The sequence below is a fragment of the Staphylococcus sp. GDY8P72P genome, assembly GCF_016890655.1.
GTDB classification, from domain to species: Bacteria; Bacillota; Bacilli; order Staphylococcales; family Staphylococcaceae; genus Staphylococcus; species Staphylococcus arlettae.
Genome location: NZ_JAFEQJ010000006.1, coordinates 1 through 115,343, shown reverse-complemented (window position 1 = coordinate 115,343; position 115,343 = coordinate 1). Strand labels below are relative to the sequence as shown.

Annotated in this window: 122 protein-coding genes, 1 other RNA gene, 1 pseudogene, 1 riboswitch and 1 other annotated feature (1 of these 126 running past the window's edge); of the genes and pseudogenes, 6 read left to right on the top strand and 118 right to left on the bottom strand. The window is 32.7% G+C overall.

Going from position 1 to position 115,343, the window contains the following annotated elements; all coding sequences use genetic code 11:
- The 30 genes from gcvPB to ccpN all read right to left on the bottom strand — a co-directional run.
- A protein-coding gene (gene gcvPB / locus JVU85_RS01760; RefSeq protein ID WP_002509749.1) for an aminomethyl-transferring glycine dehydrogenase subunit GcvPB crosses the window boundary here: on the bottom strand, window positions 1-323 show its start. Its footprint begins 1,153 nt before the window's first position; the window shows 323 of its 1,476 coding nt (coding positions 1-323); the start codon lies at window positions 321-323; the stop codon falls past the left edge of the window.
- On the bottom strand, window positions 310-1,662 hold the full coding sequence (gene gcvPA, locus JVU85_RS01755; protein ID WP_002509750.1) for an aminomethyl-transferring glycine dehydrogenase subunit GcvPA: 1,353 nt from the start codon (window positions 1,660-1,662) through the stop codon (window positions 310-312). Before gcvPA ends, gcvPB begins: the two co-directional genes overlap by 14 nt.
- Before the next feature lie 18 nt (window positions 1,663-1,680).
- Complete coding sequence (gene gcvT, locus JVU85_RS01750) at window positions 1,681-2,772, bottom strand: glycine cleavage system aminomethyltransferase GcvT (protein ID WP_021459931.1); 1,092 nt, start codon at window positions 2,770-2,772, stop codon at window positions 1,681-1,683.
- Window positions 2,773-2,849: 77 nt separating this feature from the next.
- A riboswitch (glycine riboswitch) is annotated at window positions 2,850-2,943 on the bottom strand.
- Window positions 2,940-3,452: a shikimate kinase gene (locus tag JVU85_RS01745; RefSeq protein WP_002509752.1), complete on the bottom strand. Its 513-nt coding sequence runs from the start codon at window positions 3,450-3,452 to the stop codon at window positions 2,940-2,942. Its footprint overlaps the riboswitch before it by 4 nt.
- A 167-nt stretch (window positions 3,453-3,619) precedes the next feature.
- The gene (locus JVU85_RS01740) at window positions 3,620-4,048 is read right to left on the bottom strand and encodes a ComGF family competence protein (protein ID WP_021459930.1); all 429 of its coding nucleotides are present in this window, start codon (window positions 4,046-4,048) and stop codon (window positions 3,620-3,622) included.
- Window positions 4,023-4,322 (bottom strand): hypothetical protein, encoded by a 300-nt coding sequence (locus JVU85_RS01735; RefSeq protein WP_002509755.1) that lies wholly within the window; start codon window positions 4,320-4,322, stop codon window positions 4,023-4,025. The genes JVU85_RS01740 and JVU85_RS01735 overlap by 26 nt, the downstream gene beginning before the upstream one ends.
- The gene (gene comGD, locus JVU85_RS01730; protein ID WP_103387867.1) at window positions 4,303-4,740 is read right to left on the bottom strand and encodes a competence type IV pilus minor pilin ComGD; all 438 of its coding nucleotides are present in this window, start codon (window positions 4,738-4,740) and stop codon (window positions 4,303-4,305) included. Before comGD ends, JVU85_RS01735 begins: the two co-directional genes overlap by 20 nt.
- Entirely contained in the window at window positions 4,730-5,038 is a 309-nt protein-coding gene (comGC, locus tag JVU85_RS01725; protein WP_103387866.1) for a competence type IV pilus major pilin ComGC, read from the bottom strand. Before comGC ends, comGD begins: the two co-directional genes overlap by 11 nt.
- A 31-nt stretch (window positions 5,039-5,069) precedes the next feature.
- Window positions 5,070-6,122 (bottom strand): competence type IV pilus assembly protein ComGB, encoded by a 1,053-nt coding sequence (gene comGB, locus JVU85_RS14030; protein WP_002509758.1) that lies wholly within the window; start codon window positions 6,120-6,122, stop codon window positions 5,070-5,072.
- Complete coding sequence (gene comGA, locus JVU85_RS01715; RefSeq protein ID WP_002509759.1) at window positions 6,094-7,068, bottom strand: competence type IV pilus ATPase ComGA; 975 nt, start codon at window positions 7,066-7,068, stop codon at window positions 6,094-6,096. Before comGA ends, comGB begins: the two co-directional genes overlap by 29 nt.
- Window positions 7,069-7,120: 52 nt before the next feature.
- Window positions 7,121-7,738: an MBL fold metallo-hydrolase gene (locus JVU85_RS01710; RefSeq protein WP_002509760.1), complete on the bottom strand. Its 618-nt coding sequence runs from the start codon at window positions 7,736-7,738 to the stop codon at window positions 7,121-7,123.
- The gene (locus JVU85_RS01705) at window positions 7,725-8,063 is read right to left on the bottom strand and encodes an MTH1187 family thiamine-binding protein (RefSeq protein WP_002509761.1); all 339 of its coding nucleotides are present in this window, start codon (window positions 8,061-8,063) and stop codon (window positions 7,725-7,727) included. Before JVU85_RS01705 ends, JVU85_RS01710 begins: the two co-directional genes overlap by 14 nt.
- Window positions 8,063-9,049, bottom strand: coding sequence for a glucokinase (locus JVU85_RS01700; RefSeq protein ID WP_002509762.1), 987 nt, complete (start codon window positions 9,047-9,049; stop codon window positions 8,063-8,065). The genes JVU85_RS01705 and JVU85_RS01700 overlap by 1 nt, the downstream gene beginning before the upstream one ends.
- 465 nt (window positions 9,050-9,514) lie before the next feature.
- Window positions 9,515-9,709 (bottom strand): YqgQ family protein, encoded by a 195-nt coding sequence (locus JVU85_RS01695; protein ID WP_002509763.1) that lies wholly within the window; start codon window positions 9,707-9,709, stop codon window positions 9,515-9,517.
- A gap of 1 nt (window position 9,710) precedes the next feature.
- Window positions 9,711-11,153, bottom strand: a complete 1,443-nt coding sequence (locus JVU85_RS01690; RefSeq protein WP_204172059.1) for a rhomboid family intramembrane serine protease — start codon at window positions 11,151-11,153, stop codon at window positions 9,711-9,713.
- A gap of 11 nt (window positions 11,154-11,164) precedes the next feature.
- Window positions 11,165-11,704, bottom strand: a complete 540-nt coding sequence (locus tag JVU85_RS01685; RefSeq protein ID WP_021459927.1) for a 5-formyltetrahydrofolate cyclo-ligase — start codon at window positions 11,702-11,704, stop codon at window positions 11,165-11,167.
- A 124-nt stretch (window positions 11,705-11,828) separates the two neighbouring features.
- Window positions 11,829-11,978 carry a 50S ribosomal protein L33 gene (gene rpmG / locus JVU85_RS01680; RefSeq protein ID WP_002509766.1) on the bottom strand — a complete coding sequence of 50 codons (150 nt, stop codon included), beginning with the start codon at window positions 11,976-11,978 and terminating at the stop codon, window positions 11,829-11,831.
- A 141-nt stretch (window positions 11,979-12,119) separates the two neighbouring features.
- On the bottom strand, window positions 12,120-14,165 hold the full coding sequence (locus JVU85_RS01675) for a peptidoglycan D,D-transpeptidase FtsI family protein (protein ID WP_021459926.1): 2,046 nt from the start codon (window positions 14,163-14,165) through the stop codon (window positions 12,120-12,122).
- A 120-nt stretch (window positions 14,166-14,285) separates the two neighbouring features.
- Window positions 14,286-14,885 (bottom strand): superoxide dismutase, encoded by a 600-nt coding sequence (locus tag JVU85_RS01670; protein WP_204172058.1) that lies wholly within the window; start codon window positions 14,883-14,885, stop codon window positions 14,286-14,288.
- Between the two features lie 323 nt (window positions 14,886-15,208).
- Complete coding sequence (locus JVU85_RS01665) at window positions 15,209-15,622, bottom strand: Fur family transcriptional regulator (RefSeq protein WP_021459924.1); 414 nt, start codon at window positions 15,620-15,622, stop codon at window positions 15,209-15,211.
- The gene (locus JVU85_RS01660) at window positions 15,612-16,472 is read right to left on the bottom strand and encodes a metal ABC transporter permease (RefSeq protein ID WP_204172057.1); all 861 of its coding nucleotides are present in this window, start codon (window positions 16,470-16,472) and stop codon (window positions 15,612-15,614) included. Before JVU85_RS01660 ends, JVU85_RS01665 begins: the two co-directional genes overlap by 11 nt.
- Window positions 16,465-17,241 (bottom strand): metal ABC transporter ATP-binding protein, encoded by a 777-nt coding sequence (locus tag JVU85_RS01655; RefSeq protein ID WP_204172056.1) that lies wholly within the window; start codon window positions 17,239-17,241, stop codon window positions 16,465-16,467. Before JVU85_RS01655 ends, JVU85_RS01660 begins: the two co-directional genes overlap by 8 nt.
- A gap of 171 nt (window positions 17,242-17,412) precedes the next feature.
- On the bottom strand, window positions 17,413-18,303 hold the full coding sequence (locus tag JVU85_RS01650) for a deoxyribonuclease IV (protein ID WP_002509773.1): 891 nt from the start codon (window positions 18,301-18,303) through the stop codon (window positions 17,413-17,415).
- Between the two features lie 9 nt (window positions 18,304-18,312).
- Window positions 18,313-19,656: a DEAD/DEAH box helicase gene (locus tag JVU85_RS01645; RefSeq protein ID WP_002509774.1), complete on the bottom strand. Its 1,344-nt coding sequence runs from the start codon at window positions 19,654-19,656 to the stop codon at window positions 18,313-18,315.
- A 76-nt stretch (window positions 19,657-19,732) separates the two neighbouring features.
- Window positions 19,733-20,836, bottom strand: a complete 1,104-nt coding sequence (locus JVU85_RS01640; RefSeq protein WP_002509775.1) for a Nif3-like dinuclear metal center hexameric protein — start codon at window positions 20,834-20,836, stop codon at window positions 19,733-19,735.
- A complete protein-coding gene (locus JVU85_RS01635; RefSeq protein WP_002509776.1) occupies window positions 20,837-21,514 on the bottom strand; it encodes a tRNA (adenine(22)-N(1))-methyltransferase in 678 nt (225 codons plus the stop codon).
- Window positions 21,515-21,579: 65 nt separating this feature from the next.
- The gene (gene rpoD / locus JVU85_RS01630; RefSeq protein ID WP_002509777.1) at window positions 21,580-22,686 is read right to left on the bottom strand and encodes an RNA polymerase sigma factor RpoD; all 1,107 of its coding nucleotides are present in this window, start codon (window positions 22,684-22,686) and stop codon (window positions 21,580-21,582) included.
- A gap of 143 nt (window positions 22,687-22,829) precedes the next feature.
- Window positions 22,830-24,611 (bottom strand): DNA primase, encoded by a 1,782-nt coding sequence (gene dnaG / locus JVU85_RS01625; RefSeq protein WP_204172055.1) that lies wholly within the window; start codon window positions 24,609-24,611, stop codon window positions 22,830-22,832.
- 41 nt (window positions 24,612-24,652) lie between these two features.
- A complete protein-coding gene (locus tag JVU85_RS01620; RefSeq protein ID WP_002509779.1) occupies window positions 24,653-25,480 on the bottom strand; it encodes a pyruvate, water dikinase regulatory protein in 828 nt (275 codons plus the stop codon).
- 12 nt (window positions 25,481-25,492) lie between these two features.
- Window positions 25,493-26,116, bottom strand: coding sequence for a transcriptional regulator CcpN (gene ccpN, locus JVU85_RS01615; RefSeq protein WP_082435647.1), 624 nt, complete (start codon window positions 26,114-26,116; stop codon window positions 25,493-25,495).
- Window positions 26,117-26,463: 347 nt separating this feature from the next.
- Between ccpN and JVU85_RS01610 the strand changes: the two genes are divergently transcribed.
- Entirely contained in the window at window positions 26,464-27,855 is a 1,392-nt protein-coding gene (locus tag JVU85_RS01610; RefSeq protein WP_002509781.1) for a glycine--tRNA ligase, read from the top strand.
- 360 nt (window positions 27,856-28,215) lie between these two features.
- On the opposite strand, the gene recO is transcribed toward JVU85_RS01610, so the two are convergent.
- The 19 genes from recO to lepA form a co-directional block, all read right to left on the bottom strand.
- Entirely contained in the window at window positions 28,216-28,983 is a 768-nt protein-coding gene (gene recO, locus JVU85_RS01605; RefSeq protein ID WP_002510512.1) for a DNA repair protein RecO, read from the bottom strand.
- Between the two features lie 23 nt (window positions 28,984-29,006).
- Window positions 29,007-29,903 carry a GTPase Era gene (gene era / locus JVU85_RS01600; RefSeq protein WP_204172054.1) on the bottom strand — a complete coding sequence of 299 codons (897 nt, stop codon included), beginning with the start codon at window positions 29,901-29,903 and terminating at the stop codon, window positions 29,007-29,009.
- Window positions 29,903-30,310 carry a cytidine deaminase gene (gene cdd / locus JVU85_RS01595; RefSeq protein ID WP_002510510.1) on the bottom strand — a complete coding sequence of 136 codons (408 nt, stop codon included), beginning with the start codon at window positions 30,308-30,310 and terminating at the stop codon, window positions 29,903-29,905. The genes era and cdd overlap by 1 nt, the downstream gene beginning before the upstream one ends.
- A 51-nt stretch (window positions 30,311-30,361) precedes the next feature.
- Entirely contained in the window at window positions 30,362-30,703 is a 342-nt protein-coding gene (locus JVU85_RS01590) for a diacylglycerol kinase family protein (protein WP_002510509.1), read from the bottom strand.
- Between the two features lie 2 nt (window positions 30,704-30,705).
- Window positions 30,706-31,170: an rRNA maturation RNase YbeY gene (ybeY, locus tag JVU85_RS01585; protein WP_002510508.1), complete on the bottom strand. Its 465-nt coding sequence runs from the start codon at window positions 31,168-31,170 to the stop codon at window positions 30,706-30,708.
- A gap of 3 nt (window positions 31,171-31,173) precedes the next feature.
- A complete protein-coding gene (locus tag JVU85_RS01580) occupies window positions 31,174-32,121 on the bottom strand; it encodes a PhoH family protein (protein WP_002510507.1) in 948 nt (315 codons plus the stop codon).
- A gap of 396 nt (window positions 32,122-32,517) precedes the next feature.
- Complete coding sequence (locus JVU85_RS01575; RefSeq protein WP_103387861.1) at window positions 32,518-33,141, bottom strand: hypothetical protein; 624 nt, start codon at window positions 33,139-33,141, stop codon at window positions 32,518-32,520.
- Window positions 33,142-33,155: 14 nt separating this feature from the next.
- Window positions 33,156-34,139 (bottom strand): flotillin-like protein FloA, encoded by a 984-nt coding sequence (gene floA, locus JVU85_RS01570; protein WP_002510505.1) that lies wholly within the window; start codon window positions 34,137-34,139, stop codon window positions 33,156-33,158.
- A 19-nt stretch (window positions 34,140-34,158) separates the two neighbouring features.
- Entirely contained in the window at window positions 34,159-34,839 is a 681-nt protein-coding gene (locus JVU85_RS01565; protein WP_031266853.1) for an NfeD family protein, read from the bottom strand.
- A 250-nt stretch (window positions 34,840-35,089) separates the two neighbouring features.
- Window positions 35,090-35,266 (bottom strand): 30S ribosomal protein S21, encoded by a 177-nt coding sequence (rpsU, locus tag JVU85_RS01560; RefSeq protein ID WP_002510503.1) that lies wholly within the window; start codon window positions 35,264-35,266, stop codon window positions 35,090-35,092.
- A 302-nt stretch (window positions 35,267-35,568) separates the two neighbouring features.
- Window positions 35,569-36,915, bottom strand: coding sequence for a tRNA (N(6)-L-threonylcarbamoyladenosine(37)-C(2))-methylthiotransferase MtaB (gene mtaB, locus JVU85_RS01555; RefSeq protein ID WP_002510502.1), 1,347 nt, complete (start codon window positions 36,913-36,915; stop codon window positions 35,569-35,571).
- Window positions 36,916-36,920: 5 nt separating this feature from the next.
- Entirely contained in the window at window positions 36,921-37,673 is a 753-nt protein-coding gene (locus tag JVU85_RS01550) for a 16S rRNA (uracil(1498)-N(3))-methyltransferase (RefSeq protein ID WP_002510501.1), read from the bottom strand.
- Between the two features lie 2 nt (window positions 37,674-37,675).
- Window positions 37,676-38,614: a 50S ribosomal protein L11 methyltransferase gene (gene prmA, locus JVU85_RS01545; RefSeq protein ID WP_204172053.1), complete on the bottom strand. Its 939-nt coding sequence runs from the start codon at window positions 38,612-38,614 to the stop codon at window positions 37,676-37,678.
- Window positions 38,615-38,617: 3 nt separating this feature from the next.
- On the bottom strand, window positions 38,618-39,751 hold the full coding sequence (gene dnaJ, locus JVU85_RS01540) for a molecular chaperone DnaJ (RefSeq protein ID WP_002510499.1): 1,134 nt from the start codon (window positions 39,749-39,751) through the stop codon (window positions 38,618-38,620).
- Between the two features lie 150 nt (window positions 39,752-39,901).
- On the bottom strand, window positions 39,902-41,734 hold the full coding sequence (gene dnaK / locus JVU85_RS01535; protein ID WP_002510498.1) for a molecular chaperone DnaK: 1,833 nt from the start codon (window positions 41,732-41,734) through the stop codon (window positions 39,902-39,904).
- 56 nt (window positions 41,735-41,790) lie between these two features.
- A complete protein-coding gene (gene grpE, locus JVU85_RS01530) occupies window positions 41,791-42,420 on the bottom strand; it encodes a nucleotide exchange factor GrpE (protein ID WP_021459918.1) in 630 nt (209 codons plus the stop codon).
- Between the two features lie 23 nt (window positions 42,421-42,443).
- Window positions 42,444-43,424, bottom strand: a complete 981-nt coding sequence (gene hrcA / locus JVU85_RS01525; protein ID WP_002510496.1) for a heat-inducible transcriptional repressor HrcA — start codon at window positions 43,422-43,424, stop codon at window positions 42,444-42,446.
- 100 nt (window positions 43,425-43,524) lie between these two features.
- Window positions 43,525-44,649, bottom strand: coding sequence for a radical SAM family heme chaperone HemW (gene hemW, locus JVU85_RS01520; protein ID WP_021459917.1), 1,125 nt, complete (start codon window positions 44,647-44,649; stop codon window positions 43,525-43,527).
- A gap of 81 nt (window positions 44,650-44,730) precedes the next feature.
- On the bottom strand, window positions 44,731-46,554 hold the full coding sequence (gene lepA / locus JVU85_RS01515; protein WP_021459916.1) for a translation elongation factor 4: 1,824 nt from the start codon (window positions 46,552-46,554) through the stop codon (window positions 44,731-44,733).
- 301 nt (window positions 46,555-46,855) lie between these two features.
- Here lepA and rpsT point away from each other — a divergent pair, with 301 nt between their 5' ends.
- Entirely contained in the window at window positions 46,856-47,107 is a 252-nt protein-coding gene (gene rpsT, locus JVU85_RS01510) for a 30S ribosomal protein S20 (RefSeq protein WP_002510493.1), read from the top strand.
- 37 nt (window positions 47,108-47,144) lie between these two features.
- On the opposite strand, the gene holA is transcribed toward rpsT, so the two are convergent.
- The 33 genes from holA to sal form a co-directional block, all read right to left on the bottom strand.
- Window positions 47,145-48,119: a DNA polymerase III subunit delta gene (gene holA / locus JVU85_RS01505; protein ID WP_002510492.1), complete on the bottom strand. Its 975-nt coding sequence runs from the start codon at window positions 48,117-48,119 to the stop codon at window positions 47,145-47,147.
- 70 nt (window positions 48,120-48,189) lie between these two features.
- Window positions 48,190-50,247 carry a DNA internalization-related competence protein ComEC/Rec2 gene (locus tag JVU85_RS01500; RefSeq protein WP_002510491.1) on the bottom strand — a complete coding sequence of 686 codons (2,058 nt, stop codon included), beginning with the start codon at window positions 50,245-50,247 and terminating at the stop codon, window positions 48,190-48,192.
- A 145-nt stretch (window positions 50,248-50,392) separates the two neighbouring features.
- The gene (locus JVU85_RS01495; RefSeq protein ID WP_002510490.1) at window positions 50,393-50,854 is read right to left on the bottom strand and encodes a ComE operon protein 2; all 462 of its coding nucleotides are present in this window, start codon (window positions 50,852-50,854) and stop codon (window positions 50,393-50,395) included.
- Between the two features lie 79 nt (window positions 50,855-50,933).
- Window positions 50,934-51,572, bottom strand: coding sequence for a helix-hairpin-helix domain-containing protein (locus JVU85_RS01490; protein WP_021459915.1), 639 nt, complete (start codon window positions 51,570-51,572; stop codon window positions 50,934-50,936).
- A gap of 48 nt (window positions 51,573-51,620) precedes the next feature.
- Complete coding sequence (locus tag JVU85_RS01485; RefSeq protein ID WP_002510488.1) at window positions 51,621-52,337, bottom strand: class I SAM-dependent DNA methyltransferase; 717 nt, start codon at window positions 52,335-52,337, stop codon at window positions 51,621-51,623.
- A 2-nt stretch (window positions 52,338-52,339) separates the two neighbouring features.
- Window positions 52,340-52,693, bottom strand: a complete 354-nt coding sequence (rsfS, locus tag JVU85_RS01480) for a ribosome silencing factor (RefSeq protein ID WP_204172052.1) — start codon at window positions 52,691-52,693, stop codon at window positions 52,340-52,342.
- The gene (gene yqeK, locus JVU85_RS01475; protein WP_002510486.1) at window positions 52,694-53,278 is read right to left on the bottom strand and encodes a bis(5'-nucleosyl)-tetraphosphatase (symmetrical) YqeK; all 585 of its coding nucleotides are present in this window, start codon (window positions 53,276-53,278) and stop codon (window positions 52,694-52,696) included. It lies immediately after the preceding gene.
- A complete protein-coding gene (gene nadD / locus JVU85_RS01470) occupies window positions 53,268-53,840 on the bottom strand; it encodes a nicotinate (nicotinamide) nucleotide adenylyltransferase (protein WP_002510485.1) in 573 nt (190 codons plus the stop codon). Before nadD ends, yqeK begins: the two co-directional genes overlap by 11 nt.
- Entirely contained in the window at window positions 53,840-54,130 is a 291-nt protein-coding gene (gene yhbY / locus JVU85_RS01465; RefSeq protein ID WP_002510484.1) for a ribosome assembly RNA-binding protein YhbY, read from the bottom strand. The genes nadD and yhbY overlap by 1 nt, the downstream gene beginning before the upstream one ends.
- Window positions 54,131-54,142: 12 nt before the next feature.
- Window positions 54,143-54,940, bottom strand: coding sequence for a shikimate dehydrogenase (gene aroE / locus JVU85_RS01460; protein WP_002510483.1), 798 nt, complete (start codon window positions 54,938-54,940; stop codon window positions 54,143-54,145).
- A 13-nt stretch (window positions 54,941-54,953) separates the two neighbouring features.
- Window positions 54,954-56,060 carry a ribosome biogenesis GTPase YqeH gene (yqeH, locus tag JVU85_RS01455; protein ID WP_204172051.1) on the bottom strand — a complete coding sequence of 369 codons (1,107 nt, stop codon included), beginning with the start codon at window positions 56,058-56,060 and terminating at the stop codon, window positions 54,954-54,956.
- Complete coding sequence (locus JVU85_RS01450; RefSeq protein WP_002510481.1) at window positions 56,061-56,588, bottom strand: YqeG family HAD IIIA-type phosphatase; 528 nt, start codon at window positions 56,586-56,588, stop codon at window positions 56,061-56,063.
- 20 nt (window positions 56,589-56,608) lie between these two features.
- Window positions 56,609-57,295: a 5'-methylthioadenosine/S-adenosylhomocysteine nucleosidase gene (gene mtnN, locus JVU85_RS01445; protein WP_002510480.1), complete on the bottom strand. Its 687-nt coding sequence runs from the start codon at window positions 57,293-57,295 to the stop codon at window positions 56,609-56,611.
- Between the two features lie 568 nt (window positions 57,296-57,863).
- Window positions 57,864-59,096 carry an NRAMP family divalent metal transporter gene (locus JVU85_RS01440; RefSeq protein WP_002510479.1) on the bottom strand — a complete coding sequence of 411 codons (1,233 nt, stop codon included), beginning with the start codon at window positions 59,094-59,096 and terminating at the stop codon, window positions 57,864-57,866.
- A 3-nt stretch (window positions 59,097-59,099) separates the two neighbouring features.
- Window positions 59,100-59,858 (bottom strand): 5-oxoprolinase subunit PxpA, encoded by a 759-nt coding sequence (gene pxpA, locus JVU85_RS01435; RefSeq protein ID WP_107377122.1) that lies wholly within the window; start codon window positions 59,856-59,858, stop codon window positions 59,100-59,102.
- On the bottom strand, window positions 59,855-61,216 hold the full coding sequence (locus JVU85_RS01430) for an acetyl-CoA carboxylase biotin carboxylase subunit (protein ID WP_021459908.1): 1,362 nt from the start codon (window positions 61,214-61,216) through the stop codon (window positions 59,855-59,857). The genes pxpA and JVU85_RS01430 overlap by 4 nt, the downstream gene beginning before the upstream one ends.
- 27 nt (window positions 61,217-61,243) lie before the next feature.
- On the bottom strand, window positions 61,244-61,678 hold the full coding sequence (locus JVU85_RS01425; protein ID WP_021459907.1) for an acetyl-CoA carboxylase biotin carboxyl carrier protein: 435 nt from the start codon (window positions 61,676-61,678) through the stop codon (window positions 61,244-61,246).
- A 2-nt stretch (window positions 61,679-61,680) separates the two neighbouring features.
- Window positions 61,681-62,685, bottom strand: a complete 1,005-nt coding sequence (locus tag JVU85_RS01420; protein ID WP_204172050.1) for a 5-oxoprolinase subunit C family protein — start codon at window positions 62,683-62,685, stop codon at window positions 61,681-61,683.
- Window positions 62,675-63,406 (bottom strand): 5-oxoprolinase subunit PxpB, encoded by a 732-nt coding sequence (pxpB, locus tag JVU85_RS01415; RefSeq protein ID WP_204172049.1) that lies wholly within the window; start codon window positions 63,404-63,406, stop codon window positions 62,675-62,677. The genes JVU85_RS01420 and pxpB overlap by 11 nt, the downstream gene beginning before the upstream one ends.
- A 314-nt stretch (window positions 63,407-63,720) precedes the next feature.
- Window positions 63,721-64,197 carry a transcription elongation factor GreA gene (gene greA, locus JVU85_RS01410; RefSeq protein ID WP_002510473.1) on the bottom strand — a complete coding sequence of 159 codons (477 nt, stop codon included), beginning with the start codon at window positions 64,195-64,197 and terminating at the stop codon, window positions 63,721-63,723.
- A gap of 28 nt (window positions 64,198-64,225) precedes the next feature.
- On the bottom strand, window positions 64,226-64,849 hold the full coding sequence (gene udk, locus JVU85_RS01405) for a uridine kinase (protein ID WP_002510472.1): 624 nt from the start codon (window positions 64,847-64,849) through the stop codon (window positions 64,226-64,228).
- A complete protein-coding gene (locus JVU85_RS01400) occupies window positions 64,849-66,114 on the bottom strand; it encodes a peptidase U32 family protein (RefSeq protein ID WP_002510471.1) in 1,266 nt (421 codons plus the stop codon). Before JVU85_RS01400 ends, udk begins: the two co-directional genes overlap by 1 nt.
- Before the next feature lie 11 nt (window positions 66,115-66,125).
- Window positions 66,126-67,049, bottom strand: a complete 924-nt coding sequence (locus tag JVU85_RS01395; protein WP_204172048.1) for a peptidase U32 family protein — start codon at window positions 67,047-67,049, stop codon at window positions 66,126-66,128.
- Window positions 67,046-67,687: an O-methyltransferase gene (locus tag JVU85_RS01390; protein WP_002510469.1), complete on the bottom strand. Its 642-nt coding sequence runs from the start codon at window positions 67,685-67,687 to the stop codon at window positions 67,046-67,048. The genes JVU85_RS01395 and JVU85_RS01390 overlap by 4 nt, the downstream gene beginning before the upstream one ends.
- A gap of 608 nt (window positions 67,688-68,295) precedes the next feature.
- On the bottom strand, window positions 68,296-68,628 hold the full coding sequence (locus tag JVU85_RS01385; protein ID WP_002510468.1) for a DUF1292 domain-containing protein: 333 nt from the start codon (window positions 68,626-68,628) through the stop codon (window positions 68,296-68,298).
- Between the two features lie 16 nt (window positions 68,629-68,644).
- The gene (ruvX, locus tag JVU85_RS01380) at window positions 68,645-69,073 is read right to left on the bottom strand and encodes a Holliday junction resolvase RuvX (protein ID WP_021459902.1); all 429 of its coding nucleotides are present in this window, start codon (window positions 69,071-69,073) and stop codon (window positions 68,645-68,647) included.
- A gap of 2 nt (window positions 69,074-69,075) precedes the next feature.
- On the bottom strand, window positions 69,076-69,339 hold the full coding sequence (locus JVU85_RS01375) for an IreB family regulatory phosphoprotein (protein ID WP_002510466.1): 264 nt from the start codon (window positions 69,337-69,339) through the stop codon (window positions 69,076-69,078).
- A 64-nt stretch (window positions 69,340-69,403) separates the two neighbouring features.
- A complete protein-coding gene (alaS, locus tag JVU85_RS01370) occupies window positions 69,404-72,034 on the bottom strand; it encodes an alanine--tRNA ligase (RefSeq protein WP_002510465.1) in 2,631 nt (876 codons plus the stop codon).
- Window positions 72,035-72,355: 321 nt separating this feature from the next.
- The gene (recD2, locus tag JVU85_RS01365) at window positions 72,356-74,749 is read right to left on the bottom strand and encodes an SF1B family DNA helicase RecD2 (protein WP_107377661.1); all 2,394 of its coding nucleotides are present in this window, start codon (window positions 74,747-74,749) and stop codon (window positions 72,356-72,358) included.
- A 3-nt stretch (window positions 74,750-74,752) separates the two neighbouring features.
- On the bottom strand, window positions 74,753-75,418 hold the full coding sequence (locus tag JVU85_RS01360; protein WP_021459900.1) for a tetratricopeptide repeat protein: 666 nt from the start codon (window positions 75,416-75,418) through the stop codon (window positions 74,753-74,755).
- 271 nt (window positions 75,419-75,689) lie between these two features.
- Window positions 75,690-76,802 carry a tRNA 2-thiouridine(34) synthase MnmA gene (gene mnmA, locus JVU85_RS01355; protein ID WP_204172047.1) on the bottom strand — a complete coding sequence of 371 codons (1,113 nt, stop codon included), beginning with the start codon at window positions 76,800-76,802 and terminating at the stop codon, window positions 75,690-75,692.
- Window position 76,803: 1 nt separating this feature from the next.
- The gene (locus JVU85_RS01350) at window positions 76,804-77,946 is read right to left on the bottom strand and encodes a cysteine desulfurase family protein (RefSeq protein WP_204172046.1); all 1,143 of its coding nucleotides are present in this window, start codon (window positions 77,944-77,946) and stop codon (window positions 76,804-76,806) included.
- A 61-nt stretch (window positions 77,947-78,007) separates the two neighbouring features.
- Window positions 78,008-79,642, bottom strand: a complete 1,635-nt coding sequence (sal, locus tag JVU85_RS01345) for a Sal family ABC-F type ribosomal protection protein (protein ID WP_204172045.1) — start codon at window positions 79,640-79,642, stop codon at window positions 78,008-78,010.
- 288 nt (window positions 79,643-79,930) lie between these two features.
- On the opposite strand from sal, the gene JVU85_RS01340 reads away from it, so the two are divergent.
- A complete protein-coding gene (locus JVU85_RS01340; protein WP_204172044.1) occupies window positions 79,931-80,941 on the top strand; it encodes an LLM class flavin-dependent oxidoreductase in 1,011 nt (336 codons plus the stop codon).
- A gap of 39 nt (window positions 80,942-80,980) precedes the next feature.
- Here JVU85_RS01340 and JVU85_RS01335 read toward each other — a convergent pair whose 3' ends face one another.
- The 3 genes from JVU85_RS01335 to cymR form a co-directional block, all read right to left on the bottom strand.
- Window positions 80,981-81,142: a hypothetical protein gene (locus JVU85_RS01335; RefSeq protein ID WP_002510458.1), complete on the bottom strand. Its 162-nt coding sequence runs from the start codon at window positions 81,140-81,142 to the stop codon at window positions 80,981-80,983.
- Window positions 81,143-81,173: 31 nt separating this feature from the next.
- On the bottom strand, window positions 81,174-81,356 hold the full coding sequence (locus tag JVU85_RS01330) for a CsbD family protein (protein ID WP_002510457.1): 183 nt from the start codon (window positions 81,354-81,356) through the stop codon (window positions 81,174-81,176).
- 81 nt (window positions 81,357-81,437) lie between these two features.
- Window positions 81,438-81,857 carry a cysteine metabolism transcriptional regulator CymR gene (cymR, locus tag JVU85_RS01325; protein WP_002510456.1) on the bottom strand — a complete coding sequence of 140 codons (420 nt, stop codon included), beginning with the start codon at window positions 81,855-81,857 and terminating at the stop codon, window positions 81,438-81,440.
- Between the two features lie 86 nt (window positions 81,858-81,943).
- Between cymR and JVU85_RS01320 the strand changes: the two genes are divergently transcribed.
- Entirely contained in the window at window positions 81,944-83,218 is a 1,275-nt protein-coding gene (locus tag JVU85_RS01320) for a replication-associated recombination protein A (RefSeq protein ID WP_021459898.1), read from the top strand.
- A gap of 492 nt (window positions 83,219-83,710) precedes the next feature.
- On the opposite strand, the gene JVU85_RS01315 is transcribed toward JVU85_RS01320, so the two are convergent.
- The 24 genes from JVU85_RS01315 to JVU85_RS01200 all read right to left on the bottom strand — a co-directional run bounded on the left by JVU85_RS01315 (window position 83,711) and on the right by JVU85_RS01200 (window position 107,143).
- Window positions 83,711-84,484, bottom strand: coding sequence for a tRNA threonylcarbamoyladenosine dehydratase (locus tag JVU85_RS01315; RefSeq protein WP_002510454.1), 774 nt, complete (start codon window positions 84,482-84,484; stop codon window positions 83,711-83,713).
- 114 nt (window positions 84,485-84,598) lie between these two features.
- Window positions 84,599-84,789, bottom strand: a non-coding RNA gene (ssrS, locus tag JVU85_RS01310) — 6S RNA.
- Between the two features lie 63 nt (window positions 84,790-84,852).
- Window positions 84,853-86,619 carry an aspartate--tRNA ligase gene (aspS, locus tag JVU85_RS01305; RefSeq protein ID WP_002510453.1) on the bottom strand — a complete coding sequence of 589 codons (1,767 nt, stop codon included), beginning with the start codon at window positions 86,617-86,619 and terminating at the stop codon, window positions 84,853-84,855.
- Between the two features lie 6 nt (window positions 86,620-86,625).
- Entirely contained in the window at window positions 86,626-87,894 is a 1,269-nt protein-coding gene (hisS, locus tag JVU85_RS01300) for a histidine--tRNA ligase (RefSeq protein WP_002510452.1), read from the bottom strand.
- Between the two features lie 332 nt (window positions 87,895-88,226).
- Window positions 88,227-89,102, bottom strand: coding sequence for an N-acetylmuramoyl-L-alanine amidase family protein (locus JVU85_RS01295; RefSeq protein ID WP_002510451.1), 876 nt, complete (start codon window positions 89,100-89,102; stop codon window positions 88,227-88,229).
- The gene (gene dtd / locus JVU85_RS01290) at window positions 89,099-89,551 is read right to left on the bottom strand and encodes a D-aminoacyl-tRNA deacylase (protein ID WP_002510450.1); all 453 of its coding nucleotides are present in this window, start codon (window positions 89,549-89,551) and stop codon (window positions 89,099-89,101) included. The genes JVU85_RS01295 and dtd overlap by 4 nt, the downstream gene beginning before the upstream one ends.
- Window positions 89,552-89,564: 13 nt before the next feature.
- Window positions 89,565-91,754 (bottom strand): RelA/SpoT family protein, encoded by a 2,190-nt coding sequence (locus JVU85_RS01285; protein ID WP_021459896.1) that lies wholly within the window; start codon window positions 91,752-91,754, stop codon window positions 89,565-89,567.
- Between the two features lie 340 nt (window positions 91,755-92,094).
- Complete coding sequence (locus tag JVU85_RS01280) at window positions 92,095-92,613, bottom strand: adenine phosphoribosyltransferase (protein ID WP_002510448.1); 519 nt, start codon at window positions 92,611-92,613, stop codon at window positions 92,095-92,097.
- A 16-nt stretch (window positions 92,614-92,629) separates the two neighbouring features.
- A complete protein-coding gene (gene recJ, locus JVU85_RS01275; protein WP_002510447.1) occupies window positions 92,630-94,906 on the bottom strand; it encodes a single-stranded-DNA-specific exonuclease RecJ in 2,277 nt (758 codons plus the stop codon).
- 190 nt (window positions 94,907-95,096) lie between these two features.
- Window positions 95,097-97,373 (bottom strand): protein translocase subunit SecDF, encoded by a 2,277-nt coding sequence (gene secDF / locus JVU85_RS01270; protein WP_002510446.1) that lies wholly within the window; start codon window positions 97,371-97,373, stop codon window positions 95,097-95,099.
- 234 nt (window positions 97,374-97,607) lie between these two features.
- Window positions 97,608-97,868 carry a preprotein translocase subunit YajC gene (gene yajC, locus JVU85_RS01265; protein WP_002510445.1) on the bottom strand — a complete coding sequence of 87 codons (261 nt, stop codon included), beginning with the start codon at window positions 97,866-97,868 and terminating at the stop codon, window positions 97,608-97,610.
- A 16-nt stretch (window positions 97,869-97,884) separates the two neighbouring features.
- Entirely contained in the window at window positions 97,885-99,024 is a 1,140-nt protein-coding gene (gene tgt, locus JVU85_RS01260; protein ID WP_002510444.1) for a tRNA guanosine(34) transglycosylase Tgt, read from the bottom strand.
- 19 nt (window positions 99,025-99,043) lie between these two features.
- Window positions 99,044-100,069, bottom strand: a complete 1,026-nt coding sequence (gene queA, locus JVU85_RS01255) for a tRNA preQ1(34) S-adenosylmethionine ribosyltransferase-isomerase QueA (protein WP_002510443.1) — start codon at window positions 100,067-100,069, stop codon at window positions 99,044-99,046.
- Window positions 100,070-100,071: 2 nt separating this feature from the next.
- A complete protein-coding gene (gene ruvB / locus JVU85_RS01250) occupies window positions 100,072-101,073 on the bottom strand; it encodes a Holliday junction branch migration DNA helicase RuvB (RefSeq protein WP_002510442.1) in 1,002 nt (333 codons plus the stop codon).
- Between the two features lie 31 nt (window positions 101,074-101,104).
- Window positions 101,105-101,707 (bottom strand): Holliday junction branch migration protein RuvA, encoded by a 603-nt coding sequence (gene ruvA / locus JVU85_RS01245; protein ID WP_002510441.1) that lies wholly within the window; start codon window positions 101,705-101,707, stop codon window positions 101,105-101,107.
- Window positions 101,708-101,719: 12 nt separating this feature from the next.
- Window positions 101,720-102,175 carry an ACT domain-containing protein gene (locus tag JVU85_RS01240; protein WP_002510440.1) on the bottom strand — a complete coding sequence of 152 codons (456 nt, stop codon included), beginning with the start codon at window positions 102,173-102,175 and terminating at the stop codon, window positions 101,720-101,722.
- A gap of 11 nt (window positions 102,176-102,186) precedes the next feature.
- Window positions 102,187-103,476 carry a GTPase ObgE gene (gene obgE, locus JVU85_RS01235; protein WP_002510439.1) on the bottom strand — a complete coding sequence of 430 codons (1,290 nt, stop codon included), beginning with the start codon at window positions 103,474-103,476 and terminating at the stop codon, window positions 102,187-102,189.
- Window positions 103,477-103,603: 127 nt separating this feature from the next.
- Window positions 103,604-103,888, bottom strand: coding sequence for a 50S ribosomal protein L27 (gene rpmA / locus JVU85_RS01230; RefSeq protein ID WP_002510438.1), 285 nt, complete (start codon window positions 103,886-103,888; stop codon window positions 103,604-103,606).
- Window positions 103,889-103,899: 11 nt separating this feature from the next.
- Window positions 103,900-104,220 (bottom strand): ribosomal-processing cysteine protease Prp, encoded by a 321-nt coding sequence (locus JVU85_RS01225; RefSeq protein ID WP_002510437.1) that lies wholly within the window; start codon window positions 104,218-104,220, stop codon window positions 103,900-103,902.
- Window positions 104,221-104,222: 2 nt separating this feature from the next.
- A complete protein-coding gene (gene rplU / locus JVU85_RS01220) occupies window positions 104,223-104,531 on the bottom strand; it encodes a 50S ribosomal protein L21 (protein WP_002510436.1) in 309 nt (102 codons plus the stop codon).
- A gap of 12 nt (window positions 104,532-104,543) precedes the next feature.
- Window positions 104,544-104,617: a sequence feature (ribosomal protein L21 leader region), on the bottom strand.
- A gap of 29 nt (window positions 104,618-104,646) precedes the next feature.
- A complete protein-coding gene (gene mreD, locus JVU85_RS01215; protein ID WP_002510435.1) occupies window positions 104,647-105,171 on the bottom strand; it encodes a rod shape-determining protein MreD in 525 nt (174 codons plus the stop codon).
- A complete protein-coding gene (mreC, locus tag JVU85_RS01210) occupies window positions 105,171-106,034 on the bottom strand; it encodes a rod shape-determining protein MreC (RefSeq protein WP_002510434.1) in 864 nt (287 codons plus the stop codon). The genes mreD and mreC overlap by 1 nt, the downstream gene beginning before the upstream one ends.
- A 428-nt stretch (window positions 106,035-106,462) precedes the next feature.
- Window positions 106,463-106,615: a hypothetical protein gene (locus JVU85_RS01205; protein ID WP_002510433.1), complete on the bottom strand. Its 153-nt coding sequence runs from the start codon at window positions 106,613-106,615 to the stop codon at window positions 106,463-106,465.
- A 69-nt stretch (window positions 106,616-106,684) separates the two neighbouring features.
- The gene (locus JVU85_RS01200) at window positions 106,685-107,143 is read right to left on the bottom strand and encodes a DUF4930 family protein (protein ID WP_002510432.1); all 459 of its coding nucleotides are present in this window, start codon (window positions 107,141-107,143) and stop codon (window positions 106,685-106,687) included.
- 144 nt (window positions 107,144-107,287) lie between these two features.
- Between JVU85_RS01200 and JVU85_RS01195 the strand changes: the two genes are divergently transcribed.
- Complete coding sequence (locus JVU85_RS01195) at window positions 107,288-107,467, top strand: hypothetical protein (RefSeq protein ID WP_082435629.1); 180 nt, start codon at window positions 107,288-107,290, stop codon at window positions 107,465-107,467.
- A gap of 33 nt (window positions 107,468-107,500) precedes the next feature.
- On the opposite strand, the gene JVU85_RS01190 is transcribed toward JVU85_RS01195, so the two are convergent.
- From JVU85_RS01190 to JVU85_RS01155, 8 genes are all read right to left on the bottom strand, one after another.
- Window positions 107,501-107,779 carry a hypothetical protein gene (locus JVU85_RS01190; RefSeq protein ID WP_002510431.1) on the bottom strand — a complete coding sequence of 93 codons (279 nt, stop codon included), beginning with the start codon at window positions 107,777-107,779 and terminating at the stop codon, window positions 107,501-107,503.
- Between the two features lie 266 nt (window positions 107,780-108,045).
- Window positions 108,046-109,026 carry a ketoacyl-ACP synthase III gene (locus JVU85_RS01185; RefSeq protein WP_204172043.1) on the bottom strand — a complete coding sequence of 327 codons (981 nt, stop codon included), beginning with the start codon at window positions 109,024-109,026 and terminating at the stop codon, window positions 108,046-108,048.
- 158 nt (window positions 109,027-109,184) lie between these two features.
- The gene (locus JVU85_RS01180; RefSeq protein WP_002510429.1) at window positions 109,185-109,748 is read right to left on the bottom strand and encodes a hypothetical protein; all 564 of its coding nucleotides are present in this window, start codon (window positions 109,746-109,748) and stop codon (window positions 109,185-109,187) included.
- A gap of 169 nt (window positions 109,749-109,917) precedes the next feature.
- Window positions 109,918-110,076, bottom strand: a complete 159-nt coding sequence (locus JVU85_RS01175; protein ID WP_021459221.1) for a hypothetical protein — start codon at window positions 110,074-110,076, stop codon at window positions 109,918-109,920.
- A 752-nt stretch (window positions 110,077-110,828) separates the two neighbouring features.
- Complete coding sequence (locus tag JVU85_RS01170; protein WP_204172042.1) at window positions 110,829-111,677, bottom strand: aldo/keto reductase; 849 nt, start codon at window positions 111,675-111,677, stop codon at window positions 110,829-110,831.
- Between the two features lie 156 nt (window positions 111,678-111,833).
- Window positions 111,834-112,652, bottom strand: a complete 819-nt coding sequence (locus tag JVU85_RS01165) for a squalene/phytoene synthase family protein (RefSeq protein WP_204172041.1) — start codon at window positions 112,650-112,652, stop codon at window positions 111,834-111,836.
- Between the two features lie 444 nt (window positions 112,653-113,096).
- Complete coding sequence (locus JVU85_RS01160) at window positions 113,097-113,597, bottom strand: MepB family protein (RefSeq protein WP_112369619.1); 501 nt, start codon at window positions 113,595-113,597, stop codon at window positions 113,097-113,099.
- Window positions 113,598-113,739: 142 nt separating this feature from the next.
- The gene (locus JVU85_RS01155; protein WP_002510180.1) at window positions 113,740-114,213 is read right to left on the bottom strand and encodes a GNAT family N-acetyltransferase; all 474 of its coding nucleotides are present in this window, start codon (window positions 114,211-114,213) and stop codon (window positions 113,740-113,742) included.
- Window positions 114,214-114,540: 327 nt separating this feature from the next.
- On the opposite strand from JVU85_RS01155, the gene JVU85_RS01150 reads away from it, so the two are divergent.
- Entirely contained in the window at window positions 114,541-115,023 is a 483-nt protein-coding gene (locus tag JVU85_RS01150) for a hypothetical protein (RefSeq protein WP_204172040.1), read from the top strand.
- A gap of 158 nt (window positions 115,024-115,181) precedes the next feature.
- Here JVU85_RS01150 and JVU85_RS01145 read toward each other — a convergent pair.
- Window positions 115,182-115,322: pseudogene (locus JVU85_RS01145) on the bottom strand (JAB domain-containing protein); the annotation flags it as partial.
- Between the last annotated feature and the right edge of the window lie 21 nt (window positions 115,323-115,343).

The following is a 115,343-nucleotide window of genomic DNA, read 5'->3' as shown; positions in this document are numbered from 1 at the left end:
TCTTCTTGTAATGGATGTGATTCCGCAAATCCAGGTATTCGTGCCACTTTTTCATTGATTTTTGGATTATATTTCATCGTACAAGAACCAAGTGGATAAAAACCTGAATCGACACCAAAGTTTTTATTAGATAATTCAGTATAATGACGCACTAAATCTAATTCAGCTACTTCAGGGAATTCTGCTTTGTTTTTTCTAATGAACTTATCATCTAAAAGACGATTAACTGCATCATTATCAATTTCTTTTTGCGGCAAGGAATAAGCATATCTATCCTTTTTAGAACGTTCGAATATTAATGGTGTTGATTTACTTACTACCATTGAGTTCACCTGCTTTCTCAACAAATGTATCTATTTCATCTTTTGTTCTTAACTCAGTTACTGCAATTAACATATTTTGTGCTAAGTTTGAATCTACTTGGCCTAAATCGAAACCACCAATGAAGCCTTCTTCAGCTAATAATTGGTTAATTTCTGCGATTGGTTTATCAAATGTTACAACAAATTCGTTAAATGATGTACCTTCTGCAACTTTAAAACCTTGTGCTTTAAATTGTTCTTTTGCATAGTTAGCATTTTCAAAGTTTTGAACTGCGATATCATATATGCCTTGTTTACCAAGTGCTGACATACATATTGATGAAGCCAGTGCATTTAATGCTTGGTTTGAACAAATGTTTGAGGTTGCTTTGTCACGACGAATATGTTGTTCACGTGCTTGTAATGTTAATACAAAGCCACGGTTACCATCATCATCTTCTGTTTGACCAACTAAGCGACCAGGTATTTTACGCATTAATTTTTTAGTTGTTGCGAAAAAGCCACAGTGTGGTCCACCAAATTGTGCTGGAATACCGAACGGTTGCGTATCACCAACAACAATATCAGCTCCAAAAGTACCAGGTGGAGTTAATAAGCCAAGTGCAAGTGGATTCGCATAGACAATAAACAATGCTTTTTTAGATTCGATAAAGGATTGAATTTTTTCCAAATCTTCAATAGAACCATAGAAGTTAGGATATTGTACTGCAACTGCAGCAGTATCATCATCTATTGCTTTTTCTAATTTATCTAAATCTGTAATAGTACCATCTAAATCAACTTCTACAATTTCAAACTCTTCACGTGTTTTTACATATGTTTTCAACACTTGTAATGCTTGGTAATGCATGCCTTTAGAAACGACAATTTTATTTTTTCTAGTTTGGTTGAAGGCTAAAATACATGCCTCTGCAAAACTTGTCATTCCATCATACATAGAAGAATTGGCAATATCCATATCTGTTAATTCACAAATTAACGTTTGGAATTCAAAAATAGCTTGTAATTCCCCTTGTGATATTTCAGGTTGGTATGGCGTATATGCAGTGTAAAATTCTGATCTAGAAATCATAGCATCAACTACAGATGGCGCATAATGATCATATACACCGGCACCTAAAAATGATGTATGTGTTTCTTTAGTGACGTTTTTACTTGCGATTTGACTTAACTTTCTAAATAATGTTGTTTCCGGAACAGCATTAGCAATTTGTAATTCGTCGTTTAATAAAATATCTTTAGGTACATCTCCAAATAATTCATCAATGGACTTCGCACCTATAACATCTAACATTTCTTGTTTATCTTGTTCAGTTAATGGAATATAACGATGACTCACTTTGTACACCCCTCAATACTATTTTGAAATTTGATTTTTTTTAACGATTTTAGCTTTAACTTGTCTCTTTCTAACCTGAACCAATACTTCTTTATCTAATTCAAATTCGCTTCTCTCAATTAATGCTAAAGCGATTGATTTACCAGAAAATGGAGATTGCGTACCCGAAGTTACTTCACCAATTTCATTATTATCCAGGTCATATACTTTATAACCAGTTCTTGGAATGCCTTTATCTATCATTTCTAATCCAACAGCTCTGCGTTTAGATCCATTTTCTTTTTGATCTTTTAATACAGATTTCCCTATAAAATCAGCCTCTATTAATGGCTTAGCCGCAAAAGCAATTCCAGCTTCATATGGTGTGATTGATTCAGTTAAATCTTGACCATGTAAAGGTAAACCAGCTTCCAATCTTAAGGTATCTCTAGCACCTAATCCACAAGGTACTACATTGTTATCAATAAGGTTATCCCATATTTCTACAGTATCTTGTGCTTCACAATAAATTTCAAAACCATCTTCACCGGTATAACCTGATTGTGAAAGAATTACATTTTTACCAAAACAAGATACGTTTGTTTTGAATTCAAATGGTTTCATTTCGGATACGTCAATATCTACATGCTCCTGTATAAGTCCACGTGCCTCAGGACCTTGAACTGCCAATTGACCATATTGGTTTGATACATTCGTTACTTGAGCATCAAAATCTTGTGCATGTTGTTGCATCCATTCAAAATCTTTATCTGTATTACCTGCATTGACAACAAGTAAATAAGATTGGTCAGCTAATTTGTATGTTATTAAATCATCAATAATGCCACCATCCTCATTACATAAAGCAGTATATTGTGCTTTTTCTGTAGTAAGCTGATCGGTATCATTTGAAAGTAGGTATTGAACCAATTGGTCAGCTTCTGGACCTTCTATTAGTACTTCTCCCATATGACTAACATCAAATAATCCTACCGCAGTTCGAACAGCATTATGTTCTTCTTTAATACTAGAAAACTGGACAGGCATTGCCCAACCACCAAATTCTACAATTTTAGCTCCACTGTCCACAAATGTTTGGTACAATGGCGTTTGTTTAAGATTACTAGACATCAAGATACCCCCAATTAAATATTTATTAAAAAAACAGGATAGCTAAATAAGCTACCCTGTCACATTATTCAGGAACGCGTCACAGTGTTATCCTTTTGCCTGAGAGTTTCGTTAAACTTGCACCTTCGGCGATGACGTTTATACATTGTCATTCTCTCCAACACTGATCAATCGCTAATCAAACTTTGTATAATTTCACTCTGTAAATCACAAAGTTTTTGATTACTATTAACTTTTTTGAATGCGATTTCATTATATCTTGAAACCCTAGATAAATACAACCATTTTAATTCAGGAAATGTTTTGTTATTCGCGTTCGGTCGATTTTCGTCGGATTTCACACGTTCATATAAAACCTCTAATTCACAATCTAACCAATAAACATATTTTACTTGTTTCAACAATTGGAGCGATTGTTCACCTTCAATAATACCTCCACCAGTAGCAATAATATCGTACTGTTCGAGACATTGTTGTAAATAAAATGCTTCTAATTGTCTAAAAACAGATTCACCATCTGACTCGAAAATTTCTGGGATGGTTCTTTGTTCTTGTTCTACAATATAATGATCTAAATCAATATATGTGTAATTATTAGCTTTTGCCATGTACTGACCTAATGTTGTTTTGCCAGTACCCATAAATCCTATTAATACTATTGGCGTTAAAGCACTATTCATGAATGAAATCTTCCTTTTATATGTGTTTTTCAATTTGGGAATCATAATATTTTTCTATATTATTTAAAGTTTTAAGTTTTAAACTATGATGAATTAAATAGAAAGATATTAAAGATAAATATAGCATAAAAAACCCGGCAACAAAAGAGGATAAAAACCCTTTCATACTATAAATAGATTGTTTTTTCAAAATATTCCCCCTTTTCTACTAATTTTAAATGTATTGCTAAATGATGGGTTGCTATTGTTGCTACACGAAAAGATAATACATTATTCAATAAAATAATATATCCGTTATCATTTACTTGTTTAATAACTTTTCCATTTTTATAACTATAAGAATATGTTTGATTTTTCGAGGTTGCTATTGAAAATTTCTGGGGATGAATAATTGTTAATTTATGTTGTGAAGTAACGATAGATTGAGTGATATCACGTGCAAATAATTCTAGTTCTATATATTGTGTGGAGGTGTAATGTGAATTAAATAGTACTGCTTGTTTGATAAGTAATGGGAGTAAATGAGCAGCAATTGTTAAAATCAACATCGTAAATAGCATTTCGATAAAACTAAAGCTTTTTATTCTTATATTCATAGCAAAGATCTTCTTTCAAACTGTGATTCTTAATACACACGTTTTTTAAATGATAGGTAATTTTATATTGAGCAATTGTTTTAGACTTTTTATCAATAGTCTTGGATAAAGTTAAATCATAAAGTAAAATTCTTTTAGCCTCTAGTTTGTTCAATTGATTTTGAAGTGTAGTTTCTAATTGATAAGTTAATGGAATAATTTCGAGGCAAAGCGTCATGATTAGTGAAAATGTTAATAAACTATCCAGCAATATATTACTCTTTAACTTTTTCATATCTAATAGTCCCTTTTTCAATATTAAATATTATTCGGAAAAGTTGCTGCTGTAATTTAATATATAATGAACCAAATTGATGTGTATTACCATGTTTATCAAATGTCAGGTGTTTTAAATTAGTTTTAGGATGGATGAAACCATTAGTAATTAGTATGGGTTGATATGATGTATTTTGCATATCCATCATAGATATTTCTTGATTATATGGTTTGAAAAACATTGTTATAGATTGGTTTTCTTTAATTGCTTTAGATTTAAAATAGTAAAATTTTAGAATCAACTGCTGAATTTGATTGTCACGTGTATAAACGCTGTGTGTGTCATGTAGAAATTTCATTTGCATATACAATATAATCGCAATAATTGATAAAACAAATAACATTTCAATATAAGTAAATGCGTGCCTAGCTAGCAACAGCTTCACCATTAGTAATTGTAATATTTGCACCGGATTTACATTGTTTTTGATTCTCTTTAATATACCCCTCTCGAACAAGGTCATCTATTGTTGCTGGTGCTTGATTATTTTTTAATGTGTATGCTTCTATTTGGCTATCGACCATTTTTAATTGTGCTTTACAACCTGTATTTTGTATATGCTTTGATTGTTTTGCAATATTAGGGATTATTAGTATGAGTAATAAACTAATGATTAATAGTACGAGTAACATTTCTATTAATGTAAAAGCTTTTGTAACAGTTCTTTTATACATTTTTTTCATATTTACTCCTTTTAATAAGTTATTATTTTAAAGTTTGCATTAAATCAAACATCGGTAGCATAATTACTGCGTAAAGTGCGACAATTAATATCGCTAGTATTAGAAAGATTGTGGGTTGTATAAAACGAATTTGCTGTTGAAATCTATTTTGAATTTTATCAATAATGATTGTGCTATAAAGTTGTAGCTCAATACCTAATTTACCACTGCGTTCACCTTGTTGTATAAATGTAATTAATTCTGTTTCAATACAAGGTACACGTGATAATATTTGGTCTAATGTATCTCCTTTAGTGGTATGAATTGCAATTACAGAAGCTAAATAATTGAGGTATAAATCTTCCTGTTGCTGATATAAGTTTACGATGTGATGCAAGGTAACACCGTGTTTGTAAAATAACGCGAATTCAGAAGCAAATTGATATGTTTTATATAAACGGTAATAATGGTGGAAAATTGGAAGCTTAGAAAGTAATCTAATTTGTTTATTAATGGGTAAACGTTGAATAATTTTACGCATAATAATTAAAATGAGGAATATACTAATAAAAAATATACTAATAAATTTCGGTAAGACCATAATCGAGTATGTCAATAAGTGTTGAAATGGAGAACGAGTCACATCCATTGTTGCAAATAACGTTTCAAACTCTGGAATAACTGTATGATTTAAAATGGTGAGCATCAAGAAGAATATACTACATAAAATAACGGGGTATTGTAAAGCTTTTAACAAGTATAGCTTTACTTCATAGTTTCTTTTTAAATAGTCTTGAATATGTGGTAAACATTCGTTTAAATCGCTAAATTTTTCAGCAAATAATACTAACATTATCGTGGGTTTTGGATACTTTAGCTGTGATAACAGTTGATTACACGTTGCACCTTCAGCTATATATGCCAGTAACTCAGCTTTATACTGTTCTGGAATGTTGTATTGTTTTATTATAAAGTGAAATGCCTCAGAAATTGTAAAACCATGTGTAAGTAAATCATGTAAACGACCAATAAGACTAATTTTATCCTTATCACTGAGCTTTTTTTGGTTAAATGTATTTTTGTACCACTTTTTCACAAATAACCCCCTTTTGCGATAATCGTTGTAATATATTCGGCAAAGTTTGGAAATCTTCTGGTAGTCTATAATTATTGTTAAAGAAGTAATGTATATCTTCATGTGATAAGCTTTCTGCTACTAAATATCGATGCTTGTCATTAGAAGTAATGAGTCGTTGGTTAGTAATATTAATAATAGTTTGTACTAATTCCTGATTTGTGAGCCCCATTTCTAATAAACGAAGTAATGCCCCTTCACAACTATTGGCATGTAATGTTGTCAAAACAAGATGTCCACTTAAACTCGCGTGTATGACTTGTTTAGCTATTTCAGCATTTCTTATTTCACCAATTAAGATTACGTCTGGATCGCATCTTAAAATAGCTTTAAAAGAATTGTGATAGTCAATGCCAGCTTTAGTGTTTACCGAAATTTGCGTAATACCATCTATAATTCTTTCAACTGGGTCTTCAATAGTAATCACATTTAAATTTAATTGTTCTTTTGCATACAAACTCATTTGATACATTGATGTACTTTTCCCCGAGCCTGTTGGACCTGTGAATAACACCAAGCCTTGTTTTTTCGTCATTAAATGATATAAATAATCCAATTGCATTTCTTCAGTTGATTGGTAGAAGTATTGTGGAATTATTCTAATAACACAGCTTTCAATTCCTAATGATAACGGCAACGTGGAAATACGTAAGTAATATAACTGCTTATAGTTATAAATATAACGGCCACTTTGTGCAATGTGGTGTGTAGAAACATCTAGGCATGCTTGATATTTCATATAAGTTAAAAGTTTAGCATAGGTATGCTTAGTCATTTTTTGAAAATCTATTAAACTTTCATTCACCCGCAATTTAATAACTACTTCATTTTCGACTGGTATAAAATGAATATCAGACGTTTTCTGTTTTATGGCCTTGGTCATAATATCTTCAAATAACAATTTCAAAAAATCACCTCCTACATATATACACGTAGAAGGTGATAATTTTACTTGCTATTTATAAATATGGATTTAATTGTTCATCATCAACTGTAGTATGTGGTCCATGTCCAGGGAATAATGGTAAATCACCATCTAATTCAAATAATTTATCTTTGATTGAGTCCACTAAAGTCTCATAATCACCTTGGTATAAGTCTGTTCTACCAATACCTTGTTTAAATAAAGTGTCACCAACTACAGCAAAGTCAGGAAAAACAAAAGTTAAACTGCCCGGTGAATGTCCTGGTGTATGCAATACATCGAAAGTGAAATCTGCAATTTGTGCTTTTCCTTCACTTAATGGTTCAGGCTTTACATCACTTGTAATGGCAGGTAAACCAAATTGTTTGAATTTTTCAGAGCCATTTTTTTGAGTGTTCGTAAGAAAATCAAATTCTTTAGAATGCATATAAACAGGTACATTATACTTTGTAACAATATCATTCAAAGCACCTATATGATCAAAATGAGCATGTGTTAACACCACTGCTTTTACTGTTTTATTAATTTGATTAACTTTTTGAATAATTTGACCACTTTCAGCTGCAGGATCTACAATAATTATGTTTTTATCATTTTCGATAAAATAAGTATTGGTATCTACAGGACCTAAAGTTAAATTAGATATTCTCATTTGGGTCACCACTTTTATCTAAATGTTGTTGCACTGAATCTAATTTTTCATCCATTTTTCTAGATTTATCACGGCGATCATCAATACGTATATTCGTACAGACTCTATCTAATCCTTTATTAAAAGGTAATTCATGGATTACTTGTACAACTTCCAATAAATCTTTTAAATCTCCTTCGATTAAAGTATTCATAGGTGTTAATTGATAGTCTATTTTACCAGCTTTTTTGTATTCTTTTAATTTGGTTTGAATTTCTGCAATATATTTACTGACACTTGGACCTTCAGTTCCAACAGGAATTACTACTACATCCACAATTGCCATTATTTGACACCGTCCTTTTCAAGTACATACGTATAAATTAAACCAGCAGCGCCAGTAATTCCTGCATCATTTCCAAGTTGCGCTTGAACGATTTCAGTATTGTGCTGAGCTGGTGTAAATGTTAAGTTATGATATTCTGTTTTAATATTTTCAATTAATATTAAACCTGCCGTAGACATACCGCCACCTAAAACAATATACTTCGGATTACTTGTCACACTAATTATGCTACATAAATAAGCGATGTAATTAGCTACACGTTCCGTTATAAATATGCAAAATTGGTCTCCAGCTTTCGCAGCATCAAATACAGCTTTTGCAGTTACTTTATTATTTTTAATTAATTCTAGTATAGATGATTTAAATGTTAATTTTGGATAATAAAAATTAACTAAATTAACTACGCCCGTCGCTGATGCAACTGTTTCTATACATCCAGATTTACCACAGTTACAATTGAAACGTTGATCATGGTCTACTCTAAAGTGTCCAATTTCTGCACCAGATCCATTGTGACCATGTACAATTTCACCGTTTGAAATAATGCCACCACCAAGACCAGTACCAAGTGTAATTGCTACAACATCTTCAGCACCTTCGCCTGCGCCTTTATGTTTTTCACCTAAAGCAGCTACATTCGCATCATTATCAACATAAACTGGGCAGTCCACAAACTGTTGGAAGATGTCTCTCACGTTGACATTACCTTGCCAATACAGATTGACAGCCCCATTAACTGTTCCCGTTTCAAATTCTACAGGTCCTGGCACCCCAATACCAACACCTAAAACATCATCAAAGTTATAATTTAAATTAGCTACTTGAGCTACAAAAGAATCGTAAATATTTTTCAATAGGTTATATCCACTTGAATCTGATGTATCTGTATCTATAGACCATTTAGTTATTCTTTCTAATTGTTCATCAAATATTCCAAGTTTGCATGTTGTGCCACCGACATCGGCTGCTAAAATAATTTTACTCATTTACCTACTCATCCTTTTCTAGTTTGTTTGATGGCGTGTTATAAACAATGTGTTTAAGAATTATGTTGAAATCCTAATTTACTCACTATCAGCTGTAAGCAAACGTTAAAACAAGAAAAGCTGTCGTTAAACAAAATGTTCACCATGAATATATACACGCGAATTCATTTATTCAGTTACTTAAATTATATCATAATACATAGCAAGTGCTCATCTGTTATATAGCTTGCATTAATTATCAAATTTATAGTTAACTTTGTCAATTTGTTTACTCTTATTATGGTTTTCTTTTGCAACAAATATTAAAAAATACAATTTTTATTTTTTGAACTAACTTCTTCAATGCACAAAGAAGTAAATATAACTATTTCTTACCTCTCAACTTTATTTTACTGATTCATATAATACAAAATAAAACCTAGAATAGTCATGACTATTCTAGGTTTATATAGACAATTTCGTTTATTATTCCCTGCGTTGACTAATTATCATTTTACATTTTAGATAATTATGTTTTGATAATAAATTATAATGATATAAAGAATTAATTTCTTGCTCAATCATTTCTAGCGTATCATTGTTATCTTTAAAATAAACAATGAAACCATATTTTTTTAATAACTGTAAGACATCATAAAAGTCGTTAATTTGTTCTTGCATATTAGTCTTCCAATTCTTTTTTTAAATTTTGATAATTTTCATTACCAGGATTTAATTTTAATGCTGCATTGATATATTTCAATGCTTCATCTTTATCGTCTAATGCACGGTTAGCGACAGCTAACTCGTAGTTTAACAATCCAGAATCAGGAAATGTTTTCAGTCCACGTTCCCAATCGGAAATAGCTTCAGCTCTAGAATCAACAGTAGTCGTAATCAATCCCTTTAAATAGTATGTTTCATCATCGGCATAATTTTTGTCGATTGTTTCAGCAACCATTTGCTTAGCCTCTTTATATTTATCTTCCTTCATCTGTTTAGCAATAATAGTGTTATAAATATTATCTTCTTTAATTGTATAGATTCTTATTTGTGATACGATAAATAATATTAAAATTAGCACCAGTAAAATCCAAAAAACATTACGATTTGCGGTAAAATAATATGCTAAAAGTGTAATGAACAAACCACCAATAAAACCACCGATATGAGCCCAAACATTGATGTTATCCATAAATAACGAAATACCAATCAAGATTACTAATGCGATAAGCAATTGACCGACTAATTTGCGTTCAAAAATCTTACTTATATACATAAATCCAAATAATGAACCGATAAGACCGAAAATTGCACCACTTGCTCCTACTGAAATAGTATCAATATTAAATGATAATGAAGCAAAATTCGCAAATAACCCTGAGAATAAGAATATTACTAACATTCTCCAATGACCGACGATAGATTCCACTATTTTGCCAAAAATAAAGAGACTTAGCATATTCATTAAGATATGTTCAAAATTATAATGTAAAAATATGGAAGAAATTAATCGATACCATTCTCCATGTACTACATTAAAGTGTACTAATCCACCTACATCTAATAGTTTTAATTCTGAAAAACGATTGAAAAATAAAATCATTAATAGCCATATAATGACGTTAATACCTATCAATGTATAAGTGACTGGTGAAAATTTTATCATGTGTTTTTCAATAGGACTTTGATTTAATGATTTTTGTTTGTATGTAGTAGTTGTGTGTTTCGCATTATTGTTTTGATACAATCGTTTCATAATGTAATTAGGCATAGTGCGTTCAATACTTACATCATTATGTAATACTTTAATTGTTAGTTTTATAGGTTGATGTTCATTTAAATGTTCTTCAACAAATTGGTTATTTGTAAAACAGTAAATGTCTATGTTTTGAGGTTCAAAATCAACAAAGTTTGCGATATCTTCTCTGTGTTCTTGAATTCTCTCTTTTGTTAATCGAATTTCTTGTGCTGATTGCACGTCGTTTCTAAATATTTTTATTGTTTGTCGTTGTTTATGCGCTAACCAAACTTCTTCTGTATCTTGGTTATAGTGTTTAAGTTGATAATTATAATATCTAATCCATAAATAAACACATTTCCAAAAATGCTTTTTTGTAATCATTTTTGCCTCCGTCATTTAGTTGTTGCTACAATATATGTTTCTACTGGTTGATCATGAGACTCTGGTTCGAAATCGTTTAATTGGAAATCATAAATTAAACTCAGTGTTTGTTGTTCGTGTTGGCTTAAAAATTTATCAAAATAGCCTCCACCATAGCCTATACGGTATCCTTGGTCATTAAAAACTACTCCAGGTACAATAACTAAGTCTAGCTCATTTGTTATCGTTGTGTCTGCAGTAATATAGTTAATCCCCTTGTCATCCTTACCAATTTGAGATAAATCGTTAATTTCTTTAAATGTCATAACACGATTCTCATAATCAGTATGAGGTACAAATACCTCTTTGCCGTCATTAAGCATATGTTTAATAATTTGATATGTATCTACTTCGTGACTCATTGCTAAAACAATCCCAATACGTTGTGCAGATTGATATGTTATTGATTGATATAATTGAGTAGCAAGATGTAAATCAGCTGTGCGTTTAGCTTCACCAACAAATGATTTCATTTGTTTAATCATATTTGTGCGCAATGTTTTTTTATCCACATGTTCACCTTCATTTTTATTTATACTGTCCTTATTATAACGTTATTCCATTATCATGTCATTAATCACTCACTGACATAAAAATAACCAGGTTCATCAAGAACCTGGTTATCTTCAGACATTATTATTTTGTTTCACGGTGCAATGTATGTTTATTGTCTCTAGCACAGTGTTTTTTCATTTCTATACGTTCAGGATTAGTACGTTTATTTTTTGTTGAAATGTAGTTTCTTTCACCACATTCTGTGCAAGCTAAAGTTACGTTTACGCGCATGCTAATTCCTCCTTACCTTTTCAAAATTCGACTAATTAATCATACCACTTTGCATGAAAATTGAAAAGTATTATTTTATACCAAATGCCATACATCAACGTTTTGTAATTAAATTATGTTACTTTTAATAGCTAAATGCCATTATTTTTTATTTTTAAAATAATAATCTATAACATCTCTACCAACATCTCCACCATTTAACCATGGTTCAGGAACAGGTTGATTCGTATAAACTATTGAAAATGCTAATTGTGGATCTTTTATTGGTGCATAACCAATATAAGTTGAGTTAACTTTAGGTTTACCATCTTGGAATACTTCGGCAGTACCAGTTTTACCAGCACTTGGAACGGTAGTATCATTAAAGCTTTCATAACCAGTTCCTTCTTCTTCGTTAAACGCCATATCAAAACCTTCTTGAACTTGGTCAATTTGATCTTGCGTGTTGTTTACTCTATTTAACACGTTGCCTTTAACTTTGTGTTTGACAGGACCTAATGAATCTTTATTAGTTGCATCATGAATTTGAAGACCGATATGTGGTTGAATACGATAACCATTATTAGCAATCGTTGAAACATATTGAGACAACTGTAAAGGAGTATAAGTATCATATTGACCAATAGCTAAATCAAGGTAGTTACCAGGATTATTATTTAATGGCTCAATTTGACCACTTGTTTCATTTGGTAAATCTATACCTGTCTTCACACCGAGACCAACTTGATTAAGACCTTTACGTAGTTTTTGACCAGCAATGGAAATATCTGAAGGTAAGTTCATATTTGGTGTATATGGTGACCCAGCAATTTTTAAAGCAGTTTTAAACATGTAAACGTTGGAAGAATGCATTAATGCTTCTTTATCATCAATTCTTACTTTTCCATCTTGGTTAAAGTAAGAATGTTTTTTCAATCCACCTGAAAATTCGAGCGGTTCATCAATCATTTCTTCTCCAACATTAATAGCATCGTTTTGATAACCAGCTAAGAGTGTACCACCTTTAACTGACGAACCTACAGTATATTGTGCTGTAAATGTTCCGATATCAAAATCAGTGAGACTACCATCTTTATCAATTTGTTTACCTACCATTGCTAAGACGTCTCCATTATTAGGATTTTGAACAACCATCAAAGCATTGTCCATATCCTTAGCACCTTCACTACGCAATTTTTTAATTTGCTCTTCTAGATATTCTTCAGTTTTCTTTTGCAAGTCTACATCAATAGAAAGTACTAAGTCATCTCCACGTGAACCAGGGTTGACTACTTTAGAATCAATTATCTCTCCTGATTTATCCGTAGTATATTTCATTTCTTTCTTTTTACCACGTAATACATCTTCATATTGATATTCTAAGTAAGATTTGCCGACACGATCATTTCGTGAATAACCTTTAGATAAGTATTTATCTGTTAATTCTTTAGGTATACCTTCTTTAGATGTCGATACGTCACCTAAAATACCACGCAATGTATCGCCATAAGGATATTTTCGATCCCAGTCCATTGCAGTATTTACACCAGGTAAATCTGAAAGTTTTTGTGATACGGCTGCGTACTCTTCCTCACTGACATCTTCATTTTTAATAGTTTGTGGATCTAGAGTTGAGCCAGCCATCATTTCTCTATAAATTGCTAACACTTGTAAATCATCATCACTAAGAGAATCCAATTGTTTTTTAGTGATTTTGTTACGTAATGTTTCGTCATATTGTTCTTGCGTAATGCTACCGTCATTTAATAAACTTTCTTCATGTTGCATCATGTCTTTAGATTTTTGTGGATGCTTTTGCACCCAAAAATCTTGTTTATCTCTATCAGTAATACTATCCGTATCCATTTTAATGAGTTTTGAAAGTTTTGTTGCTGTGTCTAATATTTCAGACTGTGACGTTTTTTTACCACGTGTGTATGTAATAGACATTTTTGATGCATTATCTACAATTACTTTTCCATTTCGATCTAGTATTCTGCCTCTAGGTACAGATTCATTTACAGTAATATTTTCACTATTTTTTATCAACTGTTTATAATGAGAACCTTGGGCAATTTGTAGATAACCGAGGCGCAATACTATAATTGCAAAAATGAACACAATAATGCCAAAAATAAAACTAATTCTCTTGTTCATTGTAGCTCTTGTTTTTTCAATATTTGACTTTTCTTTTAATCTTTTTAACAAATCAACCTACCTCTATTCAAAAGTTCTCACTATAAATGATATATGAAATGTTGAATTTTTTCTATTATTTTAGTCAAAAAAATGACGACCTCATTTAAAGGTCGTCATAAAATGAGCTTTTTATTTAGCTGCATTATATAGTTCGTCAACTTTTTCCCAGTTAACAACATTCCAGAAAGCACTGATGTAATCTGGACGTTTATTTTGATATTTTAAGTAGTATGCATGTTCCCAAACATCTAAACCTAAAATAGGTGTTTTACCTTCAGTTAATGGGTTGTCTTGGTTAGGTGTAGTAACGATTTCTAAGTTACCGTTATTTACTACTAACCATGCCCAACCTGAACCAAAACGTGCTGCAGCTTTATTTGCAAATTCTTCTTTAAATGCATCTAAAGAACCCCATTGTTCTTTAATTTTATCAACTACAGTACCTTTTTCTTCAGAGTTAGGAGTTAATAATTCCCAGAACAATGAATGGTTGATATGTCCTCCACCATTGTTACGCACAGCTGTTTGAATATCTTCAGGTACGCTATCTAAGTTAGCGACGATTTCTTCAACTGATTTAGATTCTAAATCAGTACCTTCTACTGCTGCATTTAATTTTGTAACATATGTGTTGTGGTGCTTGTCATGATGAATTTCCATTGTTTCTTTATCGATGTGTGGTTCTAATGCATCGAACTCGTAAGGTAAATTTGGTAATTCAAAAGCCATAAATAATCATCCTCCTAATTAATCATATATAAAGCATAACAATTAAACTTACTTACAACAATCAAAATGCTTAGCGCATAACTGTTTTGAAAGATTAGTTGTCATCTTTGCTACTTTATTAGTATATCTCAAATTCGCAATATTTAAACATATAAATGTTAGAAATTATAAAATAAAAAGTAATTCGTACTATTGACCTATGTTTTACGTTTACATTTTTAATAAAAAGACACTTTTGGTAATGTTTTGCACACGTGGTAACAAAATAATAAGGCTAATTCAAAATTTGAATTAGCCTTATTATCAATCATATTTTTAAATTATTATGCTAATTGACATTGTTCACAAATGCCGTAAACTTCCAATTTATGTTGTTTAATCTCGACGCCTGGTAATTTCGATTTAATCTCTTCCATTGGACAAAACTCTATGACCTTTGTGTCACCACATTGTTCACATATAAAATGATGATGATGGTGTTCAGCACATGCAATTCTAAATTTCATTTCACCATCTAATTCAGTGCTTTCAATAATATTAAGTTCCTTAAATAAATGTAAGTTTCTATAAATAGTATCGAAAGAAATACCTGGATAGTGTTGATCCATGCCTCGTTGTATATGTTTTGCATTAATATATTTATCTTCATCGACAAAGATATTTAACATATCTCGACGTTTATCGGTATATTTATGACCATGTTGTTTAATAATCTTAATCGCTTCTTCAGTTTTCATCCGTATCAGCTCCTTTGTGCTTATATGTACTTAATTTTTGATATAACATAGTAAGCATTAATAATAAAACTAATAAAACAACGATGACGCCTCCAGGTGATATATTGATGTAAAATGCTAATATCAATCCGCCTATAACTGAAATTTCACCAATAATAATACTCCAAATAATAAGTTGCTTAAACCCTTTCGTTAAGCGCATAGTAATTGCAACGGGTAATGTAATTAATGCACTGACTAAGAGTATTCCTACCACACGCATAGATGCAGAAATAACCATAGCGACGATGACAATAAAAACAAATTGAATCCATTTTGGTATTCCGATTACTTTATTATATTCTTCATCAAATGATAAGACAAAAAGTTCCTTGTAAAAGGTTAAAATGAAAAACAATACAATTACAACAACAATTAATATTGTAATTAAATCACTGATTGTCACGGCACTAATTGAACCAAAAAGTAAGCCTACTATTTCTTGATTAAAGCCTTCTGCGAGTGATATGAAAATAGCACTTAACGCAATCCCTGTACTCATAATGATGGGAATTGCAATTTCTTGATAATTACTATATGACGTTCGTAATTTCTCAATTAACAAAGCACCGATAACAGCAAATAATATACCAAACCACATCGGATTAATAAAAGTCAAGGCAGGTAATAAAGTAATAACATACATGCCAAAAGAAATTCCGCCAAGTGTAACATGGCTTAGTGCATCAGCAATAAGTGATAAGCGTCTAACAACGATAAAAGCACCTATTAATGGTGCGATAAAACCTATTAAAATACCGCTTAAAAGTGAATAACGCATAAAATCAAAATTCAATAGTGCATCAATCATTTGTACAGCACTCCCTATTATGTTGATGATCGACAAATTGAATTGGATGTCCGTAAATTTTAGAAATTTGAACTTCATCTAGTGATTTAAAATCTTCAGTAGTGCCGTGAAAATGGATGTGCTTATTTAAACAAGCAACTTCTGTTGCAGTATCTGCTACTACTCCAATATCATGTGTCACCAAAATAATAGTAACACCTTCAGCTTTCAATTTATCTAATGTGTCGTAAAATTCGTTAACGTGTTTTGCATCAATTCCATTAGTAGGCTCATCTAGAATTAACACACTTGGGTTGCTAATTAATGCACGCGCAATTAAAATCCGTTGTTGTTGTCCACCAGACAATTCGGCGATATTTTTATCAATTAAATGACTAATATTTAGTCGTGTTAACACAGCTCTAACTTTTTCGTCATCACGTTTATTAAACCATTGACCTAGCCTTTTACGTTTAGTTAAGCCACTAAGAACAACCTCTTTGACGCTTGCTGGAAATCCTGCTTTAAATGATAGTGCTTTTTGAGAGACGTAACTAATTTTTAACAGCGATTGTTTACCTTTATAATCTTTGCCATCAACAAAGATTTTTCCTTTTTGTATTGGTAATAACCCCAAAATAACTTTTAATAATGTTGATTTCCCTGCGCCATTTGGACCAACAATGGCCAAAAACTCACCCGGATTGATTTTAATATTAATGTTATCCAATACTTTTTTATTATCAAAATAATAATCTAAATTTTTTAATTCAAAAACTGGTGTAGCCATTTTTTCACCTCGAGTAATACTATACAGCTTACTTGTATATATGTAAATAGTAATGTTTACGACTTAAAGATAAAAAGATTAAGTTAAGTACGATATAGGAGTTACTATTGGCTGTTTTAATAATCACAGTCAATTAACAATATATATCGTCTCAACTTAATCTATAGATAATTACTGATTTAAAATTTGTTCTTTTAAATCTGCTTCAAAACGTTGGTTTTTCAACATTTCAATTTCAAATTTATATGGTGGTTTTTTGTTCTTTTTATCTTCACCCACATAAGGTGTTTCTAAAATTTTCGGTATATCTTTGAAAGTATCATGATGTACAATATAATTTAAAGCCTCAAATCCAATATGACCAAATCCAATATTCTCGTGGCGGTCTTTATGGGCGCCAATAGGATTTTTACTATCATTTACGTGCACTACTTTAATTCGATCAACGCCTACGATTTTATCAAATTCGTTTAATACGCCATCGAAATCTTCTTTTACATTGTACCCTGCATCATGTGTGTGGCATGTATCAAAACATACAGATAAGCGTTCATTATGCTCTACACCGTTAATAATTTCAGCGATTTGTTCAAATGATCTACCTATTTCTGAACCTTTCCCAGCCATTGTTTCTAAAGCGATACGTACATTATTATCGTTTGTTAGTACTTCATTTAAACCTTCGATAATCTTTTTAGTACCTTTTTCTTCACCTGCACCGACATGTGAACCCGGATGTAGAACTATGTCACGTGCTCCAATTGCTTGAGTACGTTCTATTTCACTTTGTAAAAATTCAACGCCAAGATTAAAGACGTGAGGTTTTTCGGTATTAGCAATATTAATTATATAAGGTGCATGTACTACAATATTCGATAAACCGTGTTCAGCCATAAACGCTTGGCCACGTTCAATATTTAAATCTTCAATAGCTTTACGACGAGTATTTTGAGGTGCACCAGTATAAATCATAAAAGTTGATTCTCCGAATTTATATGCTTCTTCGGCAGATCCTTCAAGCATTTTTTTACCACTCATTGATACATGAGATCCTAATAACATAAAACTCACCTATCCTTTTTTATTTTTTCTAGCTTGTCTATTTTGTCGTTTACTGTATTGTTTACGTTCTTTACGCTTTAATTCTTCTAATTCACGTTTGAATTTTTTCTTATATCCTGGCTTAACTGTTTTTTTGTTGTTACGTTTAACTTTATTTTTAATTTGATTAGTTAAATGGTCATCTTTATTTTTACGAGATTGTCGTTTGTTATGTGCTTTTATAGCTTGTAGCTCACCATTTTTAATATCAACATCTTTAAAGACGTAACCCCGTTCTTCTATTAACCCAATATTTGCTTCTTCATCGGGACTATAAAGCGTTATAGCTATACCATGGTATTGTCCACGGCCAGTTCGTCCTACACGATGTGTAAAGAAATCAATATCATTAGGCACATCAAAATTAATAACATGACTAACACCGTCGATATCAATGCCACGCGAAGCTAAATCACTTGCAATAACATATTGGAACTCTAAGTTTCTAATGCGTTTCATTTGTTGTTTACGCTCTCTAGGTGTAAGTCCACCATGGATCATGCCAAGTTTGATACCTGCTTCATTTAATTGTTGCCCTAATTCGTTAGCACTATCTCTACTATTACAAAAGATAATACATAAATAAGGATTAATAACATCCATCAATTTCAGAGTTTTATCAATTTTTGCGTCACCCTTAGTCGGTATTAAGTAAAAATCGATATTCTTTTTGTTTTGAGTAGTGTGTTCAATTTCAATAAACTCTGGTTGCTCTAAATATTTATTTAAGAATGGATGTAAAGATTTAGGAATAGTTGCACTAAATACAGCGATATTTGCAGACTCATCTAAACGAGTAGCAATTAAATCGACATCTTCAATTAAGCCTAAATCTATCATTAAATCCGCTTCATCAATAACGAGATATGATGCTAAATGTACATGTAAATCACCATGTTTAGCTAAATCATTTACACGTGTAGGTGTGCCAATGATCAATTGTGGTTGATTTTTGGCACGTTGTCTGTCTTTCTCGAAATCAGTACCACCAATAAATAGTTTGACTGAAACATCTGTTTTGAATTGTGTTAAGTGTTGTGCTGCGTCAAATAGTTGTTGTGCTAATTCACGCGTAGGCGCTACTACAACAGCCTGTGGTTCGTGAATTGAAATATCAATATTTTGAATTAATGGAAGTAAAAAAGCATGTGATTTACCTGTTCCTGTTTGTGACTGACCTATGATATTAGCTTGTTTTAATATTTTAGGAATTACTCTACTTTGTATTTCTGTTGGTTTATCAAATTTTAAATCTTTTACCGCCTCAATTAATTCGGCATCCAATTTAAAATTCTCAAATGGGTGATTAGCCATATTTTGGCCTCCTTAAATTTCATCTTACTTATTATAAAGGAAGAACACATGAATTTGAATATATTTATGCGTATTTTTATAAATAGTTATATGGATCAGTATTTAGTTCTGATGCCACCATTGTAAAATCGATGTTTTCAACGGGTAACCAGTTATTCAGTAAGTTGATAAGTCCTTCTTTCATCACATACTCGCTATAATGATTAATATCTAATAAATTCATCTGATTTATTTTCGCATCTAATGCTTCGTGATGTTTAATATCGCCAGTTATAAAAATATCCGCACCCAATGCTTGTGCTTGATATTCATAACCAATCCCTGCACCACCAATGATAGCTACTTTTTTAATATGTGCATTTAAATCACCAATATAACGTACACTTGGCATATTTAAATTTTCTTTAATTGATGCAGTAAAAGCTGAGACATTTTGTGTTGCTGGTAACTCACCGATAACCCCTAAGCCATAGTTAGCAACTTTAGTCATTTCAACAAAGTCGTACACAGGTGTTTCGTATGGATGATATTGTTCAATTAATTGTTGTGCCAATACCTTTTGAGAACTATTTATCATAAATTCCAGCTTAACTTCTGCAACTTGCTCAATTGAATGTAATTTACCTTGATGAGGATTAGCACCATCAACTGGTTTAAAATTACCAGTACCAGCTGATTCAAAAAAGCAATATTCATAATTACCCTCTTCAGCTAGGCCGTGCTCACTAAGATTTTGTTTTAACGATTCAACATTATTTTGAGGTACATATACTTGAACTTTGTAATAATAGTGGTCTGCTGAATTTAAAGGTTTTAGATTGGTTAAATTCATTTTATCGGCAAGCATTTTATTCACGCCATCTGAGTAGACGTCTAGATTTGTATGTAATGCTATTAGGTTGATATCATGTTTAATTATTTTTCTAATAATCGCACCATATCCATCTTGTTCTACTACTGATTTTATACCTTTAAATATTAATGGGTGATGACAAATAATTGTGTTGAGACCTTTAGAAATAGCCTCATCTACAACTTCAATCGTACAATCAAGCGCAGTTAAAACACCTGATATTTTAGCTTGTTTATCGCCTATTAATAGACCTACATTATCCCATGACTCAGCAGTTGTAAATGGAACATGTTGTTCGATTGTGTGTAGTAGTGTTTTAATATTCATTTAAAGCACCTCTTTAATCATTTGAATTTCATTTTCGATTTCCGTAATTCGTTCTCTGTGAGTAGTTTGATTCAGTTGTGTTAATATATGCTCTAATGCTGTTAACTCACGTTCCCATTTTTGATAAAACAGTTCTGATTTTTGTGACAGTAAGATAGGGCCAAATTTCAATTCTAACAGTGATAAATTTTTAATTTCTGGTGAATAATCGGCCACAATTATTTCATACGTATGGCCTTTTTCTGTCATTAACACTTCATCTACAATTGTATAATTTAGTTGTTGTAATAAAACGCGTATAGGCTGTGATTGTATATTGCTTTGTAAAATTAGACGGGGTCTGTTAGTTAATTTTTCTTGACCTGCTCTTAATATTTTAGTGATAAGTGGTCCGCCCATGCCACATATAGTAATAGATGTTATAGCATTATCCGTTTTTAGTACTGTTAAACCATCACCTAGTTCAACAGAAATTACTGATTCTAAACCATGTGCGCGCACATTTTTTACTGATGCATCAAAGGGTCCACGAATTACTTCACCAGCTATAGCTCGTGCAGTTAAATTATTTTCAATTGCATAAATAGGTAAATAAGCGTGATCCGAACCAATATCAGCCAGATAATCACCTTTTATATATTCACTAACTTTTTTTAAGCGTTGATTAATTTGAATCATGAGTTAACTCCCTTGTATTAAATAAAAAGCTCTTTTGCACATAGAAAGTACAAAAGAGCCATAAATTAGTCCATAAAATCTTTAAGACGTTTACTTCTGCTTGGATGTCTTAATTTTCTTAATGCTTTTGCTTCAATTTGACGAATTCTTTCTCTTGTAACGCCAAACACTTTACCAACTTCTTCTAATGTACGTGTTCTACCATCATCTAAACCAAATCTTAAACGTAAAACATTTTCTTCACGGTCTGTTAATGTATCTAACACATCTTCTAATTGTTCTTTTAAAAGTTCGTAAGCAGCGTGATCTGAAGGGCTTTGCGCCTCTTGATCTTCGATGAAATCACCTAAATGGCTGTCATCTTCTTCACCAATTGGGGTTTCTAATGATACAGGTTCTTGAGCAATTTTTAAAATTTCTCGTACCTTTTCTGGTGGTAGATCCATTTCTTCACCAATTTCTTCAGGTGCTGGATCTCTTCCCAAATCTTGTAATAATTGACGTTGAACACGAATTAATTTATTAATTGTTTCTACCATATGCACTGGAATACGAATTGTACGTGCTTGGTCGGCTATAGCACGAGTTATTGCCTGTCTAATCCACCAAGTCGCATAAGTTGAAAATTTAAACCCTTTATTAAAGTCGAATTTTTCAACTGCTTTAATCAGTCCCATATTTCCTTCTTGAATTAAATCTAAGAATAACATTCCACGACCGACATAACGTTTAGCGATGCTGACTACTAGACGTAAGTTTGCCTCAGCCAATCTAGATTTAGCAACTTCGTCACCATCTTCGATACGTTTTGCCAGTTCAATTTCTTCTTGTGCACTTAATAAATTAACACGTCCTATTTCTTTTAAATACATACGGACAGGATCATTTATTTTGACACCTGGAGGCGCACTTAGGTCGTTAGGATTAATTTTATCATCTGTATCATTACTATCTTTTTCATTTACTAAACTAATATCATTGTCATTTAGCTGATCGAAAAAATCATCCATATGATCTGGATCCATTTCGAAGTTTTGCAGTTTTTCTGCAATTTCTTCGTGGCTTAAATGCCCTTCTTTTTTACCTTTTTCGATTAATTGTTTTTTAACATCTTCTAAAGTTAGAGATGGGTCAATTGTTTGTTTCTTTACTTTAACTTTATCTACAGACATGAAAAGGCCTCCCGAATATAATATCAACGAATACATTTTGTTTAATTGTGAGAGTTTATTAGTACTCATTGCCATTTATGACGTTACTTAAACATTGTTAACCTCATAATTATACAATTGTAAGTTGAGTTGTACCGTAACTGTTAATTCATTCTATTTTTATTGTAGTCTACAATCTTTGCTAAGTAATATTTTTGTAATTCCGTATCACCAAGACGTAATGCATCATTTAATTTTTGATTTAAAGATACTGCAGTTTCTTCTGTTCTATTAGCAGTAATAGTGTTGATATAGTCATCGATTTCATGTTCAAACGGTTCTTCATTTATCTTATAATTATCTAAAGATATAAATGCTTCTTTTATCTCTGAAATGTCGATATATTGCAACACATCACTAATGTCGAACGTACCATTATCGGCATAAAACTCACGTAAAACATTAAATATACGCTTAAAATACTCATTTGTAAAGTCTTCAGGCGCAATTAATTGGTGGTAATTTAAAAATGTATCTTTATCATTCATGAAATGTCTTAACAAGTTTCGTTCTGCTTTTTCTTGTTTAGTTAAATTAGTGAACTGTGGTATGTTGGGCACACTTGGAATTTGAGGTTCATAGTACGATTGTACGGCTCCTACTTCATTACTTAGACTTTCCTGACTAACTTTAAACAATTCCGCTACTTCTTGCAATACCTTTTTCTTTAAAATTGGCGATTGCATAAATCCAATTTCATTCGTAATCTCTTTAAGATATTTTTCATAAGCTAAATCATTATTATTAATTTCATCTTGATGCAATAATACTTTATAAATTAAATACGCTTTTTTTTCATGATTTACAAAGTGATTAAATGCATCCGCACCATATTTACCAATATATTCATCAGGATCCATATTTTTAGGTAATTGTACTACAAACACATTAAAGCCTTGTTTTAGTAAAACATCTCCTGTTTTTAATGTAGCTTCACTTCCTGCAAAGTCTCCATCAAACATTAAAGTAATATTGGAAGTTAATTTTTTAAGGAATGTTATATGTTCTTGCGATAGCTGTGTCCCCATACTTGCAACTACTTGCTTTAATCCTGCTTGATCCGCTTTGATAACATCCATAAAACCTTCAAGTAATATTGCTTCATCTACTTTTCTAATCGTTTTGCGGGCGCGATCTACATTATATAGTAATTTCCTTTTATGAAATATTGGTGTTTCTGGTGAATTTAAATATTTTGGTTCTTGATTCGTATAAGTACGTCCTGAATATCCTACAATACGTGATTGAGCATTCATTAATGGGAACATAATTCGATCTCGAAATCTATCGAAATAACTAAAGTTTTCTTCGTTACGTGATAATAAACCAGCTTCAAATGCAAGTTGAATATCATAGCCTTTTTTCTGTAAAAAATCATGACAAAAATGCGTATTATTAGGTGCATAACCTATTTGACGCGCATCTATTAATTCATCTGTAAAACCACGTTCTTTTAAATAATTTAACGCTGCTTCACCTTCTACAGTTTTTTTTAGAGCATAATGATAATATTCTTGCATTAATTCATGCATTTCAATCATCTTCAAATCATCTGATGCAATTTGATGACCATCATTTGATGGTGTTTCAGATGGTAAATCCACAGTAATATTAACACGCTCACCTAGTTCTTTTACTGCTTCAACAAAGGAAATATCCTTAATTTCTTGAGTGAATTGAAAGACGTTACCACCTTTTTTACAACCGAAACAATGACAAATTTGTTTATCTTCTGAAACGGTGAACGATGGTGTTTTTTCATCGTGGAAAGGGCATAAACCAATATAGTTTCGCCCTCTTTTTTCTAATTTTACGTATTCACTTACTAAATCAAGGATATCTGTTTTATCTTTTATATCATTTATTACTGCTTGTTCAATTCGCAAATTTTATCACCTATTACACATTAGTTATACAATTATAACTGTTAAATACCTTTTTTGAAATTATTATGCTCAATAATACTAATAATATCATTGGCTGTTTCTTCAATAGCTTTATCAGAGACATCAATAACAGGACAACGGATTTTCTCAACTAAATTATGGAAGTAATCAAGCTCTTCTTTTATACGTTGTTCTGTAGCATATCTTGCACTTTCACCTAAACCAAGTTGACGTAACCGTTCTTTTCTAATTCTATTAAGTTTTTCCTCACTAATTTTTAAAGCGATACATTTTGATGGATCAACATTAAATAAGTTTTCAGGCGGAACCACCTCTGGCACAATAGGAATGTTCATTACTTTATAACTTTTATGTGCTAAATATTGTGATAATGGCGTTTTAGAAGTTCTAGATATGCCTAATAATACTATATCCGCTTTTTCTAATCCTTTTGGATCTTTACCATCATCATATTTAACCGCAAATTCGATAGCATCTATTTTTTTAAAATAAGCCTCATCAAGTCTGTGTACTAATCCTGGTTCATAATACGGTTGTTCATCTATGCGTTCTAATAAGATGTTCATTAACGGTCCCATAATGTCAACACTTTTAATATTAAGTTCTCTTACTTTAGCTTCCATATATTTACGTATTTCTGGTTTCACTAACGTGTACACTATAATGGCGTCCGTTTCACGAGCTACTTGTACGACCTCATCAACATTTTCTAATGCTTCTATATAAGGATATCTCAATATTTCATGTTCACACTGATTGGGATTAAACTGAGATATACATGCTCTTGCTACTAATTCTGCTGTTTCGCCAATAGAATCTGATGCAACTATTAAATTTATCTTTTCCATTTCATTAACCACCTATTCATTAAATAATGATACAAAAATATTAGTTATTGTAGTTTTAGAGATTCTACCTTTAACTTCAAATTTACCATTATCTTTTTTATTTACTATGGGTAACGAATCTATTTCTTTTTCAATCATTAAATTCGCTGCATAAACTACGCGTTCATTTTCTAATATGTAATTCAAATTAGGCATTCTTGTCATGACGATATTTACAGGCATTGAATGAATATCGTCACCAATCATAGAAGCTCTTAGCAAATCTTTGCGTGAACAAACTCCTATAAAATCACCATCTTCGTTAATCACAAATAATGTACTTACATCTTCTAAAAAAATAGTACATATCGCATCATAAACTGACATTTCATTTTTAACGACAACAGGCTGAGATAAATAATCTTTGACTACATATTTTTTTAATTGATCTGAAATTAATTTGTTTTTAGGCTTTCCTGCATAATAGTAACCTACTCGTGGTCGTGCTTCTAAAATACCTGACATTGTTAAAATAGCTAAATCAGGTCTTAAAGTAGCTCTAGTAAGGTCTAATCGCTCTGCTATATGCTCACCGGTAATCGGTCCATTATTCTTTACAATATCGACAATTTGTTGTTGCCTTTTACTAAGTTCTATAGCCTTTCACCCCTTTACTCATACATCATAATTATACATTGAATTGCTTCCTGCTACAAATACATATAATTACTTGCTAATAGTTAAACTATAGATTAGAATAAACAGTGAAGCGAGCTAAGGGCGGTGAGAGCTTAGCAAGTAATAATGGCGTAATCAATTAAAAATAAATTTAAAAGTGAGTGGCTACACTAATTTGGGTGGAACCGCGGGTTAACTAAAAATTAGAAATAACACACAACATTTGTGGTATTATTATTAACTCGTCCCAAGGCAATGTTTAAATTACTATGTGTAATTTTCTTTGTCTTGGGGCGTTTTTATGTAAAAAAGGAGTGCATTTTGATATGACGAAAGATATGGAAACAGTAGTACAATTAGCAAAACATAGAGGTTTTGTATTCCCTGGTAGTGACATTTATGGTGGTTTATCTAACACTTGGGACTATGGTCCACTAGGTGTTGAACTAAAAAACAACGTTAAAAAAGCATGGTGGCAAAAATTCATTACTCAATCACCATATAACGTTGGTATTGATGCAGCCATTTTAATGAATCCTAAAACTTGGGAAGCCTCTGGTCATTTAGGTAACTTTAACGATCCAATGATTGATAATAAAGATAGTAAAATTAGATATCGTGCAGATAAAATCATTGAAGATTATATGTTAAATGAAAAAGGTGACGAAAACTTTGTCGCTGATGGCTTAAGTTTCGATGAAATGAAACGTATTATTGAAGATGAAGGTATCGTATGTCCTGTAAGTGGTACTGCAAACTGGACTGATATTCGTCAGTTTAACCTTATGTTTAAAACATTCCAAGGTGTAACTGAAGATTCTACAAATGAACTATTCTTACGTCCTGAAACTGCGCAAGGTATTTTTGTTAACTATAAAAATGTTCAACGTACAATGCGTAAAAAATTACCTTTTGGTATAGGTCAAATTGGTAAATCTTTCCGTAACGAAATTACACCAGGTAACTTTATTTTCCGTACGCGTGAATTTGAACAAATGGAACTTGAATTCTTCTGTAAGCCAGGAGAAGAAATTGAGTGGCAATCATATTGGAAAACATTTGCAAGCCAATGGTTGAAAGACTTAGGTTTAAGTGAAAGCAATACACGTTTACGTGATCACGATGAAGATGAATTATCTCATTATTCAAATGCAACGACAGATATTGAATATCGTTTCCCATTTGGTTGGGGTGAATTATGGGGCATCGCAAGCCGAACAGATTATGACTTAAGAAAACATAGCGAACATTCAGGTGAAGATTTTACTTACCATGACCAAGAAACAAATGATAAGTATATTCCTTATTGTATCGAACCTTCATTAGGTGCTGATCGTGTAACATTAGCTTTCTTATGTGATGCATATGCAGAAGAAGGTGTTGAAGGTAGTAAAGATGCACGTACAGTATTACACTTCCACCCTGCTTTAGCACCTTATAAAGCAGCAGTGTTACCATTAAGCAAAAAATTATCAGGCGAAGCCATTAAAATTTTCGAAGAGTTAAGTGCTAACTTCTCAATTGATTTTGATGAATCTCAATCAATTGGTAAACGTTACCGTCGTCAAGATGAAATTGGTACACCTTATTGTATTACATTTGACTTCGATTCATTAGAAGATCAACAAGTTACAGTACGTGACCGTGATTCAATGGAACAAGTTCGTATGCCAATTGCTGAGTTAGAAGCATTCTTAACTGATAAAGTTAAATTTTAATTAAATTATAAGAGGTTGGGATATAAATCCCCATTCTCAAATAAGAGGACTAATCCTTAATATGGATGGGTCCTCTTTATTTATATTTAAAAATATTCGATTTTGACTGTGAATGCTTTCCTGGGGTATGGTTCGAGCCTGTAGTCTCTCACACATACTATTCCCCGGACGTCAACACGTTACTAAATTAGTACAATTTATATTTTGTTATTAAAAAATTAATGACAATTATAACAAAATGTTAAAGTACTATAATAATTGAGAAAATTTCATAATACTAAAGAAAATGCCAACTTCTATATCTACTCAATAGAAGTTGGCGTTTATTTTTTAGTCAAAGATACTTTTGTCTCGTACTTTTTAATTATCTTCAATGTTATTGTCTAATCTATGCAACTGATTTATTAACTTTTGACTTTTGAAATACATACCTGCATATTCCTTATACAATAAAATCACTAATTCAGACATTTCATCTACTATGTCAGAATGTATATTCAAATTATTCATTTTTGATACTGGCAATTGTTGTAAGATTGATAATAAATACAGCGCTCTATTAGAAAGCTTAAAGGCATGCGGATCTTGATCAATAACCGATTCGGCAATTGCACCATCATATTTAAAACTATATGCAGCAAGGGTTGATTGGTCTGTATTTTTAGTAAGAACACAATGATCAAAAATGGCTGAAAACCCAAATTTCGCCATATTCTTTAGCAAGACAATAACAGACATTAATTGTGCTGATACACCATTTGAAATCTTTTGCAAGACAAATGATAATAATTGATAATTAAATTGCGATACTTCATCATTCTCTATAGCACGATCAATGACTTCAGTACATAAACTAGCAAAACTACTTTCATAGATGTCTAATCTTAAATTGTAATTTTGATTGATGACGTCTATGGAACTTAATGTTCCCATACCTTTCCACTTAGAATAAATAAACAACCCATACACGAATAACTGTGTATGAGCTTGTAATCCTGTTTTATTCTTTTTGGCCCTTCTTGCCATAAGTGGTACTTTCGCCCCATGCTCATTTAATATCGTTATTATTTTATCTGACTCACCGTAGTCAACACTTTTAATAACAATACCTTTTTGCTTGATTAACATTTACATTTCACCTCAAGCTAAAATTAATCTTGATCTTCTACATATCCCATTTGACGAATGAAATTAACTTTATTACGCCAATCTCGTTGTACTTTAACCCAAAGTTCTAAATAAACTTTGGAACCTAACAACATTTCAATGTCTTTTCTAGCTCGTTTGCCAACTTCTTTTAACTTTTTGCCACCTTTACCAATGACGATTCCTTTTTGTGAATCTCTTTCAACAAAGATAGTTGCTTCAATGCGTACTCTATCTTCATCTTCTTTAACCATACGATCCACATTAACGCCTATTGCATGTGGAATTTCTTCGCTTGTTAAGTGTAATATCTTTTCACGAATTAATTCCCCAACGACAAATTGTTCTGGATGGTCAGAAATTTGGTCATCTGGATAATATTTAGGTCCTTCTGGTAAATAAGACTTAAGTACAGATAGGAAATGGTCAACATTGTGACCTTCAAGTGCAGAAATTGGAACGATTTCCGTGAAATCCATATATTTTTGATATTGCTCTATTCTAGGCATTAGTTCATCTGGATGTACTAAATCTATCTTATTTAATACTAAAAACACTGGTGTTTTAATTGTTTTTAACATTTCCATGATAAACTCATCACCACGACCAATATCTTCGTTAATGTTGACCATAAACATAATCGCATCGATCTCTGAAAGTGTGTTTTTTGCTACACGCATCATATAATCGCCTAATTTATGTTTGGGTTTATGAATACCAGGTGTATCTAAAAAGATAATTTGTGAATCATCTTCAGTCATAACACCTTGTATTTTATTTCTAGTTGTTTGTGCTTTATCAGACATAATTGCTATTTTATGTCCGATAACTCTATTCACAAAAGTAGATTTACCGACATTCGGTCTACCAATAATTGATACAAATCCTGATTTATGTTCCATTAATTATTTAAATCCTTTCCGGAGAATCCAAGTGGCAACAATTCGCCTACTGTAGATTCTATCATTTCGCCTGTTTGATTTGTCATATATACAGGCATATCATCATCGCACAATTCTTTCATTACTTGTCTGCATGCTCCACACGGAGATGATGGTTGATCAGCATCTACAGTAATAGTAATGGCTGCAAAATCTCCAGCTTGATAGCCTTGGCCAATAGCGGCTACTAAGCTAGAACGTTCTGCACAAATAGTCATTGGGTATGCAGCATTTTCAACATTTGCCCCATAAAAAGATTGTCCATCTTTGGTAACTAAATAAGCACCTACTTTAAAGTTACTATAAGGTGCATGTGCTCGTTTTTGTGCTTCTCGTACTTCGTTAAAATAATGTTTTTGAAATGTCATTATGTTCCCCTCCCATTAATGAAGCGTATATAAAAATAAACTTATTCTATATTACAGCGCCAACAAATATGGTATAAAAATAATCAACCCTATAATAAGCGACATCACTGATACAATTAATACACTAAAGGCAGCAATATCTTTCGCATATTTGGCTAGTATATTATACTCCTTTGTACATAAATCAACAACATATTCAACAGCAGTATTAATTGCTTCAAACGCGAGCACTAGGCTAATCGCTATTATTAAAAATAACCATTCGACTTTGTTTATACCGACAAATATGCCTAGCAAAATAGCCATTGCCGCACAGCATAAATGTATAGTGAATTTCCAATCTTTTTTAACTATCGTATTAAGTCCTTGCAAAGCATATTTAAATCGTTTCATAACTACTTGTCTCTCGTCAGTCCATATGCGTCTAATATGGCATCTTGTCTGCCAAACATTTGTTTCTCTTCTTCTTCAGTCATATGGTCATAACCTAACAAGTGCAAAAAGCCATGTAATGCAAGAAAACCTAATTCACGTTCAAAAGTATGGTTATATGCATCTGCTTGTTCTTTGGCGACGTCTGTACATATAATAATATCCCCTAACACTCTTGGCATATCGATACCGACAATTTCCGGTTCTTCTTCTTCCAAAGCAAATGATATGACATCAGTCACTTTATCTTTATCACGATACATATGATTAATACTTTGTATTTCTGTTTTATCAACAAACGTTACTGAAAGTTCAGCTTCACCTTCAATATTTTCTTGCTCTTTTGCAAATGTGAGTAACTTGTCTATCTGATTATACCAAGTAGTATCAACTTCCTCTGTATGGTCACTAAAGTCTATGGTAAACAACGATTACTCAACTCCTTCGTATTTGTCTATAATTTTACTAACTAACGGATGTCTCACAACATCACTTTGATCAAGTTTTAAAATACTTATACCTTTAACGTCACTTAATTTTTTCGTGGCTTCTTTCAATCCGCTTTTTATTCCTTTAGGTAAATCCACTTGGGTTGGATCACCAGTAACTACCATTTTTGAGCCAAAACCTAAACGTGTTAAAAACATTTTCATCTGTGCGTGTGTAGTGTTTTGTGCTTCATCTAGAATAACAAAGGCATCATCTAGTGTACGTCCTCTCATATATGCAAGCGGTGCGATTTCAATAATACCTCTTTCGATAAATCTTGCAGATTGTTCTCTTCCTAAAACAGTGTTTAATCCATCATATAAAGGTCTTAAATAAGGATCTACTTTTTCTTTTAGGTCACCCGGTAAAAATCCTAGTGATTCTCCAGCTTCAACTGCTGGTCTCGTAAGGACAATACGTTTCACATTCCCTTTACGTAATTGTTTGGCAGCATATACAACAGCTAAAAATGTTTTTCCTGTACCGGCAGGCCCTATTCCAAAAACTAAATCATTTCGATTCATAGCATTGATATACAAACGTTGACCCATTGTTTTTGCACGAATTACTTTACCGAAAGCATCTTTAGTAATCTCATCTTCGTATAAATCTAATAATTGTTTTATTGTACCGTTCTGAGCCATTTTTATAGCTGACTCAACATCTTTCAGCGAAATATTAATGCCTTGTTGAATCACTTTCAATAAATTTATTAATACCGATTCTGCTTTTTCAACATGCTCCACAATATTTCCTTTTACTGCGATTTCTTGGCCGCGAGCATGTACGACGACATCAAATCCTTCTTCGATAGCTTTAATATGTTCATCATTATTTCCAATGAGAGCTTGAGCTTCATTGATATCGTCTATTTGAATTATACCAGGCATATAGGCGCTCCTTTACAATAAAGATTTCTAATTAATAGTAATTAATCTTATCTGATTTTAGAATACAATTAATTGTTTGTATAGTGGTAAAAAGCAATTGTATTCTCAAGTCCAAATAAGATTAAGCTAACAACTTTTTACATTTATATTATACCACGTTAAGCAACAATAATATTTTAAAGTGCATTTAAAAAAGCGTAATTTAGCTATAATTTAACAACATATTTACATTAAAATATCATTTGACTTAATATTACACAATTTGTGCATTGCGTAAACAACCAAAGCGTAAATACTAATTATAATTTTATCCTTTAAAAAGCCTAGAACAAACGATAAAGTGTGAACAAAAGTATAAAATTAAAAAGCCTAGAACAAAATGTTCCAGGCTTTTACTTACAATCGTTTAGGTTGATTTAATATTTCAGACCAAACAATACCATTAACAACTTCATCTTCATCAAACCGTAAATCATTTTGACTACTCGTTGAGCCACTTTGATAATTTTGCATTAGTTGTTTCAGACGAAAACGTTTAGTTCTCGCTGATAAATATTGATCATTGATAATGGCACGTGCTTTCTTGTCCATCCGTTGTAACTGTTTCTCTTGCTCTCTATCCATCTCTGAGCGAACATCTTTTAAATCGTTTAATAATGAGTCTTCGAGTTCTTTTTTCAGATTTTCCTCGCTTTTATTCTTACTAGGTGTCGATTCTGGTTGTTGTTTTGACTCAGTATGTCTGTCCACTTCCTCTTGTGCGGTAGTTTCTGTAGGTTGTGGTGTAGGTGGTTCAGGGTTAGATGATTTTCGATCAGATTGGCGACTTGGATCAAATTCTTCTTCAAGCTCATTGAATTTTCTCTCAAGTTCTTCGAAAAATCCTCTTTTCGGCTGTGATTCTTGCTGTGGATTTTTTTTAGGTTGCTGTTGTTGTCTTTGCTTGTGACTATTATCTCGAATCGCGCCAATGATTGTAACTACTACAGATATTACAAAGATTATAATACCTAAATTCATTTAAGCACCCCTAATTATTTTTCCGGTGATTCATCTTCATCTTTTTTAGTTCTCTTATTAATGGCATTACGCATGCCTGTATCAGCTTCTACATTTTTTAAGTTATAGTAATCACCAACGCCAATATTTCCTGAACGTAATGCTTCAGCCATAGCTAATGGTACTTCTGCTTCTGCTTCAACAACTTTAGAACGCATTTCTTGTACTTTGGCTTTCATTTCTTGCTCTTGGGCAACAGCCATAGCTCTACGTTCTTCAGCTTTTGCTTGCGCAATATTTTTATCAGCAAGTGCTTGTTCAGTTTGTAGATCTGCACCAATATTCTTGCTAATATCTACATCAGCAATATCAATCGATAAAATTTCAAATGCAGTACCAGAATCTAAACCTTTACTTAATACAGTTTTGGAAATGTTATCTGGATTTTCTAATACTTCTGTATGGTGTTCACTAGAACCAATTGTCGAAACAATACCCTCACCGACACGAGCGATGATTGTTTCTTCACCAGCACCACCAACTAAACGCGCGATATTGGCACGAACTGTAATTCTAGCTTTCGCTTTAACTTCGATACCATTCATAGCAACACCTGCAATAAATGGTGTTTCAATAACTTTTGGATTTACAGACATTTGTACTGCTTCAAGTACATCACGTCCTGCTAAATCAATAGCAGCGCCACGTTCAAATGGTAAATTAATATCTGCTCTTTGCGCAGCAATATTAGCATCTACAACTCGATCTACATTACCACCTGCTAAATAGTGTGACTCTAGTTGATTCGTCGTAAGATTTAAACCTGCTTTATGTGCTTTAATTAATGGAGCGATAACCTTACGTGGTGATACTCTTCTCAATCTCATTCCTACAAGTGTACCTATACCGACTTTTACGCCTGCTGCGATAGCAGAAATCCATAGGCCTACAGGAACGAAAGAAAATAATAATAGTAAGGCAATAACAACTATAACGACTATAATTAATAAACCTATCATATTGAATCTCCTTTTTATTTTAAATTTCTCTTACGACAACTCTTGTACCTTCTACTTCCAAGATTGTGACTTCTTTATTTCGTAAAATAAACGAGCCATCTGAGACAGCGTCGATACGTTCAGTGCCATAAGAAATAATACCAGCTGGTCTTAGGTCCGTTAAAGTAGTGGCCGTTTTACCAACTAAATGAGAGCGATCATCATGGGAAGTATAACCTGATTCAGTATTTGTTGAATCTTTTAATACGACTTTATCTAAAAATGGAATATTGCGTTTGAATATTTTCACTAATATCACCCACTCAATAATTGATAAAATTAGTGCAATAACTACATTACCAATCATAAAAATTAAATTATCACCTAATGTGATAATGCTGAATATAATTAACCCCATTCCAATCAAGCCAATTACTGCTCCGACGACAAATAATTCAATAATGACAAAAATAACGCCAATGCCGAATAAAATAATCGACACAACATTAACGTCGCCTTTCACTAAAAAGCCTAAAAAGAATATAAGTAATGCTAAAGTTGAAATAATACCGATGATATTAATTTTTTTAGAGTATAATTGATACAAGAAACCTAAAAAGATAATACTCGTCAATATTAGCGTAATTATTGGATTTACAATAAAATCCGCTAAATTCATCAACCAACTTTCACCTTGAATCATATTTAGCACATTTTGCATATGTATATTTGATAATAACTCCACGATTCCACCTCACTCTCACCTCTAATTATACAATAAACAGATAGCTATTAATATAGTTTAACTAATATCGATGTTAAAATTACAAAATCGATTTAAATATTAAATTTATAATGTAGCTTCCTTGATACGTAGCTTATTTTTTCAAGAACAAAAAAACCTTAGCTGTTAGTTCAGCTAAGGTTTTATATATAATTAATATTGTTGAGGGAGTCAACGAAATTATTAATTATTTGAATTTACGTTTACGTGCAGCTTCTGATTTCTTTTTACGTTTAACGCTTGGTTTTTCGTAAAATTCACGTTTACGTACTTCTTGAATTGTACCGCTTTTAGAAACCGTACGTTTGAATCGACGTAACGCATCTTCAAGTGATTCGTTTTTACGGACTACTGTTTTAGACATGTGTATTTCCCTCCCTCCAAATATCAACGAAACTTTATTATCATATACACAGTAAATTACTATGTATAAATTAGTATAATATATCTGAGTTCTTTGGTCAATCAGTAAAATTTCAATTTAAAGATTCATATTACACACCGCTTAAGATCCTATTCACTATCGTATTTAGCTAGCCTTAAACGCAGTAATATACAAATTTGATGTCCGATTTTCGAGTTGGTTATTTTAAAAGTAAATAATTCCAACTAACTAAAAAGTGTATAAATATCCAGATTTCACGCTGTAATTTAAGCAGACATAATTTAAGTTACTATTGTATGTTCAGTTTGATTAGAAGCATGAGAAATCACACGTAACACTTGTCCTTCATTAATAGGATAATCAGCTTTAGTGATTTTAACTTTAACTAATTGACCTATTAAATCTTCATCTGCACTAAATTGAACTTTCATATAGTTATCTGCATATCCTACTAGTGTGCCAGGTTGATCACCTTGCTCTTCAGGGATGACTTCTAGAACGTCTTGATCAAATTGTGAAGCGTATGCTTTGGCAAGTTGATCACTCAAACTAATCAAACGATGCACACGCTCATTTTTAACTTGCTCATCAATTTGGTCGTCCATTCTAGCTGCAGGTGTTCCTATTCTTGATGAATATGGAAAGACGTGTAATTCTGAAAAATGATGGTCTACTATAAAGTCGTACGTTTCTTGAAACTCTTCTTCAGTTTCACCAGGGAAGCCAACTATAACATCACTTGTAACAGCTAAACCTGGTAACGCTTCATGCAAACGAGTTAAGCGTTCTGAAAAATGTGCCATTGTATACTTACGACGCATACGTTTTAAGACACTATCTGACCCAGATTGCAATGGAATATGTAGATGTCTAACTACTTTAGTTGATGCAGCTATTACTTGAATCACTTCATCTGTTAATTGGCTGGCTTCAATTGATGAAATTCTAATACGTTCTAAATTATCAATTTCTTCTAAATCACGTAATAATTGAGCTAAATTATAATTTTTTAAATCTTGTCCATAACCACCTGTATGAATACCTGTTAACACAATTTCTTTATAACCTGATTCTACTAATTGTGTAGCTTGTTCGATAACTTTCTCTGGGTCTCTAGAACGCATTAATCCTCTAGCCCAAGGGATAATACAAAATGTACAGAAATTATTACAGCCTTCTTGGATTTTTAAAGATGCACGTGTTCGATCGGTAAAGTACGGTACTTCTAACTCTTCGTACGTGCGATTTTTCATAATATTGCCGACACCATTAATGGGTTGACGTTCTTTTTTATAATCTTCAATATAGCCAATTAATTTAGTTCTATCTTGAGTGCCTACAACAACGTCAACACCTGGGATATCCATGATTTCAGCCGGTGATGTTTGAGCATAACAACCCGTAACGCAAACAACTGCGTCTGGATTTTGTCTAATAGCTCTACGGATAACTTGTCGACTTTTTTTATCACCTGTGTTTGTCACAGTACATGTATTAATCACGAATACATCAGCATTCGTTTCAAAATCAACTCTTTCATATTCTGCCTCTTTAAATAATTGCCAAATTGCTTCAGTCTCATAATGGTTTACTTTACAACCTAAAGTATGAAAAGCAACTGTAGACATAAATATCACCCCAATAATTCATTTTGATAACTAACTGCACTTAACACATAAAGTGGTGCTGTTTCTGCCCGTAAAATACGAGGTCCTAGCCCAATTTGCTTCCCCACTGAAGCAAATAGAGTTACCTCATCTGCCGATAATCCACCTTCAGGTCCAAATATCACAAGTATATTTTCGCCTTGTGTTAGTTGTTGCAACACTGATTTGAATTGACTAATTTCACCATCTTTTGCTGCATCTTCATATGCAATTAATATATAATCGTATCCATCTATGTTATCATATAATGTTTTTAAATTCGAAATATAATCAATACTAGGGATAGTTAGTCGATAACTTTGTTCTGCAGCTTCTTTTATAATCTTTTGCCAACGCTCTATTTTTTTAGTTATTTTGCTTTGATTCAGTTTGACAATTGAACGATCCATTTCGGCCGCAATAAATTTACTTGCACCTAATTCTGTTGCTTTTTGCAACATCCATTCGTACTTGTCTGCTTTAATTAAACCACTACATATCGTAATATTTTGTGGCAATTCTGTAGAAATTTCTAATTCTTGTATCGGTTCAACCTCTATGGCATCTTGTGAAATTGCCGTTATTTTACATTTGAATACTCGTTGATCTAAGAAATTTAAAATTAATTCATTATCGACATGATTACGCATTACATTTTTAATATGATGAATATCTTCGTTATTTGTAATAAAAAAACGCTGATCTGAATCAGCGTTTTGGTTAATAAAGTACCTTTGCATATTTAATCGCTCACTTTCTGCCCCACGATACAAACCCAGCTGTTATCATGGTTTACTGAAATGATTTTAAAACCAACGCGTTTCATATGTTCTATTATAGCTTCATATTTTTCTTCTATTATACCAGAAGTTATAAAATAACCCTGATTATTTAACGTATTATAAGCATCTTCAATCATTTCATCAATTATGTGCGCTAATATATTGGCAATAACTATATCAAATTTTTCAGTTTCTTCAGTTAGCAAATTACCTGGTATTGCTTCTATCGCATGCGCACAATTATTTTTTTCGAAATTATCTACGGCTACCCGTACTGCCATTTCATCTAAATCGATAGCTTTAATGCGCTGCACTCCTAGCAAATGACTCGCAATACTTAATATACCTGAACCTGTACCAACATCAATTACAGAATCCGTTGGCTTTACATATGTTTCAATTGCTTTTAAGCACATGTTTGTAGTGGGATGATCCCCAGTTCCAAATGCCATACCAGGATCTAATTCAATGCATAGCTCTGAATCGTCTTCTTGGTTATATTCTTCCCAACTTGGCACAATAGTGAAGCGTTTAGAAGCACGAAAAGGATGAAAATAATTTTTCCACTCATTTTCCCAATCTTGTTCTTGAATACTTTGTTCTTCATATTTGAAAACTTGGCTATCCAATCCTTGTAACAGTTGGATATCATTCGCTATATTGTCTTTTAACGTAGGAGAATATTTCAGGTCATTAAAATACGCTTTTATTCTGACGCCCTGTTCAGGATATGCTTCAGCTTTTAAATCATATATTTCTCCATATTTATCTTCGAAATCATGATTTAAATCGTGAGAATCTTCCAGTACAACCCCATTGGAACCGTAATTTTCTAGTATATCACTCACCAACGCTGTGACATCATGATTAACTGTAATTGAAACTTCTGTCCAGTTCATTATTTATTCTCCTTTGAAGAAACGTTTAGCTTTATCTTTAAAGTTTGATGGTTGTTCAGATAATTCTTCTCCGTTTAACTCAGCAAATTCACGTAAAATTTCTTTTTGACGTTCGTTAATTTTAGTTGGTGTAACGACGTTAACATTAACAAATAAATCGCCGTAGCCATAACCGTGTACATTCTTAATACCTTTATCTTTTAAGCGGAATTGTTTACCAGTTTGTGTTCCTGCAGGGACTGTTAACATTACACTACTATTAAGCGTTGGAATTTTAATTTCGTCACCTAAAGCTGCTTGTGAAAATGAAATGTCTAAGTTATAAGCTACGTCGTCACCCATACGTTCAAATGTATTTGATGGTTTCACTCTAAATACAACGTATAGATCACCATGTGGGCCACCGTTTTCGCCAGGTGCACCTTCACCAGCTAAACGAATTTGTTGTTCATTGTCTACACCTTCTGGTACAGTAACTTTAATTTTAACTGTTTTATTTTCAGTTCCTTTACCATGACATGTTTCACAAGGTTCTTCAAATTCTTGACCAGAACCATTACATGAAGGACAAGCTTTTTCAGTTCTTACTCTACCTAAAATTGTGTTTTGTTCTACTGAAACATGGCCAGCACCATTACAGTAATGACAAGTTTTTTTAGATGTGCCAGGTTTAGCACCTTCACCATCACAAGTATGACAAGTAACATCTTTTCTGATAGAGATTTCTTTTTCAGTACCAAAAACTGCTTCATCAAATGTGACAGTCATAGTGTATTGTAAATCGTCACCTTTGCGTGGTGCATTTGGATCACGTTGGCGTCCTCCTCCGAAGAAAGAACTGAATATGTCTTCGAATCCGCCACCACCGAATCCACTGAAGTCTTGGCCGCCAAATCCTTGACCACCGAAACCACCTTGTGGACCGTTATGACCGAATTGATCGTAATTAGCACGTTTATTTTCATCACTTAACACTTCATAAGCTTCAGAGATTTCTTTGAATTTTTCATCTGAACCTTCTTCCTGGTTAATATCTGGATGATACTTTTTTGAAAGTTTACGGTAAGCCTTTTTAATTTCATCTTTTGATGCACTTTTACTTACACCTAAGACTTCATAATAATCTCTTTTGGCCACTGTGAATCTCTCCTTCTATATTAATTTCATAATTATAGTACTTGAAAAAAAGAAAAGTCAAAGCCAATGTGCAATTGACTTTGACTTACTTTGGCTAAGCAATTGTGTCTTATATTAATTTAACAATGTTGCTAGTTAGAAGTAAAGTGATTATTTTTGTTTATCGTCGTCATTAACTTCTGTAAAATCAGCATCTTCTACATTGTCATCTTGCGCTTGACCTTGCTCACCTTGAGCTTGTTGCGCTTGTTCTTGTGCTTGTTGATATACTTTTGCTGATAAATCTTGAACTACTTTTTCTAGCTCTTCTTTTTTCGCTTTAATATCATCTAAATCTGAACCTTCAAGTGCTGATTTTAATGCTTCTTTTTTCTCTTCAGCATTTGATTTATCTTCTTCGCTCACATTTTCGCCTAAATCAGTGATTGTTTTTTCAACTTGGAAAACTAAGCTGTCAGCTTCGTTACGTAAATCACTTTCTTCACGACGTTTTTCGTCTGCTTCAGCATTTTCTTCAGCATCTTTAACCATGCGATCGATTTCGTCATCAGATAAAGTGTTGCTTGATTGAATAGTAATGTTTTGCTCTTTATTAGTACCTAAATCTTTTGCAGTTACATTAACGATACCATTTTTATCGATATCAAATGTTACTTCGATTTGAGGTACTCCACGAGGAGCTGGTGGAATATCTGTTAATTGGAATCTGCCAAGTGTTTTGTTATCAGATGCCATTGGACGTTCACCTTGTAATACATGAATATCTACTGCTGGTTGGTTATCAGCTGCTGTAGAATAAACTTGTGATTTAGATGTTGGAATTGTAGTATTACGTTCAATTAACGTATTCATACGTCCACCCATAATTTCGATACCTAATGATAATGGTGTAACATCAAGTAATACTACGTCTTTAACATCACCAGTGATAACGCCACCTTGAATTGAAGCACCCATAGCTACAACTTCATCAGGGTTAACACCTTTATGAGGGTCTTTGCTAATTTCTTTTTTAATAGCTTCTTGAACAGCTGGGATTCTAGTACTACCACCAACTAAAATAACTTCATCAATATCTGAGCTAGATAAACCAGCATCTTTCATAGCTTGACGAGTTGGTACCATTGTACGTTTAATTAAGTCATCAGCTAGTTCTTCAAATTTTGAACGTGATAGGCTGATTTCTAAGTGTAAAGGACCGCTTTCTCCTGCAGAGATAAATGGTAATGAAATTTGAGTTTGAGATACACCAGATAAATCTTTTTTCGCTTTTTCAGCTGCATCTTTTAGACGTTGTAACGCCATTTTATCTTGGCTTAAGTCAACACCATTTTCTTTTTTGAATTCACTAACTAAATAATCAATGATAACTTGGTCAAAGTCATCGCCACCAAGTTTATTATCACCAGATGTTGATAGTACTTCAAATACGCCGTCACCTAATTCAAGAATTGACACGTCGAAAGTACCGCCACCTAAGTCAAAGACTAATACTTTTTGGTCTTCTTCAGTTTTATCTAAACCGTAAGCTAGAGCTGCTGCAGTTGGTTCGTTAATAATACGTTCAACTTCTAAGCCAGCAATTTTACCAGCATCTTTTGTAGCTTGACGTTCAGCATCATTGAAATATGCTGGAACAGTTACAACTGCTTTATCTACTGATTCACCTAAATAGTCTTCAGCTGTTTTTTTAAGGTTTTGTAGTACCATAGCTGAAATTTCTTGTGGAGTATAATTTTTACCTTCTATATCCACTTTATAATCTGTACCCATATGACGTTTGATTGATTGAATAGTGTTAGGGTTAGTGATTGCTTGACGTTTAGCAACTTCACCTACTTGAGTTTCACCATTTTTAAATGCAACAACTGATGGTGTTGTTCTAGCACCTTCTGGGTTTTGAATTACTTTAGGCTCATCACCTTCTAAAATAGCAACACATGAATTTGTTGTACCTAAGTCAATACCAATTACTTTACTCATATCAAAATTCCTCCTGTTTGTTAATTAAAATTGGGTATTTTCATCAAAAAATAAATTTATTGATTTACTTTAACCATTGAAGGTCTCAAAACACGATCCTTCAATTTGTATCCTGCCTGTAGTTCTTGGGTGATTTGGCCAGATTCAAACTCACTATTTTCATCTTGCATTACTGCTTGATGGAAATTTGGATCAAATTGTTGGCCTTCTGTTTCAATTCTTTCTAAACCATTATCATTAAGTGCTTTCAACAAGCTATCATAAACCATTTGTACACCCTTTTTAAGTGAAACAAATTGCTCGTCTTCTCCTTCGATTTGTAAAGCACGCTCAATATTATCAATGGTTGGTAGAATATCATTTAATACTCCTTGAGCTTGATATTCTTTCATTGTTTGATTTTCTTTTTGTATACGACGTTTGTAATTTTCGAACTCTGCATACAAACGTAGATACTTATCTTCGTTTTCTTTTACATCTTTTTTTAAGTTTTCAATTTCAACATCTTTAGGATCAACTTCTTCACTTACGTCCTCTTCTGTTGCAACATCTTCTTGAGATGTTGTGTTTGTTTCGTTGTTTACTTCTTCAGCAGAATCAACAGATGTTTGTGTTGTGTCAGTAGTTTCTGACGAAATGTCTTGTGCATCTGTTTCTTTGCTTACTGATTCATTTTGTTCTGTCATTTCCTGCCCTCCAATACTTTAAATTACCAAATACGATTTAGTAATTGTATCACATTTTGATAATTCATCGCAGTAGGTCCAATTACTGCTATTCGACCTTTCAACCTATCATCTATATGGTATTCACTAGATACGATAGATATATCACTTAAACTTGTATCAATTTCATGCCCAATCATTACATTTATAGATGAATTAGACATGTCATCGAGCAATTCAGTGATTTTATTTGATTCAATATATTGTAATATTGGTTGAATTGATGAGACATTTGATTCATTCAATGCATCAATCAGTTTAACCTTTCCACCCATAAAAATGCCATTACTTTGATTATCGAAATGTAATTGTAGCGTCTCAAACATCGTTTTAATAAAGTCTTGCTCACTGACAGACTGTGTAAACGAATTAAGTTCTTGCTCAAATTGTAAAGATGACCACGCATTATATTTGTCAGTAACAAAATTAGAAATTTTGTTTAATTCATCATTACTAATACGTTTAGCTGATGTTAAATGCAAATGTTCAACATGACCTGACGCAAACACTACAACCATTATAATTAAATAATCATTTGCTTGAATAAGGTGAATATTACTAATAATATCTTGCTTATGATTTGGACGCATTACCAACGTTGTATATTGAGAAGCCATCGACAGTTCATTAGCAAAAGCATGTAAAGCTGACGAAATATCATATTGATGGTCAATAAGTAGTCCTCTCAACCGTTGGACTTTTTTGTGTTGTTGATGAGATGTTTGTTCTAATAATTGATTCACATAATATCTAAACCCTAATTCTGACGGTGATCTACCTGATGATGTATGAGTCTTCTCTATTAGGTTTAGAGATTCTAATTGTTTCATCTCATTTCTAATAGTAGCTGGGCTTACATTCAAATTATGTCGCTCTATTAAAGCTTTAGAGCCAATAGGTTGATCTAAATCGACATAATCTTCAACAATGGCATTTAATATGCTCAATTGTCTATGAGTTATCATGTTTTCACCTCATTAGCACTCATTTGTTTCAAGTGCTAATTATAATTTATCAAATTGGTCAAAGTAAGTCAATGTTAAAGCCTTGAAAATTTTTATAATTTTACACGTTCAATAAAAAGGCTTCAAAAACCTCATTGCCAATCACTTTGCCCCGCTCTGTCAGTGCATAGTTACCGTCATAATATGATAAAAGTTGTTGGTCAACCAATGAAGTTAACGTTTGACCAAAAATTTCATCTATTTCAACGTCAAATTTATGTTTAAAATGAAATTTATTAACGCCTTTGTTCATCCTTAAACCAAGAAACATTTCTTCTTCCATTTGTTCTGTTTTAGTTGGCCACGAAGAATGTAATAAAGGGCGTTCATTATTTTCTATTTTTTTAATATAGTGATTAACTGGATTCACATTAGTATAACGTTCTCCATCTACGTACCCACTGGCACCTGCACCGAATCCATAATAGCCTTCATTTTTCCAATATACTTTATTATGTTCAGATTCATGTCCTTGTTTTCCGAAATTAGAAAGTTCATACTGCTGTAAATCAGAATGTTTCATGCGTTGAATTAAGTGCGTATACATTTCTTCACCTATATCTTCATTCGGTAACTTTAGTTTGCCTTTACGATACATGTTATAAAACTGTGTTTTGGGTTCTAATATTAGTCCATAACTTGAGATATGATCTATATCCAAATTAAGTGCTAAATCTAAACTTTCTTGGAAGTCAGCCAATGTTTGTTGAGGTAAATGATACATTAAATCCAAGCTTATAGATTCAATACCAATTTCTCGTGCATTACGTACTGCTTGATATATGTCTTCTGTACCATGTGTTCGTCCTAATATTGCTAATAAATCAGGGTTGAAAGTTTGTACACCCATCGACAGTCGGTTCACACCATATTTTTTTAATAACTGCAGTTTTTCCATTGTCAATTCATCTGGATTTGCTTCGAAACTATATTCTGTTTCAATATCAAATGTTTCGTTGATAGCAATTAGTAATCTCTCTAATTGTTTTACATTTAATGCTGTTGGTGTACCGCCACCTACAAACATCGTTTTCAATTGTCGTTGTTTGCTCGTAGACATCTCTTTAATTAAGCAATCCAAATACTGGTCCACTGGTTGGTTTTGTATAAAGTATTTATTAAAGTCACAATAAGTACAAATCTTTACACAAAAAGGTATATGGATATATGCACTCTTTACTTCCATATTTATTACCTCACTTTCTCTTTCAAGGCACAATAAAATTTGGGGCATAAATCAATTGATTTAAACCCCAAATAATTATTGTTAATCTTCATCCATTTTCAACACTGCTAAGAACGCGTCTTGAGGTATTTCAACATTACCAACAGCTTTCATTTTAGCTTTACCGGCTTTTTGTTTTTCTAACAATTTACGTTTACGACTGATATCTCCACCGTAACATTTAGATAAAACATTTTTACCCATAGATTTAATATTAGTTCTGGCAACAATTTTTTGACCTATTGCAGCTTGTACTGGAACTTCGAATTGTTGACGTGGGATTAAAGTTTTTAGTTTTTCAACTAATGCCTTACCACGTTCATAGGCGAAATCTTTATGCACAATAAAGCTTAAAGCATCAACTTTTTCTCCATTAAGCAAGATATCCATTTTCACTAGGTCACTCTCTTTATTGTCTATAAACTCATAGTCAAAAGAAGCATAACCTTTTGTATTTGATTTAAGTTGATCAAAGAAATCAAACACTACTTCTGCTAATGGAATTTCGTATACTATATTCACACGAATATCATCTAAATAATCCATATTAACGAATTGGCCACGTTTACGTTGACATAATTCCATTACTGAACCTACATAGTCATTCGGCACCATCATTGTCGCTTTAACAAAAGGTTCATAGACTGTATCAATTTGATCTCTTTCAGGCATTTGCGCTGGATTATCTACTGTCACTTCTTCTCCGTTTTTCAAAATACATTGATATATAACAGAAGGTGCAGTAGCAATTAATTCAATACCGAATTCACGTTCAATTCGTTCTTGAATAATTTCCATATGTAACATCCCTAAAAATCCTGTACGATAGCCAAAGCCTAATGCTTGTGATGATTCCGGCTCAAATTCAAGTGATGCATCATTCAGTTGTAGTTTTTCTAATGCTTCTCTTAAATCATTGTAGTTTTTATTATCAATCGGGAATAAACCACAATAGACCATCGGGTTCATCTTTTTATAACCTTGTAAAGGATTATCGGCTGGACGTTCTGCATGCGTTATCGTATCACCTACACGAGAATCGTCGACATTTTTAATACTCGCAATAATATAACCAACATCACCTACTGTTAACTCGTCTATAGGTAGTTGTTTAGGAGTATTGATACCTACTTCAGACACTTCAAATGTTTTTCCTGTAGCCATCATTTTAATACGGTCACCAGGCTTAACTACGCCTTCTACTATACGTATAGAAGAAACAACACCTCTATAAGGATCGTATTCAGAATCAAATATCAAAGCCTTCAACGGTGCTTCTGGATCACCTTCTGGCGGCGGCACTGTTTCGACAATTTGTTCCAAAATTTCTTCGATACCAATATTTGATTTGGCACTTGCTAAGACTACATCTGATTGATCTATACCAATAACGTCTTCTAATTCTTGTTTTACACGTTCTGGTTCAGCTGCAGGTAAATCAATTTTATTAACTACAGGTAATAATTCCAAATCATTATCGAGTGCTAAGTAAACATTAGCTAATGTTTGTGCTTCGATACCTTGTGCTGAATCTACGACAAGAATAGCACCTTCACATGCCGCTAGAGATCTAGACACTTCATAAGTAAAGTCGACATGCCCCGGTGTATCTATTAAATGAAATGTATATACTTCACCGTCTTTAGCCTCATATTTTAGGCGTACAGCATTTAATTTAATTGTTATTCCACGTTCTCGTTCTAAATCCATAGAATCTAATAACTGATGTTGCATATCACGTGTTTCCACGGATTTAGTGTTTTCAAGTATTCTGTCAGCTAATGTAGATTTCCCATGGTCTATATGTGCAATAATTGAAAAGTTTCGTATATATTGTCGTCTATTCAATCGTTCTTGTTTATCCATGTTTTATCAGTCTCACTTTCATAATTCTAGCCCGTAAATATGTAACATATCTTTGATATAATAACGTTTTTAATCTATTATTGCAAACTTATCAAAAGCTATATACTTTTTTCGACTTTATCTGTAACATATTCATTATAAAGATATTCGGACAACATGCCAAATATTATTTTCAAATTAAGTAATCATGCAATCTAGCTTAAATAAATGATTGCAGAAAGCGCATTGATTTGATAAAATATCTTTTGTTGTAATCAAAATTAATTTTGATAGCGAAGATCACTTTTAGGAGGTGACACACATGGCAAACATCAAATCTGCAATCAAACGTGTTAATACTACACAAGTTGCTGAAGATCGTAATAATTCACAAAAAACTGAAATGCGTTCAGCTGTAAAAAAAGCTAAATCAGCAATCAACAATAATGCTGATAACAAAGCTGAATTAGTAAGTTTAGCTGTAAAAAAAGTAGATAAAGCTGCACAACGCAACTTAATCCACTCAAACAAAGCTGACCGTATTAAATCATCATTAATGACAGCTGCTAAATAATAAAAAAGTTCAAGCCTTTGCTTGAACTTTTTTTTATTTATAATGACAAAATAAACAATTCTAGAATTAACTGCTTATCCATATATGATGATTTCAATTTATAATCTGTTTCTGCACAACTATCTACAATATTTAATAATTGATCGATACTGTACTGACGCGCATGATTCAATGCCAGTTTTACTCGGTATGGATGTACATTTATTGTTTTAGCAATTTGTTGTCCACTATAACCTTTTTGACTTAATATTTTACTTTGATAATATAAGCGATAATTACTTGTAATTAAGGCTAATAGTTTAATAGGTTCTTCTTTCATTACAATTAGATCTTTTACTAACTGAACAGCTTTAGTCTTCTTGTTTTGTTGGATATATTCTGTTAACAAAAACACATTTTGTTCTAAGCTTCTATTTACAATTTGTAATACATCCTGTTTATTAATTGTAGGCCTATCTCCTAAAAACAATTCTAATTTACCTAATTCTTGTTTTACTATATTAAAATTCACACCAGTAAGCTCAATAAATAAGTTTAATGCATCTTGTTTAATATCTTTGTAATTTTGATTAAGCGTTTGTTTAATCCATTGTTTTATTTCTTCTTCAGACATTTGTTCTATTTTTTTCAATTGAGTCTGCTCTTTTAATTTTTTCACTAATTTTTTTCGCTCATCCAATTTCGAATGATAAACCTCAAAAATAATAAGCGTCTCACCGTCATATTTTTCAATAAATTCAAGTAGTTGTGTTGTATTATGATTAACATCTTTAGGTGCTTTTTCTCCAGTAAAAACATACGCGTTTTGTACTAACACTACCTTTTTATCCGAAAGAAACGGTAAAGTTAATGATTCCTCAATTATTGTCGACAAATCCGTTTCATATAAATTAAATTTCACGAAATTGAATTCATCTTTCGGCATTTCTAAATAATCAGCTACAATTTCATTCGTTTTTTTCTCTATCAATTCAGGTACTTCGCCATAAATTGTAATAATATTTTCGCTCATTCTTAGCATCCTTTCAAAACGACAAACAATATTTATTATAGCATTTGTATATCCGACTCTCTATATATCACTATGATTTTTCCACAGAAGTTTTCATTTGTGCGTCAAACACAATAGTAATTGCACCGTGTTGCGCGGTATTATAAATCTTGTCAGATGACTTGGCAAGCCTTGATACTACTTGTGATGCTGGAAATTGGTATCTATTATTCTTACTTGCCGATATAACGCTAATTTTAGGTTTTATGGACGCTATAAATTCACCACTACTACTAGTTATACTACCATGGTGACCAACTTTTAATACATCGATATTTTTTAAGTTATAACGTTGTAATAATAATTGTTCATTGCGAATTGTAGCATCTGCCATTAAGAGCAATTGATACTGTTTATAGTTTATCAACGTAATAATAGAATGTTCATTTTTATCATCCGAAGTTATAATAGCTGCATCTAATAATTGTATGCTACATTCATCCAAATCTATATGTGTAATTGTCGTGCTATCTATAATTGAAATATTATGAAGTTTAGCGATTGTAAATATATTGCTATATTGTACTGACTGATATGAAGAAGGATTGATAATAAGTGATTTTATTTTTACCATAGAGGCTAAATATTTAAATTCACCCATATGATCTAAATGAGGATGCGTAATAATTAAATAGTCTAACTGATGAATATTTCTTTGTTTTAAAGCCGGTAATATTTTATATTTAGTTATACTGCCACGATAATCTTTATTTGATGGCATCAACTTTCCACCGGTATCAATCATTACAGTACGATGCTGTGGTGTTTCAAAAAGCATGGCATCTCCATTACCAACATCAAATAATGTAAACCTAGCTAGATGGTCAAATGGGAGTAGCGCTATAATTAATGTCAAACTCAAACAGACAATAGCACATTTGAGATACCATTTCATTACATAAAACATAAAAATTGTTAAGACACTAATAAACACAAATACTAATTCAATATGAGTTAATTTCGGAATATACCATTGCCAATGACTTAATGGCAACAATAAATTTACTAGTAAATCATGTAACCAAAAGAACAATTGCATAATATGTTTAATTAAATATAATGCATGCGTAATATGACTTAATAAAAAACATACTATTGCTAATGGAAATAATAGAAATGTATAAAATGGAATAAAAAATAAGTTGGCAATTAACCCCACCCATTGAATTTCATTAAAATGCACAGCACTAATGATAAAAGCTCCTAAAAACGTAATAATATTAAGATGCCAAAATGTACGTAATGGATAATCTTTAGCTATTAGTGGCTTACCAAGTAATATAAATAATGTAATTAAAAATGAGAATTGAAATCCTATATCGTAAATATATGCGGGAAATAATAATAAAACAATTAAAAAGGTAGTTGCTAAAATATCAATAGGATGTTGTAGTATTTTTCGAGGCAGCAGTATAATTAATAAAGCTGATATAATTGCACGTAATGCGCTTGGTACGAAATCAACATAAAAGGCATAGCACGGTAATGCAATACATAATAAACACTTTATAACAGGTATAGGTATGCGCAACGCTGTACATGTCATTTGAATGATAATTATAATGCTAACAATATGAGAACCACTGACTGCTAGCAAATGGTAAATTCCTATTCTTTTAACATCTTCAAGTTGGTCTACTGATAATAAATGTACATCTCCAAAAAGTAGTGCTAAAACACGACCATACTCTTTTCCACCATACTTTTCCATTTGATTATAAATAAAGTTTTTATGCGTGTTAAAAATGTTAGGCAGTTTGGTAGTATCTTTATGGCATGATTTAACGTCAATTTGTTTGACTATAACAACTACATCGTTAGCTTTGCTAGTATGAAAATATCCTTTAATATGGCAGTTGAAGTGCGTTAAATCTATTTTCTGCTGCTTTTGTTGACCGTAATTGTAATGATGAAATGAAAAATGTTGATTATTAAGTTGTATTGTTCCAACTACTTTATGATTATGATGTGATTTAAAGGAAATGAAAGTTCCATGTTGTTTGATTTCTGGGTGTGCTAAAAGTGTTTGTGTTTCGAGGTTATTATTATGGAGATAAGAAGTATAATAAGTTGCACTAATAATGGGCATTATTAGTACAACAATATATACAAAAAGATGTTGCTTTTTTCGATAGAGTATAAATAGAGACAATAGAAAAAGAAATATCGCTAAGCTTTTAATATGTAGCCACATTATACCTATTAAAAAACTAACGGCAACATAAAGCATAAAATTAGTTATTCAATAAGTATTGAGCCACATGTTGTTGATTAAATGGTATTTTTTTATACTCAATACCCTCTTGTTCAAGAAGTTGTATAGCGTAATGATGATTATGATAATCTTCAGCATAATAAATTGTTGTGATGCCAGCTTGAATAATTGATTTTGTACAATTGAGACAAGGAAAATGTGTGACATAAATAGTTGCTCCTGCTGACGACACACCTTGTTTGGCACATTGCAACAAAGCATTCATTTCAGCATGAATTGTTCTAATACAATGACCATCTTCTATTAAGCATCCTTCATCAATGCAATGTACTTCCCCTGCCACAGAACCATTATAGCCACCTGCAATAATTCTATTATCTTTAACAATTGTTGCACCTACCGATAATCTTTCGCACGTAGAACGTAATGCTAATAATTGACTTTGTGCCATGAAATACTCTTCCCATTTGATTCGTTCCATTATTTGAGCGCCTCCAATTTATATGTATAATTTATCATTAATTATAGATTAATTTGTATACCTTAATTATGCAACATTATTAAACGGTAAATTCGCTTTGTAATCTTTCGAATGTTTTGTCACCAATGCCTCTGATTTCTTTTAATTGTTCAACACTCTCAAAAGGACCATTATTAGTTCGATATTCAATAATAGCTTGTGCTTTAGCCGGTCCAATACCATTGACATTTTTCAATTCTTCTTCGGTTGCAGTATTGAGATTTACTTGTTGTTGATTGCTTTTATCTGTCTTAAACTGTGTAGCTATATTTGTTGTTATTTCCCCTTTTCGAGGAATAATGATTAATTTTTGATCTATTAATTTTTCGGCAAGGTTAATTTGATTCAAATCAGCATCCGTTGTCGGCACTGCTTTTTCTAATAACTGCTTTACTCTATCAGAAGATCTCATTTTATAGACATTAGGCTTTTCAACGGATCCTTTTATATCAACATAAATAAACTCATTTCCTTTTGAATTAGAGACAGCAGAATTTGACTTAACTTCTTTAGCCTTATCATTAATATGCGAAGGATGAACAACTTCTTTTGATTGCGATGGTGTGGAATATACTTTAACTAACAACACACCAATAAAAAAACATAATAAAAATGCACCTACGACATAAATTATTCTATCGATAATCCACAACTTCAGTTGTTCAAATCGTTTTAACATATAAAATCACTCCTTTATACAATACACGTACAAAGGAGTGATTTTACTTTATTTACGAACAATGAAAAATAGTCTGTAGCCTTCTTCACTGTGATTCGTTGTATCAAAATCTACGAATGTCGATATATTTGTGAAGCCTGCAGCTTGTAATAAATGTCGATATTCAGCTTCTTCAAAAGAACGTTGATAATGTGATTCATCAAACCTCTTATAAACGCCATTTGCTTGGCTCACAAAAAACGTCATATCATGCCATACACTGTAAGGTTCTTCTCCTACTACTGCGTCCCATCCTAAAAACACATCTGCTGTTTCATTAATATAACTTTGGTTATTGAAAAGCGTTTGCATTTTATAAATGGTATGAACGTCAAACATAAACACACCATCAGGTGATAAATGTTGATAAACGTGTTCAAAAGTAGATTGGACTTCTGCCTTACTAGTTAAATAATTTAATGAGTCACAAAATATTGAAATGACGCTGAATGACTGATTTAAATTAAAATCGGTCATATCACCTTCTATCCAATTTACACTTTGTGATTTTGATGAGGCTAAACTTAACATATCGATACTCAAATCCATACCAGTGACTTGATCAAATTCAGTTAATAAGCTTGTTAAACTACCCGTTCCACAACCAATATCTAGAATTGATTGCTTATCATTAGAAAATTGATTGACTATTGCTAGCCAAGACTCATAGGGTTGATCAAATGTTAATTGATCATAAAATAAACTCAATTCCTCGTATTGGACCATAATTAATAAACAGCCTGTCTGTACGTTTCGATAGGAGCATCTCGATACAATTTCTCAACATTATAATAATCACGCTCATCTTTATGGAAAATATGAACAACAACATCTGCTAAATCGATAAGGACCCATCTTACTTCGTTATAGCCCTCCATGCGTTTCACTTCAATTTCAGCTTCTTGTGCGCTATCTTTAACGGCTTTAGCTATTGATTGCACTTGTCTTTCATTATTTCCGTGGCAGACTACGAAATAATCAGTCATATCACTAATTTCTTTCATGTTAATTGAAATAATATCTTCTGCTTTTTTGTTTTCTGTTGCTTCGACAGCAATGTTTAATAATTGATCTGAATTCATTTAATCATCCTTTACTCTTTCGTCACTATAATTGTAATAATTCAAGCATGCAATGGTAGCGTCATAAACATTAATATCTTTACTGATTAAATATAACACTGTACGCTTAGAAATTTCATAAATGGTTTTATCTAAGCTACCTTGATTGTATGCTAATTCTCTAATTTCTTCAACGCCTGGGGTCTGTCTACCTGGTTCGATATAATCAGCAATAAATACTAATTTTTCTGTTTTAGTCATCTGAGCTCTGCCAGTTGTGTGATTTTTAATAGCTAGTAGCACTTCTTCGTCGTCTATACCAAATGTTTCTTGCATGATTAAAGCTGCTACAGGGCCATGTAAAATTTCAACACCATAGCTTAATAAATTACTATCTAAACCACGTGATGTGACAATTTGATACATTGTACCTAAATCATCATACTTACAATAATCATGTAATACTCCGGCAAGCTCAGCTTTTTGGGCATCGCCATCATAAATTTCAGCTAATTTTACAGCTGTCTCAGCAACATTGAGTGAATGAGTCACTCGTTTTTCTGGTAATTTGTCTTTAATTAATGCAACTGCTTGTTCAATTTTCATATAATCCTTCCCCTCTGATAAAACGCTCAACACTATTAGATACTAGCATTTTAATTGACTGGTTATCTTTGACGCGGTTTCTAATCATGGTTGAACTAATATCTACACGTGGGATATTTAGTGCAACCATGTCAGACGCGACTTCTTGTGTTGATGTATCTCTATTTACAATAATAAAGGTTATATATAATTTTAATTCATCTATTTTATACCATTTATTTAGTTGTTCGTATTGATCTGTGCCAATTACTACATAAAGTTTACTTAACGGATGGTTCTTTTTAATTTCCATAATAGTATCGTAAGTATAACTTTGACCTTGACGTTCTATTTCATCATAACAAATTTCACCAAAACCTAAGTCTTCGATGGCAAGTTTAATCATTTTTGTTCGCAATGATGCATCTAAATAGTCATTATGGCTTTTTAATGGAGACATAAAACTAGGAATAAAATAAAATTTAGCAGGTTTAATATGTGCATACACTTCGCTAGCAACTATCATATGACCAAGATGAATTGGGTTAAATTGTCCACCATAAATCACAATTGATTGTGTCATTATGGTAGATTGATTTGCTTGTTTTCTTCAGATTCTTTATAAAGAACAATCATAGACCCAATGACTTGGACAATTTGGCTACCTGTAGCATCACTAAGCTCTTGTGCTAAATCATTTTTATCTTCAAAGTTATTTTGTAAAATATGAACTTTTATTAATTCACGTTTTTCTAACAGTTCAGCAATTTGTGCGACCATATTGTCGTTAACACCTGCTTTACCAATTTGAAACGTTGGATCAATATTATGTGCTTTACTTCTTAAAAATCTTTTTTGTTTTCCAGTTAGCATAGATATGCTCCTTTATAAATAATTTAGTACTGTACTTCTCATAACATCATAATTTGGTTGTTGTTGTGTCCATATTTTGTAGCTTTCTGCTCCTTGATACACAAACATATCTAAACCATTATGAATTGGGTTTCCTTTTTGTTCGGCAGCAGCTAGAATAGGCGTTTTAAACGGCACATAAACAATATCACTCACAAGTGTTTGTGGTGATAAATAATCTAAATGAATAGGTAATTCTAAATTATCATCCATACCTGCAGGTGTTGTATTGATAATTATATCAAACTCTGACAACACTGGTTCAACATCTACTAATGAGGCAGTATTGACATCTAAATTCCAATGATCAAAGCGGGATAATGTTCTATTAGCAACTGTAATTTTAGGATTGACGTATTTTATTAATTCATTTGTAATGCCTTTACTTGCGCCACCTGCCCCTAAAATTAAAATATATGCATTTTCTAAATCGGGATAAACCTCTTTTAAAGATTTTACATAACCGATACCATCTGTATTATAGCCAATCCATTTATCGTCTTGGATTAACACGGTATTAACTGCACCCACCGTTTCGGCTTGTTCATCAATTTCATCTAAATAAGGAAGAATACTTTCTTTATGCGGAATTGTAACATTAAAGCCATCTAAACCCTGTTCCTTAATTATTTCTTTGATTGAATGAAAGTGCTGAGGATCAATGCGTAATGCATCGTAAGTGTGTTGATCACCAACCGCCTTAAAATTGGCATTATGCATTACAGGTGATAATGAGTGTTCGATAGGACTTCCAATTACTGCAAACTTCAATGTTAATCACACCTTACATTATTGAATTTCTTAATATCACATCTACATTTTTAGGTACTCTCACAATAACTTTAGCACCAGCATCTATAGTAATAAAACCTAGACCAGCAATCATTACATCACGTTTTTCTTTACCAGTTTCTAATCTAACGGCTTTAACATTATCCAAATCAAATTGTGTCGGATCACTTGGTGGTGTTAGTACTGAACCTAGTTGATTTCTCCATAAGTCGTTCGCCTTTTCTGTTTTAGTTCTATGGATTTTTAAATTATTGGAAAAATAACAAATTAATGGTCGTTTACCACCAACAACATAGTCAATACGTGCCAACCCACCAAAAAATAGTGTTTGTCCTTCATTTAATTGATAAACACGTTGTTTTACTTCATTTTTAGGCATTATTGTTTTTAATTCTTTATCACTAACAAAATGTGTCATTTGATGTTCTTGTATAATACCTGGCGTATCAAACATAAATGAAGTTTCATCCAGTGGTATATCAATCATATCAAGCGTTGTACCTGGGAAACGAGATGTTGTTACTGTATCCTTTTCACCGACACTTTGTTCAATTAATTTATTTATCAATGTAGATTTACCTACATTTGTAGTGCCCACGATATAAACATCTTGTTGATTACGATGTGACTCAATAGCCTGCATTAAATCGTCAATACCCCAGCCTTTCTCAGCCGATATTAGAACAACTTTTTCCGCTTCAAGTCCATATTTTCGTGCTGTTTTCTTTAACCATTCTGTCACTCGACGCTTATTAATTTGTTTAGGTAATAAATCTAATTTGTTTGCTACTAGTATAACTTTTTTATTACCAACAATGCGTTTTAGCGCATTGATAAATGAACCTTCAAAATCAAAAACATCGACAACATTAACAATAATGCCTTTTTTATCTGCTAAGCCATTTAATAAGTTTAGGAAATCATCACTATTCATACCGACATCTTGCACTTCGTTATAATTTTTCAATCGGAAACAACGTTTACAAATAACATCTTCTCGAAATAAATTATGTTCTGGGACATAGCCTGCCGCTTCTGGATTGTCAGATTGCAATGGTGCGCCACAACCTATACATTTAAGTTCGTCTAATTCACTCAATCAATTTTCCTCCCATGTAATGTATCCTTTTTTTCTGAAATGTTGTAATAATCTACGTTCAATAATGCGGTTAAATTTAGTTACAAATCCATCTGTTTGTTTAACAGGTACTACCATTATTGTAAATAAGCCACGTCGTTTGCCTCCGAATACATCAGTCAACATTTGATCACCAATCACTACAACTTCATCTGGTTGTAATGCCATTTGTTTAGTAGCACGATTAAATGCTTTACCTCTTGGTTTACGAGCTTTAAAAATACAGTCTACTTCTAATGGTTTGGCAAATTCAGCTACACGACGTTCATTATTGTTAGATACGATTGTTACCGTGATACCATGCTTTTTTGCTTTTTGAAACCATGCCTTTACCTCTTCAGTTGGTTCTTCAACATCCCAACCTACTAGTGTATTATCTAAGTCAGTTATAATACCTTTTACGCCACTTTCAGCTAATTTTGCAATATCAATTTGAAAAATTGATTTTACATATTCGTTTGGCATAAAATACTTTTTAAATATCCCCATAATTAAATTCACCTTTATTATTAAATTGATTTAATCAAACATTCTACCATATTACTTGACGATACAGCAGCAGTTTTTAAAAATTCATCAAATGAAATACCTGCATCACCATTTGCTAAATCTGATATAGCACGTGTAATAATGAAAGGTACGTTAAATTGATAACAAGTTTGAGCAATTGCTGTGGCTTCCATTTCTACAGCCAACGCTTCTGGAAATTGTTGTTTTATTTTTTGTTTTTGTGTAGTAGAACCAATAAAACTATCACCACTAACTATTAATCCGGTCTTAGCAGTATGTTGAATAGCGTTAATAGCATTCTCTGCAAGTGTCAACAGCCTGTCATCAGCAGTAAACGTTAATGGCATTTGTGGAATTTGTCCAAACTCGTAACCAAAAGCAGTTGCATCTGCATCATGATATGCAACATCACTACTAACTACAACATCACCTACTGATAAATGTTCATCTAATGCTCCAGCTGAACCAGTATTGATAATCATGTCCGGATGAAACTTTTCAATCAATAAAGTAGTAGAAATTGCAACGTTCACTTTACCTATACCACTTTGAGACAAAACTACTTCCTTATTGTTTAATAAACCTTTATAAAATTTCACGTGACCTACAGTTATCTCACTTAAGTTCACTAAGTTATTTTTTAATATCGCAACTTCTTCTTCCATTGCGCCAATTATACCTATCATTATAAGTCACCTCATTGTAAATTCATAGCCTTTGCTATTTTATCACATTTCATTTGAATGCTCGATACAAAGATTTGAAATACATAATCTCCAAGTAATACACTGCAAATATATACGTATATCCTAATATTTTATTGCAATTTAATAATAGCAAATAAAAACGCCATTCTGTATTTTGAATGACGTTCGCACAAAATGAAAGTATAAAATTATTGTCTACTAGTTAATACCCATCAACTAATAAGCTAAACATCTTTTATTTTGTCAGTTGATTTATTTAATATGATAAACACCGCCTTTGTTTAATTTATATATTATAATTTTTCAGTTTAACATTAGCAGTGAATTGAAGCGACTCCTACGGGAAGACCACTAGCAAAAACTACAGGCTAAGTCAGTGGCTGCGGAAAGTGTACACAAAAAACTGCCAACAAGTTATTTTCATTTAATCGGCTATAGATAATATTTATGTACTATTATCATTTTAGTAATGGTGTAAATAAGAAAAGCGTAAATTCAACAAATAGTCGGTGTTGAATTTACGCTTATACATATATTGATCCTAACTTTACATTTCAAACAGCGTGCTTAAACTTTGTAATGAGTAAATACCTGTTACCACCGTTACAATAACTGCGATAATACCGAAAACAAGCATCCACGTAGGGTGTTTATAATCACCAACAATTGATTTACGCTTACTCGCAATTAAAATTGTACCGAGTGTAATTGGTAAAATTAAACCATTTAACGCGCCTGCAACAATTAATAATGTTACTGGCTTACCTAAGAATAGGAAAATAATAGTTGATACAACAATAAATAGAATAACCATTAAATTACTCTTTGTATATAATGATTTGTGTAAAGTTTTTAAAAATGTTGAACTCGTATACGCTGAACCAATAACTGATGACATGGCTGCAGCAAACAATACTACACCAAAAATATTTTTCCCTATTGGCCCTAGCACGTGTTCAAAAACTGAAGCGGGCGGATTTTCTGAACTAAGCGTTACACCAGTAACAACCACACCTAATACACCTAAAAATAGAAGTGTTCTTAGTACTCCAGTAGTTAAGATACCGGCCACTGCAGCTTTGTTCACAAACGGTAAAAAGGCTTTTCCTTTAATACCAGAATCTAATATTCTATGTGCTCCAGCGAAAGTAATGTAACCACCTACAGTACCTCCTACCAGTGTAATAATCGGTAACACTAATGCCATTGGATTTTCAGGTACAACCATATGCGTTAATGCATCTCCATAAGGTGGATTGGCTTTAACCATTACGATTGCCACTACAATTATCATAAGCACACCTAAAAACATCGTGACTACATCCATAATTTTTTGGCCACTACGACTTAGGAAAATAGTAATAGATAATATTGCAGTAATTGCAGCTCCAACCTTAACATCTAAGCCAAAAATGGCGTTTAGTCCTAAACCAGCACCAGCAATATTACCTATATTAAATGCTAACCCACCTATGGCAATTAAAATGGATATAAATGTGCCTAGTCCACTGAATATATCATTAGCTACCTCTTGACCCCTTTTTCCAGTTACTATAAGTACTCGCCAAATGTTAATTTGTGCTCCGATATCAATTAATATCGACAATAAAATGGCAAAAGCAAAACTAGCAGCAAATTGTGCAGTAAATACTGCAGTTTGTGTTAGAAAGGCTGGTCCAATAGCTGATGTCGCCATTAAAAAGACTGAACCTAATAACAGTCTTTTATGATTTTTTGTAAATTGACCATCAGTTTCACCATTTTTTAATTTTTCTCCCATAAATTATCCCCCTAATTTAGTTATCAAAATACCTTCATTTGATAACTTTTCTCGGATTTGCGTAACAAAATCTAAAGCATTCTGACCATCACCATGTACACAAATGGTATCTGCTTGGATATCTATTTCCTTACCAGTTTTAGCAATTACCTTTTGATTTTTCACCATATTTAATACTTGTTCAATTGCTTCATTTGTATCTGTTATGAGTGCATCACTTTCTTTTCGACTTACAAGTTGACCACTTTCCTCATAACGGCGATCAGCAAAGACTTCAGAAGCAGTTTGTAAACCAATTTTTTGAGCTTCTGAAATTAATAATGTATTTGATAACCCAACAAAGATTAACGTATTATCTACATCATATACAGCTTGTGCAATGGCTTGCGCAATTTCACTATCTCTTGCCCCCATTTGGTACAACGCACCATGAGGTTTAACATGGTTCAATTTAACATTCTGCGTTTGGCAAAATGCAGATAAAGCACCTAATTGATAAACTACTAAATTATAGATTTCTGAAGGTGATAAATCCATATTACGTCTACCAAATCCTTGTAAATCTGGTAAACCCGGATGCGCTCCTATACCTATATTATTTTCTTTTGCTAGTTTAATCGTTTGATACATAACATTTTCATCACCTGCATGAAAACCACAAGCAATATTAGCTGAAGTAATAACTGGTATAATATTATTGTCATTACCTATTGTATAATTACCAAATGATTCCCCTAAATCACAATTTAAATCTACTTTCATGAATTTCTACCTCCTATAATTTGGTGTCTATCTAAAAACTTAATATCAACGTCTTCAGCATTTCCATTCGCATATGTAGGATAAGATAAAACTGCATATAAAAAATCTGCTGTTGTAGTAAAACCATCTATTACCATTTCATCTAATGTAACTTTAAGTTTAGATATCGCCAATGATCTGTTATCGGCTTTTATAATAACTTTGGCTACTAAAGAATCATAATGCGGTGATACAGTATAACCTTGATAAAGTAAAGAATCTACACGCACATTAAAGCCTTGAGGTAAATGTAATGCTTGTACTGTCCCTGGTGAAGGTTGAAATCCTTGTTCAGGATTTTCGGCATTAATACGTGCCTCTATTACATGACCACTAAATCGAATATCTTCTTGAGTGAACGGCAATTTATTATATTGCATTAAATATAGTTGTGTTTGTAACAAATCAGTGTCGGTACGCATTTCAGTAACTGTATGTTCAACCTGAATTCTGGCATTCATTTCAATGAAATAATAATCATCTGCTGTTACCAAGAATTCTATTGTACCAGCACTTCGATAATTAGCTGCTCGCGCCACAGCTACTGCATCATTACATATTTGTTGGCGTCGTTTATCACTTAATGCTGCACATGGTGATTCTTCAATTAATTTTTGATTTTTTCTTTGTACAGAACAATCACGTTCGCCTAAATGTACATAATTTTGCTCCCCATCTCCCACAATTTGTACTTCTACATGCTTTGCAACAGGAATAAATGCTTCTACATAAATACGATCGTCATCAAAATACTTTTTACCTTCACTTTTAGCTTCTTTAAAAGACTTTTCTAACATATCTCTAGATTTAACAATCCTAATCCCTTTACCGCCACCACCACTTGCGGCTTTTAACACGAGTGGGTAACCAATATCTGAGGCAATCGTTTCAACTTCTGAAAGTGATTCTACAGCGCCTTTAGATCCTGGTATAATTGGGACTTTAGCTGCGTCAACAGTTTGTCTTGCTGTAATTTTATCCCCCATCAACTCCATTGTTTCTTTAGTTGGTCCTATAAAATATAAGCCATTTTGTTCTACTTTATCCGCAAATGAAGGACTTTCAGATAAGAAACCATAGCCTGGATGAATTGCAGTCGACTCAGTAATTTGTGCTGCACTAATAATTCTATCTTGATTCAAATAACTATCTAAAGCGTTTGCTTCTCCAATACATACTGCTTGATCAGCGAGACTAACATGTAAACTTTGCTCATCTCCTACAGCATAAACTGCCACTGTTTCTATACCTAATTCTCGACATGCACGAATAATGCGTACTGCAATTTCGCCTCTATTTGCGACTAAACATCGATGCATCACAAATGCCCCTTTTCTAGAAGTTAATTAATCCACTTTGATAATAACTTGATTGTATTCTACATTATCACCATGTTCGACAGTGATTTCTGAAATTTTACCTTCTACCTCACTTGTTACTTCATTCAAAACTTTCATAGCTTCTATATAACCTACGACATCACCTTTTTTAACTTCGTCACCAACTTGTATTAAAGGATTAGTAAGTTCTTTTTCATCTTGTAAGAAAAATGTTCCAACCATAGGTGCTGTAATTGTTTGACTTGCAGTTGAATTATTTTGAGTAGCTGCTTGAGTGTTGTCATTCGCCTCATTAGCAATCGTTGCATACTGCGTCCCTGTTGTTTGTTGTGGTGACGTAAAGTCGATTTCCACTTCACTGGAATGGTCTTTATATTTGAAGTTCTTAACGTCATTTTCTTTTACAAGTTTAATTAATTGTTCTATTTGATCTAATTTCATTATTATTCCCCTTTTAATAATGTATTGATTTTAGTAGCAGTTTTGCGCATTTGAGTTAAATCAAATTGTGGTTGCTCATCAATAGATGTTAGTATTTCTGCAAATTTTTGTTTTTGTTCAATCAATTTGTCAGTAGCCTCTTTAATAGAAATCCATTGAAAATTTAATTTATCACCAGGTTTTTTGTGCGCTAATATTGATAAATCACTTTGACACACATTAGCTATTTTGGTATAACCGCCTACAGTTTGTTTATCATTTAATAAAATAATTGGATTACCATCATTTGGAACTTGAATACTACCCAAGGCTACTGGTTCAGAAATAATGTCCGCTGATTGTTGCGGTTGAATGGTTGTACCATTTAAACGATAACCCATACGATCTGCATTTTCAGAAATAGTAAATTCAGTACTTACTAAATCTGTAATCGCAGTTGATGAAAATGCTTCGAATTGTGGTCCTTCTACAATATGTATTGTCGTCGCATCATAATTTACGATTTCATCCGCATAGCAGTAACCTATACGTTCTTGATAGCGGTTACATTGTTTTGTGTTAATGACATCATTATTTTTCAATTTACGCCCTTTATAACCACCAATATTACTTCTAGTATGCGTTGAATAGCTTCCAGCTATTTGTGATATTGCTAAAGGTCGACCGAATAGAATATACCCTCTAGCACCTCGTAATACTTGATTGCAAGAAAGCACGTCACCTTTTTTTACTGCAACAACAGTCTGATGTGCAATTTTCACATCATTTAATTTAGCATCAAAACAACCCCCTGTTATTACAATAGTATTATCACTCATAAATTCGATCGTTGGTCCAATTAATGTACATTCAATAGCAGGTCCTTCATTTCCAATTAACTTTTGACCTAAAGTGAACGCATATTCATCCATTGCACCAGCTATAGAAAATCCTTGATCCTGAAATCCAAACCTACCTAAATCTTGTATCGTTGAAAAGAGTCCAGACTTTAATATTTTAATACTCATCAGTTATTGTCACCAACCCTTCGTAGTTATAATTACCTGCGCTTTGTTGTTCGACAATGTGCTGAAACTCTTCAGTAGTTATACTATAAAAATGAATATAATTACCTGGCTGATACAAGCACATGGGTTGTCGTTCGATATTAAAAACTTCAATTGGTGTTTGTCCTATGATTTGCCATCCTCCGGGTGAAGATTTAGGATACAACCCTGTTTGATTATTAGCTATCCCTACAGAACCTGCTGGAATTTGTGTACGCGGTTCTGATCTTCTTGGTGTATGCAATTGAGAACTTAAACCACCTAAAAATGGAAAGCCTGGCATAAAGCCAAGTAAGTATATCAAATAGTCTTCTTTAGTATGTAAATCAATCACTTGTGTTGTAGATAGGTTATGTACGGCAGCCACTTCTTCCAAATCAGGACCATAATCCCCTCCATAACACACTGGAATATTAATAATTCTTTTTGGCTGATTAACTTCAGTATTATTTAGATTTAACGTATCGAGTTGCAACTGATTGATAATGTTTTGTGGTTTATCCTTCGTTATATCAATTGTAAGCATGATAGCACGATATGAAGGAATAACTTCTAAAATTGCTGGAATATCTTGTTGCTTAATATACTCTGTCGCTACTTGTACATGTTGAAAAATTTCTGGATTTATTTCATTTTGAAAATAATAAATAATAGTTTGTTCATTTAGAATTTTCGTTTCCAATAATAAACCCTCCCCTTGAGTTATTATAATTATCAGATAATTACAGTCATACCTTTGTATTATATCATTTACTTTCTATTTTGTTTACTATTTAATTGATATATCAATTAAAAAGCAAAAACCATTTAATAGTTTAATATTCTTAGGTTTAATAATTACAGTGTCGCACAATAATCTAATTCTTTTTAAATTATTATCTAAACCAATTTAACAAATCACAACAATTCCGTACATATATAATTTTACATTTTTTGCACAAAAATACCCTAAAAACAGTGAAGTTTTCAGGGTATTATTATAATTTTACATTATTTTTACTTAATATTTACAATTTTAACATTAATTTCGCCACCATTAGGTAATGCCACACGAACTTCATCATCTAATTTTTTACCAATTAAACTTTTAGCCATTGGTGATTCATTAGAGATTTTACCGTTAAATGCATCTGCTTCTGCTGAACCTACAATTTGGTAACTTTCTTCTTCATCACCAGGTAATTCTACAAATGTAACTGTTTTACCAATTTGAACTTGATTGTTATCACCTGTATCTTCAATGATCAAAGCATTACGTAACATATTTTCAATACGTAAAATATCTTGTTCAATGAAACCTTGTTCATCTTTAGCTGCATCGTACTCTGAGTTCTCAGATAAGTCCCCAAAAGAACGTGCAACTTTAATTTTTTCTACTACTTCTGGTCTTTTAACTGTCTTTAATGTTTCTAATTCATTTTCTAATTTGTCATAACCTTCTTGGGTCATTGGATATTGCTTTTGATTTTCCATAATGTCATCTTCCTTTACCTTTATAATACTATTGTTTACTAACTAAAGTCTGGATTTTTGTAGTCATAATGTCGATTGCAACTTTATTACTTCCACCTTCGGGAATAATTATATCTGCGTACTTTTTAGTAGGTTCAATAAATTGATTATGCATTGGTCGTACAACATTCAAATATTGGTTAACAACAGATTCCATTGTACGTCCTCTTTCTTCTGTATCACGCAATAACCGTCTTAATATACGCAAGTCTGCATCTGTATCAACATAAATTTTAACATCCATTAAATCTCTTAATGTTTTATTTTCCAGCGCAAATATACCTTCTACGATAATAACATCTTTTGGTGCAAATGCAATTGTTTCGCTACTTCTCGTATGATTTTTATAATCATATGTAGGCACTTCTACAGTTTTACCATTTCTCAAGTCAATTAAATTCTCGATTAGCAAATCATTGTCAAACGCAAAAGGATGATCATAATTTGTTTCTAATCTTTCTTCAAATGATAAATGGGATTGATCCTTATAATAATAGTCTTGAGCTAAAAGTGCAACACTATGACCTTCTAAATTTTTCATAATTTCATTTGTAACTGTGGTTTTGCCAGAACCTGAGCCACCGGCAATACCTATTATGGTCGTACTTGTCATCAGCGAATTTCCTTTCTCATCATGTTGTGCGTATAAATAGGACGATCTACTTTTATTTGAATAATTTGCAATGGGTGTCTTGCTGCATCTAATTCATTACCTTCTTCATCGTAAATGTGTGTCACTACTTGTTTGAAGGTTTCAATTTCAGGGCCGAAAAATTCTATTTCTTGACCAGGTTTAAAATAATTGCGTTGTTGAATAGTTGCAATCTGACTATTAACATCATAATCAAGTACCAAACCACAAAAGTCATATGTTGTTTTCTTACGGTCTTGATCACCAAACATCTGCTCTTCATATCCAGGAGTGCCTTCAAAAAATGCTGGTGCAGTGTCTCTATTAGCACATTTATCTAATTCGATTAACCATTCGGGCTGGATTTTAAAATTGTCTGGATCTGCAGCATAAGCATCTATAACTTTACGATATACTGAAACCACAGTTGCTATGTAATGCATTGATTTCATACGGCCTTCTATTTTTAATGAATCTACGCCGATATTCATCATGTTGGGTATTGATTCTATCAATTTTAAATCTTTGGGACTCATAGCAAATGGTGTAACCTGTTCATTATCATACAACAAATCAAGTTCTCCAGATGTATCAACCTCTAATAAATCATAATCCCAACGACAACTTTGACAACACCCTCCACGATTTGAATCTCTAGCTGTCATATGGTTACTTAACGTACAACGACCGGAATATGCAATACACATCGCACCATGAATAAAAGCTTCTATTTCAATATCAACCTTATCTTTCATTTCTTGCATCTCCATGGCACCTGTTTCCCTAGCTAGCACCACTCTATCTAAACCTTCATTTTTCCAAAACTCTACTGCTTTATAATTGGATAATGATTGTTGAGTAGATAAATGTATTTCTAATTTTGGTGCTACTCGTTTACAAGTTTCAATAATTAACGGATCTGCTACAATTATGCCAGTAGCACCTGTAGCCTCTAAATCGATTAAATATTGGTCTAAACCTTCCATGTTCTCATCATGTGCAATGATATTAGTTGTAATGTAAATTTTAGCTCCATATTTGTGGGCGAATTCTACACCTTCTTTGATTTCTGCCATTGTAAAATTATCAGCATTTGATCGCAAACCATATTCTTGGCCACCTAAAAACACTGCATCAGCACCATAATGTACCGCAATTTTCAACTTTTCTAAATTACCAGCTGGTGCAAGTAATTCGGGTTTTTTAATTGTTGTTTGCTGTAATGCTATTTCAGCTGTTGTTTTCATGTTTAAGCCTCCTAATATACCGTTTGTTTATATAAGAAGCCTTCATCAAATGGGCGATGTTCAGGTTGTATTGCTTCTATATGATCAACAAGCATGAATTTTTCATCTTCATACATTTCTGGATCTTCATTATACAAATCAATAGCTTCTCTATATTGGGCTGTGCATATATTGATATATTCTTCTGATTGTAACACACCATCAATTTTCAAGGCATCAATACCATGTTCTAACAACGCATCTAACTCTTCTATTAAGCAGATATCATTAGGTGACATAATATGAGTACCATTGTAATCTTCATAAACAGGATATTTATTATCACGTTCATCATCATATAATAGCAATGTATTATTAGTGTTATTGCGCTCAATTTTCATTTGACGTTCTTGGAAAGTGTAATAATTACCTAATAACATACGTTTTGATTGAAACATACACGTCATACCATGAACTTGTACTTCTATTTCTACTTCACTATGTTGTTTGATGTTTATAATTTCTTCTAAGCTTAATTCACGTGCTAAAACTGCACGCGATGCGCCTTTATTTCCCCAATAGTTGCATTGGAAATAATTAGTAACAAGAGCTTCAGCATCCCAATGTAAAGTAATTGGATTATTTTGTTGCTTCACATACATAATTACTGCTGGATCGCCGAAGATAATACGGTCGACATTTATGTCGTGTAAAAAATTGATGTAGTCTTCTAAGGCATTTAAATGATAATTATGAAAAATACCATTTACGGCTGCATAGGCTTTTTTCCCATGGTCATGTATTAATGATACAGCCTCTCTCATCGCATCTATATTAAATTCTCCAGCTAACCTTAAGCCAAACTTCTGTTCACCGATAACGAATGCATCAGCGCCTTTTGCTATCAAAGTTGTTATATGATTTATCGATTTTGGAGTAACTAACAGTTCTGTCATTTTGATTCTCCTTTAATTGAGATTGCTAAGCCATCATCTATATTGAGAAAATTAGTAACAAAATCAGGATGATTCATTAACCACTCATTATATTGCTGAACTTTTTTTACCATTTGTTTAACATTACGTGACCTTACAACATCAATATCAGCAACAAAACCATGGTATAAAACATTGTCTGTAATAACCATTCCTTGTTCGTTTAACAATGGGCTATAGAGTTCAAAAAACTTTTTAGATTGTGCTTTAGCAGCATCAATAAATATCATATCATAACTATGTGTACTAACATTTTCAAATTGCTCTAGCGCATCACCTTGAACAAGTGTTATTTGATCATCATAACCAAACTGAGTCACATGTTGTTTAGACAGTCGTTGCATTTTCTCATCGCGTTCAATTGTAGTAACATGTATTTGTTCATTTACCGAAGCAAATTGCATAGCACTGTAGCCGATTGCGGTACCAATTTCTAAGATATGTTTAGGGCAATGGACACGTATCAGCTGCTTAATCATATCTAATGATAATTTGTCGACAATTGGGACTTGATTTTCTTCTGCGAAAGGTCTTAATTTTTCTATCTCATTATCTGTTTGTTTGTGTAAATTTAATAAATATGTTTGGTTTTTATCCACATCAATAACTTCCTTTTTTAAATACATAGCATAGCTCATAAAAATAAATCAGTCTTTCTTTGAGACTGATTAGTATGTAATATCTTTTGATGATAATCATATTGTTGATCATCAATATGTGTCTATAAATTTAACTTTATATATTTTACCATAATTAAAAATGAATTTTAAGTATATTCCCAACGAAACGCTAATTAATGTTAACTTTCTTTAAATTAAAGAGACTGAGATAACATTGATTCGTCCAAACCTTTTTATATTTAAAATTTTACAATTTTGACCGTGCATGCTTGGGTTATAGCTCGAGCCTGAAGTCTCTCACTCATACTATTTCTCCGGGCGTCAGCATGTTACAAAATCAGTACATAATCTATATTTGTTTCTATTGCTTTAATTGTTTGTCTCATTGATTTGATAACAAGTAATCTTTGTATAATACTGGCAGTAATTTATGCCGATTCCTGTGAGAATTGCGCTAACCAAAGATTACAGGAATCGGCAGTGCCCACGGAAAGCGTGTATTAAAAAACTGCCAACAAAGTCGGGACTTTGTCGACAGTCTGAAACTACTTTCTCCTTTTAGAGAAAGTAGTTTTTAGATGCATCAATTAATGTTCGTGATCGTGATCATGATCATCGTCCATTTCAGTATTTACAATTTCTTCAATCATGCTCCATTCTTCATCTGTTTCAACCGGCAAGAATTTACCACCTTCACCATTTTCATCTGGTTCATTAATCATTGGAACTAATTCAATTAAATCATCGTCGTCTGACTCTGCACCTTCTTCTGCTAAGATTACGTATTCTTTTTTAAATTCTGGATGATAAAATTCTAAAACTTTACGATAAAGTACTTCGTTACCTTCTTCATCATATAGCGTTAGCATCTCTTCTTCATTATTGATTTGTAATTCTGCATCTTGGTTATGTTCAGTCATCTTAAATTTCTCCTTTTTATTGAATTGAATCCAAATAACCTTGCAAGATAAACACTGCGGCCATTTTATCAATTACTTTTTTTCTTTTCTGTCTAGAAACATCGGCTTCAAGTAATGACCGCTCTGCAGCCATAGTACTTAATCTTTCATCCCACATAATAAGTTCTACAGTTGGAAGAGCTTCTTGAAGCTGTTCCTTGTATTGTAACGAAGCTTCGCCTCGAAATCCAATAGAATTATTCATATTTTTTGGTAAGCCTATAACGATCGTTCCAACGTTCTCTTTTTTTACTATTTGTACAAGCTGATCAATGCCTAATTGATTTTCGCTTTCATTAATTTGGAGTGTATCTAAACCTTGGGCTGTCCATCCCATTAAATCGCTTATCGCAATTCCTACTGTTTTACTGCCTACATCAAGGCCTAATATTTTCTTTTTCAACATAATTATTTATCTGTTTTTTCTTCTAAATAATTTGAGACAAGTTCTTCCATAATATCGTCACGATCAATGTGTCTGATTTGGTTTCTTGCTTCATTATGTCTCGGTATATAAGCAGGGTCACCTGATAATAAGTAACCAACGATTTGATTTACAGGATTATAACCGCGCTCTTCTAATGTATCATAAACATTTTTTAAAACCGTTTTAACATCTTTTTTTGGAACTTCATTGTAATTAAACTTCATAGTTTTATCTAAGTTTTCCATAATCAACACTCCTTAAATAATAGTAAAAATTCTTACCTTTATCTTAACTTACAATACACAAGACTTACAGTGATTTAATATAATCTTTAATAGAACGTAATGATTCTGTTATGTTTTCAGGTTGTGTACCGCCACCTTGAGCCATATCAGGGCGACCGCCACCTTTACCTCCGACGATTGGTGCCATTTCTTTAATAATATCACCAGCTTTAATAGTTTCCGTTAAAGCTTTAGGCACAGTGGCAATTAATGATACTTTTCCACCGACATCGCTTGCTAAAATAATGATTGTATCTTGTAATTTAGATTTAAAATCATCCATTGCTTCACGTATTGCTTTTGCATTATCTACTTCGATTTGAATTGCTAAAACTGGGAGGCCATTTAAATCTTCAACTTGATTGCTTATATCTCCCATTTTTAATGAATTAATTTCTTTATTACGTTGCTCTAATTGTTTGTTCAATGCTTTTTCTTCTTGTTGCATATGCTCTACTTTTTCAAGTACTTGTTCATCTGATTTAACTTTAACAGCTTGTTTAATGTCATTAAAGTGTTGCTGGATTGTTTCTAAGTGTAAGAACGCTGCTTGACCTGTTAATGCTTCAATACGGCGTATACCAGCACCTGTACCAGATTCACTAATTATTTTGAACAAACCAATTTCAGATGTGTTTTGAACATGAATACCACCACATAATTCAATAGAAAATGGTGACATATCAACAACTCTTACCACATCTCCATATTTTTCACCGAATAGAGCCATCGCCCCTTTTTGCTTAGCTTCTTCAATTGGCATCTCGCTAATATTTACAGTGAGGTGATTCCAAATTTCTTCATTTACACGACGTTCAACTTGTGCAATTTCATTATCTGTCATTGCACCAAAATGAGAAAAGTCAAAACGTAAACGTTCTGGTGCAACAAGTGACCCTGCTTGGTTGACATGATCTCCTAGCACTTCTTTCAATGCAGCATGTAGTAAATGCGTTGCACTATGATTTTTCTTAATAGCTAAACGTTCTTGCTGGTTGACAGTAGCTTGTACCGTTGCAGCTTCTTTAACTTGACCAAAACGTACTGTACCATGATGTAAATTTTGACCATTTGGTGCTTTAGTGACTTCTGTTACATCAATTTCAAAGTCTTCACTACTGATAAGACCTTTATCTGCTACTTGCCCACCACTAACAGCATAAAATGGAGTAGCTGCAAGAATGAAGTAAATCTCCTCACCTGCTTCAGCAGAAGTTACGCGTTCACCATTATGGATAATATCCGTAATCTTACTCTCTTGAGTAGTAGTATCATAGCCAACAAACTGGCTATCTGTAGTGATATCTTTCAAGACTTCACTTTGCACTTGCATTGATTGAGAATCCTGTCTAGCTTGTCGCGCACGATCACGTTGCTTTTGCATTTCCACTTCAAACGTGTCCATGTCTACAGTTAAGTTTTCTTGCAAAGCAATTTCTTCAGTCAATTCTACAGGGAAGCCATACGTATCATAAAGTTTAAATGCATCTTCTCCTGCAATTGTATGGTTGCTCTCTTTCGCTTTAGCTACTAAAGTATTTAAAATATTCAAGCCTTCTTCTAATGTTTCGTGGAAACGTTCTTCTTCTGATTTTATTACACGTTTGATAAAATCTGACTTTTCTTTCACATTAGGGTAATAAGGTTCCATAATTTCAGCAACAATATCAACTAATTTATACATAAATGGTTCATTAATAGCTAACGTTTGGCTAAATCGTACAGCACGACGTAACAAACGTCTTAGGACATAACCACGTCCTTCATTAGCAGGCAATGCACCGTCAGCAATGGCAAAAGAAATCGTTCTAATATGATCGGCAATTACTTTAAAAGCAACATCATCTTGGTCATTAACTAAATATTTTTTACCAGAAACTTTTTCAACTTCTTCTATGATTGGAATAAATAAATCCGTTTCATAATTAGTACGAACATTTTGAGATACTGAAGCCATACGCTCTAAGCCCATTCCTGTATCAATGTTTTTATTAGGTAATGGTGTATAAGTATGATCTTTATTATGGTTAAATTCACTAAATACTAAGTTCCATACTTCTAAAAAGCGTTCATTTTCGCCACCAGGATACATTTCTTCTGCCGGATCATCTGCACCAAATGCATCACCACGGTCATAAAATATTTCTGTATTAGGACCAGATGGGCCTTCGCCAATATCCCAAAAATTACCTTCTATACGAATGATTCTACTTTCATCTAGTCCAACAACGTCATGCCATAAATTGTAGGCTTCCACATCTTCTGGATGAATTGTGACATAAAGTTTATCCGCTTCCATGCCCATCCATTTATCACTTGTTAAAAATTCCCAAGCATATTCAATGGCTTCTTTTTTAAAATAATCACCGATAGAAAAATTCCCCAACATTTCAAAAAATGTGTGGTGTCGAGCCGTAAAGCCTACATTTTCAATATCATTCGTTCTAATAGCTTTTTGTGAATTAACAATTCTTGGCTTTTTAGGAATTTCTCTTCCATCAAAATATTTTTTCAATGTTGCCACACCTGAGTTAATCCATAAAAGTGAATCATCATCTATAGGTACTAACGGTGCCGATGGTTCAACCATGTGTCCTTTCTCTACAAAGAAGTCAATAAAACTTTGTCTTATTTCACTCGCTTTTAATTGTTTCATTACTTTTCCTCCATTACAATATATAACTCATTGTATAAATTTTTAAATTTATAAAAAAGCATAAAAAAAGTCCATCCTCAAAAGGGACGAACAAATCGCGGTACCACCCTAGTTATATTCATTAATAACGATGATGCATGAATAAATGCAACTCATCACTTATTGAGAATATCACTCGTTTTAATATTTATTACTGACACAAAGTAGCATTCTATAATCCAAGCTGTACTTTTCACCACACAGTACATCTCTGTTTGTCTTAGATTATATACTCGTCTCTATGCAAACTTAACTTTATTTTATTTTCTTTTGTTGTCAATGTCAATCATTTACGAAGTCATATGGTGATAATTGCCCCATATTAATCATTGGGTCAATTTGATATATGGTACTCTCAGTCAAAGTAACTGTACTATTAAGTTGCTGGTTAATATCTTCTTGGTCATCATCTTTACCTGAGTCACTATCAAAGTAAGCTTGCAGTAAGTCACATAATTGAGTCATTCTTACTTGACCATTTGTCTTTAAACCAATTGTAAATGCATTGGGATCACCTAAAAAGACCAATGATTGTTTTGCACGTGTCAGACCTGTATACAAAATAGGCTTTTGTAACATTCTGAAATACTGTTTTACCATAGGCATAATGACAATTGGAAATTCAGAACCTTGTGATTTATGGATAGATGTACAATAAGCATGTGTTAATTCCATTAAATCTTGTCGTGTAAATGTTATCTCATTACCTTCAAAATCAACCACTAATACATCTTTATCTAAGGCATTTTCTTTAGCCCAAAAAATACCTACAATTACTCCGATATCTCCATTAAAAATATTATCATTTGGTCTATTAACCAATTGCAATACTTTATCGCCTTTTCTAAATAAAACTTCACCAAATGCAATTTCACGCGTATCTTTTATTTTTGGATTTAATATATCTTGTAATACTTGATTTAATCGCTTAATGCCTGCAGAACCTTTGTACATAGGTGCTAATACTTGAATATCACTCATATCATACCCTTTGTTAACAGCACTAGCTACAACTTTTTCAACAACTTGTGGTATTTGTTCTGTTTGACAGTTGATAAAATTACGGTCATGAAAACGCTCGGTAATATCTATTGGTAACCCCAATTTAATTTTATGCGCTAACTCTATAATACTAGATCCATCTTGCTGTCTATATACTTCAGTTAAATTAACTCTAGGAATAACTCCAGAGTCAATTAAATCTTTAAAGACTTGTCCGGGACCAACTGACGGTAATTGATCCTCATCACCAACTAAAATGACTTGTGCATCTAACGGTACTGCACTCATAAATTGATGAAATAACCAAGTATCTACCATCGACATCTCATCTATAATAATCAATTTAGCATTAATTTCATTATCTAAAATATCTTCAGGTTGTGTTTCTTGATTCCAACCAATAAGTCGGTGAATGGTCATAGCTTCTAATCCTGTAGCTTCAGCTAATCGTTTAGACGCTCGCCCTGTCGGAGCACCTAACACAATAGGATAATCATCTTCTTTATAATCGTCATAATCTAAAGAAAGGCCATGTATTTCAGCATACAATTCTACGATGCCTTTAATTACAGTTGTTTTCCCTGTACCAGGTCCTCCTGTTAATAACATCACTTTTGAATTAATAGCGGTTTGTAGTGCTTCTTTTTGTGATTCAGCATAACTGACTGTATTTTGGTCCTCTATATTACCAATTTCTAATAATAAGTCGGACATTTCAATATCTTTCAATTTTTTAGTGTACGTGAAATTGCGATATAAATTTTGGACACTCTTTATTTCTGAATAATACAAACTTGGAATAGCTAATTCAGCTTCTTGCTGTACTAATTTATCTTCATTGACTAGCTGTTCAACTTGATTAGCTAATATCGATTGATCTATGACTTCAGATGGAGGATTAGATAAAATATCCTGTACCAATTCTAAAACAAATTGCGTAGGTAAATAGGTATGTCCTTGTTTAATACACTCTTCTTCTAGTATATAGAGTATTCCTGCTTTTAAACGTTCTGGATCGTTATATTGAATACCGATATTTTTGGCTAACATATCAGCTTTATTAAAACCAATACCCTTGACATCATATACTAATTGGTAAGGTGTCTTTTCTACTACATTGAGTGTTTCACCTAAATAAGCTTGGTATATATTCATTGCTAACTTCGGCCCAAAGCCTAAGTCATGTAATCTAATTATTATTTGTTCTGTTTCTTGGTTGCTAGCAATTTGTTCTGCAATTTGTTTTTGTTTGCTTGCAGATAAACTCGGCACCTTACTTAAAACTTGTGAATCGTTTAATATATCAGCAATGGCATTTTCACCGAGTGTATTAACAATATTTTGAGCCGTCTTTTTACCAATACCTTTGAATAAGTCACTAGACAAATAACTGATAATTGCTTCCTTCGTTTGTGGTAATTCCTTTTCAAAAATATCTGCTTTTAATTGTTTACCATATTTAGGATGCGTAGCTATTTGCCCTTTAAATGTATAGACATCACCTTCCACAATTTCAGGAAAGAACCCTACAACTGTAGGCATACTATCTAATGATTCATTGGTTTCAATTGTATCAACTTTTAATACAGTATAAAAATTATCTTTGTTTTGAAACAAAATAGCATCTACTGTACCTTTAATCATTGAATAGTTAAACAGTGTAGGATCTGCCATGATTTACTCCTCCTCTTTTATTGCTTCGAATGTCTGGATTGCATGTTGACTCATATGGTGTTCAGGGTTAATTGCAACTGCTTGCTTAAAATAACGTAATGCTACATCTATATCTTCAGTATCCATATATGTTGCTAACCCTAAATTATATAATGCATCTACATGCTTATTGTCTAAACTCAATACGCGATTTAATTGTGTAATTGCTTGCTTAAACATTTCTAAATGACATAACACCAAGCCATATTGAAATTGAACTTCTACATCTCTACGATCGTCTTTTTCTGCAGCAGTCATTAAAAAAGGCATAGCCTCTTTAAACGCTTCTAATTGGTTAAATGACATACCAATCATATAATTCGTATCAACCACGTCTACATCATATTTTAACGCAGTTTGATATAGTCGAATTGCTTCATTAAAACGACCTTCATTATAATATACATTAGCTAAATTATAATATACTGGACCATTTTCTGAATCAATTGTTAGTGCTTTTTGAAAAAAAGTTTCAGCATGTTCAACTTCTCCTGCTTCAGCAATTAAAATACCTGCATTAATATAATTTTCAATTTCTTCAGGCTGTGCTTCTATATTATCAAAAAGTGCTTGTAATGCTTTTTCAGTTTCACCATTTTTTATGAATTCATATATGTGTTCTTGTTCCATTGTTAGTCCTCTTTTCTTATCTTGTTATTTATAGCATACAAAAGCTTAAAACATTGGACAATGTGAAATATAAGTGGCTAACTAGTTCTAACTTTAGTTATAAAGTTTTTGTCTAATACCGTAAAGTTACTTAACTTAGGTCTATAAGTATATGTATAAAAAGCAAACAATCTACGCTTTAAGTGTAAATTGAATGCTTATTAAATATCAATTTAAAGTAAGTTAACTCTAACTTAAACTTACTATTGTTATGTCTATAAACTGCATTAATTTATATGACGTAACTTAATTGTCCAGAATTTTTGAAAACATCATCAATTGTAGCCCCGCCTAAACATACATCACCGTCATAAAACACAACTGCTTGCCCAGGAGTAATCGCTCTTACTGGTTGATCAAACGTAACACGAATTGAATTGTCATCTTCTTGTTGTACAAAAACTTGAGTATCTCGTTGTCTATATCTAAATTTCGCTGTACATGAAAAACCTTGTGCTAAATCCACTGGGTTAATAAATGAAAAGTCTGAAGCAATTAAATAATCACTGTACAATGCATTATGATCAAAACCTTGTTCGACATATAATACATTTTCATCAAGATTTTTACCTACTACAAACCAAGGATCACCGTCGCCACCAATACCTAAGCCATGACGTTGACCAATGGTATAATACATCAATCCTGCATGTGTTCCTTTGTTTTCACCATTTAACGTACGCATTTCACCCGATTGTGCAGGCAAATATTGTGATAAAAATGATTTGAAATTGCGTTCACCAATGAAACATATACCTGTGGAATCTTTTTTCTTAGCTGTTGCAAGATCTTGTTCTTCTGCAATGCGACGCACTTCTTTTTTATCAATGCCACCAAGTGGGAACATAACATGTTGTAATTGATCTTGTGATAGTTGATTTAAGAAATAAGTTTGATCCTTATTATTATCAACACCACGTAACATTTCAACATGACCATCATCGAATCGTTGAACACGTGCATAATGACCTGTTGCTACATAATCTGCACCTAGTTTTAAGGCATGTTCTAAAAAGGCTTTGAATTTTATTTCTTTGTTACACATTACATCAGGATTAGGCGTTCTTCCTTTTTTATATTCATCTAAGAAGTAAGTAAATACTTTATCCCAGTATTCTTGTTCAAAATTCACTGCATAGTAAGGAATTCCTATTTGATTACAAACAGCGATAACGTCATTGTAATCCTCTGTTGCTGTACAAACACCATTTTCATCAGTATCATCCCAATTTTTCATAAAAATACCGATTACATCATACCCTTGTTCTTTTAACAAATGTGCTGTTACAGAACTATCAACACCGCCTGACATACCTACTACTACTCGTACGCCTTCATTATTCAATTTATACTTCCTCCTTAAATTTATGATAGATTTTGTGAATTTCCATCGTTATATATTTGATTTCTTGTTCAGTCGATAACTCATTAAAACTAAATCGTACTGAGTGTTTTGCTCTGTCATCATTCTCATACATCGCTGCCAACACATGAGATGGTGTTGTTGAACCGGCTGTACATGCTGAGCCAGATGATACATAAATACCCGATAGGTCAAGTAACGTTAACATAGTTTCAACATCTATAAATGGAAAATATAAGTTCACAATATGACCAGTAGAATCTGTCATAGAACCATTTATTTCGAATGGGACCGATCTTTCTTGTAAAGTTACAATAAACAAATTTTTCAAATTCATTAAGTGTACATTATTGTCATCTAAATTTGCATTAGCTAGCGTCAATGCCTCTGTTAAGCCAACAATTTGTGGTACATTTTCAGTGCCTGCACGACGTTTTGTTTCCTGTTCGCCACCTAATTGCCAATATGTTACCGGCGTATCTGCTTTTACATAAAGGACACCTACACCTTTTGGTCCTCCAAATTTATGCGCTGTTATGCTTAATGCTGCGATATTAAAGTCTTGAATGTCAATTGGTAAATGTCCTACCGCTTGAACTGCATCTACATGAAGCAATGCGTTTGATTCAGCTACAATAGCATCAATATCATACATTGGTTGAACAGTACCAATTTCATTATTTACAAACATAATTGATACAAGCACTGTGTCCTCTCTCAGAGCTTCACGCAATTGTTGTAAATTAACTATGCCTTCAGTATCTACATCAAGATATGTTACTTCAAATCCTTCACGTTCTAACTGTTCAAACACATGGAGTACAGAATGATGTTCAATTTTTGAGGTAATAAGGTGTTTACCTTTATGTGCTTGCTGATAAGCGATGCCTTTGATTGCTGTATTATTTGATTCAGTTGCACCACTAGTAAAAATAATTTCGCTAGGTTTAACACCAAAAAACTTAGCTACTGTTCTACGCGATTCATCTAAATACTTTCTTGCGTCTCTTCCAATACTATGAATAGAAGAAGGGTTACCATAATGCGTCTCATAAATATCCATCATTTTAGTTATAATTTCTGGTTTAACTGGGGTAGTTGCAGCTGAGTCTGCATATACTTCCATGTTTTGACACTCCTCACAATTTTATCAATGTTCCCATGATAGCACCATATGATTAAATTTTCTAGTTGTCTGTTTGAAAGTTACCAAATGCATCAATATCTTTATAATCTTCTAATAAATTTTTGGTAGCTTCAATATTAAAATCTTCTTTTACTTCTAAATCTTTGTTCACTATTGTTTTATTTTCAATATGCCAATGCGTCGCTTGAAACTCGGAGATGATCGCAGCATCATGACTGACAATAAACACTTGTCCATTAAAGCTTTCAATCATTGACATTATTAATTTTTGTGTACGTATATCAAAATAATTTGTCGGTTCATCTAAGATTAATAGATGTGGGCTAGCAAAATAAAGTAATACAAATTGTAAACGGCTTTTTTCACCCATCGATAAATGTTTGATTGGCTGTAGTATCTGATCAGTAGTAAATTGGAATGCGCTTAATATTGTTTGTGCATGACTATTCGTCATACCTTCCAACTTCATAACCAAGTCTTTAGGTGATAAATTATCTGTTAAATTATCATGCTTTTGATCAAAACAAGCGATTTTCAATGAAGGTGAATGTTTTACAGTACCTGTTGTTGGTGCTCTCTTCCCAGTAATAATATCTACAAGTACTGATTTACCACTACCATTGTTACCTGTAACCAAGATATTTTCACCTTTCCTTATATTCAAATTAACTTGGTGGTACAGGCTAGTATTGTTAATGTCGTAACCCATTTGATTAAATTGTAGTAAATACTTATTTTGAAATGTATCGGTTTCTTGAAACTGATACTGTGTTACATCATGTTGATTAGGATTAACAATGTCTTGTTCATTTATTTTGTGTGTTAGTTGTGTTTCTTTTGCCTTGGCACGCTTCATCAATTTACTCAATTTCTTTTGTTCGTATGGATTACGAACACTTGCTTTGGCTTTTGCACTCGCATGCCAACGTTGTACTTGATCCATAGATGAATTTAAATCATTGATTTCTTTTTGCGCCTTCTCAAATGCTTTAACTTGTGATTGTTGTTCTATTGATTTAATTTGTTCATAGTTTTCATAATTACCTTCATACATTGTAGTTTTCTGTGAGGTAATTTCTATAATTTGACTTGCTACTATATTAATAAATGACCTCAAATGTGATACTAATAAAATAGTTTGTTTAGATTCATTGATCATATTGGCTAATAAAGTAACCATATGGCTATCGAGATGATTCGTTGGTTCATCTAATAACAGACACGGCTTATTGGACATCAATGCACGAATAATAGCTATTTTTGTTTGCTGTCCCCCACTTAATTCTTTCACTTTTTTATCTAAATCAGAAGCTGACAATTGAAAAAGCTTAGCTTTAGTTAAAATGTCTTGCTCAAATTCATAACCTGATAAATCAATGAATTCACCAAGTGCATCTAAATCTTGAGTCATTTTTCGTTTTAAAGTTAACAGTGTTGCATCCACGCTCATGATATAATCTAGTGCATGCTCTTCACCATACATTGCTAAATTTTGGTGCATCAAATATGTGTCATCTGGATATTTATTGTGTATTGCAGTTAACAGTGTTGTTTTGCCAACACCATTGTCACCTATTAGTGCTACATGATTTCCTTGTTGTATTTGTATATCTACCGTTTCGATTAATGTTTTCCCGTATAGTTCAAATGGTTTTTGAGCATAATAAAAAGACATTACACTTCTCCTCTTTTAACGCAAAGCTGTAATGTCTCTATTCATTTGATAACGATATTTATTTAGTATTGCTACATACTTAAAAAGACAGAGACATCCCAACTAGCGCGATTTTTGTTTAGATTTGTTGTAGTTTAAATTGCTTATGAGATTTATCCATTGTCTTAATAAGGCCACCTAACGTTTTAAATTTACTACATTATAGCAGTGAGCATAATTTTACGCAAGCAGAAGTTGGACTGATATACTGAGCAATACGAACATAATTAAAGGAGGAGACAACGAGCAATGCCTAATATAAAACTTTCAGCATTAAACTTGGTTCCTATAAGAGAAGGCCAAACAGATAAAGATGCTATCAGTGACATGGTATCACTAGCACAAAATTTAGAAGACTTAGGTTATGAACGCTATTGGATTGCAGAACATCATAATGCACCTAATTTAGTTAGTTCAGCAACAGCGTTACTAATACAACACACATTAGAACATACCAAACGTATCCGTGTAGGTTCTGGTGGTATTATGTTACCTAACCATGCACCACTAGTTGTCGCAGAACAATTTGGTACGATGGAAACTGTTTTCCCCGATCGTGTAGATTTAGGTTTAGGACGTGCACCTGGCACGGATATGATGACTGCAAGCGCATTAAGAAGAGACCAACATAATGGTGTTTATGAATTTCCAGAAGAAGTAGAACTGCTAGCTACTTATTTTGGACCAGGAAATAAACAAAGCTACGTTCGTGCTTACCCAGCTGTCGATAAAAATGTGCCACTATATATTCTAGGGTCATCAACAGATTCTGCACATCTAGCAGCGCGTAAAGGGTTACCTTATGTATTTGCCGGTCATTTTGCGCCTCAACAAATGCATGAAGCAATACAAATCTACAAAGAATTATTTGAACCATCAGAGTATTTAGCTGAACCTTATATGATTGTTTGCTTAAATGCAATTGTCGCAGAAACTGATGAACAAGCAGAATTTTTAGCTACTACACAAGCACAAGTCATGGTTAGTGTAACACGTGGAAGAATGCAACCGGTTCAACCTCCTACTGATGACTTACAAGGTATTTTAACACCTCGTGAATTTGAATTAGCTAAACAGCGTATGGAGCAATCTTTAGTTGGGTCTGAAGCAACTGTGCAAGCTAAATTAGAATCATTTATGCAAGAGCATGGTGACATTGATGAATTAATGGCTATAAGTTATGTTTACGACCAACAAGAACAACTAGCTTCCTTTAAACGCTTAAATAATGTAATTTCTAAAGTAAACAACAGCAATTAAAATAACAAAAAAGCAATACCACGTAGGTATTGCTTTTTATTATTTCTCATCTTTATTATCGTTGTTATCTTCTTTATTGCCGCCAGTGAATTTATCGATTTGTTCACTCGCTTGTTGTGCTTTTTCGTTATCAACATTTTTTAGTTTATCAGATACGCTTTTAGCAGCATCTTTTGCTTTATTTAAGAAATTTTCAGCCATTTTTAATAGCCCCTTTCAATTTAATATAAGTTTATTTTTTTAATTTATCAATTGCTTCATTTGCTTTATTTTTAGCATTTTCCACTACTTCTTTTGCCTTGCCAGAAGTTTTATCTTCTTTTCCTTCATTTTCAAGGTCTTTATTATCTGTCACATTACCGACTGTTTCTTTGATGTTACCTTTGGCTTGTTCTACCTTGCTTTCATCAGCCATGTAATTACCTCCTTCATCGATACATGTTACAGTTATACCACTACATAGTATTATTAAACATAAAAATAATAATTTATTTGATTAGATATAAAACATGTAGCCATCTAAATTATTTGTTTCTTTATAATCTGCTAAATATTGCAACGTCGTATTATCTAAAACTTCTCTCACAGCATCTCTCATACGTATCCATAATTGCTTTTGGGCAGGTGGTTCAGATTCAATACTTTCTACAAATGTTATAGGACCTTCTAACAACCTTATAATATCACCAGCACTGATTTCTTCAGCAGGCACTCTTAGTTGGTAGCCACCTTTAGCACCACGTACACTTCTAATAAGGCCAGCATTTCTTAACGGGCCAACAAGTTGTTCTAAATATAAGTCACTTAAGTTATTTTCTTCAGCGATTGATTTTAAGGATACACATCCTTGTCCTTGCTTTTTAGCTAAAGATATCATTAATGTTAATCCATATCTTCCTTTTGTTGATATTTTCATTGTATAACCTCACTTAATTCGTCTACTTATTTATTCCCATTTTATCATTTTTTACGTTAATATAATATTAGAAAGGTGTGAATGATGTGACAAATGAACCATTAGCGGCTAGAATGCGTCCCAATAATATAGATGAAATCATCTCACAACAACATTTAGTAGGTTCTAGAGGGATAATTAGAAGAATGGTTGATACTAAACGTTTATCTTCCATGATTTTCTATGGCCCTCCAGGCATTGGTAAAACTAGTATAGCTAAAGCAATTGCTGGAAGTACACAGTATAAGTTCAGGCAATTAAATGCAGTTTCCAATTCTAAAAAAGATATGCAAATGGTAGTTGAAGAAGCGAAAATGTCTGGTCAAGTCATTTTACTGTTGGATGAAATTCATAGATTAGATAAAACAAAGCAAGATTTTCTATTACCACATTTAGAAAATGGCAAAATAGTATTAATTGGTGCAACTACATCAAATCCATATCATGCGATTAATCCTGCTATTAGATCAAGAGCTCAAATTTTTGAACTTTATCCTTTAAACGAAGATGATATTCGTTTAGCATTAGAACGTGCACTAGATGATGAAACAAATGGGTTAAAATCTTATGCGCCCACTATAGATGAAGATGCTTTGATATATTTTTCAACCCAGAGTCAAGGTGATGTAAGAAGCGCTTTAAACGCTTTAGAATTAGCAGTTTTAAGTTCAGAAACATCAGAACATGGACGACATATTACGTTACAAGATGCAAAAGATTGTCTTCAAAGAGGGGCATTTTTAAGTGATAAAGATGGTGATATGCACTACGATGTAATGAGTGCTTTCCAGAAATCTATTAGAGGTAGTGACGTTAATGCAGCTTTGCATTATCTCGCGCGACTTATCGAAGCTGGAGACTTACCAACAATAGCTAGACGTTTACTAGTTATTAGTTATGAAGATGTAGGCTTAGCGTCACCTAATGCAGGTCAACGTACATTAGCAGCAATTGAAGCAGCTGAAAGACTAGGATTCCCTGAAGCACGAATTCCATTAAGCCAAGCAGTCATTGAATTATGCTTATCTCCAAAATCAAACTCAGGTATTACAGCAATTGACCATGCCCTTTCAGATATACGTAAAGGCTATGCAGGACAAGTTCCTAATCATTTAAAAGATGGTCATTATAGTGGAGCTAAAGAACTCGGACGTGCAATTGGTTATAAATATCCACACAATTATGATAACGGATTTGTTGCACAACAGTACTTGCCGGATAAACTAAAAAATAAAATATATTATGAACCCAAAACTACTTCCAAAAGTGAACAACAATTCAAACAAATCTTCGACAATATAACACAAAACCAACAAAAATAAACCTTCACTATACTGTGAAGGTTTATTTCTATTTATATTATTTTTCAAGTCCTATTAACAGCGACTTGTGCGACTCCTGCGGGAATAGCACTCGCCGAAGACTACAAGCTAAGACAGTGCCTACGTAAAGCGTACATAAAAACTGCCAACAAAGTCGAAAACTTTGTCGTTAAACTTTTGTCATATTAAGGCTTTTGTATAGTATTGGCAGTGACTTATGCCGACTCGCACTTGCCGAAGACTACAGGCTGAGGCAGTGCCCGCGGAAAGCGTGCATAAAAACTGCCAACAAAGTCGGAAATGATGACTAGCATTGAAAAAATCTTGATTTGAAGCACAGTTTCAATACAGTCAGCTACTACCAATATGAAATGAAGGTGGAACAAATCAATGTTATTCCACCTTCATATTTTTTAGCATTACAATAACAAAATCAACAGCAAAAAATTTGTAAGTGTATGTTTTGTACACTAAATAGCACCGAACCTGCTACTATTGTCCTTTATCTTTAATACGTGTCACAGGGATATCACTTAAAATATCATTAATGACATAACTTGCACAAATTAGGCCAACAACACTTGGTACAAATGCATTCGAAGACGGTGGCATTTGTCCTTTTCTAGTCGGTGCATTAGCATCACCAACAGTTTCTTTTACGTCTTCTCTAATAACCAGTGGACTTTCATCTGAAAATACTACTGGTACACCTTTTGTAATACCTAATTTTTTTAATTTTCTTCTAATGATTTTAGCGATAGGATCTGTATGTGTTTTAGAAATATCTTCAATTACAAAACGTGTAGGGTCAATTTTGTTAGCTGCACCCATGCTAGAAATCACTTTGATATTACGCTCTAAACATTCTTTCATCAAATGGACTTTATACATAATTGTGTCACTTGCATCAATAAAATAATCGATATCGTAATTTTCAAAAAGATCCTCATAAGTATCTTCTGTATAAAACATATGCAATGCTGTCACTTTACAATCAGGATTAATTAATTTAATGCGTTCTTCCATTAAGGAAACTTTACTTTGACCAATCGTTGTTGTTAAGGCATGTATTTGACGATTAACATTAGTAATATCGACATCATCTTTATCAATTAAAATGATATGTCCAATATTAGTACGAGCTAATGCTTCTGCTGCAAAAGTACCAACACCGCCGACCCCCAACACAACTACTGTTTGTTCTTTTAATAAATCTAAACCTTCTTGACCATATGCCAATTCATTTCTCGAAAATTGGTGCTTCATAATCAAACTCCTTATAAATTTAACTTTCTATCAAATATAATTATACATGAATTTTACATAGATTTTAATTTTTTATTCACAAAAAAATACGCAAGACCGAAGTCTTGCGTACCGATAGAGTCCGTTTATGTCGTAGTTATAATAGCTTGATCATTCGGCCTGCTAAATACAGGTGGGTGCCCTGTTTCTCATTTTGCAAGTCCTCCTAATTGAGGCGTGTGCGCTATGAGAAAACCTATTGGGCTCCCTGATCAAAGAGTGTTAGGCCCAAATTAAAAAGCAACTTACGAACACTACAGATGACTACCTTATAAGATAATAATAACACATAATTATATATTAGCAAGAATTAAAACTTATATAATTTATTAATGTCTAATTCTTAAAGATAATTCTTCTAATTGATTATCTGAAACTTCACTTGGTGCATCCGTTAATAAACATGTAGCTGAAGCTGTTTTAGGGAATGCAATTGTATCTCTAAGATTAGTTCTATTCGTTAATAACATAACTAAACGATCAAGTCCTAATGCGATACCGCCATGAGGTGGTGCACCGTATTTAAATGCGTCTAATAAGAAGCCAAACTGTTCTCTAGCTTGTTCTTCAGTAAATCCTAACACTTCAAACATTTTTGCTTGTAACTCACCATCATGAATTCTGATTGAGCCACCACCTAATTCATATCCATTAAGTACAATATCATATGCATTAGCTTGTACTTGTTCTGGAGAGTCAGATAATTTAGCAATATCTTCTTGTTTTGGTGATGTAAATGGATGATGTGCTGCAACATAACGTTTTGCATCTTCATCATATTCCAATAGTGGCCAATCAGTTACCCATAAGAAGTTTAATTTTGATTCGTCAATAAGTGATAATTCTTTCGCCAATTTCAAGCGTAAAGCACCTAAACTTTGAGCAACTACATTTGGTTTATCAGCTACGAAAAGTACTAAGTCACCTGCTTTTGCTCCAGTTAATGATTGTAAAGTAGCAATATGGCTATCTTCAAAGAAACGACCAATTGGACCGTTAACACCATCTTCTACAACTTTAACCCAAGCTAAACCTTTAGCACCGTAGATATTTACAAATTCTGTTAAACCATCAATATCTTTTCTTGTATATTGATCTGCCGCACCTTCTGCCACTATAGCTTTTACTTGTCCATTGTTATTTACAGCGTCTTTAAACACTTTAAAGTCCATATCATGTCCAAGTTGTGACACATCAATTAATTCCATACCAAAACGAGTGTCTGGTTTATCTGAACCAAAACGTGTCATCGCTTCATTATATGTCATACGTGGAAATTGTTCTGTTAATTCAATATCTTTAACATCTTTTACAACTTTTTTCAGCATATCTTCGCCCATTGCCATTACATCTTCTTGGTCTACAAAACTCATTTCAATATCGACCTGTGTAAATTCAGGCTGTCTGTCAGCACGTAAATCTTCATCACGGAAACATTTAACGATTTGATAATATTTGTCGAAGCCACTAATCATCAATAATTGTTTAAAAATTTGTGGTGATTGTGGTAAAGCATAAAATTCTCCTTCATGTACACGTGAAGGTACTAAGTAGTCACGTGCTCCTTCTGGTGTAGACTTTGTTAATACAGGTGTTTCTATATCATAAAAGCCGTCTTGATCTAAATACTGACGAATTGAACGTGTTGTTTGATGACGCATTTTAAATGTTTGCGCAAGTTCTTGTCGGCGTAAATCTAAATATCTATATTTCAAACGAATATTTTCATCAACATTTTGATTTTCTTCATTAATTGAAAATGGTGGTGTTTCAGCTTTATTAATAATGTTAATTTCTGAAACTTGTACTTCTACTTGTCCTGTTGCTATTTTAGGATTTACTGTATCAGGATCACGTTTTGTGACTACACCTGTTACTTCTACAACATATTCTGATCTAACGGATTCAGCTGTTTCTAAAGCTTCTTCTGAAAATGACGGGTTAAAGACGATTTGTACATAACCTTCTCTATCTCTTAAATCAATAAATATTAAACCACCTAAGTCTCTACGGTTATGAACCCATCCTTTTAATGTTACTTCTTGGTCTAATAAATTTTCTGTTACTAATCCACAATATGTTGTTCTCTTACTCACTTTCATCTACTCCTTCTTTTTAAAATATGCGACAACTTCATCTAAATTAATTTTTTCTGTATTTCCTGTAGCCATATCTTTAATGTCAATTTCATTATTTTCTAATTCTTGATCACCGATGACAATTGTATAATTTGCCTGTAGTCTATCCGCTTGTTTCATTTGGCCTTTCACTTTTCTGCTCAAATAATCTTTGTCAGCTTTCACACCATTATGCCGAAGTTCATTTAACAATTTAACGGCATAGTTATCAGCTTCGTGACCCATCGTAACAATGAATAAATCAAAATCATCTTCGACATCCAACTCAATACCTTCATCTTCTAATGCTAATAATAAGCGTTCAATACTTAATGCAAAACCAATACCAGTATTATTTGGACCGCCTAATAATTCAAGTAAACCATTGTAACGTCCACCACCACAAAGTGTCGTTATTGCACCATCGTAATTCGGGTTATCAATCATTAATTCAAATGCAGTATGAGTGTAATAATCTAAACCTCTTACTAAGTTAGGATCTTCTTCATAACGAATATTTAAATTGTCTAAATGTTGTTTAACTTCATCATAATATTTAGTTGATTCAGCATTTAAAAATTCGGTAATACGGGGTGCAGTTTTTACCGCCTCTTTATCTTTATCGACTTTACAATCAAGAATACGCATTGGGTTAGTGTGTAAACGTGATTGACAATCTGAACAAAAGTCACCGATTACTGGTTCAAAATGTTTTACTAATGCTTCATTGTATTCTTTGCGTGAATCTGCATCACCGATACTATTAATAACTAATTTTAAATGTTTTAATCCAAATGATTGATATATATGCATAACCATAGCTAAAACTTCAGCGTCAATACTAGGATTTTCGGCACCAATTGCCTCAACGCCAAATTGTGTAAATTGGCGGTAACGTCCTTTTTGTTTGCGTTCATATCTGAACATAGGACCGTTATAATACAATTTTACAGGTTGGTTAGGATCACCTTGCATTTTATGTTCGATATAAGATCTTACCACCGCAGCGGTACCTTCAGGTCGTAAAGTAATACTGCGATCGCCTTTATCTAAAAAAGTATACATTTCTTTTTGTACAACATCAGTTGAATCGCCAACACCACGAGCAAATAATTCAGTACTTTCAAAAATAGGTGTACGAATTTCTTGATAATTATATAAAGTCATTAATTCATCTAATTTATTTTCAATATATCGCCATTGTTTAGTGTCTTCAGGAAGTATGTCCTGTGTACCTCTTGGAATATTTATCATATTATCTCTCCTTTTAACAATAAAAAAGCCCCTTGCATGATGAATTATCATACAAGGGACGATTGTGCCGTGTTGCCACCCTAATTGACTATAAAATATAAGTTATAGTCCACTTTAGACGAGTAACGTTCGTCAAACGGCTTTATTTTGTATAAAGCACCTGTTCTTGTGTTCATATAGCTTAAACGACTCAGTATAAATTTTCAGCCAAGATTTATATCTCTACACACATTTACGTGTTACCTTTTTGTTTAAGTATTTCAAGAATCATAACGGTTTATTTATCTAATTCATAATAATGATAACTACTTTACATTATTTTTGCAACCTTTTTATTCAGCGAAATATGAACGTAACCCGTCAATCACTGCTTGTTCAACTATTTTTCGATGTAATTCATCACGAATCATATTTTCGTCAGTAGGATTACTTATATAGCCTAATTCTAACAATACAGCTGGTACGTTTGTTTGTCTCAATACTTGATAGTTTTGTTGTCTTGCTCCCCGATCAGATAATAATGCCTTTTTTTGAATACTTGCATTTAAAGTTTCTGCTAATGCTTTTTGATTTTTCTTAAACCAGTAAACGGTACTACCGTTTGCTTTTTGTGATTTCAATGAATCATTATGTATACTTATAAAAGCATCACCTTTTAAATTTCGCTCATCTAACGTAACGTATTCATCAGTTTCACGTGTCATTTTGACATGGGCACCTTCTTTTTCCAATAACGTTTTCAATTCTTGAGCTGTTTTTAAAGTGTATACTTTTTCCAAGCTTTTTTTCTGTGTATTACTTGAAGCTCCCTGGTCACTTCCACCGTGACCAGGGTCAAGTACTATTGTTTTATTTTTTAGTGGTTTTGCACTTGCTGTCTTATCAGGGGCAATATTTAAATTCGTATGCCAACCAGCAATCCAACCTTTTTCTTTACCGTTATTGGATTCTATTTCAATCCATTTACCGGATTCACCTATTTTATGGAAGTTTTGTCCTTTAGATACAGATTTAATTTTGGGATACGTTGCATTAGGTCCAGTAAGCATATCTGCATCTTCGGTAATATAAATAGTACTACTATCTTCGTCATTGTGATTTAAAAAGGCAATTAACATAATGACAAATACAATAAAAATTACCAGGACAATTAGAGTGGGGATATTTTTCATTTTATGATTGCTTAACCAAGTATTGAGCCGTTTCATATAATTTTGCCATCCTGACTTTCGTAAATAATAGTAACAGGTCCATCATTTGTTATGCCAACTTGCATATCAGTGCCAAATTCACCTGTTAATACATTTAAATCATATACTCGTAAGGCATCATTAAATAGTTCGAAAAGTTCATTCGCCTTATCAGGACTCATAGATTTTGTAAATCCTGGACGGTTGCCTTTTTTGACATCTGCATACAATGTAAATTGTGAAATTGACAAAATTTCACCTGCAATGTCTTTAATACTTAAATTCATTTTCCCATTGTCATCTTCAAACAAACGTGCATTAGCAATTTTTTTTGCTAATATCTCAATATCGTCTGACGTTGATTGTTGACCAACACCTACTAATAAACAATATCCTTGTTGAATCTGATTATTTATTGAATCATTCGTAACTGCTGCATTTTTTACTCTCTGCAAAACGATTTTCATATATGTGGCACCTCTAATTCCAAACTCTAGTTACAGTATAGACATCGCCTAGTTGTTTTATTTTATCAACTACGCGATAAACTTCATTTACATTCTTTACCATGACACTTAGATTAATGACTGCATTTTTATCAATATCTGAACGGCCAGATACTTTCACTAAATTACTATTAGTTGAATTTACTGCTTGTAATACTTCGTTTAATAAACCATTACGGTCATATGCAGTAACTTCTAAATCGACTTGGTACCGTTGTGTTGAATCTTTTGATTTTACCCATTCTACATCTATCAATCTATCTTTTTCATCTTTGATGTTTGGACAATCTGTTCTGTGAACTTTGATTCCGTGCCCTTTAGTAATATATCCTACAATATCATCACCTGGGATTGGATTACAACATTTCGATAGTTTAATTAATACGTTTTCAATTCCTTCAACATAAACACCACTATCTGTCGTAATGTCCTCTTTGATAGGTACGGATTTAGTAATTTCTTGTGCTTGATTTAGAGCTTTTTGTTTATCTTGAATACGCTGTTTTTCAGTTAACTTGTTTACAATTTGTAATGCTGTAACACCACCAAAACCAACTGCAGCATATAAATCTTCTTCATTCGCAAAGTTATATTTATTATTGACTACGTCTATGTTTTCATCGATAAGCACGTCATCAACTCTAAAGCCTTGATCTCTAATCTCCGCTTCTATCATAAATTTACCTTTTTCTATGTTAGATGATCGGTCTTGTTTCTTGAAGAAACTTCTGATTTTACTTTTCGCACTAGAAGATTTTACAATTTTCAACCAATCTCTACTTGGTCCGTAGGAATGTTTACTTGTTCGTATTTCAACAATGTCTCCTGTTTGCAATACATAATCAATTGGTTCAATTTTCCCATTAACTTTTGCACCTATCATCTTATTACCAACTTCACTATGAATAGTGTAAGCAAAATCAATTGGTACCGCGCCATATGGTAATTCTATAACATCACTTTCTGGCGTGAATGCATAAACTTTATCACTTTGTAAATCAAATTTTAAAGATTCCATAAATTCTTCAGCATCTGTAGTTGTGTTATCAGTTTCTGCTAGTTCTTTTAACCAATTTAATTTATTATGAAAATCTTCTGTCTTTTCAGTGACCTGCTTTCCTTCTTTATATGCCCAGTGTGCAGCTACACCATGCTCAGCAATCTCATGCATTTCGAACGTTCTAATTTGTATTTCCAATGGGTCTCCATTCGGCCCAACAACAGTCGTATGTAATGACTGATACATATTTTGCTTAGGCATGGCAATGTAATCTTTAAAACGTCCTGGCATTGGTTTCCATAAGGTATGAACTAAACCTAAAATAGCATAACAATCATTGATGGAATTAACGATTACTCTAATCGCTAATAAATCAAAAATTTGGTCAAATTGTTTCTTCTGTTTGACCATTTTTCTATATATACTATAAATATGTTTAGGTCTGCCATTAATATCACCAACAATCGACATAGCACTCATTTCAGATTGAATCTGGTCAATGGCATTTTGAATATACGCTTCACGTTCACTGCGTTTCTTTTTCATAAGATTAACTATTCTGAAGTATTGAACACTGTCAATATAACGTAATGCAGTATCTTCTAACTCCCACTTAATTGTATTAATCCCTAAACGATGTGCAAGTGGTGCATATATCTCTAATGTTTCTTTCGAAATTCGAATTTGTTTATCTCTTGGCATTGGCTTAATAGTACGCATATTATGCAAGCGGTCGGCAAGCTTCACTAAAATTACACGTACATCTTTGGCAATGGCAATAAACAACTTTCTATGATTTTCAGCCTGTTGTTCTTCTTTAGATCGATATTTAACTTTTTTAAGTTTTGTTACACCCTCAACTATCATCGCCACTTCTTCATTGAACATAGCTTTTACGTCATCAAATGTATAGGGCGTATCTTCTATCACATCATGTAGAAAACCAGCAACAATTGTAGGTCCATCTAGATGCATTTCAGTTAAAATGCCAGCCACTTGTATTGGATGCATAATGTAAGGCAAGCCATTTTTACGGAATTGACCCTCATGTGCCTCATAAGCAATATGATAGCTTTTTAACACATATTCGTACTCATCTTTTGATAAATACGATTTCGCTTTATAAAGTACTTCGTCAGCACTGTATGGATATTCGTTATTCACTTAAGACACCCCACACTTAAAAATTAATCATTTAAAATGTTCATACGGTAAAGTTACCTATGTTGACTAATAACTTTATACATTAGTCTATTATACGCACAATTTTATAAATAATAGTTATATGATACTACATGTTGTAAAATAAATAAACGAGTTATGTAAGAGTTAAGCTATTAAATTGTACTATTTTTAATTTAACAACCTCAGCAATTATAATTTAACACATTGTATCCATATGTATTAATTAAAATAATGTGAATACACAGAATTTTAATTTAAAAAGAAATAATAACATCACCATTTACAGCAACACTATTATTTCTTCATTAAAAATATTTAATTATTCATCGTACGAAATTAAACTCATTACATCGTAATCTTGTATTTTTTCAATACCATTTAAGTACTTCAACTCAATAATGAATGCAATACCTACAACAATACCACCAAGCTCTTCCACTAATTTGATAGCTGCTTCAATCGTACCACCAGTAGCCAACAAGTCATCTGTGATAAGAACACGTTGCCCTGGTTTAATAGCATCTTTATGCATCGTTAATACATTAGTACCATATTCTAAAGAATATTCATAACGAATAACTTCTCTTGGCAATTTTCCTTCTTTACGTACCGGTGCAAAGCCAATACCCATTGAATAAGCCACAGGACATCCAATAATAAAGCCTCTTGCTTCTGGTCCTACAACTAAATCAACATTTCTATTTTTGGCATAATCTACAATTTGATCTGTAGCATAGCCATATGCTTCACCATTATCCATTATAGTTGTAATATCTTTAAAATTCACACCCGGTGTAGGCCAATCTTGTACTTCCGATACATATTGTTTTAAATCCATTCAAACTTCCTCCTATTTAACTCACTAATTCTGCTTTAATCCATTGTTTAAGCTGATTTATATCTTGATAAAGTAAAATCTTTTCAACTTCCATGCGTTCAAGTCGCGCTTGATAATACTTACTAGATTCAATCGTTTTTTTATCTGTATCATTGTTTACAGTTATTATACCATTTTCATCTTTTATAAAGTTCAAATCTAAAAAAACTTTCAAAATAAATTTAAGTGAATTAGGTTTAATACTTAAAAAATCACACAATTGTATACCATCTTGCGCTAAATTAGTTTCACCTTTTGACATTAATGCTTTATAACATTGCTTAAATTGATCCATTTTAGGAACACCTTCAAAATATACAGAATGTTGATGATTCAACATTAAATATATTTGAGATACTTTAACATGCTTTAAGGTATGTTTAATTTCTGCTACGGTCGAAGGCAAATCTCTGAAAACATATTTCTCATAGTTTTGCGTGATGGCTTCTCCATAGTAATAATAATTTTCTCCTAATTTATCTTGTTGTGGATGAATCAAATATGCTACATCCGTATCAGCTGAATTCAAATCAGTAATTTTACTTTTGCTTCTATAATCTAAAATTTGTAAATTGGTACTCGATAAATCTTGAAGCATGAATTGTGGTGATTGATGTCCATTCCATTCATTTATTTGTAAAGTACCTATAATATTAATCGGTTGTTCTGTATTCAACTGACTCGTTAAATGACCATTTTGCCAAAAAATGGCTTGTAATTGGCCCTCACCGAGTGACAATTTTAGATGCTTTTTATCTTGCCCGATACCTTTAGCTTGATGGACCATAATATCTTCTAGTGCAAAGCACGGTAATGCAAAATCTGTGCCAAAAGGTCGTAAACGCTGTATGTCATGAATATTTTGCAAAGTAATGTCTGCTTCGGTGATCTTTACGTCCACTTTTTTTCGAGGTTCTAATGATGTTGTAGTTGCTAATTCTTCCATCCATAATTTTAAACCATCTGCTAATGCAGTTACATTATCTATTGGCAAAGTAACTCCAGCTGCCATGTGATGTCCACCAAATTTCGAAATCAAATCCGAGTGTGCAGTTAAAATTTCGAACATCGAAACTTGATCTATACTTCTGGCAGAACCTTTAGCATGATTTTGTACTGTATCAATGTTTAAAATCAACGTTGGCAAACTATATGTCTCTACTATTTTTGATGCGACAATACCTAAAACACCCTCGTGCCAATCTTCTTGTGCTAACAATAAAAATTTAGCGCCTTGTTGTACTTGTTGCTCAGCCATAACTAATGCTTCTTCTGTTATTTTAGCAACAATATCTTTACGTTCTTGATTAAAAAATTCAACTTGTTCAGCTAAATATTGTGCTTCTTCAAATTCGTTAGTCATTAATAGCTCGGCTGCAAGTGCTGCATCTTCTAATCTACCAACTGCATTTAAGCGTGGCCCAATGATAAAACCTATTGTCTCTTCGGTAATCTCATCTTTATAACCTGCTTGTTCTAACAATGCTTGAATCGCTACTGGACAATGGCTATTCAAAATTTCTAATCCTCGTTGAACTAATGAACGATTTTCATCTGTAAGTGATACTAAATCAGCGATAGTACCAATGGCTACTAAAGCCTGAAAATACTCTGGAGGGTTATCTAATAATGCTTGCGCTACTTTATACGCTACTCCAGCTCCACATAAATATTCGAAAGGATAATCGTATTCTGGATGCATTGGATGAACTATAGCATAAGCATCAGGCATGGTACGCCCTATTTCATGATGATCCGTGACAATTACATCGACACCTAAACTTTGAATCATCTCTATTTCAGAGTGTCCTTGAATACCATTATCAACCGTAATGATTAAATTTATACCTTCTTCATATGCATGTTTGAAAGCTGCTTCATTAGGACCATATCCTTCTGAAAAACGATTAGGTATATACCAACCAACATGTGCACCTAACTCTCTTAATGTGTTAACTAAGATGGTTGTTGAGGTTACTCCATCAGCATCATAGTCCCCATATACTAATATTTTTTCATTTTGATCAATTGCTAGGTTAATGCGATCTATGGCTTTTTGCATATCACTCAAACGCCAAGAGTCATGATTAATATAAGATGTATTGATTAACATCTCTATTTGTTCACGTGTTGTTATATGTTTACTCTCTAAAATTTTAGTAATTATAGGAGTTAATTTATAATCAGTAATAATATCATCTGAAATGGCTTGTTCAGATGTTTGGATATCCCAATTAAATTTTGATTTAATCATTTAACTCTCCCTCATTTCCAACAGTCATTATACAAAATATTAGTATAAATAAAAAGTAGTTTCCTTTATACAGTATATTTATCATTATAGCAGTATCAAAATAAAACAACGGAAGTGGTGAACAATCAAAAACTTTTGATTTCATTCAACCACTCCCGTTGTAACGTATATAGTGTTATCTCATTTTATTTTATACTAAAATCTTTTCATCGTTTGATTTTTTCTCTTTGTAAACGACTAACTTGCCATCGTCAGATTTGCGTAATTGACGTTTTTTCATGATACCCCATAAAGGAACTGCAATAAAGATAGATGAGAAGACGCCACAGATTAAACCGATTAACAACGCTAATGAGAAATTAAAGATACTAGAAGCACCGAAAATTAATAGCGCTACTACTACTATAACTACTGTTAACACAGTATTAATGGAACGCGTCATCGTTTGTTTGATTGAACGATTGACAATATCATCTATTTGCTGAGGTTCGGTAATAACCTTAACCTTATGCAAGTTTTCACGTACTCTATCAAATGTTACGATTGTATCATTTATCGAGTAACCAATGATTGTAAGGACTGCTGCAATAAAGGTAATATCTACCTCGATTCTAAACAAGCTAAATACTGCTACAATCATAAATGCATCATGTAAGAGCGCTAAAATAGAGGACAGACCCATGCGCCATTCAAAACGTAAAGAAATATAAATGATAATGCCAATAGCAGCATATATCAATGCCATCATGGCATTTTTAGCCAATTCTTGACCAATCACAGGAGACACAGTGTTTACTGTAGGATCATGTCCAAATGTCTTATCAACTGTGTTTTTAATTTTAGCAACTTGATCTTTGTTAAGATCATTTTTGAATTGCACACTGATATTTTTACCATTTTCACCTATAGATACTTGATCGGGTTTAAAGTTATCTTTTTCTAATGTCTGGGTCACTTTATCTTGTGACACTTTGTTATCTGCTTCAAAATCGACACGAGTACCACTTGTAAAGTCGATTCCCAAGTTCAATCTAAAGACAAATAGTATTATCGCTCCGATAATAATAATTATGACACTTAAAGATAATAAAGGTTTTGCTAATTTCACAAAATTCCATTTTTCATAAGGTGTTTTTAAATCGTGTACATCTTTACCGTCATTAATATCAAATCGTTCTGATTTTTTAACTCCAAACCAACTTAGTTTGTTTTTGAAATAGTTGGATGAAACTAGTAATGATAGTAATCCACGGGATAAAAATACCGCCGTTACAAATATCATTAATATACCTAGTAATAACATTGTCGCGAAACCTTTAACAGAACTTTCACCAAAGAAGAATAATACTGCTGCTGCGATAACTGTTGTTAAGTTTGCATCGACAATCGTTAAGAACGAGCTCTTATTCGCTTTTTTATATGCTTGTTTTAAAGTACGGCCAACTTTGAGCTCATCTTTTATTCGTTCATACATTATAATATTAGCGTCGACTGCCATACCTACACCGAGCACTAATGCTGCCAGGCCTGGTAAAGTTAAGACACCTGAAATGAAGTTGAATGCAACCATAACTAGATATATATAAGTAGTTAACGCAATAATCGCTACTAAACCAGGTAATCTATAAAATCCTAGCATAAATAAGTAAATAATCGCTACACCGATTATAGACGCTAAAATTGTTTTATCTAATGCATCTTGTCCAAATTGTGCACCAACAGAGTTTGAATAAATTTCATTTAAATCAACTGGTAATGATCCGGCATTTAACAAGTCTGCAATTTGTTTTGCTTCTTGAACACCTTTCTCACCATTAAATCCACCTGAAATTTCTACGCTGTCTGAATTAATTGGCTTATCAACAGATGCTGCTGAAACATATTTTGGATCTTTTTTAGATTTTTCTTTTTGATATGAGTCGCCCTTTTCATAATCTAACCATACGACCATAACATTTTCTTTTTTCTTAGAGATTTCTTCTGTTACTTTTTTAAATTTGTCACTATCTTTTAATTTAAAAGTAACAGCAGGTTGGTTCGTATTTTGTTTAAATTCTTGTTTAGCAGAACCTTGTTGAATATCTTTTCCTGTTAACTTAATGTTATCATCAGCATCACGTATCGTTAAATTGGCTTGTGATGATAAGATTTCACGGGCTTGTGATTGATTTTCAACTCCCGCTAACTGCACTCGTATCCGATTTTGATCTTCTACTTGGATTTTTGGTTCAGATACACCAAGCACATTCACACGATTCTCCAAGGTTTTAGCAGTAGCTTGAACTGCATCGTTATCGATTTTATCTCCTTCTTGTAAAGGATCTACTTGATAAAGGACTTCAAAGCCACCTTGTAAATCTAAACCTAAGTTAACATCCTTTACTACGTTTTTATAAGTCAGTCCCATTCCTGCAAATAGAATGACGACGAGTAATAAAAACGCGACTATTTTACTACTTTTTTTCACGTCAACACCTCATTGTATACTTATACTTAAAGAATACTTTATAAAATTATATTTGTCCAAGTCATAATAGGTTTACACATACTTTGTTAAGCGACCTATATATCTTAACATATCACAATATCAACAAAAACCCACATTACTTATGTAACTAAAACGTCATATAGCGCAAAATTATTGTAAAATAAAAAAATTGATAGGAAATCATTATTCCTACCAATTTCAGTATTATTAAAATTAAGATGGATCAACCTGTTTAATAGCAGGTTTTTCTAAAGTAAGTTCAGTACCGTTTCCATTTAATGTTAACACTACTGTTGTTTCATCAACACTGCGAACTGTACCTTTAATACCACCGATTGTAGTAACACGTTGTCCTGAGCGGATTTGTGAAACCATTTCACGATGCTCTTTTGCTTTTTTCTGTTGTGGTCTAATTAAGAAGAACCACATTAATGCTAATAATAAAATTGGTAAAATTAATGAAGTAAATTCCATTATCTATTTCTCCTCTTTAAAAGTTTTTAGGGTTATCTACATTTAGTCCATATTGTTCAAAGAATTCTTCTTTAAAATCAAGAAGCCGATCTTCACGAATCGCTTGTCGGACATTTTCCATTAATTTAAGTAGGAAATGTAAATTATGATATGTAGTAAGACGTATTCCAAACGTTTCCTCTGCCTTAATTAAATGTCTCAAATATGCACGACTATAATTTTTACATGTGTAACAATCACAATCAGGATCCAAAGGTCCAAAATCTTCAGCATATTTTGCATTTTTAATGACCACACGTCCTTCAGATGTCATACATGTACCGTTTCTGGCAATACGTGTAGGTAACACACAATCAAACATATCCATACCACGAATACTACATTCTATCAATGCATCTGGTGAGCCTACGCCCATCAAATACCTTGGTTTATCCTTTGGCATAAATTGCTCCGTGTGTTCTACCATGTCATACATTACTGGTTTTGGTTCGCCAACAGATAAACCACCAATAGCATAGCCAGGAAAATCTAGCGCTACAAGTTCTTCAGCACTTTGTTGCCTTAAATCTTTATACTCACCGCCTTGGATAATTCCAAACAGTGCTTGATCTTCAGGTCGACTATGTGCTTGCAAACATCTTTCAGCCCATCTCGTTGTACGTTCAATTGAATCTTTAACATATTTATATTCTGCCGGCATTGGTGGACATTCATCAAATGCCATCATAATATCTGATCCAAGATCATTTTGAATTTGCATAGCTTTTTCAGGGCTTAAAAATAATTTCGAACCATTTGTGTGATGTCTAAATTCGACACCTTCCTCAGAAATATTTCTCAAATTACTTAAACTAAATACCTGAAAACCACCTGAATCAGTAAGTATAGGACCATTCCAATTCATGAACTGATGTAATCCCCCACTCTTACGAATGATATCATTTCCTGGTTGTAACCACAAATGATACGTATTTCCAAGTATGATTTTTGCTTCCATATTGTGTAATTCTTCGGGGCTCATTGTTTTTACTGTCGCTTTTGTTCCAACAGGCATAAACATTGGTGTTTCAAATGAACCGTGGGGTGTATGAACAATACCCAAGCGTGCACCTGATTGCTTACAAGTTTTTATATGTTCGTATGTAACTGCAGGCATAGTTATCTCCTTCCATTCCCTAAATAATTAACATTGCATCTCCAAAACTAAAAAATCTATATCGTTCATCTACTGCTGTGCGATAAGCATTTAAAATATTTTCTCGTGTACTAAATGCGGATACTAACATCACTAACGTTGATTTTGGTAAATGGAAATTAGTAATCAACCCATCTACACCTTTAAATTCAAATCCTGGGTAAATAAATATATCAGTCCAGCCACTTGCCGCTAAAAATTGATCATTTGTTTGACGTATTGTTTCTAATGTTCTTGTTGAAGTTGTACCAACTGAAATGATACGTCCACCTTGTGACTGCGTTGCATTTAATAAATCCGCAGTATCTTGAGTCATTTGATAGTATTCGCTGTGCATTTCGTGATCATTAATATCTTCAACACTGACTGGTCTAAAAGTACCTAAACCGACATGTAAAGTAATAAAGGCAATGTTGATACCTTTTGCTTTAATATCAGCTAATAACGTATCTGTAAAATGTAAACCGGCTGTTGGTGCAGCTGCAGAGCCTGCTTCTTTGGCATAAACTGTTTGATATCTATCAGGATCGTCTAAGCGCTCTTTAATATATGGTGGTAGCGGCATTTCACCTAATTCATCTAATCGTTCTTGTAATATCCCATCAAAATGTAGACGCATGATACGTCCACCTTGATTTAAGGTTTCTATACATTCAGCAATAATTTTACCTTCACCAAAGTTTAGCTTATCACCAACTTTAATACGCTTTGCAGGTTTTAAAAGTACTTCCCAATCATTACCTTCTATTTGAGTTAACATTAGCATTTCAACTTTAGCACCTGTTTGTTCTTTAATTCCAAATAAGCGCGCTGGCATAACCCTTGTATCATTTAAAACTAATGTATCGCCTGGGTTCAGGTAATCAATGATATCCTTAAAATGATGGTGTTCAATATCACCATTGTTTTTGCCTAACACCAATAATCTACTTTGGTCTCTATTAAGTAATGGCGTTTGAGCGATTAAGTCCTCAGGTAAATAGTAGTCAAATTGTTCAATATCCAATACTAGTCCTTCTTTCCATTATTACTAAAATGTTCATGTGCATAAGCAGTTGCTTTACGCCCTCTTGGTGTTCGCTCTATAAACCCTTTCTGTATAAGAAAAGGTTCGTAGACATCTTCTATAGTGATCCGTTCCTCACCAATTGATACAGCAATTGTATCCAGTCCTACCGGTCCACCATTATATTGTTGAATAATACAATTCATCATTTTATGATCGATATAATCCAAACCTTCATCATCAACTTGTAACAACTGTAATGCTCTTTTTGTTGTTTCGATATAGATTTGATCATCATCATTAACTTGTTGAAAATCACGGACACGTTTGAGTAATCTATTGGCAACTCGTGGTGTACCTCGACTCCGCTTTGCTAATTCTTCTGCACTTTCTTCATCAATTGTGGTACCAAGTACTTCAGCAGTTCGGATAATAATTTCTTTCAATTCATGATTTTGATAATATTCTAATCTAAGATGTACTCCAAATCTATCTCTTAGTGGTGCAGTTAAACTACCTGCTCTTGTAGTAGCACCCACTAAAGTAAATGGTGGTAAATCAATGCGAATACTTCGTGCTTCTTCACCTTTTCCAATTATAATATCAAGGAAAAAGTCTTCCATAGCTGGGTATAACACTTCTTCCACTACACTACTCAAACGGTGTATCTCATCAATAAACAAGACATCGCCAGGTTGAAGACCTGATAATATTGCCGCTAAATCTCCAGGACGTTCCAATGAGGGTCCAGACACAGTGCGAATATTAACGTCCATTTCAGTAGCAATAATATTAGATAATGTTGTTTTTCCTAATCCTGGGGGACCAAAAAGTAATACATGATCTAATGGTTCTTCTCTCAGCTTTGCTGCTTTAATAAAGACTTCTAAATTAGACTTAATTGAAGATTGGCCAATATACTGACGCAATCTTGTAGGTCGCAATGATAACTCAAAGGAAGATTCATCTTCATGCATTGACTGATCAACCATTCTATCGTCCATTTCATTCACCCCATACTTCATTAATTCAATCTTATGATACTAAAATTTGTAATCCACGTTTTACTGCATCATCTACAGTTGGATTAGACTCTTTTGCCAAGACTTTCTCTACTTTTGAAATTTCACGTTTGGAATAACCTAATGCTTCAAGTGCCATTAATGCTTCTTTGATTATAGCTGATTGACCATCTGTCGAAGCATCTACAGTTAATAACGTATCGCTATTTTCTTCAGTAATTTGAACCTTGCCTTTCAAATCTAAGACAATTTGACGTGCTGTTTTCTTACCAATCCCTGGGAACTTAGTTAAATACGAATCATTTTCATTTTCAATAGCTTGTTTCACTTCGCTTGGTGAACTACTCGCCAAAATAGCTAAAGCAGATTTAGGTCCAATACCCGTAACTTTTATTAAACTTAAGAACATGTCTTTTTCTTCTTCATTAATAAAGCCATATAATAATTGTGCATCTTCACGTACAATAAACGATGTGTATACTTTCACTTCTTGATTCAATTGCTGTTGAAAGCGATATGAATTTGGAGTTTGTATTTCATAACCAATACCACTTGTTTCTATTACTAGATGCGTAGGAAACAACTGGGTTAACTTTCCTATAATATATGCGTACACTTCAACACTTCCTTATATTGTCATACTTATTAATTCAACTTTTGATACATAATCTATTGTTTGTAGCGACGCTATAACATCATCAATTTCTAAATTAGTTCCTTTAGCATCTAATGATACCGTTATTGTCGCCCTATTATCCATAGGTATACTTTGATGAATTGTTAATACGGATAAATTTAATGCTGACAATTTATTTAGCACTTCTGCCAACATACCAATAATATCATTGACATATAAGATTAATGTAAATTCCTTTGTATTTTCCATCTTTTCGTCGACGGGAAAGATTGTATCCCGATACTTATAAAAAGCACTTCGTGATAAATCAAACTGTTTAACTGCTTCGAAAATGGACAGTGTGGGATCGTTTTTCAAAGCATCTTTAATCATTAATGTTTTTACAACTGACTCTGGTAATACATCTTCACGAATTAAATAAAACTTTTTATAATCTTTGCTGTCCATCCTAAGCACCTCTATTCAATAAATTCAAACTCGCCGCCTAAAATTCTAACTATATCACCATTTTCACAACCACGTGCTCTAAGTGCATCATCGATACCCATAGAACGCATTTGTCTAGCAAATCGTCTAACTGCAGGGTCGCTGTTAAAGTCAGTCATTTTGAACATACGTTCAATTGCTTTACCTTTAACAACATAAGCACCATCATCATCACGTGTAATCGTAAACGTATCTTGATTTGGTGTATGTTTATAAAGCACTCTGTTGACTCCAAGTTCTTCTTTTTCACTATAATCGACATCTTTTACTGTATTTAGTGTATCAGCGATGGTGTACAACAACTTATCTAAGTTTTCACGTGTAAATGTCGATAGCGGAATAATACTAACATTATCATCATTCAATTGTTCTTTAAATAAAGTTAAGTTATCTTCCGAATCTGGCATATCCATCTTATTAGCCACAATTATTTGTGGCCTTTCTTCTAAACGGCTTGCATATGCTCTTAATTCTTTATTAATAATTTGATAATCTTCGTAAGGATCTCGTCCTTCAGAACCGCTCATATCAATCATATGTACGATAACTTTAGTACGTTCTACATGACGTAAAAATTGATGTCCTAAGCCGACACCATCTGCCGCACCTTCGATTAGACCTGGTAAATCAGCCATAACAAAACTTCTATTATCCGGTGTTGATACTACACCCAAATTGGGTTTAATTGTTGTGAAATGGTATGCTCCAATTTTAGGTTTAGCTTTAGAAACAATTGATAACAATGTTGATTTACCTACACTAGGAAAGCCAACTAAACCTACATCTGCCATTAATTTCAGTTCTAAAGTAACTTCTATTTCTTCACCTGGTTCACCATTTTCACTAAAATCTGGTGCCGGATTTCTTGGTGATGCAAAGCGAGAATTCCCGCGTCCACCACGTCCACCTTTAGCTATACTAGCTCGTTGACCATGTTCAACCAAATCAGCAAGGATTTCTTCTGTTTCAACACTTTTTATAATCGTACCTGGTGGAACTTTAAGTACTAAATCTTCTGCATTTTTACCATGCATATTACTACTTTGACCTGCTTCACCTGTTTTGGCTTTAAAATGACTTTGGTATCTAAAATCCAATAACGTTCTTAGTCCTTCGTCCACTTCAAATACAACAGATGCGCCATTACCACCATCACCGCCAGCGGGGCCACCAAATGGTACATATTTTTCTCTTCTATATGCGGTAATACCATTACCACCATCACCAGCTTTAAGTGATATTTTCACTTGATCGACAAACATCTTCTCACCTCTTTTTTCTCGGTTTTATTTCAATATCCTTTATATTATATCATTAAGTTGTTCTATAGAAAATAAAGACAAAAAATAAACACCAGAAGTTAAGACTTCTGGTGTTAACAAAGACAAATTACTCAGCAGCTGAATATACAGATACTTGTTTTTTGTCGCGACCTTTACGTTCGAATTTTACAACGCCGTCGATTTTAGCGAATAATGTATCGTCACCACCGCGACCTACATTTTCACCAGGATAAATTTTTGTACCACGTTGACGGAATAAAATTGAACCGCCTGTAACATATTGTCCATCTGCGCGTTTAGCACCTAAACGTTTTGATTCAGAGTCACGTCCGTTTTTTGTAGAACTTACCCCTTTTTTAGATGCGAAGAACTGTAAGTTTAATTTTAGCATTGAGTTGCACCTCACTTATAATTTAGTCTAATATTTTCGTTGTACTCTTCTTCTATGGTTTGTAGTGACACAAGCATAGCTTGAAGAATTAATTGTGCTTGTTCATTATTGGTATCGACACTTCTTATATGAAAATGTCCTCCATCGTCATTATAGTCTATATCTGGCTTTTCGCTTGTAAGTCCCATAATCGCATTTACGCTACCGAACAATACTGCTGAAGCACCGGCACAAACTATATCATGTCCATAATCACCATAATCAGCGTGACCGTCCATTATAACGTCGGTCACTCGACCGTCGTCATTTAATGTAACATCGACTGTAATCATAATTATGCGTTGATTTTGTCGATAGTTAATTTAGTGTAAGGTTGACGATGTCCTTTTTTACGTTTAGAGTCTTTACGACGTTTGTAAGTAAAGACAGTGATTTTCTTGCCACGTCCTTGTTTTTGAACTGTAGCTGAAACTGTAGCACCTTCTACTGTTGGAGCACCAACTTTAACTGCGTCTCCACCTACGAATAATACTTTGTCAAAAGTGAATGCGTCACCTTCATTTACGTCTAATTTTTCAACGAAGATTTCTTGGCCTTCTTCAACTTTGATTTGTTTTCCACCTGTTTCAATAATAGCAAACATACTTTGCACCTCCTATAATTTAAGTCACGCCAACTACAGGTGACATAATGTACTTATAACCTGTAATCGAGCGGTTGTATGTAGCTTGAAACTACTCAACTACTGCATTTTAGCATTACCGTTTCTTGCTGTCAATCTTCAATTGTAGTTTTTCAAAAAATTTGGTAGTAATCGGAAAGAGTATAATGAGCAATACAATATTTAATATTAATGTAGGAACAAGTCTGAACGCTAAGAAGTCGATTAAATCAAACTGAATGAGGCCAATTGCTCCATACATAATAGCTGCATATATTTCGATTGCTATAGTGTTGACTATAATAATTATAAAAAGCATTTCTTTGTCTCGGTAAAACACCTTGAAAAAAAAGTCCATTACAACTACTAACAAAATATAGCCAAACAAGTATAAGCCATAAAATGCCCCGAAATATAAATCCGAAACCAAACCAAAGACAATCGCTAACACTAAAGCAACTCCAAAACTACGATAGATACAAACGATTAGTATATACATTAATGTTAAATGTGGGACAAAAATAATCGCCTTACTACCAATCTGCATCGGTATTAATAAACCAACAATTGTATCTATGTAAAATAAAACTACACCGATTAAAAAGTAGTATAAGGCTCTCATTATTCTACACCACTTTCATTTTCAGACGTTGCTGCACTTTCATCAGGTATTGTTTGTGGATCTCGTTTTGCAACATATACATGATTTAAATCGGCTAGTGAAGCTGCAGGTTTAACCCTAATCTCTTTAGACAAACCATATTGATCATTTTCTACTTTTGTTACTTCACCTATGTAAAGACTACTTGGCAACTGATCTGCCAAACCACTCGTTACTACTTTGTCACCCTTTTCAACTTTATCTTTGTTATTGATATCAGTAATAACAAGCTCTTCTTTCTTAGCGTCATATTGATCAATTAATCCAAACACATTTTTATCATCATGTTGAATGTTAACTGATAAACGATTAGAACGGGTATTAGTCGAAATCAAATCCACCTGAGATGAAAATTGATTTACTTTGGAAATTCGGCCAACTAAACCTTCAGAAGTCATAACAGCCATATTACTTTCCACGCCATTCTTTGATCCTTTATCTATGACAAATGTATTCATCCATTGATCAGGATTTCTTGACAATACTGTGCTAGAAATAGGGTCATACTTAGAAATATCTTCTATATCTAATTCTTTTTTATATTTCTTATTGTCAGCTTTCAGGCGTTGATTTTCCGCTTCTAACTGTTTTTCCTTATTTGAAGGTTTGTCATTATTCGATGTAGAAAATAAATCTCCAATGAAACCAGAAACAAATTGTACAGGATAACTCACAGCACGTTGTCCAAAAGCTACAGTATCTCCTACATACTGTTCAGCATGTGATTGAGATTGCGACCTTAAAGAAATTCCTATCAAAGATATAAAAACTATAATGGCACACAAAATAACAATGAGTTTGTTATTTCTAAAAAACTTTGACAAACTAAACACCTCTATTAGCACACTTTAAATTTTCAATTCTCTTATCATTTTATAGCACAAACGTATTGAAATAAAGCCATAACCCTAGCAATTTCACTACGAAATTTACTTTCCCTAAAACTTTATATTTCAATCTTGATTTACTACTTCATAATAAATTTTCTACTTTAACTTTATATAAATTTATATATCTTATTATACCAAGAAAAGTGATAAAGATACTAAAATAACTTATACATTTTCACCATTTTCTATTGATGCTACTGTTATTTACTTAAAATCGTAGGAAAACTCTATCTATCCCTATATTGATAACTTACTATGTTATTTGGACAGCTGATACATTTTTGCATCCAGTTTTATTAAATTGAAGCCACAATAAAGTGAAAGACCAGAACATAATTATGCTCCAGCCTTTCAATCAAACGCTATGCGTCTTTATCAGTATTTGATTCTGATTTAGATTCATCAGAATCTTTCTGATCTTCTTTATATAAGGTTTCATCCTTACGCCAGCGAGCAAATAAATTTTGCGCCTTAGATTGCTCGTCTGCTTTCTTATCTTTAGATTGTTCACTCATTTTTAGACACCAACCTTTAAATTCATTCTCAAGATTAAAGTAACTTATTTAATCACAGAATTCAAACTATTAGTCGTATGCTTCCCGTGGTTTTAATTCTATATCTTGACTTAACCGTTGTAAATCTTGGTGCATTTCTATTTCTGTAGAGTACACCCTAATTGAATCTTCACCAAATTTATAGATAATAAATTTATCTCTTCTTTGACCAGCAAGGTACTCATCATTATAACCCATTCGTCCTAAACCAGAAACAGACATAAATTCTTTTTTATTTAACCAGTCAAATACTTGTTTAGTTTGTCCTAAAGGTACGTTATTTAATAAATCATTATCTTCAACAGAATAACGTTGTCCCCTAGTTAGTTGAGGATCTGTAGTATTACTTTGATATGATGGTTTATTTTCATACATCGGATTCCACTCTTGATCCTTTAAAAATGGTGCATATTTCAAGGCAAAAAACACAATTATAATAATTGCTATAACAGCTATTATATTTTTAACAATACTGAAAATAAACCTCATGAAATAGCTCCTCCTAATTTCTTATAATTATAGCCTTACCGTGTCCAAATCACATCAGACTACAGCCTTAATTTATTCATAACTTTTGACTGATATAAAAACATCGCAAATTATAGTAAAATACATATAAAGGGAGTGAACTTAATGAGTATTCTAACTATTATACTTCTAGCATTATTAGTTATTTTATTTTTCAGAGTTGGTTTATCTATCCTACGTTTCTTAATTTCAGTAGGTATAATCATCTTATGTATTTACTTAGGTTATCAAGGCGTACTATGGATAATGGATTACTTTAACCTTAGTTTTAATTTCATACCATAAAGCAAGAGGCTTTGGCAATTTGTCTTAGCCTCTTCATTTAAATTTTTTACCAATACGTTGATATATTGCATAACAACCACATAATAAACAAGCCCAGATTATTCCAACAATGATACCACTTATTAAATAACTAAAAAACGCACGCCCTTGTTGACCAACTATTGCAATAATAATACTCGCTCCAATAGCCCCTATGAGTGAGTAAATTAACGTTTTTACAAACACTTGTTTATCAATTTTTCGTTGCGCTTGAACAACACGCATTATATAAATAATTGGAATAAACAAACCTATAAGAAGCACGATTCCCAAATTATCACCTCGTACATATTTAATATAAATTCTACCTCAATGTGCTTGCGCATCACATTGTCTACCATACATCTAAACCACATAATTAATTATTTTCATACTTATACACTATTTAAAATTTAACATCATATTATTGCTCTTTATAATATACACTGGTATAGCAAAGAATGACAAAACAAGACAATTATTTAGTAGTATTTTTGCAGTGATGTCCATATTGCCCCATAATAAATGTCATATCTATGTGTACCGATGAATATACTAAATTATAAACTCAATTTAATCAAAGTGGATGCAAAAGCCAAACCTCCACCAAAACCGACTAACAACATTTTGTCTCCTTGTTGTACTTTACCTTCTTTAAGCGCTAAATCAATCGCTAATGGAATTGTCGCAGAGGAAGTATTGCCGTAATAAGCAAGACTCATTAAAGCTTTATCAACATTTATTTGCGCTTTTTCACAAATGGACTCTATCATTCGCGCATTTGCACTATGCGGTACAAACCAATCTATATCTTGTGGTGTCATATCAACTTTGGTCAATGTTTGATGGATAATACTAGGTATGTTTCCAACTGCCCACTTATACACACCTCGTCCATTTTGAACGATGTTGCCCTCATTTTCTAACTCATTACCATACATCTCTGATGATAACGCAGAACAATATAAGTTCTCAGCCTTTGCACCATCAGAACCCGAATGACTTGTTATAAAACTAGGATCAGATTCAACATATTCAACTAAAAACACACCTGCACCATCGCCAAATAATATACATGTATTACGGTCTGTGTAATCAGTGATTTTAGATAATGCTTCTGAACCAACTACTAATACCTTTTTGTTTTGACCAGAGCTAATTAACCCGTTAGCAACATTCAAACCATAAGTAAAACCAGCACATGCAGCATTTAAATCCATCGCACCTGCGTTTGTTAATCCTAAACGACCTTGAATGTATGATGCAACACTCGGTGTATGGTAATCAGGAGTAATGGTAGCATGTATAATCATATCTACATCAGATAAATCTACATCGTATTTCTGTTGCAAATCCATTATAGCCTTATAACTCATATCACTAGTATATTCATCTGCTTCAGTAATGCGACGTTCGATTATACCAGTACGTTGTCGTATCCAGTCATCAGAAGTTTCTACAATTTGTTCAAAATCAGCATTCGTCATAATTTTAGATGGTACATAAGCGCCTTGAGCAGTAATTCTCGCATAAGATTTCATTAAACCTCTCCCTTTATATCTTAAGTTACTAGCTAAATAATGTATATAAATAATATCATTTATATACATTATTTAATACATTTTTGAATAAAAATAAAAGCAGCGGTAACGATATCGGTTACCACTGCTTACAACAATAATCACTCACTATTTAATTGCTATCTTAATTGGTCAATATTTTCGATACCTTCAATTTTACCTTCTTTATCGGCATAAACTTTAATAGTATAACTATTGCTCGTATTATCATCGTAAATTAATGCTCCATCAGCCTGATGTATAGTCGCACTGCCATGATAATTTTGGAATTCTTGTACAGTAATTTTTTGGGGTACGATAAAGACGCGATTCACTTCATCATCTTTAAAATTAACACCAACATTGCCATAAACCCACACACGCACATCATCGACTTTAATTTTATCATCAGGGCTGCCCAACTCATTTTCTAAACTGTCTCGTTTAATACCTTTAGTAATATTGGCATAGCCGTCGCGACGATCAGCATGCATAAAGTCATTACTAAATTGACTCGATAACACATCTACTTTCGGCTTATCTCGTTTACCTTCTTTTTGTTCAGAAGCTGTATTTGGTGCACTAAAATTGACATTTTCTTTAATAAAATAATACGCACCATAAAATATGCCACACACTAATAAGGTAAATATAATAATCGCCAGTGTAATTAAAATAATTTTAGTTTTATTATTTCCCTGCATATTTTATCCCTCATTAAACTTCAGATTATCCTATATAGATATATAATATAATAACCTAAATTACTAATTAAATCTATTCGATTCTGTAATTCTATAAGGGTTTATAGCCAAAATTTCTAGCTATTGTACACGCCTACTCTAAATCGTATAAATTGTTCTTACTTATTTTTCAACTTGTATTTTGCATAATCCAAGTAAATACAAACACTAAAATATAAATATAAATTAATACAAAAACCATTGCTAATAGACTTTTTATTAACAATCTTCCTACTTTAAAAAGCATAGATAAAATAAAAGCCAGTATAATTACTGTTGTAATACTCATGTTCTTCACTCCTCAGAGTTTTTGTTCTAAGTTGCTTCAACTAAACTAGCTCACCATTTAAACACCTATTTTATTTGATAAACTTTTTATACTTATACTATAGTACTAAAATTCAGCTCTTTGCACTAGATACAACTTCAAATAATTTAATCCCACAATCTATATACAAAGAATAGTTATTGATTTAAAAATAAATTTTCTTTAATAATTATACTTATATGAATACGAATGTTATACTTTATTTATAAATTATTTTTAGTTTGGCATCGTGAATTACATACTTTTCAACTTAGTTAGTTGTCATTTCATTAATTTTAAATTAATAGATGAAGGAGTAATTAACATGACAAAGGAGGAATTTACATGACAGGCACACCTTTATTACTAGCAGTATTAGACTTTTTACAAAATAATTTTCTTTAATCAAAAAAGACCGAAATCATCATCTCATACTCAAAATTACAATTGACCAATCCATTTGTGTGGATTGGTCTCAAACTGTCGACAAAGTCTCTGATTTTGTGGGCAGTTTTTAAGTAGCAGCTGCTTGTGGATTTATGAATGCTATTTAAATTTTGCTCGAATATCGTTTAGACGTACAAACAAATTTATACGCGTATATGTAACATATAACCTTAAAGAGCTACAAGATTTTAGAAAAACAAAAAACGTCAATTACTATATAACCTTTATAGCAATTAACGTTTATGTTACAGTCTGAAAAGTCACCCCACATATCCTACGAATTTAATTTAAACAAATTCTTCATAATCGTAAGGGTTTTGACCTTCCACACGACCTGCTTCACCTTTATCTAGTGAATTTATTTTTTCAATATCCGAACTTGCTAATTCAAAATTTAAATACTCAAAGTTACTACGTTGATGCTTGTAATTATCTGATTTAAGAATCGGGAAAACACCTAGTTGATTAACCCAATTCATTATTACTTGTGCCGGTGTTCGATTATATTTTTGAGCTATATCTAAAATTGTATCATTAACAAGTACATCATTTATTTCACGTCCTAATGGACTCCATGCTTCTGATACTATACCTCGTTTACTATTTTCATGAATAAGATCTTTATTATTAAAATAGGGTTGAATTTCAATTTGATTTGTAGCTGGTGTGACACCAGTAGCTTCAATAATACGATCTAAATGCTCAGGCATAAAATTAGAAACACCAATCGTTTTAATCAGACCATATTTTTGTGCATCAATTAAAGCTTTCCACGCATCGACATATTTACCTTGTTTAGGGTTTGGCCAATGCACAAGATATTTATCAAAATAGTCAAGACCGGTGCGATATAATGATTCTTGAATAATATGGATAGCCTTATCATAGTCATGATTTGAACCAGGTAGTTTCGCACTCACATAAATATCTTCACGAGCAATATGTGAACGACGGATCGCTTCTCCAACCATACCTTCGTTGTTGTAATTAGTTGACGTATCAATAAGTCTATAGCCAATGTCTAACGCATTTTGTACAGCGTTGACACCTGTACCACCTTGAATATTAACCGTTCCTAATCCAACATGTGGAAGTATAGATCCATCATTTAATTCAAAATTATTATTTAAAGCCATAAATTAGCCTACCTTCCCTAGTAAATTTATAATATATTTAATCATTACATTTAAGTTTACCCGAAAGGATTTTCACTTAATCAATAAGCCTTATGCCACTCATTCACAAATAAAAAACCATTTGCGTTACAACAAATGGTTAAGTCACATCTAATATTAATCTTTTTGTACTTCTTCGACTGTTTCTTCTACTTCTTGACGAGATATTTTTTCGCGACCATTTTTCATTGCTTTAAGTGTTTTATGAGCTAATGCTAATGGTAATCTGCAAAATAGTAAAATTGTCTTCTTATTAATAGACTTCATATATTCATCGGCTTTAGCCAAATTTTCATCTGCATAATCGAATAAGTCTTGACGCGTCCAATCATTCGGGACAAAACTTACACCACGTTCGTCATAATCTTCTTGTTCGTTACGCAAAATATTTACCGCTTGTAGTCCACGGCCATAGCCAATCGCTAAATCTCTGTCTGTTTTCACTCCAGCACTTTGTTCCCATATATCTGACAACATCACACCTACGAGACCAGCAACATAATATGTATAATCATCTAAATCTTCTTTCGTTTGAATATTCCAGTCCGCTTTCACCCATTTGGCCATACCATACGCCATTTCGTGAGCACTATTCATTACGATGTGCACAGTATTTTCAGGGCACGCACGTAACCAATCACCTAAGCGTAAAGTGACCTCTGGCATTTTATCTTTAACTGGTGCCAAAAGTTGCAGATACTGTTCTTCATCAAAAGGTTGTTTTAATAAGTCACTTACTTGCATTAAAATAGCATGTTTCGTGTCATTCTCTACTTCTTCATGATCTTCAATTTCATCAATTGCTCTCATTACTAAATAAGCAGAGGCTACCGTATGTTTTAATTCATTGTCTAAAAAAGTAATCGGTATATAAAATGTACGACTCGTTTCTTTTAATACACGCATTGCATCTTTTGGGAAATTCTTCTGTGTCATAGTCATTACTACCTCCCTAGTTAAATACTATCATACTATCATAATTTTAAATAGTTATTGGTATTGTATCGAAAATGTCAATTTGATGCTATCAACAGCATTAATGTATTAGATTCAAGTGTCATAATATCGTCCTAAAATCACCTAATAATAATTCATATTAGGGAGTGGGACAGAAATCTGATTTTGAAAAAATGATTTCGTCGTCCCACCCCGGCAAGGATGACTAGCGTTGGAAAAAGCTTGGTTTAAAGCGCATTTTCAATGCAGTCAGCTACTGCCAACACGAAAAAAGGTTTCGACTAAAACATGAAGTATGTACCAATACTAAAAAGTAAAAAGAATGAAAAAAAGAGATAAAGATTACTAATGCGTATTTTGCTGTTTTCATGTCATGACCTCCCTTCAAGAAAATGAATATGTATAAAATAGTTGCATAAAGCTTTAGTTGAAATACAATTTATTGATTTTCATTGCATCATAACCATTAGTCATATCTATAAAATAAGGCAATTGCCACTGTTGAGTGTTAGTAGCACTCTTATTCAAATCTTCACACCATAAAGGGTAAAGACGGAAGGACATTTTACCTTTGTGAGCATTTGTAGTAATGATGCCTTTGTCTATTAATATTTCTTTGGTAAATATAAACTGCCCTTTATATTGATTATCGATAATATTTATCACTAACTTATCATCAAAATCCGCTTCATTAAACGGTATGTTCTTAGCAAACTCGTTTTTATGCCATAAAGCAACAAAATACCCTGCCTTTTTAGGCGTCTTTTTGGCCAATCTACTTTTAATCCTTTGCTTACCAACAGCGAAGTTTAGCGCTTCATAATCATTGTTCCATCTTTCTCTTTCAAAGTTAGTTATTGTTAGATTTGTATGTACAGTGCTTAAGTCATTAAAAAGCGTACAACTTTTAAATAATTGTTGCATAATGCTCCTCCCTCTCTATTTTTAATATTAATATATTCACCAAGATTAGAAACATAAAGTTAATGATATAACTGATAGCATTAACTCAAACTATGATTTTAATAAATGTTCAACTTTTACCTTAGTAGTGACGTTATTTGAATTAGTTAAGCAATTTCGTCATGGTAGCAAGTTCTAAAAGTTGGTTATTTGGTTTAGTGAGTATTTTCTTATCACTGATAACATATCCTAAATCACTGTAAAATTTCATATTTTTAGTAACATTCATACGCACTTTGCAGACCAATTCAGTTATGCCATTCTGGTAAGAATGATATTCCAAATAATTTAATAACTGCTTGCCAATACCTCTACCTTGAACTTTTGGATCAATAGAAACTCTGTGAAAACTCAAAGCTTGATTATTAATTTTAAACCTTAACATCCCAACTGGTTTATCTGCATCATATGCAATAATTGCTTCTTCCTTATGATGTAAAAATGATTTTCTAATATCATCTTCCTTTTCTAGTAATGCAGTAGACGGCACCTTAACATTTGCGTATTCTGCAAATGCATCCATCATTAACTTATGTATTATCGCAACATCTTCAATCGTTGCCTTTTTAAAATGCATTTCACACACACCTACTTTTAATTTTCATTTAATCAGCTGAATTTAAGACTTAAAGCACTTCATAACTCATATCAATACATATTTATACTGAAATATACTCTATCAATATTATCAAATAACATTCTACAAATATATTACATATAAATTATCAACTCAATTTATCATTCGGCCAATTTTGTATTATTATTCATCATATCAAATCAAACCAATCACCAATAATAACATTAAATACAGTATAAAATTAAAATAAACCTAAATTATTATTGAATTATTATACATTATTAAGTATTATTAATTATAATTTCAACAAGCAAGAAGGTGTTATAAATGTTTTTGGTAAATTACGAAAGTAAATTTTTACCTTATATAATGAGTTACCAACTGACTTACGATCAAATTCATTTTCCTAAAACCCCATCCGTTCATATCAATAATGCACAGTATAATTCTGATATGAATTGTATTCTCGGATTTAATGACGACAATAACTTAGTTACCTTTTTTGTTTTACAACAAGCAAGCGAATATGCTCAGTATTTTACATCTACTAAAAATGTCACAATTTTTTTAAAAGCTTTTTCAACCGATGCTAGATTTCTACAAAACGGATACGCTAAATCGTGTTTATTGCTATTAGACGATTTTATTAAAACACACTATCCACACGTTCAATTTATAGCACTTGTAGTCAATGAAGATAATGTAATTTCTTATAATTTATATAATTCAGTCGGGTTTTACAACACAGGACAAACTATTCTAAAATACGGTGTTAAACAACAATTATTACAAAAAACAATTAACCTTTAAGTTAATCTTGATATACTAATCCAATACTTTTCATGGTTATTTTTTTATATTAATTTTCCACTATAACTATAATTAAATGCACTCCTGTCCTTCAAACTAGGTGTGCATTTAGTTATGTTAGCGTTAATTACACTTTTTTAAGTTGATTTTCCATACCTTTAATCAAAGTATCCTTCTTCTACAAGACTGACATAACTACCATTACCAATAATGATATGGTCTATAATGTCGATACCTAATATTTCACCACATTGAATTAAACGTTTTGTAGTTTGAATATCCTCATCAGAAGGTGTTAAGCTTTATCAAGAGTAAATTAC

What these genes read in the sequence shown, in the direction of transcription:
- gcvT (WP_021459931.1), bottom strand. Translation starts at nt 2,772, where the DNA reads ATGTCTAGTAATCTTAAACAAACGCCATTGTACCAAACATTTGTGGAC.
- JVU85_RS01745 (WP_002509752.1), bottom strand. Translation starts at nt 3,452, where the DNA reads ATGAATAGTGCTTTAACGCCAATAGTATTAATAGGATTTATGGGTACT.
- JVU85_RS01740 (WP_021459930.1), bottom strand. Translation starts at nt 4,048, where the DNA reads ATGAATATAAGAATAAAAAGCTTTAGTTTTATCGAAATGCTATTTACG.
- JVU85_RS01735 (WP_002509755.1), bottom strand. Translation starts at nt 4,322, where the DNA reads ATGAAAAAGTTAAAGAGTAATATATTGCTGGATAGTTTATTAACATTT.
- comGC (WP_103387866.1), bottom strand. Translation starts at nt 5,038, where the DNA reads ATGTATAAAAGAACTGTTACAAAAGCTTTTACATTAATAGAAATGTTA.
- JVU85_RS01710 (WP_002509760.1), bottom strand. Translation starts at nt 7,738, where the DNA reads ATGAGAATATCTAATTTAACTTTAGGTCCTGTAGATACCAATACTTAT.
- JVU85_RS01705 (WP_002509761.1), bottom strand. Translation starts at nt 8,063, where the DNA reads ATGGCAATTGTGGATGTAGTAGTAATTCCTGTTGGAACTGAAGGTCCA.
- JVU85_RS01700 (WP_002509762.1), bottom strand. Translation starts at nt 9,049, where the DNA reads ATGAGTAAAATTATTTTAGCAGCCGATGTCGGTGGCACAACATGCAAA.
- JVU85_RS01695 (WP_002509763.1), bottom strand. Translation starts at nt 9,709, where the DNA reads ATGCAAGAACAAATTAACGACTTTTATGATGTCTTACAGTTATTAAAA.
- JVU85_RS01690 (WP_204172059.1), bottom strand. Translation starts at nt 11,153, where the DNA reads ATGATTACAAAAAAGCATTTTTGGAAATGTGTTTATTTATGGATTAGA.
- rpmG (WP_002509766.1), bottom strand. Translation starts at nt 11,978, where the DNA reads ATGCGCGTAAACGTAACTTTAGCTTGCACAGAATGTGGTGAAAGAAAC.
- JVU85_RS01670 (WP_204172058.1), bottom strand. Translation starts at nt 14,885, where the DNA reads ATGGCTTTTGAATTACCAAATTTACCTTACGAGTTCGATGCATTAGAA.
- JVU85_RS01665 (WP_021459924.1), bottom strand. Translation starts at nt 15,622, where the DNA reads ATGAAAACTGAAGAAGCGATTAAGATTATTAAACAACATGGTCATAAA.
- JVU85_RS01660 (WP_204172057.1), bottom strand. Translation starts at nt 16,472, where the DNA reads ATGATTGATGCACTATTGAATTTTGATTTTATGCGTTATTCACTTTTA.
- JVU85_RS01655 (WP_204172056.1), bottom strand. Translation starts at nt 17,241, where the DNA reads ATGGCTACACCAGTTTTTGAATTAAAAAATTTAGATTATTATTTTGAT.
- JVU85_RS01650 (WP_002509773.1), bottom strand. Translation starts at nt 18,303, where the DNA reads ATGTTATTAGGATCTCATGTATCAATGAGTGGTAAAAAAATGCTTGAA.
- JVU85_RS01645 (WP_002509774.1), bottom strand. Translation starts at nt 19,656, where the DNA reads ATGGCTAATCACCCATTTGAGAATTTTAAATTGGATGCCGAATTAATT.
- JVU85_RS01640 (WP_002509775.1), bottom strand. Translation starts at nt 20,836, where the DNA reads ATGAATATTAAAACACTACTACACACAATCGAACAACATGTTCCATTT.
- JVU85_RS01635 (WP_002509776.1), bottom strand. Translation starts at nt 21,514, where the DNA reads ATGATTCAAATTAATCAACGCTTAAAAAAAGTTAGTGAATATATAAAA.
- rpoD (WP_002509777.1), bottom strand. Translation starts at nt 22,686, where the DNA reads ATGTCTGTAGATAAAGTTAAAGTAAAGAAACAAACAATTGACCCATCT.
- JVU85_RS01620 (WP_002509779.1), bottom strand. Translation starts at nt 25,480, where the DNA reads ATGGAAAAGATAAATTTAATAGTTGCATCAGATTCTATTGGCGAAACA.
- JVU85_RS01610 (WP_002509781.1), top strand. Translation starts at nt 26,464, where the DNA reads ATGACGAAAGATATGGAAACAGTAGTACAATTAGCAAAACATAGAGGT.
- recO (WP_002510512.1), bottom strand. Translation starts at nt 28,983, where the DNA reads ATGTTAATCAAGCAAAAAGGTATTGTTATTAAAAGTGTTGACTACGGT.
- era (WP_204172054.1), bottom strand. Translation starts at nt 29,903, where the DNA reads ATGGAACATAAATCAGGATTTGTATCAATTATTGGTAGACCGAATGTC.
- cdd (WP_002510510.1), bottom strand. Translation starts at nt 30,310, where the DNA reads ATGACATTTCAAAAACATTATTTTAACGAAGTACGAGAAGCACAAAAA.
- JVU85_RS01590 (WP_002510509.1), bottom strand. Translation starts at nt 30,703, where the DNA reads ATGAAACGATTTAAATATGCTTTGCAAGGACTTAATACGATAGTTAAA.
- JVU85_RS01580 (WP_002510507.1), bottom strand. Translation starts at nt 32,121, where the DNA reads ATGCCTGGTATAATTCAAATAGACGATATCAATGAAGCTCAAGCTCTC.
- JVU85_RS01575 (WP_103387861.1), bottom strand. Translation starts at nt 33,141, where the DNA reads ATGAATTTAGGTATTATAATCTTTGTAATATCTGTAGTAGTTACAATC.
- floA (WP_002510505.1), bottom strand. Translation starts at nt 34,139, where the DNA reads ATGATAGGTTTATTAATTATAGTCGTTATAGTTGTTATTGCCTTACTA.
- JVU85_RS01565 (WP_031266853.1), bottom strand. Translation starts at nt 34,839, where the DNA reads ATGCAAAATGTGCTAAATATGATTCAAGGTGAAAGTTGGTTGATGAAT.
- rpsU (WP_002510503.1), bottom strand. Translation starts at nt 35,266, where the DNA reads ATGTCTAAAACAGTAGTCCGTAAAAACGAATCACTTGAAGATGCGTTA.
- mtaB (WP_002510502.1), bottom strand. Translation starts at nt 36,915, where the DNA reads ATGTCTACAGTTGCTTTTCATACTTTAGGTTGTAAAGTAAACCATTAT.
- JVU85_RS01550 (WP_002510501.1), bottom strand. Translation starts at nt 37,673, where the DNA reads ATGCAAAGGTACTTTATTAACCAAAACGCTGATTCAGATCAGCGTTTT.
- prmA (WP_204172053.1), bottom strand. Translation starts at nt 38,614, where the DNA reads ATGAACTGGACAGAAGTTTCAATTACAGTTAATCATGATGTCACAGCG.
- dnaK (WP_002510498.1), bottom strand. Translation starts at nt 41,734, where the DNA reads ATGAGTAAAGTAATTGGTATTGACTTAGGTACAACAAATTCATGTGTT.
- grpE (WP_021459918.1), bottom strand. Translation starts at nt 42,420, where the DNA reads ATGACAGAACAAAATGAATCAGTAAGCAAAGAAACAGATGCACAAGAC.
- hrcA (WP_002510496.1), bottom strand. Translation starts at nt 43,424, where the DNA reads ATGATAACTCATAGACAATTGAGCATATTAAATGCCATTGTTGAAGAT.
- hemW (WP_021459917.1), bottom strand. Translation starts at nt 44,649, where the DNA reads ATGGAAGTAAAGAGTGCATATATCCATATACCTTTTTGTGTAAAGATT.
- lepA (WP_021459916.1), bottom strand. Translation starts at nt 46,554, where the DNA reads ATGGATAAACAAGAACGATTGAATAGACGACAATATATACGAAACTTT.
- rpsT (WP_002510493.1), top strand. Translation starts at nt 46,856, where the DNA reads ATGGCAAACATCAAATCTGCAATCAAACGTGTTAATACTACACAAGTT.
- holA (WP_002510492.1), bottom strand. Translation starts at nt 48,119, where the DNA reads ATGAGCGAAAATATTATTACAATTTATGGCGAAGTACCTGAATTGATA.
- JVU85_RS01500 (WP_002510491.1), bottom strand. Translation starts at nt 50,247, where the DNA reads ATGCCCATTATTAGTGCAACTTATTATACTTCTTATCTCCATAATAAT.
- JVU85_RS01495 (WP_002510490.1), bottom strand. Translation starts at nt 50,854, where the DNA reads ATGGAACGAATCAAATGGGAAGAGTATTTCATGGCACAAAGTCAATTA.
- JVU85_RS01490 (WP_021459915.1), bottom strand. Translation starts at nt 51,572, where the DNA reads ATGTTAAAACGATTTGAACAACTGAAGTTGTGGATTATCGATAGAATA.
- JVU85_RS01485 (WP_002510488.1), bottom strand. Translation starts at nt 52,337, where the DNA reads ATGGTCCAATACGAGGAATTGAGTTTATTTTATGATCAATTAACATTT.
- rsfS (WP_204172052.1), bottom strand. Translation starts at nt 52,693, where the DNA reads ATGAATTCAGATCAATTATTAAACATTGCTGTCGAAGCAACAGAAAAC.
- yqeK (WP_002510486.1), bottom strand. Translation starts at nt 53,278, where the DNA reads ATGAAAATTGAACAAGCAGTTGCATTAATTAAAGACAAATTACCAGAA.
- nadD (WP_002510485.1), bottom strand. Translation starts at nt 53,840, where the DNA reads ATGACACAATCAATTGTGATTTATGGTGGACAATTTAACCCAATTCAT.
- yhbY (WP_002510484.1), bottom strand. Translation starts at nt 54,130, where the DNA reads ATGCTAACTGGAAAACAAAAAAGATTTTTAAGAAGTAAAGCACATAAT.
- JVU85_RS01450 (WP_002510481.1), bottom strand. Translation starts at nt 56,588, where the DNA reads ATGGGGATATTTAAAAAGTATTTTATGCCAAACGAATATGTAAAATCA.
- mtnN (WP_002510480.1), bottom strand. Translation starts at nt 57,295, where the DNA reads ATGATAGGTATAATTGGCGCAATGGAAGAAGAAGTTGCGATATTAAAA.
- JVU85_RS01440 (WP_002510479.1), bottom strand. Translation starts at nt 59,096, where the DNA reads ATGGGAGAAAAATTAAAAAATGGTGAAACTGATGGTCAATTTACAAAA.
- pxpA (WP_107377122.1), bottom strand. Translation starts at nt 59,858, where the DNA reads ATGAAAGTAGATTTAAATTGTGATTTAGGGGAATCATTTGGTAATTAT.
- JVU85_RS01430 (WP_021459908.1), bottom strand. Translation starts at nt 61,216, where the DNA reads ATGCATCGATGTTTAGTCGCAAATAGAGGCGAAATTGCAGTACGCATT.
- JVU85_RS01425 (WP_021459907.1), bottom strand. Translation starts at nt 61,678, where the DNA reads ATGAAATTAGATCAAATAGAACAATTAATTAAACTTGTAAAAGAAAAT.
- JVU85_RS01420 (WP_204172050.1), bottom strand. Translation starts at nt 62,685, where the DNA reads ATGAGTATTAAAATATTAAAGTCTGGACTCTTTTCAACGATACAAGAT.
- greA (WP_002510473.1), bottom strand. Translation starts at nt 64,197, where the DNA reads ATGGAAAATCAAAAGCAATATCCAATGACCCAAGAAGGTTATGACAAA.
- udk (WP_002510472.1), bottom strand. Translation starts at nt 64,849, where the DNA reads ATGACAAGTACGACCATAATAGGTATTGCCGGTGGCTCAGGTTCTGGC.
- JVU85_RS01400 (WP_002510471.1), bottom strand. Translation starts at nt 66,114, where the DNA reads ATGAAAACAACAGCTGAAATAGCATTACAGCAAACAACAATTAAAAAA.
- JVU85_RS01395 (WP_204172048.1), bottom strand. Translation starts at nt 67,049, where the DNA reads ATGACAGAACTGTTAGTTACTCCAAAATCGATAAATCATATAACAACT.
- JVU85_RS01385 (WP_002510468.1), bottom strand. Translation starts at nt 68,628, where the DNA reads ATGACTGAACATAACCAAGATGCAGAATTACAAATCAATAATGAAGAA.
- ruvX (WP_021459902.1), bottom strand. Translation starts at nt 69,073, where the DNA reads ATGTTGAAAAAGAAAATATTAGGCCTTGATGTAGGCAGTAAAACAGTA.
- JVU85_RS01375 (WP_002510466.1), bottom strand. Translation starts at nt 69,339, where the DNA reads ATGGAAAACTTAGATAAAACTATGAAGTTTAATTACAATGAAGTTCCA.
- alaS (WP_002510465.1), bottom strand. Translation starts at nt 72,034, where the DNA reads ATGAAACAATTAAAAGCGAGTGAAATAAGACAAAGTTTTATTGACTTC.
- recD2 (WP_107377661.1), bottom strand. Translation starts at nt 74,749, where the DNA reads ATGGCAGATCCTACACTGTTTAACTATTCAATGATTAAAGGTACAGTA.
- JVU85_RS01360 (WP_021459900.1), bottom strand. Translation starts at nt 75,418, where the DNA reads ATGGAACAAGAACACATATATGAATTCATAAAAAATGGTGAAACTGAA.
- JVU85_RS01350 (WP_204172046.1), bottom strand. Translation starts at nt 77,946, where the DNA reads ATGGAAGTATATGCAGACTCAGCTGCAACTACCCCAGTTAAACCAGAA.
- sal (WP_204172045.1), bottom strand. Translation starts at nt 79,642, where the DNA reads ATGTCTTTTTATTATGCTCAAAAACCATTTGAACTATACGGGAAAACA.
- JVU85_RS01340 (WP_204172044.1), top strand. Translation starts at nt 79,931, where the DNA reads ATGCCTAATATAAAACTTTCAGCATTAAACTTGGTTCCTATAAGAGAA.
- JVU85_RS01335 (WP_002510458.1), bottom strand. Translation starts at nt 81,142, where the DNA reads ATGGCTGAAAATTTCTTAAATAAAGCAAAAGATGCTGCTAAAAGCGTA.
- JVU85_RS01330 (WP_002510457.1), bottom strand. Translation starts at nt 81,356, where the DNA reads ATGGCTGATGAAAGCAAGGTAGAACAAGCCAAAGGTAACATCAAAGAA.
- cymR (WP_002510456.1), bottom strand. Translation starts at nt 81,857, where the DNA reads ATGAAAATATCAACAAAAGGAAGATATGGATTAACATTAATGATATCT.
- JVU85_RS01315 (WP_002510454.1), bottom strand. Translation starts at nt 84,484, where the DNA reads ATGAAGCACCAATTTTCGAGAAATGAATTGGCATATGGTCAAGAAGGT.
- hisS (WP_002510452.1), bottom strand. Translation starts at nt 87,894, where the DNA reads ATGATAAATATTCCAAGAGGTACACAGGACATACTTCCTGAAGACACT.
- JVU85_RS01295 (WP_002510451.1), bottom strand. Translation starts at nt 89,102, where the DNA reads ATGAAACGGCTCAATACTTGGTTAAGCAATCATAAAATGAAAAATATC.
- dtd (WP_002510450.1), bottom strand. Translation starts at nt 89,551, where the DNA reads ATGAAAATCGTTTTGCAGAGAGTAAAAAATGCAGCAGTTACGAATGAT.
- JVU85_RS01280 (WP_002510448.1), bottom strand. Translation starts at nt 92,613, where the DNA reads ATGGATTTAAAACAATATGTATCGGAAGTACAAGATTGGCCTACACCG.
- recJ (WP_002510447.1), bottom strand. Translation starts at nt 94,906, where the DNA reads ATGATTAAATCAAAATTTAATTGGGATATCCAAACATCTGAACAAGCC.
- yajC (WP_002510445.1), bottom strand. Translation starts at nt 97,868, where the DNA reads ATGGAATTTACTTCATTAATTTTACCAATTTTATTATTAGCATTAATG.
- tgt (WP_002510444.1), bottom strand. Translation starts at nt 99,024, where the DNA reads ATGCCTGCAGTTACATACGAACATATAAAAACTTGTAAGCAATCAGGT.
- ruvB (WP_002510442.1), bottom strand. Translation starts at nt 101,073, where the DNA reads ATGGACGATAGAATGGTTGATCAGTCAATGCATGAAGATGAATCTTCC.
- JVU85_RS01240 (WP_002510440.1), bottom strand. Translation starts at nt 102,175, where the DNA reads ATGGACAGCAAAGATTATAAAAAGTTTTATTTAATTCGTGAAGATGTA.
- obgE (WP_002510439.1), bottom strand. Translation starts at nt 103,476, where the DNA reads ATGTTTGTCGATCAAGTGAAAATATCACTTAAAGCTGGTGATGGTGGT.
- rpmA (WP_002510438.1), bottom strand. Translation starts at nt 103,888, where the DNA reads ATGCTAAAATTAAACTTACAGTTCTTCGCATCTAAAAAAGGGGTAAGT.
- JVU85_RS01225 (WP_002510437.1), bottom strand. Translation starts at nt 104,220, where the DNA reads ATGATTACAGTCGATGTTACATTAAATGACGACGGTCGAGTGACCGAC.
- rplU (WP_002510436.1), bottom strand. Translation starts at nt 104,531, where the DNA reads ATGTTTGCTATTATTGAAACAGGTGGAAAACAAATCAAAGTTGAAGAA.
- mreD (WP_002510435.1), bottom strand. Translation starts at nt 105,171, where the DNA reads ATGAGAGCCTTATACTACTTTTTAATCGGTGTAGTTTTATTTTACATA.
- JVU85_RS01205 (WP_002510433.1), bottom strand. Translation starts at nt 106,615, where the DNA reads ATGAGTGAACAATCTAAAGATAAGAAAGCAGACGAGCAATCTAAGGCG.
- JVU85_RS01200 (WP_002510432.1), bottom strand. Translation starts at nt 107,143, where the DNA reads ATGAGGTTTATTTTCAGTATTGTTAAAAATATAATAGCTGTTATAGCA.
- JVU85_RS01195 (WP_082435629.1), top strand. Translation starts at nt 107,288, where the DNA reads ATGAGTATTCTAACTATTATACTTCTAGCATTATTAGTTATTTTATTT.
- JVU85_RS01185 (WP_204172043.1), bottom strand. Translation starts at nt 109,026, where the DNA reads ATGAAATCTTATGCGAGAATTACTGCTCAAGGCGCTTATGTACCATCT.
- JVU85_RS01180 (WP_002510429.1), bottom strand. Translation starts at nt 109,748, where the DNA reads ATGCAGGGAAATAATAAAACTAAAATTATTTTAATTACACTGGCGATT.
- JVU85_RS01175 (WP_021459221.1), bottom strand. Translation starts at nt 110,076, where the DNA reads ATGAGTATTACAACAGTAATTATACTGGCTTTTATTTTATCTATGCTT.
- JVU85_RS01170 (WP_204172042.1), bottom strand. Translation starts at nt 111,677, where the DNA reads ATGGCTTTAAATAATAATTTTGAATTAAATGATGGATCTATACTTCCA.
- JVU85_RS01165 (WP_204172041.1), bottom strand. Translation starts at nt 112,652, where the DNA reads ATGACACAGAAGAATTTCCCAAAAGATGCAATGCGTGTATTAAAAGAA.
- JVU85_RS01160 (WP_112369619.1), bottom strand. Translation starts at nt 113,597, where the DNA reads ATGCAACAATTATTTAAAAGTTGTACGCTTTTTAATGACTTAAGCACT.
- JVU85_RS01155 (WP_002510180.1), bottom strand. Translation starts at nt 114,213, where the DNA reads ATGCATTTTAAAAAGGCAACGATTGAAGATGTTGCGATAATACATAAG.
- JVU85_RS01150 (WP_204172040.1), top strand. Translation starts at nt 114,541, where the DNA reads ATGTTTTTGGTAAATTACGAAAGTAAATTTTTACCTTATATAATGAGT.